At 63.5% G+C, this 111,346-nt stretch carries 110 protein-coding genes, 3 tRNA genes, 1 pseudogene and 1 riboswitch (1 of these 115 cut by a window edge); of the genes and pseudogenes, 71 read left to right on the top strand and 43 right to left on the bottom strand.

Annotated elements, in window-relative coordinates; genetic code table 11:
* The 6 genes from AC1D3B_RS02075 to AC1D3B_RS02100 all read left to right on the top strand — a co-directional run.
* Positions 1-385 (top strand): isocitrate/isopropylmalate family dehydrogenase (locus AC1D3B_RS02075; RefSeq protein ID WP_478189013.1); only part of this gene is annotated, 385 nt, incomplete at its 5' end.
* A gap of 225 nt (positions 386-610) precedes the next feature.
* Positions 611-883: an HU family DNA-binding protein gene (locus AC1D3B_RS02080; RefSeq protein ID WP_007830705.1), complete on the top strand. Its 273-nt coding sequence runs from the start codon at positions 611-613 to the stop codon at positions 881-883.
* 17 nt (positions 884-900) lie between these two features.
* Positions 901-976 (top strand) — tRNA-Val (locus AC1D3B_RS02085).
* A 74-nt stretch (positions 977-1,050) separates the two neighbouring features.
* On the top strand, positions 1,051-2,964 hold the full coding sequence (locus AC1D3B_RS02090) for a SurA N-terminal domain-containing protein (RefSeq protein WP_478189014.1): 1,914 nt from the start codon (positions 1,051-1,053) through the stop codon (positions 2,962-2,964).
* 28 nt (positions 2,965-2,992) lie between these two features.
* A tRNA-His gene (locus AC1D3B_RS02095) sits at positions 2,993-3,068 on the top strand.
* A gap of 118 nt (positions 3,069-3,186) precedes the next feature.
* Positions 3,187-3,522: an H-NS histone family protein gene (locus AC1D3B_RS02100; protein WP_478189015.1), complete on the top strand. Its 336-nt coding sequence runs from the start codon at positions 3,187-3,189 to the stop codon at positions 3,520-3,522.
* 63 nt (positions 3,523-3,585) lie between these two features.
* Here the strand turns inward: AC1D3B_RS02100 and AC1D3B_RS02105 are convergent, their stop codons facing one another.
* Positions 3,586-4,572, bottom strand: a complete 987-nt coding sequence (locus AC1D3B_RS02105; RefSeq protein ID WP_478189016.1) for an NADPH:quinone oxidoreductase family protein — start codon at positions 4,570-4,572, stop codon at positions 3,586-3,588.
* Positions 4,573-4,695: 123 nt separating this feature from the next.
* Here AC1D3B_RS02105 and surE point away from each other — a divergent pair, with 123 nt between their 5' ends.
* The 5 genes from surE (at position 4,696) to rlmD (ending at position 9,730) form a co-directional block, all read left to right on the top strand.
* Positions 4,696-5,460 carry a 5'/3'-nucleotidase SurE gene (surE, locus tag AC1D3B_RS02110; RefSeq protein WP_478189017.1) on the top strand — a complete coding sequence of 255 codons (765 nt, stop codon included), beginning with the start codon at positions 4,696-4,698 and terminating at the stop codon, positions 5,458-5,460.
* Position 5,461: 1 nt separating this feature from the next.
* Positions 5,462-6,235, top strand: a complete 774-nt coding sequence (locus AC1D3B_RS02115; RefSeq protein ID WP_478189018.1) for a protein-L-isoaspartate(D-aspartate) O-methyltransferase — start codon at positions 5,462-5,464, stop codon at positions 6,233-6,235.
* Between the two features lie 11 nt (positions 6,236-6,246).
* Positions 6,247-7,206 carry a peptidoglycan DD-metalloendopeptidase family protein gene (locus tag AC1D3B_RS02120; protein ID WP_478189019.1) on the top strand — a complete coding sequence of 320 codons (960 nt, stop codon included), beginning with the start codon at positions 6,247-6,249 and terminating at the stop codon, positions 7,204-7,206.
* A gap of 169 nt (positions 7,207-7,375) precedes the next feature.
* Positions 7,376-8,254 (top strand): sigma-70 family RNA polymerase sigma factor, encoded by an 879-nt coding sequence (locus AC1D3B_RS02125; protein ID WP_478189618.1) that lies wholly within the window; start codon positions 7,376-7,378, stop codon positions 8,252-8,254.
* 39 nt (positions 8,255-8,293) lie between these two features.
* The gene (gene rlmD / locus AC1D3B_RS02130) at positions 8,294-9,730 is read left to right on the top strand and encodes a 23S rRNA (uracil(1939)-C(5))-methyltransferase RlmD (protein WP_478189020.1); all 1,437 of its coding nucleotides are present in this window, start codon (positions 8,294-8,296) and stop codon (positions 9,728-9,730) included.
* Positions 9,731-9,775: 45 nt separating this feature from the next.
* Here rlmD and AC1D3B_RS02135 read toward each other — a convergent pair whose 3' ends face one another.
* A complete protein-coding gene (locus tag AC1D3B_RS02135; protein ID WP_478189021.1) occupies positions 9,776-10,477 on the bottom strand; it encodes a Bax inhibitor-1/YccA family protein in 702 nt (233 codons plus the stop codon).
* 168 nt (positions 10,478-10,645) lie between these two features.
* Between AC1D3B_RS02135 and AC1D3B_RS02140 the strand changes: the two genes are divergently transcribed.
* Positions 10,646-11,053 carry a GlcG/HbpS family heme-binding protein gene (locus tag AC1D3B_RS02140; RefSeq protein ID WP_478189022.1) on the top strand — a complete coding sequence of 136 codons (408 nt, stop codon included), beginning with the start codon at positions 10,646-10,648 and terminating at the stop codon, positions 11,051-11,053.
* Positions 11,054-11,230: 177 nt separating this feature from the next.
* On the opposite strand, the gene hemP is transcribed toward AC1D3B_RS02140, so the two are convergent.
* The 6 genes from hemP to AC1D3B_RS02170 form a co-directional block, all read right to left on the bottom strand.
* Positions 11,231-11,443: a hemin uptake protein HemP gene (gene hemP, locus AC1D3B_RS02145; RefSeq protein ID WP_478189023.1), complete on the bottom strand. Its 213-nt coding sequence runs from the start codon at positions 11,441-11,443 to the stop codon at positions 11,231-11,233.
* A 94-nt stretch (positions 11,444-11,537) separates the two neighbouring features.
* Complete coding sequence (locus AC1D3B_RS02150) at positions 11,538-11,951, bottom strand: ExbD/TolR family protein (RefSeq protein ID WP_478189024.1); 414 nt, start codon at positions 11,949-11,951, stop codon at positions 11,538-11,540.
* A gap of 5 nt (positions 11,952-11,956) precedes the next feature.
* Positions 11,957-12,673, bottom strand: coding sequence for a MotA/TolQ/ExbB proton channel family protein (locus tag AC1D3B_RS02155; RefSeq protein WP_478189025.1), 717 nt, complete (start codon positions 12,671-12,673; stop codon positions 11,957-11,959).
* Positions 12,674-12,693: 20 nt separating this feature from the next.
* Positions 12,694-13,389, bottom strand: a complete 696-nt coding sequence (locus AC1D3B_RS02160; RefSeq protein ID WP_478189619.1) for an energy transducer TonB — start codon at positions 13,387-13,389, stop codon at positions 12,694-12,696.
* Between the two features lie 102 nt (positions 13,390-13,491).
* The gene (locus AC1D3B_RS02165; RefSeq protein ID WP_478189026.1) at positions 13,492-13,764 is read right to left on the bottom strand and encodes a (2Fe-2S)-binding protein; all 273 of its coding nucleotides are present in this window, start codon (positions 13,762-13,764) and stop codon (positions 13,492-13,494) included.
* 117 nt (positions 13,765-13,881) lie between these two features.
* On the bottom strand, positions 13,882-14,562 hold the full coding sequence (locus AC1D3B_RS02170) for a Fe2+-dependent dioxygenase (protein ID WP_478189027.1): 681 nt from the start codon (positions 14,560-14,562) through the stop codon (positions 13,882-13,884).
* A gap of 305 nt (positions 14,563-14,867) precedes the next feature.
* On the opposite strand from AC1D3B_RS02170, the gene AC1D3B_RS02175 reads away from it, so the two are divergent.
* Positions 14,868-15,899, top strand: a complete 1,032-nt coding sequence (locus AC1D3B_RS02175; RefSeq protein WP_478189028.1) for an IS110 family RNA-guided transposase — start codon at positions 14,868-14,870, stop codon at positions 15,897-15,899.
* 6 nt (positions 15,900-15,905) lie between these two features.
* Here the strand turns inward: AC1D3B_RS02175 and AC1D3B_RS02180 are convergent, their stop codons facing one another.
* The 6 genes from AC1D3B_RS02180 to bfr form a co-directional block, all read right to left on the bottom strand.
* Positions 15,906-17,273: a sulfite reductase subunit alpha gene (locus AC1D3B_RS02180; RefSeq protein WP_478189029.1), complete on the bottom strand. Its 1,368-nt coding sequence runs from the start codon at positions 17,271-17,273 to the stop codon at positions 15,906-15,908.
* Positions 17,270-18,235, bottom strand: a complete 966-nt coding sequence (locus AC1D3B_RS02185; RefSeq protein WP_478189620.1) for an FAD:protein FMN transferase — start codon at positions 18,233-18,235, stop codon at positions 17,270-17,272. The genes AC1D3B_RS02180 and AC1D3B_RS02185 overlap by 4 nt, the downstream gene beginning before the upstream one ends.
* Positions 18,236-18,303: 68 nt before the next feature.
* Positions 18,304-19,107: a DUF4198 domain-containing protein gene (locus AC1D3B_RS02190; protein ID WP_478189030.1), complete on the bottom strand. Its 804-nt coding sequence runs from the start codon at positions 19,105-19,107 to the stop codon at positions 18,304-18,306.
* Positions 19,108-19,142: 35 nt separating this feature from the next.
* Positions 19,143-19,667: a DUF2271 domain-containing protein gene (locus AC1D3B_RS02195; RefSeq protein WP_478189031.1), complete on the bottom strand. Its 525-nt coding sequence runs from the start codon at positions 19,665-19,667 to the stop codon at positions 19,143-19,145.
* Positions 19,668-19,685: 18 nt separating this feature from the next.
* Positions 19,686-20,330, bottom strand: a complete 645-nt coding sequence (locus tag AC1D3B_RS02200) for a PepSY-associated TM helix domain-containing protein (RefSeq protein ID WP_478189032.1) — start codon at positions 20,328-20,330, stop codon at positions 19,686-19,688.
* Between the two features lie 197 nt (positions 20,331-20,527).
* Positions 20,528-21,004, bottom strand: a complete 477-nt coding sequence (gene bfr, locus AC1D3B_RS02205; protein WP_478189033.1) for a bacterioferritin — start codon at positions 21,002-21,004, stop codon at positions 20,528-20,530.
* 218 nt (positions 21,005-21,222) lie between these two features.
* On the opposite strand from bfr, the gene ahpC reads away from it, so the two are divergent.
* The 7 genes from ahpC (at position 21,223) to AC1D3B_RS02240 (ending at position 29,701) form a co-directional block, all read left to right on the top strand.
* The gene (gene ahpC / locus AC1D3B_RS02210; protein WP_286568589.1) at positions 21,223-21,795 is read left to right on the top strand and encodes an alkyl hydroperoxide reductase subunit C; all 573 of its coding nucleotides are present in this window, start codon (positions 21,223-21,225) and stop codon (positions 21,793-21,795) included.
* Positions 21,796-21,877: 82 nt separating this feature from the next.
* Complete coding sequence (gene ahpF, locus AC1D3B_RS02215; protein ID WP_478189034.1) at positions 21,878-23,455, top strand: alkyl hydroperoxide reductase subunit F; 1,578 nt, start codon at positions 21,878-21,880, stop codon at positions 23,453-23,455.
* Between the two features lie 163 nt (positions 23,456-23,618).
* Positions 23,619-25,928, top strand: coding sequence for a TonB-dependent hemoglobin/transferrin/lactoferrin family receptor (locus AC1D3B_RS02220; RefSeq protein WP_478189035.1), 2,310 nt, complete (start codon positions 23,619-23,621; stop codon positions 25,926-25,928).
* 23 nt (positions 25,929-25,951) lie between these two features.
* Positions 25,952-27,025, top strand: coding sequence for a hemin-degrading factor (locus AC1D3B_RS02225; RefSeq protein WP_478189036.1), 1,074 nt, complete (start codon positions 25,952-25,954; stop codon positions 27,023-27,025).
* On the top strand, positions 27,022-27,894 hold the full coding sequence (locus tag AC1D3B_RS02230) for a heme/hemin ABC transporter substrate-binding protein (protein WP_478189037.1): 873 nt from the start codon (positions 27,022-27,024) through the stop codon (positions 27,892-27,894). Before AC1D3B_RS02225 ends, AC1D3B_RS02230 begins: the two co-directional genes overlap by 4 nt.
* Entirely contained in the window at positions 27,891-28,928 is a 1,038-nt protein-coding gene (locus tag AC1D3B_RS02235; RefSeq protein ID WP_478189038.1) for a FecCD family ABC transporter permease, read from the top strand. The genes AC1D3B_RS02230 and AC1D3B_RS02235 overlap by 4 nt, the downstream gene beginning before the upstream one ends.
* On the top strand, positions 28,925-29,701 hold the full coding sequence (locus AC1D3B_RS02240; protein ID WP_478189039.1) for a heme ABC transporter ATP-binding protein: 777 nt from the start codon (positions 28,925-28,927) through the stop codon (positions 29,699-29,701). Before AC1D3B_RS02235 ends, AC1D3B_RS02240 begins: the two co-directional genes overlap by 4 nt.
* Positions 29,702-29,827: 126 nt before the next feature.
* Here AC1D3B_RS02240 and ppsR read toward each other — a convergent pair whose 3' ends face one another.
* The gene (ppsR, locus tag AC1D3B_RS02245) at positions 29,828-30,649 is read right to left on the bottom strand and encodes a posphoenolpyruvate synthetase regulatory kinase/phosphorylase PpsR (RefSeq protein WP_478189040.1); all 822 of its coding nucleotides are present in this window, start codon (positions 30,647-30,649) and stop codon (positions 29,828-29,830) included.
* A 188-nt stretch (positions 30,650-30,837) separates the two neighbouring features.
* Here ppsR and ppsA point away from each other — a divergent pair, with 188 nt between their 5' ends.
* The 7 genes from ppsA (at position 30,838) to dnaB (ending at position 37,095) form a co-directional block, all read left to right on the top strand.
* Positions 30,838-33,231: a phosphoenolpyruvate synthase gene (ppsA, locus tag AC1D3B_RS02250; protein ID WP_478189041.1), complete on the top strand. Its 2,394-nt coding sequence runs from the start codon at positions 30,838-30,840 to the stop codon at positions 33,229-33,231.
* A 206-nt stretch (positions 33,232-33,437) separates the two neighbouring features.
* Positions 33,438-33,950, top strand: coding sequence for a hypothetical protein (locus AC1D3B_RS02255; RefSeq protein ID WP_478189042.1), 513 nt, complete (start codon positions 33,438-33,440; stop codon positions 33,948-33,950).
* A 118-nt stretch (positions 33,951-34,068) separates the two neighbouring features.
* Positions 34,069-34,443: a 30S ribosomal protein S6 gene (gene rpsF / locus AC1D3B_RS02260; protein WP_093109828.1), complete on the top strand. Its 375-nt coding sequence runs from the start codon at positions 34,069-34,071 to the stop codon at positions 34,441-34,443.
* Positions 34,444-34,447: 4 nt separating this feature from the next.
* Complete coding sequence (gene priB, locus AC1D3B_RS02265; protein WP_478189043.1) at positions 34,448-34,750, top strand: primosomal replication protein N; 303 nt, start codon at positions 34,448-34,450, stop codon at positions 34,748-34,750.
* 21 nt (positions 34,751-34,771) lie between these two features.
* Positions 34,772-35,053: a 30S ribosomal protein S18 gene (gene rpsR / locus AC1D3B_RS02270; RefSeq protein WP_007830781.1), complete on the top strand. Its 282-nt coding sequence runs from the start codon at positions 34,772-34,774 to the stop codon at positions 35,051-35,053.
* A gap of 13 nt (positions 35,054-35,066) precedes the next feature.
* Positions 35,067-35,519, top strand: a complete 453-nt coding sequence (rplI, locus tag AC1D3B_RS02275) for a 50S ribosomal protein L9 (protein ID WP_214693230.1) — start codon at positions 35,067-35,069, stop codon at positions 35,517-35,519.
* Between the two features lie 172 nt (positions 35,520-35,691).
* On the top strand, positions 35,692-37,095 hold the full coding sequence (gene dnaB, locus AC1D3B_RS02280; RefSeq protein WP_478189044.1) for a replicative DNA helicase: 1,404 nt from the start codon (positions 35,692-35,694) through the stop codon (positions 37,093-37,095).
* Positions 37,096-37,128: 33 nt separating this feature from the next.
* Here the strand turns inward: dnaB and AC1D3B_RS02285 are convergent, their stop codons facing one another.
* The 7 genes from AC1D3B_RS02285 to AC1D3B_RS02315 form a co-directional block, all read right to left on the bottom strand.
* Complete coding sequence (locus AC1D3B_RS02285; RefSeq protein WP_478189045.1) at positions 37,129-37,836, bottom strand: helix-turn-helix transcriptional regulator; 708 nt, start codon at positions 37,834-37,836, stop codon at positions 37,129-37,131.
* Positions 37,837-37,845: 9 nt separating this feature from the next.
* Positions 37,846-38,331, bottom strand: coding sequence for an MGMT family protein (locus tag AC1D3B_RS02290; RefSeq protein ID WP_478189046.1), 486 nt, complete (start codon positions 38,329-38,331; stop codon positions 37,846-37,848).
* Position 38,332: 1 nt separating this feature from the next.
* On the bottom strand, positions 38,333-38,788 hold the full coding sequence (locus AC1D3B_RS02295; protein ID WP_478189047.1) for a GyrI-like domain-containing protein: 456 nt from the start codon (positions 38,786-38,788) through the stop codon (positions 38,333-38,335).
* An 18-nt stretch (positions 38,789-38,806) separates the two neighbouring features.
* On the bottom strand, positions 38,807-39,256 hold the full coding sequence (locus AC1D3B_RS02300; protein WP_478189048.1) for an EVE domain-containing protein: 450 nt from the start codon (positions 39,254-39,256) through the stop codon (positions 38,807-38,809).
* A gap of 190 nt (positions 39,257-39,446) precedes the next feature.
* Complete coding sequence (locus tag AC1D3B_RS02305; protein ID WP_478189049.1) at positions 39,447-41,192, bottom strand: PhoH family protein; 1,746 nt, start codon at positions 41,190-41,192, stop codon at positions 39,447-39,449.
* Positions 41,193-41,383: 191 nt separating this feature from the next.
* The gene (locus tag AC1D3B_RS02310) at positions 41,384-41,860 is read right to left on the bottom strand and encodes a peroxiredoxin (RefSeq protein WP_021006537.1); all 477 of its coding nucleotides are present in this window, start codon (positions 41,858-41,860) and stop codon (positions 41,384-41,386) included.
* Positions 41,861-41,980: 120 nt separating this feature from the next.
* Complete coding sequence (locus AC1D3B_RS02315; protein WP_478189050.1) at positions 41,981-42,367, bottom strand: Mth938-like domain-containing protein; 387 nt, start codon at positions 42,365-42,367, stop codon at positions 41,981-41,983.
* Positions 42,368-42,433: 66 nt separating this feature from the next.
* On the opposite strand from AC1D3B_RS02315, the gene AC1D3B_RS02320 reads away from it, so the two are divergent.
* From AC1D3B_RS02320 to AC1D3B_RS02345, 6 genes are read left to right on the top strand one after another with little or no spacing between them, the layout of a single operon-like run.
* Positions 42,434-43,657, top strand: coding sequence for a pyridoxal phosphate-dependent aminotransferase (locus tag AC1D3B_RS02320; protein ID WP_478189051.1), 1,224 nt, complete (start codon positions 42,434-42,436; stop codon positions 43,655-43,657).
* 50 nt (positions 43,658-43,707) lie between these two features.
* The gene (locus AC1D3B_RS02325; protein ID WP_478189052.1) at positions 43,708-45,030 is read left to right on the top strand and encodes a homoserine dehydrogenase; all 1,323 of its coding nucleotides are present in this window, start codon (positions 43,708-43,710) and stop codon (positions 45,028-45,030) included.
* Positions 45,030-46,445 carry a threonine synthase gene (gene thrC, locus AC1D3B_RS02330; RefSeq protein WP_478189053.1) on the top strand — a complete coding sequence of 472 codons (1,416 nt, stop codon included), beginning with the start codon at positions 45,030-45,032 and terminating at the stop codon, positions 46,443-46,445. Before AC1D3B_RS02325 ends, thrC begins: the two co-directional genes overlap by 1 nt.
* Before the next feature lie 15 nt (positions 46,446-46,460).
* Positions 46,461-47,006 (top strand): molybdopterin-guanine dinucleotide biosynthesis protein B, encoded by a 546-nt coding sequence (gene mobB / locus AC1D3B_RS02335; protein ID WP_478189054.1) that lies wholly within the window; start codon positions 46,461-46,463, stop codon positions 47,004-47,006.
* Positions 46,999-48,246 carry a molybdopterin molybdotransferase MoeA gene (locus AC1D3B_RS02340; RefSeq protein ID WP_478189055.1) on the top strand — a complete coding sequence of 416 codons (1,248 nt, stop codon included), beginning with the start codon at positions 46,999-47,001 and terminating at the stop codon, positions 48,244-48,246. The genes mobB and AC1D3B_RS02340 overlap by 8 nt, the downstream gene beginning before the upstream one ends.
* 2 nt (positions 48,247-48,248) lie before the next feature.
* Positions 48,249-48,500, top strand: a complete 252-nt coding sequence (locus AC1D3B_RS02345) for a MoaD/ThiS family protein (protein ID WP_478189056.1) — start codon at positions 48,249-48,251, stop codon at positions 48,498-48,500.
* Here the strand turns inward: AC1D3B_RS02345 and AC1D3B_RS02350 are convergent.
* Positions 48,487-49,377: a 4-hydroxy-tetrahydrodipicolinate synthase family protein gene (locus AC1D3B_RS02350; RefSeq protein ID WP_478189057.1), complete on the bottom strand. Its 891-nt coding sequence runs from the start codon at positions 49,375-49,377 to the stop codon at positions 48,487-48,489. The two genes, AC1D3B_RS02345 and AC1D3B_RS02350, sit on opposite strands and share 14 nt — an antisense overlap.
* Positions 49,378-49,626: 249 nt before the next feature.
* Here AC1D3B_RS02350 and AC1D3B_RS02355 point away from each other — a divergent pair, with 249 nt between their 5' ends.
* A complete protein-coding gene (locus AC1D3B_RS02355) occupies positions 49,627-50,103 on the top strand; it encodes a molybdenum cofactor biosynthesis protein MoaE (protein WP_478189058.1) in 477 nt (158 codons plus the stop codon).
* Positions 50,104-50,215: 112 nt separating this feature from the next.
* On the opposite strand, the gene AC1D3B_RS02360 is transcribed toward AC1D3B_RS02355, so the two are convergent.
* Positions 50,216-51,208, bottom strand: coding sequence for a Bug family tripartite tricarboxylate transporter substrate binding protein (locus AC1D3B_RS02360; RefSeq protein ID WP_478189059.1), 993 nt, complete (start codon positions 51,206-51,208; stop codon positions 50,216-50,218).
* Between the two features lie 93 nt (positions 51,209-51,301).
* Here AC1D3B_RS02360 and clpB point away from each other — a divergent pair, with 93 nt between their 5' ends.
* From clpB to arfB, 3 genes are read left to right on the top strand one after another with little or no spacing between them, the layout of a single operon-like run.
* Positions 51,302-53,923, top strand: a complete 2,622-nt coding sequence (gene clpB / locus AC1D3B_RS02365; RefSeq protein ID WP_478189060.1) for an ATP-dependent chaperone ClpB — start codon at positions 51,302-51,304, stop codon at positions 53,921-53,923.
* Between the two features lie 5 nt (positions 53,924-53,928).
* On the top strand, positions 53,929-54,261 hold the full coding sequence (locus AC1D3B_RS02370) for a hypothetical protein (RefSeq protein WP_478189061.1): 333 nt from the start codon (positions 53,929-53,931) through the stop codon (positions 54,259-54,261).
* Positions 54,262-54,308: 47 nt separating this feature from the next.
* Positions 54,309-54,722 (top strand): alternative ribosome rescue aminoacyl-tRNA hydrolase ArfB, encoded by a 414-nt coding sequence (arfB, locus tag AC1D3B_RS02375; protein ID WP_478189062.1) that lies wholly within the window; start codon positions 54,309-54,311, stop codon positions 54,720-54,722.
* On the opposite strand, the gene AC1D3B_RS02380 is transcribed toward arfB, so the two are convergent.
* A complete protein-coding gene (locus tag AC1D3B_RS02380; protein ID WP_478189063.1) occupies positions 54,691-56,412 on the bottom strand; it encodes a SulP family inorganic anion transporter in 1,722 nt (573 codons plus the stop codon). The genes arfB and AC1D3B_RS02380 overlap by 32 nt on opposite strands.
* Positions 56,413-56,491: 79 nt before the next feature.
* Positions 56,492-57,370 (bottom strand): AraC family transcriptional regulator, encoded by an 879-nt coding sequence (locus AC1D3B_RS02385; RefSeq protein ID WP_478189064.1) that lies wholly within the window; start codon positions 57,368-57,370, stop codon positions 56,492-56,494.
* 89 nt (positions 57,371-57,459) lie between these two features.
* Here AC1D3B_RS02385 and AC1D3B_RS02390 point away from each other — a divergent pair, with 89 nt between their 5' ends.
* Both AC1D3B_RS02390 and AC1D3B_RS02395 read left to right on the top strand, forming a co-directional pair.
* Entirely contained in the window at positions 57,460-58,707 is a 1,248-nt protein-coding gene (locus AC1D3B_RS02390) for an MFS transporter (RefSeq protein WP_478189065.1), read from the top strand.
* Positions 58,708-58,714: 7 nt separating this feature from the next.
* Complete coding sequence (locus AC1D3B_RS02395; RefSeq protein WP_478189066.1) at positions 58,715-59,461, top strand: sulfite exporter TauE/SafE family protein; 747 nt, start codon at positions 58,715-58,717, stop codon at positions 59,459-59,461.
* A gap of 2 nt (positions 59,462-59,463) precedes the next feature.
* On the opposite strand, the pseudogene AC1D3B_RS02400 reads toward AC1D3B_RS02395, so the two are convergent.
* The 11 genes and pseudogenes from AC1D3B_RS02400 to AC1D3B_RS02450 all read right to left on the bottom strand — a co-directional run.
* Positions 59,464-59,574, bottom strand: a pseudogene (locus tag AC1D3B_RS02400) (ArsC/Spx/MgsR family protein); the annotation flags it as partial.
* A 14-nt stretch (positions 59,575-59,588) separates the two neighbouring features.
* A complete protein-coding gene (locus AC1D3B_RS02405) occupies positions 59,589-60,101 on the bottom strand; it encodes a 6,7-dimethyl-8-ribityllumazine synthase (RefSeq protein ID WP_478189067.1) in 513 nt (170 codons plus the stop codon).
* Between the two features lie 84 nt (positions 60,102-60,185).
* Positions 60,186-60,343, bottom strand: a riboswitch (FMN riboswitch).
* Between the two features lie 56 nt (positions 60,344-60,399).
* A complete protein-coding gene (locus AC1D3B_RS02410) occupies positions 60,400-61,530 on the bottom strand; it encodes a DNA glycosylase AlkZ-like family protein (RefSeq protein ID WP_478189068.1) in 1,131 nt (376 codons plus the stop codon).
* A 27-nt stretch (positions 61,531-61,557) separates the two neighbouring features.
* Positions 61,558-62,436 carry a sugar phosphate isomerase/epimerase family protein gene (locus tag AC1D3B_RS02415; protein ID WP_478189069.1) on the bottom strand — a complete coding sequence of 293 codons (879 nt, stop codon included), beginning with the start codon at positions 62,434-62,436 and terminating at the stop codon, positions 61,558-61,560.
* Between the two features lie 7 nt (positions 62,437-62,443).
* A complete protein-coding gene (locus AC1D3B_RS02420) occupies positions 62,444-63,631 on the bottom strand; it encodes a dihydrodipicolinate synthase family protein (RefSeq protein ID WP_478189070.1) in 1,188 nt (395 codons plus the stop codon).
* A 9-nt stretch (positions 63,632-63,640) separates the two neighbouring features.
* Positions 63,641-64,804, bottom strand: coding sequence for a Gfo/Idh/MocA family protein (locus AC1D3B_RS02425; protein WP_478189071.1), 1,164 nt, complete (start codon positions 64,802-64,804; stop codon positions 63,641-63,643).
* A 48-nt stretch (positions 64,805-64,852) separates the two neighbouring features.
* Positions 64,853-66,292, bottom strand: coding sequence for an enolase C-terminal domain-like protein (locus AC1D3B_RS02430; protein ID WP_478189072.1), 1,440 nt, complete (start codon positions 66,290-66,292; stop codon positions 64,853-64,855).
* A 10-nt stretch (positions 66,293-66,302) separates the two neighbouring features.
* A complete protein-coding gene (locus tag AC1D3B_RS02435; RefSeq protein ID WP_478189073.1) occupies positions 66,303-67,085 on the bottom strand; it encodes an ABC transporter ATP-binding protein in 783 nt (260 codons plus the stop codon).
* A gap of 36 nt (positions 67,086-67,121) precedes the next feature.
* A complete protein-coding gene (locus AC1D3B_RS02440; protein ID WP_478189074.1) occupies positions 67,122-68,129 on the bottom strand; it encodes an ABC transporter substrate-binding protein in 1,008 nt (335 codons plus the stop codon).
* A 34-nt stretch (positions 68,130-68,163) separates the two neighbouring features.
* Positions 68,164-68,937, bottom strand: coding sequence for an ABC transporter permease (locus AC1D3B_RS02445; RefSeq protein ID WP_478189075.1), 774 nt, complete (start codon positions 68,935-68,937; stop codon positions 68,164-68,166).
* A 134-nt stretch (positions 68,938-69,071) separates the two neighbouring features.
* On the bottom strand, positions 69,072-69,719 hold the full coding sequence (locus tag AC1D3B_RS02450; protein ID WP_478189076.1) for a TetR/AcrR family transcriptional regulator: 648 nt from the start codon (positions 69,717-69,719) through the stop codon (positions 69,072-69,074).
* Between the two features lie 99 nt (positions 69,720-69,818).
* On the opposite strand from AC1D3B_RS02450, the gene AC1D3B_RS02455 reads away from it, so the two are divergent.
* The gene (locus tag AC1D3B_RS02455) at positions 69,819-71,537 is read left to right on the top strand and encodes a thiamine pyrophosphate-binding protein (protein ID WP_478189077.1); all 1,719 of its coding nucleotides are present in this window, start codon (positions 69,819-69,821) and stop codon (positions 71,535-71,537) included.
* Between the two features lie 77 nt (positions 71,538-71,614).
* Here the strand turns inward: AC1D3B_RS02455 and AC1D3B_RS02460 are convergent, their stop codons facing one another.
* Both AC1D3B_RS02460 and AC1D3B_RS02465 read right to left on the bottom strand, forming a co-directional pair.
* Positions 71,615-72,037: an SWIB/MDM2 domain-containing protein gene (locus tag AC1D3B_RS02460; RefSeq protein ID WP_262077107.1), complete on the bottom strand. Its 423-nt coding sequence runs from the start codon at positions 72,035-72,037 to the stop codon at positions 71,615-71,617.
* Positions 72,038-72,232: 195 nt separating this feature from the next.
* Positions 72,233-73,156, bottom strand: a complete 924-nt coding sequence (locus tag AC1D3B_RS02465; protein ID WP_478189078.1) for a DMT family transporter — start codon at positions 73,154-73,156, stop codon at positions 72,233-72,235.
* A 30-nt stretch (positions 73,157-73,186) separates the two neighbouring features.
* Between AC1D3B_RS02465 and AC1D3B_RS02470 the strand changes: the two genes are divergently transcribed.
* Complete coding sequence (locus AC1D3B_RS02470; RefSeq protein ID WP_478189079.1) at positions 73,187-73,588, top strand: gamma-glutamylcyclotransferase family protein; 402 nt, start codon at positions 73,187-73,189, stop codon at positions 73,586-73,588.
* A gap of 250 nt (positions 73,589-73,838) precedes the next feature.
* Positions 73,839-75,158 carry an isocitrate lyase gene (aceA, locus tag AC1D3B_RS02475; protein ID WP_435514734.1) on the top strand — a complete coding sequence of 440 codons (1,320 nt, stop codon included), beginning with the start codon at positions 73,839-73,841 and terminating at the stop codon, positions 75,156-75,158.
* Positions 75,159-75,232: 74 nt separating this feature from the next.
* On the opposite strand, the gene AC1D3B_RS02480 is transcribed toward aceA, so the two are convergent.
* The gene (locus AC1D3B_RS02480) at positions 75,233-76,195 is read right to left on the bottom strand and encodes a GlxA family transcriptional regulator (protein WP_478189080.1); all 963 of its coding nucleotides are present in this window, start codon (positions 76,193-76,195) and stop codon (positions 75,233-75,235) included.
* Positions 76,196-76,307: 112 nt separating this feature from the next.
* On the opposite strand from AC1D3B_RS02480, the gene AC1D3B_RS02485 reads away from it, so the two are divergent.
* From AC1D3B_RS02485 to AC1D3B_RS02535, 11 genes are all read left to right on the top strand, one after another.
* The gene (locus AC1D3B_RS02485) at positions 76,308-76,619 is read left to right on the top strand and encodes a putative quinol monooxygenase (protein WP_478189081.1); all 312 of its coding nucleotides are present in this window, start codon (positions 76,308-76,310) and stop codon (positions 76,617-76,619) included.
* A gap of 217 nt (positions 76,620-76,836) precedes the next feature.
* Positions 76,837-78,744: a threonine--tRNA ligase gene (gene thrS / locus AC1D3B_RS02490; RefSeq protein ID WP_478189082.1), complete on the top strand. Its 1,908-nt coding sequence runs from the start codon at positions 76,837-76,839 to the stop codon at positions 78,742-78,744.
* 95 nt (positions 78,745-78,839) lie between these two features.
* On the top strand, positions 78,840-79,451 hold the full coding sequence (gene infC / locus AC1D3B_RS02495; RefSeq protein ID WP_478189621.1) for a translation initiation factor IF-3: 612 nt from the start codon (positions 78,840-78,842) through the stop codon (positions 79,449-79,451).
* A gap of 141 nt (positions 79,452-79,592) precedes the next feature.
* Positions 79,593-79,796 (top strand): 50S ribosomal protein L35, encoded by a 204-nt coding sequence (gene rpmI, locus AC1D3B_RS02500; RefSeq protein ID WP_028253491.1) that lies wholly within the window; start codon positions 79,593-79,595, stop codon positions 79,794-79,796.
* A 24-nt stretch (positions 79,797-79,820) separates the two neighbouring features.
* Positions 79,821-80,180 carry a 50S ribosomal protein L20 gene (gene rplT, locus AC1D3B_RS02505; protein ID WP_028253492.1) on the top strand — a complete coding sequence of 120 codons (360 nt, stop codon included), beginning with the start codon at positions 79,821-79,823 and terminating at the stop codon, positions 80,178-80,180.
* A gap of 134 nt (positions 80,181-80,314) precedes the next feature.
* Positions 80,315-81,391 (top strand): phenylalanine--tRNA ligase subunit alpha, encoded by a 1,077-nt coding sequence (gene pheS / locus AC1D3B_RS02510; RefSeq protein WP_478189083.1) that lies wholly within the window; start codon positions 80,315-80,317, stop codon positions 81,389-81,391.
* Positions 81,392-81,409: 18 nt separating this feature from the next.
* Entirely contained in the window at positions 81,410-83,842 is a 2,433-nt protein-coding gene (gene pheT, locus AC1D3B_RS02515) for a phenylalanine--tRNA ligase subunit beta (protein ID WP_478189084.1), read from the top strand.
* Entirely contained in the window at positions 83,839-84,210 is a 372-nt protein-coding gene (locus AC1D3B_RS02520; protein WP_478189085.1) for an integration host factor subunit alpha, read from the top strand. Before pheT ends, AC1D3B_RS02520 begins: the two co-directional genes overlap by 4 nt.
* A 65-nt stretch (positions 84,211-84,275) precedes the next feature.
* Positions 84,276-84,740 (top strand): MerR family transcriptional regulator, encoded by a 465-nt coding sequence (locus tag AC1D3B_RS02525; protein WP_478189086.1) that lies wholly within the window; start codon positions 84,276-84,278, stop codon positions 84,738-84,740.
* A 26-nt stretch (positions 84,741-84,766) separates the two neighbouring features.
* Positions 84,767-84,843, top strand: a tRNA-Pro gene (locus tag AC1D3B_RS02530).
* Between the two features lie 192 nt (positions 84,844-85,035).
* The gene (locus AC1D3B_RS02535) at positions 85,036-86,286 is read left to right on the top strand and encodes a tyrosine-type recombinase/integrase (protein ID WP_478189087.1); all 1,251 of its coding nucleotides are present in this window, start codon (positions 85,036-85,038) and stop codon (positions 86,284-86,286) included.
* Between the two features lie 115 nt (positions 86,287-86,401).
* Here the strand turns inward: AC1D3B_RS02535 and AC1D3B_RS02540 are convergent, their stop codons facing one another.
* Both AC1D3B_RS02540 and AC1D3B_RS02545 read right to left on the bottom strand, forming a co-directional pair.
* Entirely contained in the window at positions 86,402-87,316 is a 915-nt protein-coding gene (locus tag AC1D3B_RS02540; protein WP_478189088.1) for an enoyl-CoA hydratase, read from the bottom strand.
* 16 nt (positions 87,317-87,332) lie between these two features.
* A complete protein-coding gene (locus AC1D3B_RS02545) occupies positions 87,333-88,349 on the bottom strand; it encodes a polysaccharide deacetylase family protein (RefSeq protein ID WP_478189089.1) in 1,017 nt (338 codons plus the stop codon).
* A 143-nt stretch (positions 88,350-88,492) separates the two neighbouring features.
* On the opposite strand from AC1D3B_RS02545, the gene AC1D3B_RS02550 reads away from it, so the two are divergent.
* From AC1D3B_RS02550 to AC1D3B_RS02620, 15 genes are all read left to right on the top strand, one after another.
* Positions 88,493-89,452: a LysR substrate-binding domain-containing protein gene (locus AC1D3B_RS02550; protein ID WP_478189090.1), complete on the top strand. Its 960-nt coding sequence runs from the start codon at positions 88,493-88,495 to the stop codon at positions 89,450-89,452.
* A gap of 130 nt (positions 89,453-89,582) precedes the next feature.
* A complete protein-coding gene (locus AC1D3B_RS02555; RefSeq protein ID WP_478189091.1) occupies positions 89,583-90,557 on the top strand; it encodes a Bug family tripartite tricarboxylate transporter substrate binding protein in 975 nt (324 codons plus the stop codon).
* Between the two features lie 24 nt (positions 90,558-90,581).
* Positions 90,582-92,129 carry an AMP-binding protein gene (locus AC1D3B_RS02560; protein WP_478189092.1) on the top strand — a complete coding sequence of 516 codons (1,548 nt, stop codon included), beginning with the start codon at positions 90,582-90,584 and terminating at the stop codon, positions 92,127-92,129.
* A gap of 273 nt (positions 92,130-92,402) precedes the next feature.
* Entirely contained in the window at positions 92,403-93,584 is a 1,182-nt protein-coding gene (locus AC1D3B_RS02565; RefSeq protein ID WP_478189093.1) for a CaiB/BaiF CoA transferase family protein, read from the top strand.
* Position 93,585: 1 nt separating this feature from the next.
* Entirely contained in the window at positions 93,586-94,425 is an 840-nt protein-coding gene (locus AC1D3B_RS02570; RefSeq protein ID WP_478189094.1) for an HpcH/HpaI aldolase/citrate lyase family protein, read from the top strand.
* Positions 94,426-94,484: 59 nt separating this feature from the next.
* Positions 94,485-95,555, top strand: a complete 1,071-nt coding sequence (locus tag AC1D3B_RS02575; RefSeq protein WP_478189095.1) for an alpha/beta fold hydrolase — start codon at positions 94,485-94,487, stop codon at positions 95,553-95,555.
* Positions 95,556-95,564: 9 nt separating this feature from the next.
* Positions 95,565-96,602: a 2,5-dihydroxypyridine 5,6-dioxygenase NicX family protein gene (locus tag AC1D3B_RS02580; RefSeq protein ID WP_478189096.1), complete on the top strand. Its 1,038-nt coding sequence runs from the start codon at positions 95,565-95,567 to the stop codon at positions 96,600-96,602.
* Positions 96,603-97,562: 960 nt separating this feature from the next.
* Positions 97,563-98,726: a thiolase domain-containing protein gene (locus AC1D3B_RS02585; RefSeq protein WP_478189097.1), complete on the top strand. Its 1,164-nt coding sequence runs from the start codon at positions 97,563-97,565 to the stop codon at positions 98,724-98,726.
* Positions 98,727-98,730: 4 nt separating this feature from the next.
* On the top strand, positions 98,731-99,141 hold the full coding sequence (locus AC1D3B_RS02590; protein WP_478189098.1) for a Zn-ribbon domain-containing OB-fold protein: 411 nt from the start codon (positions 98,731-98,733) through the stop codon (positions 99,139-99,141).
* Positions 99,138-100,010, top strand: coding sequence for a MaoC/PaaZ C-terminal domain-containing protein (locus tag AC1D3B_RS02595; protein WP_478189099.1), 873 nt, complete (start codon positions 99,138-99,140; stop codon positions 100,008-100,010). Before AC1D3B_RS02590 ends, AC1D3B_RS02595 begins: the two co-directional genes overlap by 4 nt.
* A 14-nt stretch (positions 100,011-100,024) precedes the next feature.
* Entirely contained in the window at positions 100,025-100,942 is a 918-nt protein-coding gene (locus AC1D3B_RS02600) for an SDR family NAD(P)-dependent oxidoreductase (RefSeq protein WP_478189100.1), read from the top strand.
* 114 nt (positions 100,943-101,056) lie between these two features.
* On the top strand, positions 101,057-102,253 hold the full coding sequence (locus AC1D3B_RS02605) for an acyl-CoA dehydrogenase family protein (RefSeq protein WP_478189101.1): 1,197 nt from the start codon (positions 101,057-101,059) through the stop codon (positions 102,251-102,253).
* A gap of 11 nt (positions 102,254-102,264) precedes the next feature.
* Complete coding sequence (locus AC1D3B_RS02610) at positions 102,265-103,416, top strand: acyl-CoA dehydrogenase family protein (RefSeq protein ID WP_478189102.1); 1,152 nt, start codon at positions 102,265-102,267, stop codon at positions 103,414-103,416.
* A gap of 78 nt (positions 103,417-103,494) precedes the next feature.
* A complete protein-coding gene (locus AC1D3B_RS02615) occupies positions 103,495-104,481 on the top strand; it encodes a Bug family tripartite tricarboxylate transporter substrate binding protein (protein WP_478189103.1) in 987 nt (328 codons plus the stop codon).
* A gap of 28 nt (positions 104,482-104,509) precedes the next feature.
* Complete coding sequence (locus tag AC1D3B_RS02620; RefSeq protein ID WP_478189104.1) at positions 104,510-106,168, top strand: long-chain-fatty-acid--CoA ligase; 1,659 nt, start codon at positions 104,510-104,512, stop codon at positions 106,166-106,168.
* A gap of 369 nt (positions 106,169-106,537) precedes the next feature.
* Here the strand turns inward: AC1D3B_RS02620 and AC1D3B_RS02625 are convergent, their stop codons facing one another.
* Positions 106,538-107,320: an IclR family transcriptional regulator gene (locus AC1D3B_RS02625; RefSeq protein ID WP_478189105.1), complete on the bottom strand. Its 783-nt coding sequence runs from the start codon at positions 107,318-107,320 to the stop codon at positions 106,538-106,540.
* Positions 107,321-107,735: 415 nt separating this feature from the next.
* Here AC1D3B_RS02625 and AC1D3B_RS02630 point away from each other — a divergent pair, with 415 nt between their 5' ends.
* The 3 genes in view from AC1D3B_RS02630 to AC1D3B_RS02640 are tightly spaced (at most 17 nt apart) and all read left to right on the top strand, a layout consistent with a single transcriptional unit that may run on beyond the window.
* Complete coding sequence (locus tag AC1D3B_RS02630; protein ID WP_478189106.1) at positions 107,736-108,710, top strand: Bug family tripartite tricarboxylate transporter substrate binding protein; 975 nt, start codon at positions 107,736-107,738, stop codon at positions 108,708-108,710.
* A 17-nt stretch (positions 108,711-108,727) separates the two neighbouring features.
* Positions 108,728-111,028: a xanthine dehydrogenase family protein molybdopterin-binding subunit gene (locus AC1D3B_RS02635; protein ID WP_478189107.1), complete on the top strand. Its 2,301-nt coding sequence runs from the start codon at positions 108,728-108,730 to the stop codon at positions 111,026-111,028.
* A gap of 10 nt (positions 111,029-111,038) precedes the next feature.
* Positions 111,039-111,346, top strand: the beginning of a protein-coding gene (locus tag AC1D3B_RS02640) for a CoxG family protein (protein WP_478189108.1). Its footprint extends 520 nt past the window's final position; only the first 308 of its 828 coding nucleotides appear in the window; it begins with the start codon at positions 111,039-111,041; the stop codon falls past the right edge of the window.

Here is a 111,346-nt window from a genome sequence, read left to right on the forward strand (position 1 = left end):
CAGCCAGCGCCCGGACTTCTTCGACGTGGTGGTGGCGAGCAACCTGTTCGGCGACATCCTGTCGGACCTGGGCCCTGCATGCACCGGCACCATCGGCATCGCGCCCAGCGCCAACCTGAACCCGGAGCGCACCACGCCGTCGCTGTTCGAACCGGTGCACGGCTCCGCGCCGGACATCGCCGGCAAAGGCATCGCCAATCCGATCGGGCAGATCTGGTGCGGCGCCATGATGCTGGAGTTCCTCGGCCACAAGGCCGCGCACGACGCTATCCTGGCGACGATCGAAAAGGTGCTGGCGCCCGGGAGCGGTGCACCGCGCACGCCCGACATCGGCGGGACCGGGAGCACGGTCGACCTGGGCAAGGCCATCGCCGAGGCGCTTTGAATAAAGACTTGTCGAAACGCCACTAAAATCGCGCTCCTCCCTGGTTTCTAGGGGGGAGTGTCGTATTGACACCCCGTAGACCAGTGGTTGTAATCCTTGTCGGCAGTGCGCTGCCGGCGCGTCAGAACTGCCACCCTTTTTCCGCACTTCGCCCCCGTGGCATCGTCACGGGGCTGGCACCGCTTCTGACGACCCTGATCAACAATTTTCCTGCAAGGGGCCCTTGTGAACAAAACCGAACTGATTGAGCACATCGCAAAAAACGCCGACATCTCCAAAGCCGCTGCCACGCGCGCACTCGAATCCACCATCGGCGCCATTCGTACAACGCTCAAGAAGGGCGGCTCCGTTTCGCTCGTCGGCTTCGGAACATTTGCGGTCGGCAAGCGTGCCGCCCGGACGGGCCGGAATCCGCGCACCGGCGACGCGATTAAAATCAAGGCCGCCAAGATCCCGAAGTTCCGTCCCGGCAAGGCGCTAAAAGACGCGCTGAACTGAGATACTGTTTTCCGGTGGGGTGCTTAGCTCAGCTGGTAGAGCGGCGCCCTTACAAGGCGTAGGTCGGGGGTTCGAACCCCTCAGCACCCACCACCCGAAGCAAAGGCGAACAGAGTGTTCGCCTTTTTTGTTGCCGTCCCGCAATCCGTCACAGAGAGTGCCCAAGCATGTTTGACTCCTTCCGCAAGTACAACAAGATCATCATGGTGTTCTTGTTCTTGCTGATCATTCCTTCGTTCGTGCTTTTCGGCGTCGATCGCTATCAGGGAAATGGGCAAGGCGAAAAGGTTGCGCGCGTCGCGGGCACCGACATCACCCGCCCTGAATGGGACGCCCAACACCGCAATGAAGTCGACCGGATTCGTCGGCAGGCGCCGAACATCGAGCCGGCGTTGCTCGACTCGGATGCCGCCCGCTACGCCACGCTGGAGCGCATGGTGCGTGAACGTGTGCTCGCCGCAGCGGCATCGAAATCGAACATGACGGTGTCGGAAGAGCGCCTCGCCCGGCTGTTTGCCGCAGATCCGAGCCTGGCGTCGTTCCGCACTGCCGACGGCAAATTCGATCGCGAGACCTTCATGCGGGCGACGGGTCGCACGCCCGAGCAGTACGAAGCATCCGTTCGTGCGGACCTGGCCACGCAACAGGTGTCTCTGGGCGTTTCGGGCACGACCTTCGCCACGGCGTCGCAGGCTGCTGCGGCACTCAACGCGTTCTATGATCGCCGCGAGATCCAGGTGGCGCTGTTCAAGCCCGCCGACTTCGCCTCGAAGGTCAGCGTCAGTGATGCCGACCTCCAGGCTTTCTACAAGGACCACGCCGCGCAGTTCCAAGTGCCCGAGCAAGCCAGCGTCGAATACCTTGTGCTGGACCTCGAAGCCGCCAAGAAAAACATTTCGGTCAGCGAGGCCGATCTGAGGAGCTACTACGACCAGAACAGCGCGCGTTTCGGCTCCAAGGAAGAACGACGCGCGAGCCACATCCTCATTGCTGCACCGGCGACCGCACCGGCCGCCGAGCGCGAGAAGGCGCGTGCCAAGGCCGAGCAGTTGCTGGCCGAAGTCCGGAAAGCGCCCAACACCTTTGCCGATGTCGCGCGCAAGAACTCGCAGGATCCCGGCTCTGCTGAAAAGGGCGGCGATCTCGACTTCGTCACGCGTGGCGCGATGGTCAAGCCATTCGAGGATGCCATGTTCGCGCTGAAGAAGGGCGAGATCAGCAATGTGGTCGAGACCGAGTTCGGCTACCACATCATCCAGCTCAACGACGTGAAGCCGGCCGTGGTGCCGCCATTCGACAAGGTGCGAGCCACGATCGAGAATGAAGTGCGCGGCCAGCAGGCTACCCAGGAGTTCGCCAAGGCCGCGGAGACCTTCACGGACATCGTCTATCAGCAGCCCGACAGCCTGAAGCCGGCAGCCGAGAAGCTGAAGCTCACGATTCAGACGGCAAGCAACGTCGGACGCACGCCGGCCCCCGGAGTAACCGGCGCCTTGGCCAGCCGTAATTTCCTGAATGCGCTGTTCGCCCCCGACACGCTCGAGCGCAAGCACAACACCGAGGCGATCGAGATCGGCCCGAACCAGCTCGCATCGGGACGCGTGACGCAGTACAACCCTGCGCGTGCGCTGCCCTTCGAAGAGGTCAAGGACAAGGTTCGCACGCTGCTCGTTGCCGAACGTGCTGCAGCGCTTGCGAAGTCCGAGGGGGAAGCCAAGCTGGCGGCCTGGCAAGCGAACCCGACGGGAGCGGCTTTCGGGGCGCCCGTCACGGTGTCCCGCCTGGAGACGCAATCGCAGCCGCCCGCCATCATCGAAGGTGCACTGCGTGCCGATACCAGCAAGCTTCCGACGCTCATCGGAACGGATCTTGGCGCGCAGGGTTTTGCCGTCGTGCGCGTCATCAAGTCGGTACCCCGGACGCCGCCCGCAGCCGAAGTGGCCAAGCAGGAAAACGAACAGTTCGCCCAGGCCGTGGGCGCCGCCGAGAACGCTGCGTACTACGACCTGCTGAAGAATCGCTTCAAGGCTGAAATTTTGGTGCCAAAGCCCGCAGACCCGATGCCGGGCGTCGAACGCTAGTTTTTTCACGCTACAATTGCAGGCTGCGGTGGCTGTAGCTCAGCTGGTAGAGTCCCAGATTGTGATTCTGGTCGTCGTGGGTTCGAGTCCCATCAGCCACCCCAACTTCTTTGACAAAAAGCGCCGACCCAATGGTCGGCGCTTTTTTTTGTGACTCGTCACCCTTGCGGCAATTGTGTTCTGAATTAGAATTTTCGCTTTCTAATTCGAGGATTAGCACCGATGGCCTCCCTTGCCGACATCAATTCCCAGATCAAGAAGCACGACGAGCAGATTGCGCAATTGCGCAAGCAGGCCGAAGAGCTCAGGAATCAGGAGCGCGCTGGAGTGATCGAGGAACTGCGCAAGAAGATTGCCGAATACGGTTTGACCGCGGCTGATCTCAAGCTCACTGCAAGGGTGGGCAAGCGCGCTGCAGGGGTTGTGGCAATCAAGGGCGCCGCAAAGTATCGCAGCCCCACCGGTGAAACCTGGTCGGGTGGCCGCGGTCGCAAGCCGCGCTGGATCACTGAGGCGCTCGCCGCCGGTAAATCACTGTCGGACTTCGAGATCAAGTAGGCCACCCGTCCTCGAAAGCAAAAAGCCCGCGCATGCGGGCTTTTTCGTGGGCGACGGAACAGTTCAGTTGACCATCACCAACTTGCCCTTGACGCCGCGCGAACCCATGTGGGCGTAGGCAGCCTTGAGTTCCGCCATCGGCATGGTGCGGTCGATGACAGGCTTGATCTTGCCCTGGCCGTACCACTGCGCCAATTCGGCCATCATCTGTGCGTTGGCCTTGGGTTCCCGCTTCGCAAAATCGCCCCAGAAGACTCCGACCAGCGAGGCGCCTTTGAGCAGCGTCAAATTCAATGGCAGCGAAGGAATCGGCCCCGCGGCGAAACCGACCACCAGATAACGGCCGCGCCAGCCGATCGAACGGAAGGCCGGTTCGGCAAATTCACCGCCTACGGGGTCGTAAATGACGTCCGGCCCTTTGCCATCGGTCGCCGCTTTGATCGCGTCGCGAAAGCCATTGGGCAACGCGTGCGTGGTGTAGTTGATCGTGACGTCCGCGCCGATCGATTTGCAAAGCTCGCATTTTTCGTCGGTCGATGCGGCCGCAATGACTTTGGCACCCGCGGCTTTTGCAATCTGAATCGCTGCGGTGCCGACGCCCCCTGCGGCGCCGAGCACCAACACCGTTTCACCGGCCTTCAATTGAGCGCGATCCATCAATGCGTGCCATGAAGTCGCATAAATCATGATGAAGGCGGCTGCGTCGACATGGCCGAAGCCCTCTGGCAATGGCATGCAAAGCGCCGCAGGTGCCAGCGTATGGGTTCCGAAGCCTCCGGTGCCGGACAGGCACGCAACGTTCTGCCCTACCTTGAGATGCGTGACGCCTTCCCCGATAGCGCTGATCACGCCTGCGTATTCCGAACCCGGAACGAAAGGCAGCGGCGGCTTGATCTGGTACTTGTTCTGCACGATCAGCAGGTCGGGAAAATTCAGGCTCGCCGCCTTGATTTCGATCAGCACCTGTCCGGGGCCGGGTGCCGGCGTTGGAAGTTCCTTCCACGTGAGTGCGTCGACGCCTGTGGGGTTCTCGCAGAGCCATGCGTGCATGCTCGTGTCTCCTATAAATGAGTCTGGGGCCATGAATGCGGGCCATGATAGGCGTGGCGCGATGCCCGCGTTGTCCCAGCCGTGACGCACCGCCGCCTACAATCGCGCGCACTGACAGATGCCATGAAGATACTTATTTCGAACGACGACGGTTTCCAGGCTCCGGGCATCGTCGCATTGCACGACGCACTGAAGGAAATAGCGGAAGTCGAAGTGGTCGCGCCCGAGCACAACAACAGCGCGAAGTCGAACGCGCTCACGCTCGCCGCGCCGCTGTACGTCCATACGGCGCACAACGGTTTCCGCTACGTCACCGGAACGCCCGCCGATTGCGTGCACATCGCGTTGAAGGGCTTGCTGGACTATCGGCCCGACTTGGTCGTGTCCGGCATCAACAACGGCGCCAACATGGGCGACGACACCATCTATTCAGGCACCGTCGGCGCGGCGATGGAGGCCTACCTGTTCGGCATACCGGCCATCGCCTTCTCGCAGATCGAGAAGGGCTGGGCTCATGTCGATGCGGCAGCACGTGCAGCGCGGCGCCTGGTTGAGCAGATCGAGCGCGAGCAGATGCTGGGCGGCAACGCGTTCCTGTTGAACGTCAACGTGCCGAATCGTCCCTTCGAAGAACTGAAGTCGGTCCAGGTTTGCAGGCTGGGCCGTCGCCATGCCGCGGAGAAGGTCATCACGCAGGACAGCCCGCGCGGCGAGACCATGTACTGGATCGCCGGAGCAGGCGGTGCGAAGGACAGTGGCGAAGGGACCGACTTCCATGCGACCGCAGCCGGCCACATCGCACTGACCCCGCTGCAGATCGACCTGACGGATCATGCCAATCTGGGCCAGTGGCGCGACACGGTGGCTCGCCTCGGCGAGCGCTCCTGAGATGGCAAGTCAACGGCCAGGTTTTCCCGTGCGGCTGACGCCCACGGCTTCCGCGGCGACGCGTGGACGTCTCCCTGCGGTGCCCGCGAAACCGACCGTACACAGCACGCCTTCGATGGCTTCGGATGCGGTGCGTGCCCGAATGGTCCAACGATTGGCCGCTCAAGGCATTGTCGATGCACGCGTGCTGCGCGCAATGGGCACGGTGGGGCGGCATCTGTTCGTCGACAGTGCCCTTGTCAATCAGGCGTACGAGGACACCAGCCTGCCGATCGGATTGGGGCAGACCATTTCCAAGCCCAACGTGGTGGCTCGCATGATCGAGTTGCTGCTCGGCGCGCCCGCACTGACGGGGAAGCCGGGCGATCGTCTGGGCCGCGTGCTGGAGATCGGTACCGGGTGCGGCTATCAGGCCGCGGTACTCAGCCACATCGCAGCCGAGGTGTACAGCATCGAGCGTTTGCGCGGGCTGCATGAACGCGCGCGCGCAAACCTCCGTCCGTTCAGATTGGCGACGGTTCACTTGCTGCTCGGCGACGGGATGGTCGGCTATCCGAAAGGGGCGCCTTACGCCGGAATCATCGCTGCGGCGGGTGGCGAGGCGGTGCCCGAGGCATGGGTCGCACAACTGGCAATGGGCGGACGAATCGTCGCGCCAACGCAATCTGCAACGGGCGGACAAGCCCTCGTCGTCATTGACAAAACCGCACGCGGCGTCGAGCGCCGCATTCTTGAGGCGGTCCACTTTGTCCCCCTAAAATCGGGAATTGCTTGAAGGAAGAACACATGCAGGGAATTGGCAATCGGGGCTGGCTTGCCGGCATGACGCTGGTGGTTTCGCTCGTGGTTGCGGGTTGTGGTGCACCATCCGGTCAGGTGCCTGTCGAGGATCGCGGCACCACGCCTCGTCCACCAGCTGTGGGCACGAACGGCGCCGCTGTTCCAGGCGTCCCGCCGATCACCACCGATGCCAATGGCAAGCCCCTGCCGGGCATCGAGAACTATGGCAAGCCCGGCTACTACGCGGTGCGTCCGGGCGACACCATTCGTCGCATCGGCACCGAAACGGGCCAGAGCTGGCAGAACATCGCACGCTGGAACAATCTCGACAATCCTGACCTCATCGAAGTTGGGCAGGTCCTTCGCGTGATTCCACCCGTGGGTGGCACGGCCGCAACTTCGACACCCTCGAGCGCGGAATCATCCGGTGTCGTCACCCGACCTGTGACGCAACCGATCGTCGCGCCTGCGACCGCAGCTTCGGCGGCGGCGGCAGCGGCAGCAACCTCGCCTGCGGCCGCTGCAAATTCGGCAACCAAGCCGCCAGCACCGGTCACGGCATCGCCCACGCCGCCCGCTGCCGCGGCTTCGGGGGACGAAGACGTGGGCTGGATCTGGCCTGCGCAGGGGTCGCTGATCGCGGGCTTTGACGAAGCCAAGAACAAGGGGCTCGACATCAGTGGCAAGGCGGGCGATTCGGTGCTCGCTGCAGCGGACGGTCGCGTCGTCTATGCAGGCGCGGGTCTGCGTGGCTACGGCAATCTCATCATCCTGAAGCACAACAACACCTACCTGACTGCCTACGCCCACAACCGTACGCTGCTCGTCAAGGAGGACCAGTCCGTGCAGAAGGGGCAGAAGATTGCCGAGATGGGCAACAGCGACGCGGACCGAGTCAAGCTGCACTTCGAGATCCGCCGTCAGGGCAAGCCGGTCGATCCGGCGCGATACCTGCCAGCGCGCTAGCGTCATGACCGCCTCTCGCCTTCATCGCACTCCGGTCGTGCGACGAGTGGCGGGCAACGGCGGCGCATCCACCTTCAACGCAGCGCGGACTTCGGAGTCCTCGATCCCGGTGCGGGTTGCGGTGGACCGGGTCGCCGGCGAAGAGACCGTCGAGAATTCTCGCGATGCGATGCCGGCCGATCTGGCCGGTAGCGACGGCGGCGATTCGTTGACGATCTACCTGCGCGAGATCCGACGCACCCGACTGTTCACGCCCGAAGAAGAGTATCGAACGGCCTGTGCTGCGCGCAATGGCGATTTCGCGGCGAGGCAATCCATGATCGAGCACAACCTGCGGCTCGTCGTCAACATTGCCAAGTCGTACCTCGGGCGCGGCGTGCCGATGGCGGATCTGATCGAGGAGGGCAACCTCGGCCTCATGCACGCGATCAACAAGTTCGAACCCGAGCGAGGGTTCCGCTTTTCGACCTATGCGACCTGGTGGATCCGGCAATCGATCGAACGTGCCGCCATGATGCAGGCGCGTGCCATTCGCTTGCCTGTGCATGTCGTGCGTGAACTGCAGCAGGTGATGCGCGCACGTCGGGCGCTGGAGGGAGATCCTGAATTCGTTGCCCGCCGGCCCGACGGCGTGCGTGTCGAAGACGTCGCCGCGCTGCTCGGCAGGGAGGTGCAGGAAGTGGCGGACCTGATGGCGCTCGCCGAAGCGCCGCGCTCGCTCGACGCGAGCGGCGATCGTGGCGACGAAAGCTTCACGTTGGCGGATACCGTGGCATCGGATGATGAAGGCGGGGACCCTACCGGCGTTACGCAGACCCACGAAGTCGAGAAACTGCTCGATCAATGGATCCTGGTGCTGACCGAGCGCGAGCGCGAAGTGCTCGAAGGGCGCTACGGCTTGCACGACCGCGATCCGGAGACGCTGGAGGTGTTGAGTGTGCGACTGGGACTGACGCGAGAGCGCGTGCGGCAGATCCAGAACGAGGCACTTGCCAAGATGCGGCGGCAACTTGCGCGCGCCGGCGTGCAGCGCGACGCGCTCCTCTAGTTCGGAGGGTGCGTGCTTGCGGCCTGAGACAATCCAAGCATGACGGAACCGAAAGAGAAGAAGGAAGCGCAGCGCCCCCACGATGAATGGCTGCAGGTCGAGTCGCTCGACCTCGACGCACAAGGCGTCGCACACAGGGCCGACGGCATGGTGGTGTTCATCGAAGGCGCATTGCCCTTCGAGGAGGTGCAATTCAACGTGCACCGCAAGAAGAACAATTGGGAGCAGGGAACGGTGACCACGATCGCCCGCGAGTCCTCGCAGCGCGTGCGGCCGGGCTGCCCTCACTTCGGCTTGCACGCTGGTGCATGCGGGGGATGCAAGATGCAGCACCTCGATGCGGCTGCGCAGGTCGCGGTGAAGCAGCGATCGCTCGAGGACAACCTCTGGCATCTCGGCAAGGTGAAACCTGAGAACCTGCTGCGGCCGCTGGAAGGGCCTGCGTGGCACTACCGCTATCGTGCGCGCCTGTCGGTGCGCCACGTGGTGAAGAAGGGTACGGTCCTCATCGGATTCCACGAGCGGAAGAGCCGCTATCTGGCGGACATGAAAGTCTGTCCGGTCTTGCCGGCTCAGGTCAGCGAGATGCTGCTGCCCTTGCGCGAGCTCATCGGTTCGATGGATGCGCGTGAGACTTGCCCGCAGATCGAACTGGCTTGCGGGGATTCGCCGGACGGCACCGGGCGGCTGGGCGTGATTGCGCTGGTGTTGCGACATCTGGAGCCGCTGTCTGGTGCCGACGTGACTCGGCTCAAGGCGTTTGCATCCCGAAACGAGGGCGTCCAGTGGTGGCTGCAATCAAAGGGCCCCGAGACGGTCAAGCTGCTGGAAGAGGGAGGAGAGCCGCTGGCGTACGGACTGCCCGAGTTCGGCGTCGCGATGCCCTTCAAGCCGACCGATTTCACGCAGGTCAACCCGCATATCAATCGTGTACTGGTCGGTCGCGCCTTGCGGCTGCTCGATGTGCAATCGCACGAACGTGTGATCGACTGGTTCTGCGGACTGGGCAATTTCACGTTGCCGCTGGCGAGTCGGGCCCGCGAAGTCCTGGGGATCGAGGGGAGCGACACGCTGGTTGCGCGCGCCACGGACAACTTCGAACGCAATCGTCCCGCAGTTCCCGGGCGGCGCGCCCTCGCCGCGACGAGTTTCGTCGCGCGAAATCTGTTCGAAATGACCCCGGCGATGCTCGTGGCAGACGGCGCCGCCGAAAAGTGGCTCGTCGATCCGCCACGCGAAGGCGCATTTGCGCTCGCCAAGGCGCTCGCGGACCTGCACCAGCAGGTCGAGTTGCACCGGGGTGGCTGGGCGCCGCCGAAGCGGATCGTCTATGTGAGTTGCAACCCCTCGACGCTTGCGCGCGACGCGGGCCTGCTCGTGCATCAGGCAGGCTATCGATGCACTTTCGCGGGCGTGGTCAACATGTTCCCCCACACTGCGCACGTCGAATCGATTGCGGTATTTGAACTGGCATGAAAAAGGGCCCCGCGGGGCCCTTTGCGACGAGATCGGAAAGCCTTTTCAGTCGCGCTCGCCCCCAAAGATGCCGAGCAGGGCCAGCAGGCTCTGGAAGACGTTGAAGAGATCGAGGTACAGCGCCAACGTCGCGCTGATGTAGTTGGTCTCGCCGCCGTCCATGATCTGCTTCAGGTCATACAGCATGAAGGCCGAGAAGATGCCGATCGCGGCGACGGAAATCGCCATCATCCCCGCGCTGGAGCCCACGAAGACGTTGATGATCGCGCCGATCATGAGGACCATGGCACCCACGAAGAGCCACTTGCCCATGCCGGACAGGTCGCGCTTGATCACCGTTGCCAGGGAGGCCATGACGAAGAACACACCGGCAGTGCCGCCGAACGCGGTCATGATGAGTTCCGAGCCGTTCTTGAAGCCCAGCACCATCGCGATCAGACGCGACAGCATCAGGCCCATGAAGAAGGTGAAGCCCAGCAGAACTGGTACGCCGGCTGCCGAGTTCTTCGTCTTCTCGATCGCGAACATGAAGCCGAATGCACCGCCCATGAACACGATGAGGCCGAAGCCGCCGGTGAGGGAGCGGGTGATACCGGTCGCGACGCCCAGCCAGGCGCCCAGGACGGTCGGCAGCAGGCTCAGGGCGAGCAGCCAGTAGGTGTTGCGCAGGACGCGCTGACGCTCGGCCTGCGGTAGCGTCTGGCCGTAGCCGACGGATGTGTCGAGGGTGTTGACGCGGTCGTTCATTGCTGAAGCTCCAGGTGTTTGCTGCAACACTGCAGTTGGGACGCATTCTAGGTCGCTGCAAGTGGCGGCGATCGGAAAGACCTGTGTTCGGATATTCCTACCGTCAATATGGGTTCTGGCGCACCAAACGCTATGCTTATGGGTTTACGAAACTTTCCTCTGTAGCCCATGAAGACCAAGTCATTCCTCGAACTCGCCGACGTCAAGGCCATCGCCGCCGCGGCCGAAGCCGAGGCCCTCAAGAACAACTGGGCGGTCACCATCGCCATTGCTGACGACGCCGGCAACCTGCTGTGGCTGCAACGCCTGGATGGCGCGGCAGCGCTTTCGTCCCACATTGCACCTGCCAAGGCTCATACAGCCGCGATGGGACGACGCGAAAGCAAAACCTATGAAGACATGATCAACAGCGGTCGTACCTCCTTCCTGACGGCGCCCGGCGTGGAGGGCTTGCTCGAGGGCGGCGTGCCGATCGTCAAGGACGGCCACGTGATCGGCGCCGTCGGCGTGAGCGGCGTCAAGTCGAACGAGGATGCGCAGATCGCAAAGGCCGGCATCTCGGCGATCGGACTCTGAGCACGATCCGCACAAAGCAAAAACGCCGACTTCAAGTCGGCGTTTTTTGTTGGGGGGTCAAGGTGGAAAAAGAGCTTGGCTAGTCGGCGAACCGTTGGCTAGCAAAAAACGACCCTTCAGAGATGAATCTCCTCGAGTCGCCCCACGATGAAACTTGCGCGAGGGGCGGGCTGAACCTTATTTGGTCAGGATCAGCTTGCCGAGTTTGGTGGCTTGCAGTCGATAGAGCGAACCGTTGTGCAGGATGCCGACAGTCTTGCTGCCCTTGAGAAGCTCGGTGCTTTCGAGCAAGGGCGCTGGACGGGTCGCGTCGCTGGCGACGCGGCCACCGCCCGAATGATCGAGCGAAGGATGGCTCAAGACAGTGAAGGCGTTGGGCGTGGCTTGCATCTGAAATCCCCTTATCGAAGCGACGATCAAATGATAATGATTCTCAATAAAAAGTCAATCGCCGCGATCGAAATCTTTGACTTGCGAACGCGGCCTACTTGGCGTCCGGCTCGGTGATGAAGCCGATCTTGCGAACACCGGCCTCACGTGCTGCCGACATGGCCTGAGCGACGCGTTCGTAGCGCACCGCCTTGTCGCCACGAATATGAAGCTCCGGCTGCGGATCCTTGGCGGCTTCTGCGGCAAGCCTCGATCTCAGGTCGGCATCTTCGATCTTCTGCTCGTTCCAGTAATAGCTGCCGTCGGCGGTCACCGTGAACAGGATGTTCCGCGGCTTGGTCTGCTCCGGCTCGCTGCTGGCGCGAGGAAGATCAATGTTCACCGCGTGCTTCATCACGGGCACCGTGATGATGAAGATGATGAGAAGCACCAGCATGACGTCGACAAGCGGCGTCATGTTGATTTCGTTCATCACCTCATCGGGTTCGTCCTGGGTACCGAAGGCCATGATGCTCAGCCCTTCTTTAGCGGAACGACGGTGGCTTCGACGCTACCGCTTTGAACGCGTGCGCCCGTCACGAAGTAGGCGTGCAGATCATGGGCAAAGCTGTTGAGCTTGGTCAGCACGAACTTGTTGCCGCGCACGAGTGCGTTGTAGCCCAGCACTGCCGGAATAGCGACCGCGAGGCCCAGTGCGGTCATGATGAGTGCTTCGCCGATGGGACCGGCAACCTTGTCGATCGTCGCCTGGCCTGCGGTTCCGATGCTCATCAGCGCGTGATAGATACCCCAAACCGTACCGAAGAGCCCAATGAACGGGGCAGTCGAACCCACCGACGCCAAAACAGCGAGACCGGTCTGCAGGCGGGCTGTGAACTCGTCGATCCCGTTGCGCAAGGCGCGCGTAATCCAGTCGCTGACGTCGAGTGCGTCGTGCAGATGGGCCTTGGTATTGCGATGGTGGGCCGCCGCTTCGCGACCTTCGAGGGCCAGTGCTCGAAACGGATTGCTGTCGTCCTTGCCCAGTTTGTTAAGCGCAGTTGCAAAGTCCTCGCTGTGCCAGAAGTCCTGCGAGTGCTTTGCCAGGCGCTTGTACCTGACGACATCAAGTGCCTTGATCAGGATGACTATCCAAGATGCGAGCGACATGCCTATCAAGAGCAGTGCAACGGCCTTGGTGACGAAGTCGCCCTGATGCCATACGTTCATCAGGCCAAATTGGGAATCCATACGAAGCTACTCCAGAGAAACTAGTTGAGAACCCAGTTGATTGGTACGTTGAACTCCATCTGTTCAACGACCCCATTGCGCTTTCCAGGCACAAAGCGCCAGTTCAAGACGGCCATCCGTGCAGCCTCGTCCAGCCTTTCATAGCCGCTGGACGTGAGAATGTTCGCGCGCTTGGGAAGGCCATCCACACCGATCAGGACACGCAGGACCGTCTTACCTTGCTCGCCGAGGCGCTTGCTCATGGCGGGGTAGACCGGTTTGGGGTTCTGAAGATAGTCAGCATTGCTGGACGGCAGCTGTATTGACGGTGGCGCCGGCGGCGCGGGTGGTGGCGCTGGCGGTTCAGGCGGCGCCGGCGGCGCTATCGGCGCCGGTGGAGGAGGCGGCTCGATGCTGCCCGTCGGCGCATTGGGCGCAGGCGTCGGCTTGGGCTCGCGAATCGCCTGTGGACGCGGCGGAGGCGGCGTCTTGGTGATCTGGCGCTTGGGTTCCGGTGGAGGCGGAGGAGGGGGGGGCGGCTCGATGGGCTTGGGCGGCTCGATGAACTCACTCAGGATCTCGACCGGGATGACCACCTCGGCCGCGCGCCGCAAAAGCCCGCTTTGAAGCGCCCAGAGCGCCGCGACGTGAAAGAGGACCACGCTGCCGGCTATGACGGCGTTGCGCGAGAGGCCGAGGACCGTGGGAGGGGGCGGGGAAAAGCGGCTAGACACGATCAACCATTCGAGTGCGGGCTCCGTCGAAGGTGCCCGGATGCAGCAGAACCGCTATCAACAACTACTTGCGAAAAATCCACCAGACTGAACTGGCGACGAAGATCAGGCTACCGCCGAGGGTCGCGAAGAGTTCCATGCGTTGCTTTCCTTGATGGAATTGGCAAGCTGGATCGCCACTGGCCCCGTTTCGCGATGGAGCGCTGCGACCGGATGCGACATGCTGCACTGCGCCACGACATCGCGCGCGCAACCTTCGCATTGGCCGCACTGGGTGGCCACGCCGAGTTCAAACTGCACTTCGTCGAAAGTCATGCCGGCGCGCACGTGGCGGGCGATTTCTCGGTCAGAGACTCGGCGACATACGCAAACGATCATGGCGGTGGGAGCGGCTCTTGGCTGGCTGATTTGTGAAGGCTCGATTATAAATACGAATTCTTCGCATTTGCAATATCTATCGGCTATTGAAATCGTCCCCGATTGGCGGCCCGCTTGTCAGATCTCGGACCACATCCGCAGGAGGTTGTGATATTGACCGGTGAGTGCGATCGATTCCTCGCACTCACCGAGGCGACCACGCAACTTCTGGATCACCTGATCCAGTTCGAACAGCATGGAACGCTGCTGGTCGCTGCGCACCATGCTCTGCAGCCAGAAGAATGAGCAGACGCGCGCTCCCCCCGTTACCGGATGGACTCGATGCAAGCTGCTGGACGGATAGAGGATCAGGTCGCCCGCCGGCAACTTGACCTCGTGCGCGCCGTACGTGTCGACCACTTCGAGTTCGCCGCCTTCGTAATCTTCCGGATCGCAAAGGAAGAGCGTGCACGACAGGTCGGTGCGCAACTGCTCGCCGCCTCCTGGTACCGAGCGTACCGAGCCGTCGACGTGCAGGCCGTAGTGCTCGCCGCCTTCGTAGCGATTGAACAGCGGCGGTACGAAGCGCAACGGCAGCGCGGCCGAGAAGAACAGGGAACTGCGAGCCAACGCTCCGAGGATCGCCTTGCCCAGTTCGCGGCCGACCGCAGAGTGCTCCGGCAACTGCCGGTTGCGCTTCACCTTGGCGCCCTGGTCGCCAACGGTTTCGCGCCCGTCCACCCAGTCGGCGGCGTCCAGACCGGCGCGTATCTCGCGCACTTGTTCTGCGTTCAGGACTTCGGGAACATGAAGCATCATCTTGCGGTTTCCTCAGGGAAAGGGCCTCAGCGCGGTTCAGCACTCGAGTGTCGCACCCCAGGGATGCGACGGGTTTCAGGGCGTTCGTCATTCTTGTTGCCCTGACGGTCCTGCTTGTAGGATGGATTTGGGCGCTGCTGACGAGGTCGGCTTCTTCTTGGTGCGACAAGCCCGTTCAATAGTTGGACCCGCAGTCCTGCGAGCACCCCGGAATGTGGCAGAGGGCGGCGACGCCCCGAAGCACGCTTAGTAGAGTTCGATGACGAGGACTGCCTTCGGCGCCCATCAACCGTCAGGAGGTTCTCATGCAAGTGCTTTACCCGCGCTGTGCGGGCCTGGACGTGCACAAGGACACCATCGTGGCCTGCGTGCGATGCGTCTCGCCGCCCATGCATCAGGAGGTGCGCAGCTTCGGCACCACGACTGCCCAGTTGCTCGAACTGGCCGATTGGCTGGCCGAGCACGACTGCACCCACGTGGCGATGGAGGCCACCGGCGTGTACTGGAAGCCGGTGTGGCACGTGCTGGAGGCCGAGTTCGAGTTGGTGCTGGCCAATGCGGCGCACATTCGCAACGTCCCCGGGCGCAAGACCGACGTCAACGACGCGATGTGGATTGCCGATCTGCTCGCGCACGGCTTGATCCGCTCCAGCTTCGTGCCGCCGCAGGCCATCCAGCAGTTGCGCGACCTCACCCGCACCCGCAAGCAACTCGTGCGGGAGGTTTCCCAGCACTCGCTGCGCATCCAGAAGGTGCTGGAGGACGCCAACCTCAAGCTCGGCAGCGTCCTGTCGGATGTACTGGGCAAGAGCGGGCGCGCGATGCTCGATGCCATCGTGGGTGGCGAGAGCGACCCGGCACGACTGGCTGCGCTGGCCCAGGGCACGGCGCGCAACAAGAGCGCCGAGTTGCGCGAGGCGCTGCGCGGGCGTATCACCGAGCACCATCGCACGATGCTGCGGCTGCACCTGCAGGTGATCGATGCCCTGCAGCGCACGCTGGGCGAACTGGATGCGGCCGTGGGAAAAGCGCTGGCGCCGATCCGGCAGCGCGCCCGCTTGCTGACGACGATGCCGGGGATCTCTGATCTGACGGCCAGCGTCGTGGTGGCGGAGATCGGCGTGGACATGTCGCGCTTCCCCAGTGCCGGCCATCTGATCTCGTGGGCCGGACTGTGTCCGCGCAGCGATGAGAGCGCTGGCAAGCGCCGCTCCACCCGCGTGCGCAAGAGCGGCAAACACTTCGACCGCCAGGATCGAACCAAAACCATCCGCCGCTTGATCAAGCGCCTTCAAGATCTCGGCTGCGAGCTGCCTGTGGTGGCTCATACGGGTTAGCGCTTCTTAGTAGACGTCGCGGCGGTACCTTCCGCTGGAGACGAGGTCGCTCATGGAGGTGTCGCCCACGATCTGGCGCAGCGCGGCATCGACACCGCTCGCCATGCCCTGGAGGCTCCCGCAGACGTAGACCGCCGCGCCGCGCATGATCCAGCGGCGCACCTCCTCATGCAACTGCAGCAGACGGTGCTGCACATACAGTCGCTCCGCCTGATCGCGCGAAAACACCATGTCGACCCGCTGCAGCACGCCGTTGCGCCGCCAATCGTCGATTTCGTTGCGGCAGATGAAGTCATGTCGTTCGTTGCGCTCGCCGAACACGAGCCAATTGTCGTGCTGGCCCAAGGCCGCACGAGTGCGCAGGTGGCTGCGAAGACCGGCCAAGCCGGTCCCGTTGCCGATGAGGAGCAAGGGTCGGCGAGCGTTGTCGCCAAGTCGGAAATTGCGATGCGGTCGCAGGCGCAACGAAATCGTGGCGCCCAAGCTCAGCGTGGAAGTCAGCAGGCCCGAGGCTGCACCGAGGCTGCCGTCCGGACGCCGCTCCTGGCGCACGAGCAGATGCAATTCGCCGTCCGCTGGAATGGATGCGATCGAGTAGTCGCGTGGTCGTCCCGGATCGCTCTGCAGCGTCACTTGGGCGATATCGCCGGACTCCCACGCCGGTGCCGGCCCGGTCGTCGATGGCGAGAAGGCCAGAAGATAGACAGCCGCGCCGGCGCTGCCATCGTTGAGCAGGCGCCGCGAGGCGAGTCGCCATGAGGTGACCATACCGCCCGTCGCCTCCGCCTCCGTGGCGTCCGGGTTGCCGCCACATTGCGCCTGCCAGGCGGCCAGCTTGGACGGGTCCGTGTTGTCGACCTCGATGCGTTCGAAGGCGCGCGTCGCCCCGGCTGCTTGGAGCCATTCGTCGAGCTGGCGTCCGAATCGGCAGAAGTTGGCGTACTGCCGATCGCCCAGCGCCAGCACCGCGTAGCGCAAGGAGGACAACTCGACCCTGGCACTCATCACGCGCTCCGCGAACACGCTCGCGCCATCAGGCGCATCGCCTTCTCCATAGGTGCTGGCGATGAACAAGGCCTGCGGTGCACTGCGAAGCACATCCGTGTCGACGTCATTGAGTGACAACACCCGAGCTGCCGTGCCGGCATCGTGCAGCCAGCGACCGGTCTGCCACGCGAGAGCCTCGGCCTGTCCAGTCTGGCTGGCGAACAGCACCAGCGTGGCGTCTGCCGGCCGGCTGCCAGCCAGGGCCGCCGCTTGGCGAGCGGTGGCTTCGCGCAGTCGGCGTTGCTGCCAGTAGATGGCGGTGCACATCGCGATGTAGGCGAGCACGGTCAGGCTCGCGGCCAGCGCTCGCAAGGCCGGGTCGGTCATGTTGCGAGGACGGCATGGGGCCAGGCAGGGCTGCTGAGCAGGGTTGGACCGCCGGCGTTGCGAGAGACGAACAGGGCTGCGATGCCGTGATGTCGGGCAAACGCCTCGCCCTCCTGAGGACCGAGCACCGTCAGCACCGTGGCGAGCGCGTCGGCCTGCATGCAAGACCGGTGCAGCACCGTCACCGAGGCCAGTTCATGATTGCTTGGCGTTCCGGTGCGTGGATCGAGAGTGTGCGACCAACGCCTGCCCTGGTGCTCGCGCACATGCCAGCGATCGCCGGAGGTGGCGACGGCCATGTCGGCAAGCGGCACTGGCAGGGTCAGCCCGTGAAATGCTTCGACGGCCACTTGCCAAGGACCGCCGCCCGGTCGACGCCCGACAGCCAGCAGTTCACCGCCGACCTCCACCAGGAAATCAGACAGGCCAACACTTCGCAGTGCGTCGGCGGCATGGTCTACCGCGAAGCCCTTGGCGATGCCCGACAGGTCGAGCGCGACGCCGCCGGGTTGCACCACGCTGCGCGTGCTTGCGTCGAGCGCCAGGCGCTGCCAGCCAACCAAGTCAAGCGCTCGCGCCAGGGCAGCCGGGCTCGGCGGCGCTGGCGATGCATCTGCATGGGCACCGAAACCCCAGAGCGCGACCAGCGTGCCGATGCTCGGGTCGATGGCGCCGCCGCTGGCTGCGGCCCAACCGAGGGCGCAAGCCAGAACTTCGTTGAACTCGGGTTCGAGCGTGTGCCGACTACCGGCTTCAGAGCGGTTGAAGCGGCTGATGGCCGAATCGCGCTCCCAGGTGCTCATCTGCGAAACGACGCGATCGAGCGCGTCTTGCACGCTGGCGCGCACCTCTTCGAGTGCGACCATGCGTGGGTTGTCAAAGCGCAGCGACCACCTCGTTCCCATGATGCGGCCAGCCAGGGACTGCAGCGTCGGCGGGTCGGCACGACGCGGCCGCGGCATGTTGGCATAACCGCCCGCCCGCCATGTCGCGAACGATGGCCGCTGCACGGCCGGATCTTGGTTGGGACTCAGGGCATCACTTCCAACGTTGCGGCATAGCTCAGACGCCGTTCCTTGGCCTTCGAGACCGAAGTCTTCTGGTCGGTCGTATTGACGTCGAGCCAGTACATGCCGGCTTCCGGCCACGTCACGCCGAACTGGCCCTTGGCGTCGGTCTTGATCTTGACCTCGTCGAGCTTGTCGCGATAACGCGTGTTGCCCAGCGTGACCGTGACCTCGAGATCCTTGGCCGGCTGGCCGTCGAGATGCAGCGTGAAGCTCGACTTTTCGCCCTTGACGAGATCGGTCGGATTGGCCGAGATCAGTTCGAGGCCCTTGCCGACGGGACGCAATGCGGTGGGCTTGCCGACGGTGATGAAGGTCTCGTTGCGGCCCGCGGATTGCGTGATCTCGACCTCCTGCGCATCGGACGGGATCTGGCCCGCGATGGTCTCGGGCGTACCGCGTGCCCGCTTGGTCTGTCCGGTGGCCTTGTCCTTCCAGCGTGCGAAGACGCCATCGTTGATGAGCGCCACACGGTATGTGCCGGGCTGCATGAGATTCAGGTCGAACACACTGCGCAGCTTGCCCTTGAACATGTTCTCGGGCTTGACCGTGCCTCCGTCGGGCGCCGTGACGGTCAGGCTGTCAAGATTCAACGGGTTGTGATTGAAGAAGAACAGGTCGTTCGACACTGCGGCATCGACCGTGACCCAGTCGGCCTTCGACAGCACGGTGCTCGACGGCATGAGCCATGCGTTGTGCGCCTGGACGGCGGCAGTCGCGGCGGAGAGAGCGAGACCGAGGGCAATGGCGCGAAGTGAGAGCTTCATGATGGTATGTCCGATGAAGGAAATGAAAGACGGACTCAGGGCTTGAGTTCGAGCGTGATTTCGCCGAGTTCGCTGTTGCCGGCGACACGTGACTGGTCGGCTTTCGCCGGCGGCCACTGGAACGGGATGCTTACGATCTCGCGGCCGCCAACTTCCCGTGCGGCCTCGACGTACAGCTTGTAGGCGCCGGGCGCCAGCTTGGTCAGCGCGACTGAATCTTCGGAGAGGGCGATCTGGTGTTTGCCGGCCGGTCGCGTGGCGCTGCTCACGCCGTCGATGGGCATCTCCAGTTCGCGGCCGGTCCGCCGCCACCACTGGCGAATGTCCTTCAGCCACTTGGTGCCTTCGCCCTCGGCATTTCCGCCCTTGTTCTTGACGTCGTACCAGACCGCCAGTGTGCTGGCCACCGACTGGTCGGGCCGCTCGATCCATGCCGCCACGTACGGTCGGTGGTACTCGGCCACGTTGAGCCGAGGCACTTCGACGTTGACGGTGAGCCCCGCCGCAAAGGCTGGTGCGCCGAACAGCGCGGCGAGCGCGAGGGAATAGCGAACTTGCACGAATACCTCTTTCCTGGATCAGTGGATGAACAGCAGCGCGAGCAGCATCGGAATGACCAGACCCATCCCGACCATCGGCCAGGTGAAGGGCCGGTTTCCGGCATGCATCTTGAGAATGAAGAGCCCCGTGACGGAGAACACCAGCGTCGCGGCGGCGAAGATATCGATGAACCAGCTCCAGGCCGCGCCGCTGTTGCGGCCTTTGTGCAGGTCGTTGAAGTAGGAGAGCCATCCGCGATCGGTGCGTTCGTACTCGGCCTCGCCGTCGGTGAGGTTGAGGCGGAGCCAAGCGTCGCCGCCGGGGCGGGGGAGGGACAGGTAGATCTCGTCGTCCGACCACTCGGCCTCGCGACCCGCGGTGTTGATGGACCAGTGCTGCTCGATCCAGCCCTGCAGTTCGGCTGGCAGTTCAGCCTTGCCCTTTTGTGCTTTGGCTGAAGGCACCTGTTTCAGCAGCGCCGCGCGCAGGGCTTCATCGACTGTTGCGGTCCGGCTGGTGACCTTGGGCTTGGCTTCGATGCTGGCCGCGTGGTTGAGCGTGAAGCCGGTGATGCCGAACAACAGCAGGCCGATCAGGCAGAGTGCCGAACTCACCCAGTGCCATTCGTGGAGGGTCTTGAGCCAGTAGGCGCGGCGGCGATTATCGGCAGGGGCGGCGTTCATTGCAGCCGACTATTCTAGCCCTACGAATGAGAATGAATGTCATTTGCGTGCCGATCTAGTTCAGACAGCGACGGAATGAGGTGTGCCCACATGCCGTGTCACAGCTGGGCTCGGCGCTCTTGAATCGATAGCAGTGAAGTTTCGTAAAGGCGAAAAAAAGCGGGGTCGAACCCCGCTAGCCAGTGCGTGCCAGGCGCCTATTCGATCTCGCCCATTTGCGACTGCAGGTAGTTCTGCAAGCCGACCTTGCCGACGAGGTCGATCTGCGTCTCAAGGAAGTCGATGTGCTCTTCCGTATCGTCGAGGATTTCCTGCAGCAGGTCACGAGAGACGTAGTCGCGGACCGATTCGCAATGCGCGATGCCCGCCTTGATGGTGGCTTGAGCGCCAGTTTCCGACTTGAGATCGCATTCCAGAATCTCTGGCACGTCCTCGCCGACGTTGAGCTTGGCCAGATCCTGAAGGTTGGGCAGGCCATCCAGCATGAAGATCCGGTCCATGAGCTTGTCGGCATGCTTCATCTCGCCGATGGATTCCTCGTATTCCTTTTTGGCCAGCTTGTCCAATCCCCAGTGTTTGAGCATCCTGTAGTGGAGGAAGTACTGGTTGATGGCGGTGAGCTCGTTCTTGAGTTGCGCCTGCAGATGGTCGATGACTTGTGGGTCGCCCTTCATGATTTTTCCTTGTTCTTAAAGGGTTGATTGTGAGAGCCCCGAGTGGGCTGTTGCAAGTAAACCCATGCTTCAGCGCTCTGCATGCGTGTGAGGCTGATAGGTGTTCGTATTCATAGGGGTGTGCAATGCTTTTCATAGCGTTCAACTATGACTGATGGCGGATTGGTAGTTATACTGATGACTCGCTTTTTTTCATCAGCCCTCCAAGGAACCCAAACATGTCCCTGATCAATACCGAAATCATCCCGTTCAAGGCCACCGCGTATCACAACGGCAAGTTTGTGCCGGTGAGCAACGAGAGCTTCAAGGGCAAGTGGTCCGTCGTGGTGTTCTACCCGGCCGACTTCACCTTCGTGTGCCCGACCGAACTGGGCGATTTGGCGGATCACTACGCCGAGTTCCAAAAGCTGGGCGTCGAGGTTTATGGCGTGTCGACCGACACCCACTTCACCCATAAGGCCTGGCACGACACCTCCGACACCATCGGCAAGGTGAAGTACCCGCTGATCGGCGACCCGAGCCAGCAGTTGGCCCGTGCTTTCCAGGTTCTGATCGAAGAAGGTGAAGACGCCGGTCTCGCCTACCGAGGCACCTTCGTGATCGATCCCGAAGGCAAGATCAAGACCATCGAAGTGCACGACAACGGCATTGGCCGTGACGCCGCCGAACTGCTGCGCCGCGTGAAGGCTGCCCAGTACGTGGCTGCCCACCCGGGCGAAGTCTGCCCCGCCAAGTGGACCGAAGGCGCTGAAACGCTGAAGCCTTCATTCGACCTGGTCGGCAAGATCTAAACCGCCTCGTTCGCGCCACAGCCCGGGCGCCTTCGCACCCGGGCTTTTTTGTTTCCATCGCATTGAAGAAGAGAGTTTCACCATGCTCGACGCCGGCACCAAATCGCAACTCAAAAGCTACCTCGACCGCATCACGCAACCGGTCGAGATCGTTGCTTCGCTCGACGACAGCAAGGCATCGAGCGATCTGCAATCGCTGCTTAAGGATGTGGCCGAATCGTCGCCGCTGGTCAAGGTCGCCGAAAGCCGTGACGACAACAACCGCAAGCCCTCGTTCTCGATCAACCGTCCGAGCGAGAACCATGGTCCGCGCTTCGCGGGCCTGCCGATGGGCCATGAGTTCACCTCGCTCGTGCTGGCGCTGCTGCAGGTCGGTGGCTATCCGCCGAAGGTCGACGACGTCGTGCTCCAGCAGATTCGCGCACTCGACGGGGACTTCGAGTTCGAGATCTACATCTCGCTGACCTGCCACAACTGCCCCGACGTCGTTCAGGCCCTGAACCTGATGGCGGTCCAGAACCCGCGCATCAAGACCACCATGATCGATGGCTCGCTGTTCCAGGACGAGGTCAAGGAGCGCCAGATCATGGCGGTGCCGACCGTGTTCCTCAATGGCACCGAATTCGGGCAAGGGCGCATGAGCCTCGAAGAAATCCTCGCCAAGATCGACACCAGCGGCGTCGAGCGCGAGGCAAAGAAGATTGCCGCCAAGGATCCGTTCGACGTGCTGATAGTCGGTGGCGGGCCCGCTGGTGCTGCGGCTGCCGTGTATGCGGCGCGCAAGGGCATTCGCACGGGCGTCGCGTCGGAGCGCTTCGGCGGCCAGGTGCTTGACACCATGGGCATCGAGAACTTCATCTCGATCCGCGAAACCGAAGGCCCCAAGTTCGCGCTCGCGCTCGAGGAACACGTGCGCGACTACGACGTCGACATCATGAACCTGCAGCGCGCAGCGGCCCTGGTGCCGGGCGACGACTACATCGAGATCAAGCTGGAGAGCGGCGCTTCGTTGAAGAGTCGCTCGGTCGTGATCTCGACCGGTGCGCGTTGGCGCAACATCAACGTGCCCGGTGAGCACGAGTACAAGAACAAGGGCGTGGCCTATTGCCCGCACTGCGACGGGCCGCTGTTCAAGGGCAAGCGCGTGGCGGTGATCGGGGGCGGCAATTCCGGGGTGGAAGCGGCCATCGATCTGGCCGGCATCGTGGGCCATGTCACGCTCATCGAGTTCGACACGCAACTGCGCGCCGATGCGGTGCTTCAGCGCAAGCTGCACAGCATGTCGAACGTGAAGGTTGTCACCAACGCGCAGACCACCGAGATCACGGGCGACAGCCAAAAGGTCAATGGGCTGGTCTACAAGGACCGCGCGAGCGGCGAGAGCCGCACTGTGCCGCTTGAAGGCGTCTTCATCCAGATTGGCTTGGTGCCCAACACCGACTGGCTAAAGGGCGCGGTCGAGTTGTCGAAGCATGGCGAGATCGTGGTCGATGCCAAGGGCCAGACCTCGGTGCCCGGCGTTTTCGCTGCGGGCGATGCGACGACCGTACCGTTCAAGCAGATCATCATCGCGGCCGGCGACGGCGCGAAGGCGGCGTTGAGCGCTTTCGACCATCTGATTCGCACTTCGGCCCCGGCAGAAGAGGCGGTCGCTGCCTGATCAGGTTGTTCGCCGCGGCCGCCTTTTGGCGGGCGACCTCGGCAGCACTTCTTCGGAGTTATTCCGGATTTTTCCAGGGCAGATCCATCCGAATCGACCCTGGAAAAAGAATGACATTCGGTTACCAATAAGAACTACTCTCGTATAGTACGGGCCGGGCACTTTGCCCTTCCCCGCCAGCAAGATCGAGGTGCGCCAGCGCGGCGCACGGTCCAGCAAGCAGCTTCTCAAATCGCTGTTCCTGGACCTCTACGTGTCACGCTCAACCGTTTTCTCGCATCGAATTCCACTTCTTCCCTGGCTGATTGCCTCCGGCTTCAGCACCCTCGCATCGGCCCAGGAGGCCGGCCCCGTCCGGATCGGATCCCTTGGGGAAATCGTCGTGAGCGGCACGCGCTCCGAACAGAGCAGGGACGATATCCCCGCCACCGTCGAGGTGATTAACCGGGAGCAGATCGAGTTCGAGCAGATCAACAACATTCGCGACATCGCTCGCGACATTCCGAACGTGTCGGTGCGGCGCGCGCCCGCACGATTCGGCCTCGCGACCGGCAGCACCGGTCGGGATGGCGACGCCGGCTTCAACATCCGCGGGCTGGACGGCAACCGCGTTCTGTTGATGACCGACGGCATCCGCATTCCCCGCAGCTACGTCTTCAGCGCCAATGCCTTTGGGCGCAATTACTTCGATCTCGGCCTGATCGAGCGCATCGAGATCATCAAGGGACCGGCGTCCGCGCTCTACGGTTCCGACGGATTGGGCGGCCTGGTCAACTTCATCACCCGGCAGCCTGACACCTTCCTCGCAGACGGCAAGACCTTTGGCGGCAGTGCGAACGTCGGCTACAGCGGTGACGACAACGGCTGGCAGGGCGGCGTCACGCTCGCGGGCAAGGCCAGCGACACGGTGAGCTGGCTGATCTCGGCCAACGGCAGCCGCACGCACGAGGTGGAGAACATGGGCACCAACTACGCCCTCAATTCCGACCGCACAGCACCCAACCCCGAGCTCAGCAACACCCAGTCGCTGCTCGCCAAGCTGATCGTGAGGCCGAATGCCGACCTGACCCACAACCTCACCTTCGAGCACGTCGGGAAGTCGACCGGCTACGACCTGCTGTCTGGCGTCTCGAAGCCGCCGTTCACCTCGACCTCGGTAATCGCCCTTGGCGCCCTGACCGATCAGCAGCGCGACCGTCTCACCTGGGATGGCCGTCTGCGCGTGAACTCTGCATTGGCCGACAGCCTGCTCGGCTACATCAGCTATCAAAAGGCGGATTCGCGCGAGCAGGCGTGGGAAAACCGCTACACCACTGCCGACCGTACGCGCGACGTCAACTACAGCGAGAACACTTGGCAAGCCGGCCTGCAGGCCGACAAGACGCTGCGCATCTCCGGCGACTGGTCGCAGCGCATCACCTACGGCATCGACTACGCGAAAATGCAGGTCGAGAACCTCCAGACCGGACTGGTGCCGCCTGCCGGAGAGGTCTATCCTCTCAAGCGCTTTCCGGACACGACCGAGAAGACCGCAGCCTTCTACGTCCAGGACGAATTCATCCACGACCAATGGAGCATCACGCCCGGTGTGCGCTTCGACCATTTCGACATCGATGCGGATCAGGCTGGTTTCACGCCCCGCGCAGTATCGCTGTCCGACTCTGCGGTGTCGCCCAAGCTGGGGGTTCTGTTTCGCGCGACCCCGCAGTGGACCCTCTACGGCAACTACGCCGCAGGCTTCAAGGCGCCCAACGCGTTCCAGGTCAACAACTTCTTCGAGAACGTGTTGTCGGGCTACCGGACCATCCCGAACCCCGACCTCAAGCCGGAGACCAGCCAGAACTTCGAGCTTGGAACGCGCGGCCGTGTCGGCATCCTGAACTTCGAGGCGGCCGTGTTCACCGGCACCTACGACGACCTGATCGAGAACGATCGCCAAGTCAGCGGGGTCTTCGGCTCGCGCACCAATCCGGCAACCTTCCAGTCGGTCAATATCGGTCGCGCGCGCATCGACGGCTTCGAGTTCCAGGGCGAACTCGACTGGACCAACCAGGGCACAGGCTTCTCAGTGCCTTTCGCGTACGGCCGAACCAACGGAGAGGACCGCACGGCCAACCGACCGCTGAACTCCATCGATCCGGAGAAGTTCATGGTCGCGCTCAAGTACCAGGCACCGACGTGGAGCGTGCGTCTCGACGCCGTTCACCATGCAGCCAAGAAACGCAACGACGTCGATCCGGCCGAAGTTACCACCGGCGTTCAGTTCCTCACGCCGTCGGCCACGACCCTGGACCTGAACGCGCAGTGGCGCATCCGCCGCGACCTGCGCCTGAACGTCGCGTTGATCAACCTGACCGACAAGAAGTACTGGATGTGGAGCGACGTGCGCGGCCTCGCCGCCAACTCGCCCATCGTCGATGCCTACACACAGCCCGGCCGTCACTTCAATGTGTCTCTCGTGGCCGATTTCTGACCCGCTCACGACAACTGGAACTCATGATGACCCATGACCTGATCCGCGAACGATTCGCCGCCCTGCGTGCCGAAGGCAAGCGCCACAAGGATGCTGCCGAGGCCATCGGCATCAGCGAAGGCGAGGCCATCGCAGCCCATTCGGGTGCCCATGAACGTGCGTTGCGAGCGACGCCGCTGCGAGGGCCCTGGCTAGAATTGCTCCAGGCCCTCGAACTGTGTGGGCCCGTGCTGGCCCTGACCCGCAACACCTCGACCGTGCACGAGAAGACCGGTATCTACCGAAATCTCTCTGGCGGCGAACAGATGGGGCTCGCGTTGGGGGAGGAGATCGACCTGCGCCTCTTCTTCAGCCGTTGGCATGCCGGCTTCTTCGTCAGCGAGGCGGCAGCCAATGCGGGCCAGCCGGCTTCGCTGAGCCTCCAGTTCTTCGATGCCAGCGGTGTGGCGGTCCACAAGATCTTTGCACGAGACGCGACCGACCGCGATGCCTTCGAGTCGGTTGCGCAGGCCCATGCGAATGCAGATCAGGCTGCCGTGTTCGCACCCGCCGAACCCAAGGTCCCGCCGCGGCCCGATGGCGACATCGACCGTGCCGCCCTCACCGAAGCCTGGGGCGGCATGACCGACACGCATCAGTTCTTCGGTCTCCTGAACAGGTTCGAGGTCGAGCGGCAGCAGAGCTTTCGCCTGGCCGAAGGCGGCTTCACCAAGCGCGCGAGCCGGCTCGCAGTGCGCGAACTGCTCAACGAAGCCTCGTTCTCGGGCACGCCGATCATGGTCTTCGTCGGAAGCCCGGGCTGCATCCAGATCCATACAGGTCCGGTGGTGCGTGTCGAGCCGATGGAGATGCGCGGCATGCAGTGGCTCAACGTGCTGGACCCGGGATTCAACCTGCATCTGCGCGAGGACCTGATCGACAGCGTCTGGATCGTCGAGAAGCCCACCAGCGACGGCGTCGTGACCTCGGTAGAGGCCTTCGACCGCGAAGGCGGGCTGATGGCGATGTTCTTCGGTGCGCGCAAGCCGGGGCAGCCGGAGCGCGAAGACTGGCGCGCGTTGGTTCGCACCCTGTCGAGCCTCGAGGCGACAGCATGATGCTCATGGGGCGAGATCGACGCGAGGCGTTGCGCCTTCTGAGCGGCGGCGTGCTGGCTGCCGGTGTCTGGCCTGCCTGGGCACAGGTCACGCGCGCACCGCGCCTGGTGACCGTCAGCGGCGCCATCACCGAGATCGTCTACGCGCTGGGTGCCGAATCTCAACTGGTCGGCACTGACACCACCAGCCTCTACCCGGAAGCGGCCCGCCAGACCCCCAAGGTCGGCTACATGCGCCAGCTCTCCGCCGAGGGGCTGCTGTCGCTGAAGCCGGATGCTGTGATCGCGACGACCGAGGCAGGGCCGCCGGTCGTGCTCGACCAATTGCGCACCGCGGGCATCAAGCTGGAACTGGTCGAGGCCGATCACACTTGGGGCGAAGTACAGCACAAGGTAGCGGCCGTGGGCCGTGCCGCGGCCCGCAACTCGCAGGCGCGCGACCTGATGGTGCGGCTGGATACCGAATGGGCCGAAGTGCAAGAGCGCGTGGCGGCGGACACGGCGCGCAAGCCGCGCGTGCTGTTCGTGCTGTCGCACAGCGCGAGTCCGCAGGTGTCCGGCGAGAAGACCGCGGCGCATGCGGTGATCGGCTTTGCAGGTGGCGTCAACTGCCTCTCGGGATTCCAGGGCTACCGGCCCATGACCGCCGAGGCCATGGCTAGTGCGGCGCCGGACGTGATCCTGACCACGACCCAGAGCATCGAGGCGCACGGCGGCGCGGAGAGGTTCTGGCAACGGCCGGAACTCGCCTTGACGCCCGCATTCAAGCGACGGGCATTGGTGACCCGGGACGCCTTGCTGTTGCTGGGCTTCGGCCCACGCCTGCCCGCCGCCGTCGGCGAACTGCACAAGAGCCTGCGTGCCTCATGAACGGGCGGCTGACGATGCGCAGCACCCTGACAGGGGGGCTTGTGCTGCTGCTGTTGAGTCTCGTCGTCGGCGCCGGCTCCGGTGCCTATTCGATCAGCGCGTCGCAGTTGATGGGCGTTTTCGGGGCCATCTGGCAGGGTGGGGCGGACCCGTCGCCTGAATACCTCGTGTTCGTCAACATCCGTCTGCCGCGACTCGTACTCGGTGTGGCCGCGGGTGCCGGTCTCGGCATGGCTGGCGCACTGATGCAGGGGCTGTTCCGAAATCCGCTCGCCGACCCCGGGCTGATTGGCATCAGCAGTGGTGCCGCATTGGCAGCGGGCGCGACGATCGTGCTGGGTGCCTGGCTCATGCCGGCACTCCCGCGCACCTTGGGAAGCTGGACGCTGGTCAGCATGGCTTTCGGCGGCGGCTCCCTCGTGACGCTGCTGATCTATGGCCTGTCGCGCAGCGAGGGCAGCACACGCATGGCGCTGATGCTGCTCGCCGGCATCGCGATCAATGCACTGGCGGGGGCCGGGCTCGGCTTCCTCAGCGTGATGGCCACCGACGAGCAGTTGCGCAGCCTGCAGTTCTGGCTCCTGGGCAGCCTGGGCGGCGCGCGTTGGAGCGCGGTGCTGCTGGTCGGCGGGATCGTTTGCTTCGCGCTGTGCGTGGGGCTGACCTTGGCAGCCGCGCTCAATGCGATTGCGCTCGGCGAAGCGCAGGCCACCCTATTGGGGGTCGATGTCGAACGCGTCAAGCGGCGCGCCATCCTCGTGACCGCTTTCGCGGTGGGCGCCGTCACGGCGACCACCGGAATCATCGGCTTCGTGGGACTCATCGCGCCGCACTGGGTGCGGCTGGTGGCGGGCCCTGACCACCGCGTGGTGCTGCCTGGCTCTGCACTGCTGGGTGCGGTGCTGGTGCTGGCGGCCGATACGGTGGCGCGCACCGTCATGGCCCCGACCGAACTGCCGCTGGGCGTGCTGACCGCCTTCATCGGCGTGCCGATGTTCCTGTTGATGCTGCGGCATTTCCGGGGGCGCCTATGACGCTCGGATGCATCGATGCCGAGGTGCGCCTCGGCGGCAGGACCTTGTTCTCGGGCGCACACATCACATTGCGCCCGGGCCGACTGACCGCCATCCTGGGCCCCAACGGCGCTGGCAAGTCCACATTGCTGTCGGTTCTGAGTGGCCAGCGCCGGCCAGATCGCGGCCGTGTGCTGCTCGACGAACTGCCGTTGTCAGCGCACAGGACCGAGGCGCTGGCCCTGCGCCGCGCACTGATGCCGCAGGAAAGTGCAGTCGCGTTCGATTTCAGTGCAGAGGAGATCGTCGCGCTCGGCAGATTCCCTCATAGGCGCACGCCAAGCCGCAACGAAGACGCGATCATCGAAGGCGCCATGGCGCTGACAGACGTGTCGGCCCTTGCGAAGCGCGCGCTGAACACCCTCTCAGGCGGCGAAAAGTCGCGCGTGCAGATGGCGCGCGCCCTGGCCCAGCTCTGGGAGCCGCGCCCCGACGGCAGCGCTCGCTGGCTGCTGCTTGACGAGCCCACCGCCGCGCTCGACCTGGCGCACCAGCACGCCGCGATGCGCTTGCTGCGCGACTCGGCCGGGCAGGGCGTCGGCGTGGTCGCAGTACTGCACGACCTGAACTTGGCCAGCAGATATGCCGACGATGTGGTGGTGCTGGGCGGCGGCGCTGTCCACCATGGCGCAGTGGAGGAAGTGCTCCAGCCCCCGCTGATCGAGCGCATCTGGTCCATGCCCTGCCAACGAGTCAAAGCGGCCGACGGCACAGTCCAGTACCTCTTCGCATAGACGGAAGGCCGGCGTAGCCAGGCCCATTGGTGAAACATCGCGGATCCGGCTCCGCCGGTCCGCCGGTGTTGCCCCAGGCAGGGGGGCGGCGAAACGACACGAAGTGCGTGAAGCTTGGGCGTGAACTCAATACGTCAGACGTTCGGGCCGTAGTTCCTGCAGGATGGTCGTGGCGATCTCCTCGATCGACTTGGTCGTCGTCGACAGCCAGCGAATGCCCGCTCGACGCATCATCGCCTCCGCCTCGCTCACCTCGTGCCGACAGTTCTCGATGCTCGCGTAGCGAGAGTTCGGCCGGCGCTCGTTGCGGATTTCGCTCAGGCGTTCCGGCTGGATAGTGAGGCCGAAGATCTTCTTGCGATGCGGCATCAGCGCAGGTGGAAGCTGGCGACGGTCGAAATCTTCCGGAATCAGCGGGTAGTTGGCCGCCTTCAGGCCATGCTGCATGGCCAGGTAGAGCGAGGTCGGCGTCTTTCCGCTGCGGCTCACGCCGACAAGGATCACATCCGCACCGTCGAGATCGCGATTGCTCTGGCCGTCGTCGTGCGCCAGGCTGAAGTCGATCGCCTGGATCCGCGCGTTGTATTCCTTGCTCTTGCTCACGTCGCTGAAGCGGCCGATGCGATGGTTGGACTTCATCGCCAGTTCGATTTCCAGGGGACGGACGAAAGTGCCGAACATGTCCAGCAACATGCCTTTGCAGCCCGTCTCGATCACCTCCAGGACTTCCATGTTGGCCAAGGTCGTGAAGACGATGGGCCGAAGTCCCTCGATTTCCGCCGTGTGGTTGATCCGCCGCACCGCCTGGTGGGCCTTGTCGACGGTGTCGGTGAAAGGCAGCCGGACGTGGCGCGGCTTCATCTCGAACTGGGCGAGAACGGCGTTGCCGAAGGTTTCGGCCGTGATGCCGGTTCCGTCGGAGACAAAGAAAACAGTGCGCGTATGCATGATCTGGCGGCCTTGTCCTGCGGCGCGTCCAATCGGGGCGCGCCTACAATCCGGCCCATTATCGGGAATGCCACCCGCCATTTCCCGCCGAATTTTTCCATGCACCTCCCGCCAGCGCCCAGACCAAGAAGAATGATCGCGTTGCGTCGCCTGCATGAAGCGTCAGTTTCAACTTCTGGAGCTTTCCCATGTCTGCACTCTTCGAAGCGACCGCCCTGGTCGTACCGTTTGAAAACCTGAGAATGACCGACGTCGAGTCGGTCGGCGGCAAGAACGCCAGCCTCGGCGAAATGATTTCCCAGCTTCCCCAGGGCGTGCGGGTGCCCACCGGCTTCGCAACCACGGCCCACGCCTTCCGGCAGTTCCTCGCCCATGACGGATTGGCCGACAAGATCAGCGCCAAGCTGGCGAAGCTCGACACGGAGGACGTTCGGGCCCTGGCTGCCGCAGGCGCCGAGATTCGGAGGATGGTCGAAGCGCAGCCCTTTCCGGATGACCTGCAAAAGGCCATTCAGGGCGCCTTTGCAACGTTGTCGGCCGGCAATCCGCAGGCGAGTTTCGCAGTTCGCTCCTCTGCCACGGCCGAAGATCTGCCCGATGCGTCGTTCGCGGGTCAGCAGGAAACTTTCCTGAATGTGGTCGGTGTCGACGACGTGCTTCACAAGATGAAGGAGGTCTTCGCCTCGCTCTACAACGATCGCGCCATCAGCTACCGGGTCCACAAGGGCTTTGCGCACGACGTCGTGGCACTTTCGGCGGGCGTCCAGCGCATGGTGCGCAGCGACCTGGGGGCGGCTGGCGTGATGTTCACCATCGACACCGAATCCGGCTTCGAGGACGTTGTCTTCATCACGTCGAGCTATGGGCTGGGCGAGACGGTGGTGCAGGGCGCCGTGAACCCGGACGAGTTCTACGTGCACAAGCCCACGCTCCGGGCCGGCAAGCGTGCGGTCATTCGCCGCAACCTCGGCTCCAAGCTGATCCAGATGGAGTTTGCGACAGCCCAGGAGAAGGCCGCCACCGGCAAGCTCGTCAAGACGACCGACGTTCCGACCGAGCACCGCAACCGTTACTCGCTGAGCGATGCCGATGTCGAGCAACTTGCGAAATACGCACTCGTGATCGAGGAGCACTACGGCCGTCCCATGGATATCGAATGGGGCAAGGACGGCACCGACGGCCAGCTCTACATCCTGCAGGCGCGTCCCGAAACGGTGAAAAGCCAGCAGCAGGGCAAGGCCGAACAACGCTACAAGCTGCTCGGCAGGGGCGCCGTGTTGGCCGAGGGCCGGGCGATCGGACAGAAGATCGGAACCGGCCCTGTACGCCTCGTCCACAGCATCAGCGAGATGGACAAGGTGCAGGCCGGCGACGTGCTCGTGACCGACATGACGGACCCCAACTGGGAGCCGGTGATGAAGCGCGCCGCGGCCATTGTGACCAATCGCGGCGGACGCACCTGCCACGCCGCGATCATTGCGCGCGAACTCGGCATTCCGGCCGTCGTGGGCTGCGGAGACGCCACCGACCTGCTGAAGGACGGCACGCTGGTCACCGTGAGCTGTGCGGAAGGAGACACGGGCTTCATCTACGATGGTCTGCTCGAGACGGAGGTGACCGAAGTCAAACGCGGTGAGATGCCCGAGATTGACCTCAAGATCATGATGAATGTGGGCAACCCGCAGCTCGCTTTCGACTTCGCGCAGCTGCCTAACCATGGCGTGGGCCTCGCACGGCTCGAATTCATCATCAACAACAACATCGGCGTGCATCCCAAGGCGATCCTCGACTATCCCAATGTGGACGCGGATCTGAAGAAGGCAGTGGAATCGGTTGCCCGCGGACACGCATCGCCGCGGGCTTTCTACGTCGACAAGGTGGCCGAAGGCATTGCGACGATTGGAGCTGCCTTTTGGCCCAAGCCGGTGATCGTGCGCCTGTCCGACTTCAAGTCGAACGAGTACCGCAAGCTGATCGGTGGCAGCCGCTACGAGCCGGAAGAGGAAAACCCGATGCTCGGTTTCCGCGGCGCTGCGCGTTACGTGAGCGAGGAATTCGGCGAGGCCTTCGCCATGGAGTGCGAAGCGCTCAAGCGCGTGCGCAACGAGATGGGCCTGACCAACGTGCAGATCATGGTGCCCTTCGTCCGCACCCTGGGTCAGGCGGAGCGCGTGACGAGCTTGCTCGGCGAGCATGGTCTGAAGCGTGGCGAGAACGAACTCAAGCTCATCATGATGTGCGAGGTTCCGAGCAATGCCATTCTTCCGGAGGAGTTCCTGAAGTTCTTCGACGGATTCTCGATCGGGTCCAACGACCTGACGCAACTCACGCTCGGCCTGGACCGGGACTCGGGCCTGGAGCTGCTTGCGGCTGACTTCGATGAGCGCGATCCGGCGGTCAAGGCGTTGCTTTCTCGCGTGATCAAGGCGTGTAAGGCGCAAGGCAAGTACGTCGGGATCTGCGGGCAGGGGCCCAGCGATCATCCGGACTTTGCACTTTGGCTGGCTGAGCAGGGCATCGAGTCGATCTCGCTCAACCCGGACAGCGTGATCGATACTTGGCAGCAGCTCGCGAAGCGCTAAGGGAACGCGCGGCGGAGGATGTCACCGCCGCGCAACGACTTTAGTCACGGAGTGCGCCGTAATCCCCATGTCAGGTTGGTGTATTTGCAACCAAATGAATCTTTGGTGTCAAACTTCCCGGTCACAGGGAGGCGCAACTCCGAGAGCGCGCAGATGGGTCGCACGGCGGCCTCGAAGGCCCTCCGGACTTCCGCGCCGAGGAACGCATGATTCTTGTCAAGACAGAAGCCGGGCACCAGGTGCTCAAGGACCGATCTCTGAGGTTGACGCCGCGGCAGCGCTCCGCGTTCATCCTCTTCGATGGCAAACGTTCGGTGAATGACGTGCTCGAGGCTGGCATGGGGATCGCCCGCGAGGATATCGACCACATGGTCGAACTCGGATTGCTCGGGCACGTCGACGGATCGATAGGTGGGGCCGATGGAGCGGCGGTGACGATGCCGCCCGTGCCAGAGTCGCCGCGTGCTCCGACGCAGGCGACAGGTGTGCAGGCCATAGGGCAGTCAACGATTTCCGAGCGTTCGAGCCAGCAGCGGTACAAGGACGCGTATCCGATTGCGACGCAACTCACCGGCAACCTTGGCCTTCGCGGCTTCAGGCTCAATCTGTCGGTCGAAGGAACCTCGAATTACGAGGAACTGTTTGAACTCCTTCCCAAGATTCGAGCCGCAGTCGGTCCCGAGAAGGTCGCCACGCTGGAGCGCGCATTGCTCGGATAGCCTGCCGCTGGGCGGAAGGCGCGCTCCGCCTGCTATAATTTACGGCTTTGCCTTGCCACACTGCAACTGACGCTGCGGGTGGCTTTACCCCTTCTACGGAAGATCCACAAGGAGTGCCATGCGTCACTATGAAATCATTTTGCTGATCCACCCGGATCAGAGCGAGCAAGTTCCGGCGATGCTGGAGCGTTACAAGGGCCTGATCACGGCCGGCGGCGGCAAGGTCCACCGCGTTGAAGACTGGGGCCGTCGTCAACTGGCGTACCAGATCAACAAGCTCAACAAGGCGCACTATTTGTGCGTGAACATCGAAGCCGAACAAGCTGTGATGGCTGAGCTCGAGCACGCGTTCAAGTTCAACGACGCCGTTCTTCGCCACCTCACCGTGGTCAAGAAGAAGGCCGAAACCGGTCCTTCGTCGATGATGAAGACGGTCGAGCGCGAAGAGGCTCGCAAGGCCCAGCAGGCCGAATACGCCGCCAACAACAACTGATGGTGTGAGTGCTGCTGCAGTCAATCAGCTTGTGCTGACTGCCTGCGTCGCCGAACTCGGATCCTTGCGATACACACCGGCCGGATTGCCTGCCATCGACCTGAGACTCGAACACGAGTCGACAGTCTCTGATGCAGGGCAGGTCAGGCGGATCAAGGCGGCCCTCAAGGCCGTGGCGTTCGGTTCAGTAGCCGAGCGACTCGCAAGGCAGGGGTTGGGGAGTCTCTGGCGATTTCAGGGATTCCTGGCCACACCGGGCAGCGGCAAGCATCCGGTTCTGCACATCCAGGATTTTCAGCAAGATTAATTTTCGACAAGGGGTCCCACCATGGCCACGTTCAAGAAATTCAACAAAGACAAGCGCCCGAAGCGCAATACCCAGTCGCTGCTGTTCAAGCGCAAGCGCTTCTGCCGTTTCACCGTCGCTGGCGTCGAGGAGATCGACTACAAGGACATCGACACCCTGCGCGATTTCATCAGCGAAAACGGCAAGATCATCCCCGCACGCCTCACCGGCACGCGCGCGATCTACCAGCGCCAGCTCAACACCGCGATCAAGCGTGCACGCTTCCTCGCGATGGTGCCGTACAGCGACCAACACCGCGTCTAAGGAGCAGGACACCATGCAAGTCATTCTTCTGGATAAGGTCGTCAACCTCGGCGTGCTCGGCGAGATCGTCAAGGTCAAGGACGGCTACGCGCGCAATTTCCTGATTCCGTCGGGTCGCGCTCGTCGCGCCACCGAGGCCAACAAGGCCGAATTCGAAGCCAAGCGCGTCGAACTCGAAAAGGCAGCGGCCGCAAAGCTGGCTGAATCGCAAGCCCAAGGTGAGAAGCTCGGCGGCACGACCGTCAAGCTGACGCAGAAGGCCGGCGTCGATGGCCGCCTGTTCGGCTCTGTGACCAATCACGACATCGCCGACGAGCTCAACAAGCAAGGCTACAAGGTTGCGAAGTCACAGGTGCGCATGCCCAACGGTCCGATCAAGACCGTCGGCGACAGCACCGTGAGCGTTGCGCTGCACACCGATGTGGTGGTTGACATCACCGTGACGGTGTACGGCGAAAGCGCCTGATCGTCGAGCGCGCTTCGTGCCCGTCCCCAAAAGCCGCCTTCGGGCGGCTTTTGTTTTATCAGTCGACCGTGTTGTCCCGCGTGTTGCACCGGAAGATCACCGATTATTCACAGCCTTGTCCACGTGACGCGTTGCGTCGCGCCGCTTAGCATGCAAGGTTGCAAGGAGTTCCATGTCCGCCGTTTTTTCCTATGCCGATAACGACCCGTCGGCCGACCGCCAGATCGCGCAATTGCGCATCCCACCGCATTCGATCGAAGCTGAATCGAGCGTGCTCGGCGGCCTCCTGCTCGATAACGGCGCCTGGGACCGCATGGGGGACGTCGTGGTGGACAGCGACTTCTATCGCCATGAGCACAAGCTGATCTACGCGGCCATCGGCACGCTGATCAATGCCAGCAAACCTGCCGACGTCATCACCGTCTACGAGCAGTTGCAGAATCTCGGCAAGTCCGATGAGATTGGGGGACTCGCCTACCTGAACTCGCTCGCTCAATACGTGCCGAGCGCCAGCAACATCCGCCGCTACGCCGAAATCGTGCGTGAGCGCTCGATCCTTCGCAAGCTGGTCAGCGCAAGCGACGAGATCGCGACCAATGCCTTCAACACGCAGGGCAAGCCCGTCGACAAGATCCTGGACGAGGCCGAGCAGAAGATCTTCAACATCGGCGAAGAGGGCACGCGCATGAAGCAGGGCTTCCAGGGGATGGACTCCCTGGTGGTCGAGTTGTTGGACCGTGTGACGGAGATGGCGGAGAACCCCAACGACATCACAGGGGTCCGCACCGGCTTCTACGAATTCGACAAGATGACCTCGGGTCTGCAGCCGGGCGACATGATCGTTCTGGCCGCGCGACCATCCATGGGAAAGACTTCCCTGGCAATCAATATTGCGGAGCACGTTGCGCTCAACGAGGGCTTGCCGGTTGCCGTGTTCTCCATGGAAATGGGCGCCTCGCAGCTCGCGGTGCGTATCGTTGGCTCGATTGGCCGGATCGACCAGGGGCATTTGCGGACAGGCAAACTCACCGACGAGGAATGGCCTCGCCTCACCGAAGCCATCGAGAAGCTGCGCAATGTGTCGTTGCACATCGACGAGACACCGGGTCTCACGACCAGCGAGCTGCGCGCAAACGCCCGTCGCCTTGCGCGCCAGTACGGAAAGCTGGGCCTGATCGTGGTCGACTACCTTCAACTGATGAGTGTGTCGAGCAGCATGAACGACGAGAACCGCGCCACGGCGGTGGGCGAAATCTCGCGCGGTTTGAAGATGCTTGCCAAGGAGCTCAAGTGCCCCGTGATTGCGCTGTCGCAGCTCAGTCGTGGCGTCGAAAGCCGTACCGACAAGCGCCCCATGATGAGCGACCTGCGCGAATCCGGCGCGATCGAGCAGGACGCCGACATCATCATGTTCATCTACCGCGACGACTATTACGACAAGAACAGCAAGGAGCCTGGCGTTGCGGAAGTGATCATCAGCAAGCACCGCAATGGCCCGACAGGCACGGTCAAGCTTGCGTTTCTCAAGCCGCTTACCAAGTTCGAGAATCTTGCCGGGGGCGGCGCCGATTTCTGATCCGGATCACCCTGGACGCCGACATACCCATCGCTACGACTTTTGCGAGTCGTATCTTCGCGAATCCGACTGCAGGCGCCGCAGCAAATCAGCCAGCGTCTTGCCGGGCTCGTCGAGAAAGCGGTCCGGCAGCACTTCGACCTGATCGATGCGGTCGATCCTGAAACCGCGGAAGTCCTGGCGCAATTCGCACCAGGCAGAAAAAGTCCAGACTTTGCCCCAATAGAAGCAGCCAAGCGGCCGGACGACGCGCTGGCTCGCCGCACCTACGACATCGCGATAGTCCATGCGCAGTTTCTGGCGTGATTGCACTGCTTCGCGCAAGATTTGAAGGCGGGTTCGCGTTCCATCGTCGAGCACGTAGGCCGGCGCGTAGAGGGCAAGGCTCTCAGCGGATACTCGCGCTGCCGGTGACAACACCGAAAGGATCTTGCAAAGCGCGGATTCGATGTCGCGGGCCATCGCCGGGTCGACCCAGCTTTGCGCAAGCCGCGCGGACGCGACCAATGCAGCCGCTTCATCCCGGGTGAACATCAGCGGTGGTACGTCGAAGCCCGCGCCGATGCGGTAGCCGACGCCAGCTTCGCCCTCGATCGGCACGCCCTGGCGCTGGAGGTCTGCCACGTCCCGATACACCGTTCGTTCCGACACCTCCAGCCGCTGGGCGAGGAAGGTCGCGGTCGTGAGCCGCCGCCCTCGAATGAACTGGACGATCTGGAACAAGCGATCTGCGCGGCGCATGGGGCGAGATTAGCGCCCAATGAGCTTTTTCTCGAAGTCCTCGACGAAAAAGCGCCTTCCGCGTTGCAGCACCGTGTGGCCTTCGGATTCAAGACGCTGCATGAGTTCATCGAGGCCGCCCGGGTACTTGATATTCAGTTCGCCGTTGGCCTTCAGGGTGCGCCAATAAGGCGTGATGTCCTGAAGTCCGGCCCGTCGATCTTCGTCCGCCGCCTGCGCGGCCATGCTCGCGAAGATGGCGGTCGTCACCGTGCAGCCGATGGTGGCGCCGTGCTCGCGGGCAAGTTGCTGTCCGATACCGAACACCGTGACAAGACATCCCTCGGGCACACGCCTCATCGCATCGTCGACCTCGCGAGGAGAGGGCGTCACGATCGTCCCCGGTCCTTGGCGCTGCTGCATGCGCTCTGGAATCGGCTTCACCTGCGGCAGGTTCGGATAGCCGGCGAGCCTTTCTCGCCAGCTCTTGCCGTTCCTCTCCGTGGTCGAAGGCATTTCAGTCCAATTCAACGCCGATGTGGATGGCGACCTGTTCCGGGCCGCTGTAGGCTTCGAAGTCGCTCCGGTAACGACGCTTGATTCCAGGGTGATCGTCGAAATATTGCCAGATCGTGTTCCACACTGACAGCACCATCTGCGGCATTTCCCCTTGCCCGGTGAAGACCAGGTAGTCGCCGCCTTCGATCCGGACCGCCGACGGTCCATCCGAAACCGCGACGCCGGTCGTGATGTCGAATGCGCCGTGCGCGTCGGCTTCGTAGGCTGAATAGACGCCGAAGAGTCGCATGTCGTTGAGGCGATGCGGCGTCTTCTCGTAGATGCGCTCGTCGAAGAAACGATTCCACAGAGTGCCGATCCGGGCAGCCTGAGGGTCGCTCTCGTGGCGATTGGTGGTTCGTGCGGTGACTCCCGCCACGTTGAAGGAATCAAGGCGTTGAAGTTGAGGTTCCATTTTTCGCTCCATGTGAAATCAGAGGGCGAGCGCCCGGGAATCGGCCTTCATCGCCTTGGCAATCAGGCGGATGTCATGCTCATTGACTTCGAACAAGCCGAAGCGGAACTTGTAGCCCCAGCGCTTCGGGTCTTCGACGAAGTCGAACTGCTCGATCAGAGGAAGGATCGGGGCCTCGATTGCGAGCGCATAGTGCACGTCGCGCCGCCATGGGACGAAGCCGTTGCCCATGTCTGCTTCATAGGGTTCGTCGCCGTGTACGACACCGATCGAAACGAAGCTTTGAAGCTTGTCGGTGCCGCCCAGCGAGACGGCAGGCGCGTAGTAAGCGATCCGGTCGCCCGCGGCAATACGCTTGAGCGGCGCGAGCTTGCCATGGCCGACCTGCATGAAGCCGCCGCGGGGGTTGTCACGCCCACGGCGGGCATGTTCGGCGCTGGCGACTGCGATCCAATTTCTGCGGTTCATGTCCGCCATGCTGCGCGAGGGCTACTGACAACGTCCTGTCAGCAGCCTGCGCCGGAACCTGGAATCGAACCGTAGCGCCCCTCAGCGCCCGTCCCCGGGCCGCCGCGGAACCGGCTTTGCCGGGCCAGTTGGCGGCGCCCCCTGAAAGGGGGTGCGCGGCTACACGAAGTGAGCGAGCCTGGGGGTGAGCCTACAGCACATCGCTGGCGAAATCCGCCAGCCGCGAGCGCTCGCCGCGCGCCAGCGTGATGTGCCCGCTGTGCGGCCAGCCCTTGAACTTGTCGACCGCGAATGTCAGGCCGGATGAGCCCTCGGTGAGGTACGGCGTATCAATCTGCGCAAGGTTGCCCATGCAGATGATCTTGGTACCCGGACCCGCTCGAGTGACCAGCGTTTTCATCTGCTTGGGCGTCAGGTTCTGCGCCTCGTCGATGATCACGTACTTGTTCAGGAAGGTGCGTCCGCGCATGAAATTCATGCTCTTGATCTTGATCTTGCTGCGGATCAGCTCATTGGTTGCCGCACGTCCCCATTCGCCCGCGCCGCCGCTGTCGCCCTTGGCCAGGAATTCGAGGTTGTCGTCGAGCGCGCCCATCCATGGGCCCATCTTCTCCTCCTCGGTGCCGGGCAGGAAGCCGATATCCTCGCCGACGCTCACCGTTGCACGGGTCATGATGATCTCGGTGTAGCGACGGTCGTCGAGCACCTGTGTCAGGCCGGAAGCCAGCGCCATCAAGGTCTTGCCTGTGCCGGCTGTGCCGGTCAGCGTGACGAAGTCGACGTCCGGGTCCATGAGCAGATTCATGGCGAAATTCTGTTCGCGATTGCGAGTATTAACGCCCCAGACGGCGTTCTTGATCGAACCGTAGTCCTTCAAAGTCTTGAGAACGGCTGTCTTGTCGCGAATTTCGGTCACGCGCGCGTACATGCTCGGCTCGCCGGGTGCCTCGAAATAGACGAACTGGTTGATGTACAGGTTGGGAACGATCGGCCCGCTGATCCGGTAGAAGGTGCTGCTGCCGCTTTGCCAGCTCTCGATCGTCTTGCTCTGGCGCGTCCAGAAATCCGCGGGCAGGGCGAGCGAGCCGGAATAGAGGAGGTCACCGTCCTCGAGCGTCTTGTCGTTCTGGTAGTCGTCGGCGGCAAGACCTAGCGCGCGCGCCTTGACGCGCATGTTGATGTCTTTCGACACCAGCACCACTTCCTGCTTCGGGCGGCCGGGCGCATCCTTGGCGTACAGGTCGCGCAGGGCCTGCACCACGCCCAGGATCTGGTTGTCGGCCTTGCCCTGCGGCAGACTGGTGGGTAGCGAGTAGTCGAGCGGCGCGGTCTGGAAGAACAGCTTGCCGCCCGCTTCGCGGTGCCCCGTGGTGTCGAGCTTCAAGCCCTTGCCGATGTCGGCGCCCTGTGCCGCCGCAAGCGCGTCGAGCGTCCGGCTGGTCTGGCGGCCGTTGCGGGCGACTTCCGTCGTTCCTTTCTTGTGGCCATCGAGCTCTTCCAGCACGATCATCGGCAGGAAGATGTCGTGCTCCTCGAAGCGGAACAGACACACGGGGTCGTGCAGCAACACATTCGTGTCCAGCACGAACAGCTTGGCCGGGCCGTTGGATTTGCTGCGTTTGGCGCGGGGCTGGCTCTGCGGGGCCGCGACCGGCGTGGTCACGCGGGACTCGCGATGGCTGGGCGGCGGTGCGTCCGGAACGGCGGGCGCCGGCGACTTCGCCCTTGGGGCCGCCGGGGTTTCAACGGCACCGCCGGCGTTTGCAGCATGGCGGTCGAACAATTCAAGCGGCCGAGCCCCGTTTGACCCGGAGTCTTCGGTTTTGCGATCAGACGAGCGTCGGCTGCTTCTTCCGTGCGAAGAACGGGCGGGCGCATCGTGCGCGTCCGGCGAAAGCAAAGCGGCGCGTTTCGTGGGGGCGGGGGGCAGGGGCATAGGGCGGTTCGCTCGCAAAAAAGAAGGGGCCAGAAAGCGAAAAAGCCGCCTGAAGACCAGGGCGGCTTTGTTCGGTGGATGCGGTCGTGGAGCTCAACGGCATTGGGCCATTATGCACATCGCGTGTGACGCATCCGGCGTTCGTTGCGTCGCGCCAACGCGATTGCGCAAAACCTCACACACTTCACAGTTCAAGCGGCTTTTTTGAGCGCTTTCACCGCCTTGAGTACGTCGTCGACATGGCCGGGGACCTTGAGGCCACGCCATTCGGCCTTCAGCACGCCGTCGGCCCCGATCAGGAAGGTGCTGCGCTCAATGCCCTTGACCTTCTTGCCGTACATGATCTTGTTCTTGACGACGCCGAACATGTGGCACATCTTTTCTTCGGTGTCGGCGATCAGTTCAAAGGGAAGCTCGAGCTTCGCCTTGAATTCGTCGTGCGACTTCATGTTGTCGCGCGACACGCCGAACACCGTGGCGCCAGCCTTCTCGAAGTCCTTGTAGCGGTCGCGGAACTGCATCGCTTCGGTGGTGCAGCCTGGCGTGTTGTCCTTGGGGTAGAAGTACATGACCAGCACGTGGCCGAGATGCGAGGTGTTCGAGACCTTCAGGCCGCCGGTGGCATTGGCGTCGAATTCGGGAATGGGTTTGTTGACAACGATCGCCATGAAACTTGTTTTCTCCGTTTGATTTCATGCCCGATCCGGTCGGGGTCATGAAGGATTGGTCGTTGCTAACTGAGGGCGGGCCGCCGGTTTGCAACCCGCGATTTTACCCCGAAATGACCCTCACTGCCCGTCCTCTTGTCTCTCGACGAGCAGCGCCGTGACCACGTGACGACCTTCGCTTGCCAGGATGTTGTAAGTGCGGCAGGCCGCGGGCGTGTCCATCGTCTCCACGCCGGTGCGCTGCGCCATGAGGGGCTGGAGCCAGGCCGGTTGAGGGAAGCGAATGCGCGCCCCGCTGCCGAAAATGATCAGTTCGGCGCCCAGGGACGCGAGTTGCGCGAAGTGCTCTGCGCCGATTTCGTCGAAGCGGCTGCAGTTCCAGTCGAATCGCTCGCCGCGCGAGCCGACGACCACGCTGGACTCGACCCGTTCATTGTTGATGGCGACCCAGCCAGGGCCGTGTGCCGTGACTGTCTGGACGTCGGATTTGTCGGGCTGGAGCTTCATCTGGAGGGGCTGGGAACTGTGGTCAAATTATAGGTTTTCCCCTGCGCAGACCCCCTTGGAGGGACTTTGAAACCGCTCAAGAAATCGGCCAAGCTGGCCAACGTGCTCTACGACATCCGCGGCCCGATCATGGACGCCGCCAAGCAGATGGAGGAAGAGGGCCAGAAGATCATCAAGCTCAACATCGGCAACCTCGCCCTGTTCGGCTTCGATGCACCGGAGGAGGTCCAGCAGGACATGATCCGCAACCTGCCGGCGTCGGCGGGCTACTCGGACAGCAAGGGCATTTTCGCGGCGCGCAAGGCCGTGATGCACGAGACGCAGAAGCAGGGCATCGCAGGCGTCACGCTCGAGGACATCTACCTCGGCAACGGCGCCAGCGAGCTGATCGCCATGGCGACCAACGCGCTGCTCAACGACGGCGACGAGTTGCTGCTGCCGGCGCCCGACTACCCCCTCTGGACGGCAGTGGCGAGTCTCTCCGGTGGCAAGCCGGTGCACTATGTCTGCGACGAGGAAAACGGCTGGATGCCGAACCTCGACGACATCCGCGCCAAGATCACGCCGCGCTCGAAGGGCATCGTCGTCATCAACCCCAACAACCCCACGGGGGCCCTGTACTCGGACGATCTGCTCAAGGGCATCGTGGCCATTGCGCGCGAGCACGGGTTGGTGATCCTCGCCGACGAGGTCTACGACAAGGTGCTGTACGACGGTGTGAAGCACACCGCCATCGCCAGCCTCTCTAACGATGTGCTCACGCTGACCTTCAACTCCCTGTCGAAGAGCTACCGCTCATGCGGCTACCGCGCGGGCTGGCTGGTGGTCTCCGGGGACAAGAAGATGGCGCGCGACTACATCGAGGGCCTGAACATGCTCTCGAACATGCGCCTCTGCGCCAATGTGCCGGGACAGTGGGCCATCCAGACGGCCCTGGGCGGCTACCAGAGCATCAACGACCTCGTTGGCCCCGGCGGCCGTCTGCGCAGGCAGCGTGACATGGCGTACGAACTCATCACCGCCATCCCGGGTGTGAGCTGCGTCAAGCCAAGCGCGGCGCTCTACATGTTCCCCAAGCTCGATCCCAAGGTCTATCCGATCGATGACGACCGGCAGTTCTTCCTCGAACTGCTGAAGGAAACCAAGGTGATGCTGGTGCAGGGCACCGGCTTCAACTGGTCGACGCCGGACCATTTCCGCATCGTGTTCCTCCCCCACGAGGAAGACCTGCGCGAGGCGGTGGCCCGCATCGCCAGCTTCCTCGAACGCTACCGAAACCGCGTCGGCTGAGGCCGCGCTGCATTCCGCTCCCATTGCCATAGAGACGAATCGAGAATCGAATGAAACCCATCCAAGTTGGCCTGCTCGGCATCGGCACGGTCGGTAGCGGCACCTTCAAGGTGCTCCAGCGCAATCAGGAAGAAATCAAGCGGCGCGCGGGTCGCGGCATCGAGATCACGATGGTCGCGGACCTCGACACGGCGCGCGCCAGGGAAGTGGTCGGCGAGAACGTCCAGGTGGTCAATGACGCGCGCGCCGTCATCGCCAATCCCGACATCGACATCGTGGTCGAACTCATCGGCGGCTACGGCATCGCGAAGCAACTGGTGCTCGAGGCGATCGCAGCCGGCAAGCACGTGGTCACCGCCAACAAGGCACTGCTTGCCGTGCATGGCACCGAGATCTTCGCGGCCGCGCACGCCAAGGGCGTGATGGTGGCCTTCGAAGCCGCGGTCGCAGGCGGCATCCCGATCATCAAGGCGCTGCGCGAAGGTCTCACGGCCAACAGCATCCAGTGGATCGCCGGGATCATCAACGGCACCACCAACTTCATCCTGTCGGAGATGCGGGACAAGGGCCTCGACTTCGGCACGGTCCTGAAGGAAGCGCAACGCCTCGGCTACGCCGAAGCCGATCCGACCTTCGACATCGAAGGCGTCGACGCCGCGCACAAGGTCACGCTGATGAGCGCCATCGCCTTCGGCATCCCGGTACAGTTCGACAAGGCGCACATCGAAGGCATCACCAAGCTCGCGGCGCAGGACATCAAGTACGCCGAGCAACTCGGCTACCGCATCAAGCTGCTGGGTGTGACCAAGCGCAAGGCGCAAGGCATCGAGCTACGCGTGCATCCCGCGCTGGTGCCTTCCAAGCGGCTGCTCGCGAACGTCGAGGGCGCGATGAATGCGGTCGTGGTCAACGGCGATGCCGTCGGCACCACGCTCTACTACGGCAAGGGCGCCGGCAGCGAGCCGACCGCCAGCGCGGTCATCGCCGATCTGGTCGACATCGCACGCCTGCACACCGCCGATGCGGCGCACCGCGTTCCGCACCTGGCCTTCCATCCCGACGCAATGAGCGACCTGAAGGTCCTGCCGATGGCCGAGGTGGTGACCAGCTACTACTTGCGCCTGCGCGTGGCGGACGAAGCCGGCGTGCTCGCGAAGGTGACGGGTCTCCTCGCCAGCGCCGGCATCAGCATCGACGCGGTGCTGCAGCGCGAAGCCGACGAAGTGGGCGGCGAAGGGTCGACGCAGACCGACCTGATCATCCTCACGCACGACACGCGCGAAGGGACGCTGGACGACGCGCTCGCGCAACTACAGGCACTGCCCACGGTGCTGGCGCCGATCGTGCGCATTCGCAAGGAAGAGCTGTCCTGATGCGCTACTTGTCCACGCGCGGCCATCCGGACCGCCGCCGCTTCTGCGAGATCCTGCTCGAAGGCCTGGCGCCGGACGGCGGCCTCTACCTGCCCGAGCAGTATCCGAAGGTTGACACGGCCACGCTGTCGAAATGGCGCGGTTTGCCATACGCCGACCTGGCCTTCGAAATCCTGTCGCTCTACATCGACGACATTCCATCGGCCGACCTGAGGGCGATCTGCGGGAAGACCTACACCGCCGAGGTGTTCGGTACGCCGGAGATCGTTCCGCTGCGCGAACTGGAAGACGGCGTCTATCTCGAAGCCCTGTCCAACGGCCCCACGCTGGCGTTCAAGGACATGGCGATGCAGTTGCTCGGCAACCTGTTCGAATACGAACTGGCCCGCCGCGGCGAAGAACTCAACATCCTGGGCGCCACCAGCGGCGACACCGGCAGCGCGGCAGAGTACGCCATGCGCGGCAAGAAGGGCGTACGCGTCTTCATGACCTCGCCCGACGGTCGCATGAGCCCGTTCCAGCAGGCCCAGATGTTCAGCCTGCAGGACGCGAACATCCACAACATCGCCATCGCGGGTGTGTTCGACGATTGCCAGGACATCGTCAAGGCCGTGTCCAACGACCTGGTCTTCAAGCGCAAGTACAAGATCGGCACGGTCAACTCGATCAACTGGGCGCGACTGCTGGCGCAGGTCGTCTATTACTTCGCGGGCTACTTTCAGGCCACGCCCACCAACGACAGGCAAGTCAGTTTCACCGTGCCGTCCGGCAATTTCGGCAACATCTGCGCCGGCCATGTGGCGCGCATGATGGGCCTGCCGATTCGTACGCTGGTGGTCGCCACCAACGAGAACGATGTGCTCGACGAGTTCTTCCGCACCGGCGTGTACCGCGTGCGCTCTGCCGCGGATACGCACGAGACCTCGAGCCCGTCGATGGACATCTCGAAAGCCAGCAATTTCGAGCGCTTCGTTTTCGACCTCGCTGGCCGCGATGCAACCAAAGTGCGTGGCCTGTTCGAGACTGAACTCGGCCGCGCCGGCCGCTTCGACCTGAGCGCGGACCCCGTCTTTGCCCAGGCCGCGAGCCGCTTCGGTTTCGCGAGCAGCCGCAGCACGCATGCCGACCGTCTCGTCACCATCCGCGATACCGACAAGCGTTTCGCAACGTTGATCGACACGCATACGGCCGACGGGCTCAAGGCAGCGCGCGAACATCTGGCACCCGGCGTGCCCATGATCGTCCTGGAGACCGCGCTGCCCATCAAGTTCGCGGAGACGATCGTCGAGGCACTGGGCCACGAGCCGGAGCGCCCGGCCCGCTTCGAGGGCATCGAGGCCCTCCCGAAGCGCGTAGTCAAGCTGCCCGCGGATGCCGAAGCGATCAAGGCCTACATTGCACAGCACTGCGACTGACCCCATGGGCGACGAATGAAAGTCATCGGCTTTGCCGGTTTCTCGGGTGCGGGCAAGACGACGCTCGTCGAACGCCTGATTCCCGCGCTCAAGCTGCGAGGGCTGCGCGTCTCGGTCGTCAAGCATGCTCACCACAAGTTCGACATCGACCATCCCGGCAAGGACACCTACCGGCACCGCGAGGCGGGCGCCTTCGAGGTGGTGGTTGCATCCGACAAGCGGCTCGCGCTGATGCGCGAGTTCGAGCAGCCGGTGCAACTCGACGTGCATCAACTCGTTGCCGAACTCGATGCGCGCGTCGATTGGGTCCTGGTCGAAGGTTTCAAGCACAGCGACCTGCACAAGATCGAGGTCTGGCGTGCATCGGCCGAAGGCGAAGCGCCCCGACCCGCGCGATACGCCGAAGATGAGTTTATCGTCGCGGTCGCGACCGACCATCCGCTCGACCTCCCTTTGCCCACCAATCTGCCCGTCTTTGACCTCGACGACGCCGATGGCATCGTCGACTGGCTGCTGCTGAATGCCGACCGTTTCGACTACAAGGTGAAGCTCCATGGCTAGCACTTCCCCGCGCCCTCCCTTGATGGCCCTCGACGAAGCCCTGGCGCGCCTGCTGGCCGCCGCCACGCCTTGCGTCGGGACCGAAAGCGTGTCGACCTTCGAGGCCGACGGCCGCGTTCTGGCCGAGGATGTCGTGTCCGCCCTCACCGTGCCGCCGCGCGACAACAGCTCGATGGACGGCTACGCGGTACGGATCGCCGACTGCGCCGTACCGGGCGCAGTGCTGCAGGTGGGGCAGCGTATTCCGGCGGGAACCGTCGGCACGCCCCTGGTCGCCGGCACGGCCGCGCGCATCTTCACGGGCGCGCAGATTCCCGAGGGCGCCGACGCGGTCGTGATGCAGGAAGATACCGCTGCGCTGCCGGAGGAAGGCAGCCTCGGCAAGGTCCGCATAGAGACTCCGCCCACGGCAGGCCAGTGGATTCGCCGTGCCGGTGAAGACGTTGCCGCCGGCGACGTCGTGCTGTCGAAGGGCGAACGCCTCACACCCGCGGGGCTCGGGCTGGCTGCAAGCGTCGGCCTGGCCCAACTTCAGGTCTCGAAGCGACCCCGCGTTGCCCTCCTGTCGACGGGCGACGAACTCGTGATGCCCGGCGAAGTGGCGCCCGACGACATGAAGCCGGGTTCCATCTACAACTCGAACCGCTTCTTCATGCGCGCGCTGCTCGAGCGCTTCGGCTGCGAAGTCAACGATCTCGGTATCGTGCCCGACCGGCGCGACGCAACGATCGAGGCCCTGCGTGCCGCCTCATTGAGCAACGACCTGATCATCACCACGGGCGGCGTTTCGGTCGGCGAGGAAGACCACATCAAGGCCGCCGTGCAGCATCTTGGGCAACTTGACCTGTGGTCGCTGTCGATGAAGCCGGGAAAGCCCTTTGCGTACGGCCGCATCGGCGATGCCCACCTCACCGGCCTGCCGGGGAATCCTGTGTCGAGCTTCATGACCTTCCTGCTGCTCGTGCGTCCGTTCCTGCTCGCGCTGCAAGGCGCCAAGCGCGTGGCAGCCCAGGCGATCCCAATGCGCGCTGATTTCGACTGGCCTCGCCCGGATCGCCGTCGGGAGTTCTTGCGCGCGCGGCGCAATGCTGCCGGCGGGCTCGATGTGTTCCCCAATCAGAGCTCCGGCGTGCTGACGTCGATGGTCTGGGGTGATGGCGTGATCGACACGCCCGCCGGGCATCCGATCAAGGCTGGCGATACGGTGCAATTCATCCCGATGGCTTCGCTTCTGGCCTGAACATGAAGATCAACGTCCGCTATTTCGCCTCGGTGCGCGAGGCGCTAGGCAAGGGTGGCGAAGCGGTCGAGACCGCCGCGGCCGACCTCGGCGCGCTGCGCGACGAACTCATCGCGCGCGGCGAACCGCACGCCAGCGCCCTGGCGCGCGGCCGGGCCGTGCGCATGGCGCTCGACCAGGTGATGAGCGGCGAGGCCGCCTTGCTGCGCGAAGGCAGCGAGGTCGCCTTCTTCCCGCCTGTCACGGGCGGGTGAGCGCTGCCTGGATTCGCAGCAGGCGCCCGCGAAGCTCGTCTGGAGCGCGCGTCATCGGCGCTCGCAACTCGTCTTGCATCCAGCCTTCGCTGGCCAGAACGGCCTTCAGCGGCCCCGGATTGGCGTCGCCGAAAAGTGCTTCGATCAGCGGCAACAGGGGCTGCCACTGCTGACGGGCGTCCGCCAGCCTGCCTTCACGGAGCAGGCGCAGCACGCTGACGAAGCGTTGCGTCTGGAGATGCGCACTCGCAGCAATGGCACCAGAACCGCCTTCGGCCACCGTGCCGAACATCTGCGCATCTTCGCCGGCCAGCACCTGCAGCCGACCGTCCGCGATCAGCGCGCGGGTCTTGGCCATGTCGCCGCCGCAGTCCTTGATGGCGCGAATGCGCGGGTGGCCGGCGAGTGCGAGCAGCGTCTCGCGGGCGATGGCGCTGCCGGTGCGATAGGGAATGTCGTAGATCACCAGCGGCACCGCGCTGGCGTCCGCGATGGCGCTGAACCAATCGATGAGCCCCGCCTGCGAGGGCCGGATGTAGTTCGGCGCAGGCACGAGGAGTCCAGTCAATTCGCGATCTCCCAGTAGCCGCGTCCACTCCAGCGTCTTGCCAAGGTGATAGCCGGAGATGCCCATGATGCGCGGCAATGATGGCGCGGCCCTGGAGACGGTGGCGAGTGCGGCCAATTGCTCGTCGCTGTCGAGAGCGGCAGCCTCGCCTGTCGAACCGCAGACCACGAAGCCTGCGACGCCAGTGGGCGCGAGTCGCTCGACCAGACCCGCAAGCGCGGAATGGTCCACCGCGCCATCGCGAAACGGCGTCACGAGCGGAATCCAGAGGCCCGAGAAGTCGAGGGACGGAGAAAGATTGTCTTGCACGCGAAGTTCCTTTCAGGAATCGACCGATGGAAGAACCACCGTCGGATGCGCGCGCACAACCAGCTTCGACCTGAGCCTTGCAGTTCCGTCGCTCATCCGACGACGGAACCGAAGCTCCGGTCAGACGAGCTCAGGTTTTTTGGCTTTGCCTTGCAGGCGCGCGCAGGCTGGTTCTTCGCCAGAAGAAGCAGGTCGGTGCAGTGCGCTGGAAGGCATCGCCGCAGTCTATCGCAGTGCCACAATCCCGGAATGACCCGTGCACGCGTTTCGATTCAAACGGAAGACTTCGACCTGCAGAAGGAGGTCGCCGCGTTGCGCGCCGGCGACGCACGCGTCGGCGCGGTCTGCAGCTTCATCGGCACCGTCCGTGACCGAAACGACGGAAGCGCGATCACCTCGATGGAGTTGGAGCACTATCCGGGCATGACCGAGAAGGCGATCGAGGCCATGATCGACGAAGCGCACCGTCGCTTCGACATCCTCGGCGCACGCGTGGTCCATCGCGTGGGGCTGCTGCAGCCGGTGGACCAGATCATGATGGTGGCCGTCATCGCGGCCCATCGTGGTCAGAGCTTCCAGGCCTGCGAATTCCTGATGGACTATCTCAAGACCCAGGCGCCGTTCTGGAAGAAGGAACAGACCCCCGAGGGCGCCCGTTGGGTCGACGCCAGGGTCGATGACGACGCAGCCCTTGCCCGCTGGGGCATCGCCGCCAACAACGCCTGAGCCACCCACCCCATGGATGGGTTGCCGTGGAACCGGCTACGCCGGGCCACCGGCAGCGCCCCCGGCAGGGGGTGTCCGAGCACACGCAGTGAGCGAGGCTGGGGGCGAGCAACTATTGCGGTTGGAAGCCGCTGGCCTTGATGATCTGCTCCCAGGTCTGCGTGTAGCTGCGCACGCGACCTGCGAATTGCCCCTGAGGCATGAAGCCGACCGTCAGGCCCATGGCCACCAGGCGCTCGCGGACATCAGGCATCGCAAGCACCTTCGCCAGCGCTTCGCTGAAGCGATCGATCACCGGCTGCGGCGTGCCCACAGGTGCGAAGATGCCGTAGTAGGGCAGGTCCTCCAGGCCTGACAAGCCGAGTTCGGCGAAGGTCGGCACCTGCGGCAGCACGGCCTGGCGCTTGTCCCCGATCACGGCGATCACGCGAATCTTGCCGGCCTTCTGGTTCTCGATGAAGTCGGGAACCGAACCGATGCCCGCGCTGATCTGGTTGCCCAGCATGTCGGCCATCATCGGCGCGCTGCCGCGGTAGGGCGCGGCCTGCAGGTCGAGCTTGTACTTGGTGCCGATCAGCTTGACCAGGAACTCGGGGATCGAGGCTGGCGCCGGCACGCCGATGGTGTCCTTGCCGCCGCGCTGGTTCCGGACCCACGCCACGTACTCGTTGACCGACTTGGCCGGCGTTCCGCCGGACACAGCTAGCGCATTGGCGAAGGTTGCGAAGCCCGCCACGGGCACGAAGTCGCGCGCCGGATCGAAGCCCGGGTTCTTCACGACCTGCGGCAGGATGGAGATTGAATGGTCGTGCGAGAGGAAGAGCGTGTGGCCGTCGGCTGGCGCGGCCTTCAGCGCCTGCGCGGCGATCTGGCCGCCCGCGCCCGCTCGGTTGTCGACGACGACAGGGGTGCCCAGCTGGTCCTTGAGCTTCTCGGCCAGCGTGCGGGCGATGACGTCGGTGCCGCCACCGGCCGGGAACCCGACCAACAGCCGGATCGGCGTACCGGCGGGCTGCGCGAGCGCCAATCCCCCGACGGCCAGCAGGCCGGCAGCGAAAACACCGCGCATCAGGCGCGAGGCGCCACCCCATGTTGACTTGAGCATCTATCGACTCCAAATGATTGCTTGATGGAAAAAAGTCCGAACGGTCTTGATATCGCCGCGGAACAGCCCTATTTTGAATGCAGGAATCAAGCCATGCGCCAAGACAAACTCACCACCAAATTTCAGGAAGCCCTCGCCGACGCCCAGTCGCTCGCCTTGGGCAACGACAACCAGTACATCGAGCCCGCCCACCTTCTGGTCGCCATGCTGCGCCAGGACGATGGGCCGCGCGCGCTGCTGGAGCGCGCCGGTGCCAATGTGCCCGGCCTGCTGACGGCGGCCGAGGCGGCCGTGAAGAAGCTGCCGCAAGTACAGGGCCATGACCAGGTGCAGGTCGGCCCCGAACTCGGCAAGCTGCTGCAGGCGACCGAGAAGGAGTCGATCAAGCGCAACGACCAGTTCATTGCGAGCGAACTCTTCCTGCTCGCATTGGCCGACAGCAAGGCCGAGATCGGCAATCTCGCGCGCAGCAATGGCGTCACGCGCAAGTCGCTCGAAGCCGCGATCGAAGCCGTGCGCGGCGGCCAGGGTGTGAACAGCGCCGATGCCGAAGGCCAGCGCGAAGCGCTGAAGAAATACTGCCTCGACCTCACCGAACGTGCGCGTCTGGGCAAGCTCGACCCCGTCATCGGCCGCGACGAGGAAATCCGTCGCGCCATCCAGGTGCTGCAACGCCGCACCAAGAACAACCCCGTGCTCATCGGCGAACCCGGCGTGGGCAAGACGGCCATCGTCGAAGGCCTGGCGCAGCGCATCGTCGCGGGTGAAGTGCCCGAATCGCTCAAGGGCAAGCGCGTGCTGTCGCTCGACATGGCCGCGTTGCTCGCCGGTGCCAAGTACCGCGGCGAGTTCGAGGAACGCCTGAAGACCGTGCTAAACGAACTCGCGAAGGACGAAGGCCAGACCATCGTCTTCATCGACGAGCTGCACACCATGGTCGGCGCCGGCAAGGCAGAGGGCGCGATGGACGCGGGCAACATGCTCAAGCCGGCGCTCGCGCGCGGCGAGTTGCACTGCGTCGGTGCCACCACGCTCGACGAATACCGCAAGTACATCGAGAAGGACGCCGCGCTCGAGCGCCGCTTCCAGAAGATCATCGTGGGCGAACCCAGCGTGGAGGCGACCATCGCCATCCTTCGCGGCCTGCAGGAGAAGTACGAAGTCCATCACGGCGTCGACATCACCGACCCGGCGATCGTCGCCGCGGCCGAGTTGTCCGACCGCTACATCACCGACCGCTTCCTGCCCGACAAGGCCATCGACCTGATCGACGAAGCCGCGGCCAAGATCAAGATCGAGATGGACTCCAAGCCTGAGGTCATGGACCGTCTGGACCGTCGCCTGATCCAGTTGCAGATCGAGCGTGAAGCCGTGCGTCGCGAGAAGGACGAGGCTTCGCAGAAGCGCCTGGGGCTGATCGAGGACGAGATCGCGAAGCTGCAGAAAGAGATCGCCGATCTCGACGAAATCTGGCAGGCCGAAAAGGCGCAGGCTCAGGGCAGTGCGCAGATCCGCGAGGAGATCGACAAGATCAAGTTCCAGATCGCCGAGTTCACCAGCAAAGGTGACTTCAACAAGGTGGCCGAACTCCAGTACGGCAAGCTGCCGGGGCTGGAGAAGCGCCTGAAGGAAGCGCAGGACACCGAAGCCAACAAGGGCAAGTCCAGCGCGCCCACCTTGCTGCGCACGCAGGTCGGCGCCGAGGAAATCGCCGAAGTCGTCGCGCGCGCCACCGGCATTCCGGTCTCGAAGCTGATGCAGGGCGAGCGCGACAAGCTGCTCATGATGGAAGACAAGCTGCACGAGCGCGTGGTCGGCCAGGACGAGGCCATCGGTGCGGTCGCCAATGCGATCCGCCGCTCGCGCTCGGGCCTGTCGGACCCGAATCGACCGACCGGTTCCTTCCTGTTCCTCGGCCCCACGGGCGTGGGCAAGACCGAGCTGTGCAAGGCGCTCGCCGGCTTCCTGTTCGACAGCGAGGATCACCTGATCCGCGTCGACATGAGCGAGTTCATGGAGAAGCATTCGGTCGCGCGCCTGATCGGCGCGCCGCCCGGCTACGTCGGCTACGAGGAAGGCGGCTACCTGACCGAGGCCGTTCGCCGCAAGCCCTACAGCGTGCTGCTGCTCGACGAGGTCGAGAAGGCGCACCCCGATGTCTTCAACGTGCTGCTGCAAGTGCTCGACGATGGCCGCCTCACCGACGGCCAGGGCCGCACCGTGAACTTCAAGAACACGGTGATCGTGATGACCAGCAACATCGGCTCGCCCATCATCCAGTCGATGGTGGGCCGGCCGACCGAGGAGATCAAGGAAGCGGTATGGGACGAGCTGAAGAACTACTTCAGGCCTGAATTCCTGAACCGCATCGACGAGACCGTCGTGTTCCACGCGCTCGACGCGAAGAACATCGAGGCGATCGCCGCCATCCAGCTCAAGGTGCTGCAGGAGCGTCTTGCGAAGATGGACCTGGGGCTCGACGTGTCGCCGGCAGCGCTGGCGGAGATCGCGAAGGTCGGCTTCGACCCGGTGTTCGGTGCGCGGCCGCTCAAGAGGGCGATCCAGCAGCGCATCGAGAACCCGTTGTCGAAGCTGTTGCTGGACGGAAGCTTCGGGCCGAAGGACACGATCGTCGTGACCACCGACCCAATCCAGGCCCCCGGGCAGTTCACGTTCCGCAAGGCCGGGGAACAAAGCGCGGAGGCGGTGGCCTAAGTTCGATGCTTAACTTCTTCCTGCGCATCGTCCTGTTCTTCCTCGGCCTCATCTTCGCGGCCAGCCTGACGGTTGCCGTGCTCTTGCTGGCGATGGTCTGGGGACTGCGCTACGGATGGGCTCGCCTGACGGGGCAACCGGTCAAGCCGTGGGTGATGCGCTTCGATCCGCGGGGCGGTTTCGACCGCTTCCGCGCGGCGGGGCGTCCCGCGGAGCCGACGGCGGCCGACGTGGTCGCCGCTCGTGCGCGTGGGCAGGAGGCGGACAGCCCGGTGCGCCTGCGCGACCCCGGCCAGGTGACCGACGTGCAGGCGCGGCCGGTGTCGCGCGAGGACTGAGATCAAGCCGGCCCGCGGAGAGGCCTCGGCGCAGGCCAGAATAGCGGATGACTTCTCCGCGCCCGCCCGTCCTGATCGATCCGCTGGAGGTCGAGTTCAGCGCCATCCGCGCGCAGGGCGCGGGCGGACAGAACGTCAACAAGGTTTCGAGTGCGGTGCACCTGCGCTACGACATCCCCGCCAGCTCATTGCCCGACGACTTCAAGGAACGGCTGCTCGCCCTGCGCGACAGCCGCATCACGCAGGAAGGCGTGCTCGTGTTGAAGGCACAGAAGCACCGCAGCCAGGACATGAATCGCGCCGACGCGTTGGCGCGCCTGCAGGAACTGGTCGACAGCATTGCCACGCCGCCGCGTGTGCGTCGTCCCACGAAGCCGAGCTATGGCGCCCGGCAGCGCCGGCTCGAGGGCAAGAGCCAGCGATCTGAGATCAAGAGTCTGCGCGGACGGGTGAAGGACTGAGGTCGTCGCCTGCGTCCGCCGTCATGCAGGCGTTCGCAAGCGCCGCCAACGCTTCGCCATCGGTCCGGTAGCTGAACAGCATGGGCCCGGGCGCCAGCAGCCCGGCGCGTTCCAGCACCTGCTGCGCAGGCAGCTTGAGTCCCGACATGTGAAACCGGACGCCTTGCGATTCGAGCAGGCGGCGAATGCTGCCGAAGACTTCGGCGCCCGTGAGGTCGATGCGGTTGATCGGCTGCGCGAAGAGGCACACGTCGGTCAGTCCGGGGCGCTTCGCCAAGGCAACGGTGATGGCGCGTTCCAGCGTGCTGGCGGAAGCGAAGTCGAGCTCGGCGTCCATGCGCAGCGCATAGAGGTTCGGCGCGAGCGGCGGCAGATGCCAGAGATGGCGGTCGCGCAGGCTCCCGTCGGGATGCAGCCCGACCTCGATGATGCGCGGGTGCAGATGGCGGTACATGTAGTGCGCCAGCGCCGCGAGCAGGCCCCCCAGCACACCCCAGTAGATCGACGGTGCCGTCGCGATGGTCAGTGCAAACGTGCCGATCGCGATGGACGTCTCGATCCTCGAGATGCGCCACAGCCCGACAAAGGTCGATGGCCGAAGCAGTCCGATGGTGGCCGTTGCCACGATCGATGCCAGCACGGCCTGCGGCACGTGATAGAGCAATGGCATGGCCCACAGCAGCGCGGCTGCCACCACCGCAACGCTGAAAAGCGTGGCCCACTGGGTCTTGGCGCCCGCATAGAGCGTGATGGCCGAGCGCGAGAACGACGAACTGGTCGGGAACGAGCCCGTGAGCCCCGATGCGATCTTGCCGAGCCCCTGGCCGATCAGGTCCTGGTTTTCGTTCCACAGCTTGCCGGCGCGTGCGTTGTCCACCTTGGCGCTCGATGCTGTCTCGAGAAAGCTCACGAGCGTGATCAGGAAGGCCGGCAGAAGCAGGGCACCCAACTGGTCCATCGACAGCCCACCCGGCCAATAGAACGCGGGCAGGCCTGACGGTAGCGTGCCGATCACGGCGCCGCCCTTCAGCGCGTAGCCGATCGCAGCACTGATCGCCGCCGCGGCCACGACCAGCGCCATGGTGATCGGGAACCGTGGCATCCACCGCTTGCCGAGCCACAGCATCGCCATTCCGCCAAGCCCGAAAGCGATGGCGATGTAGTCCGGATGCGGACCGTGGAGCACCTGCATGAAAGTACGTCCCGTGAAGCCCAGCAGCGCCGGCAATTGCGAGAGCGTGATCAGCACCGCAGCGCCCTGCGTGAAGCCCATGAGCACAGGCGAATTGACCATGCGCAACAGCCAGCCGAATCGCGCCGCGCCCAGCACCACCTGCATCACCCCGGACAACAGCGTGAGCCACACGGCGAAGGCGACCCACTCGGTGCTGCCCGGAATGGCGAGCGGCGCGAGGGAAGCGCCGACCAGCAGGCTCGTCAGTGCCGTGGGCCCCACCGACAGCCGTGCCGATGAGCTGAACAGCAGCGCGACCAGGGCCGGCAGAAGTGCGGCGTACACGCCGGTGACCAGCGGCATTCCAGCCAGCGCCGCATACGCCACGCCCTGCGGAATGACCATGAGCGCGACCGTGACACCGGCCGCTGCTTCATTGACCAGCAGGGCCCGGTCGGGGCGCGGCCAGGAAAGGAAGGGGAACCAGCGCTCGAGCTGGTGACGATTCAAGGCCATGGCCTCGGCGCGCGAAAGGGTGGGAGATGCACCCGGCGATGATACGGAAGCGGTGCGACCCGCCGCCATGCTGCGCCCCTCAGGGTCTTCGCTTGTGCTGGAACGCCGTCGGCGATTGGCCTGTTGCCGCCTTGAACATCGCGCAGAAGGCGCTGTCGGTCGCGTAGCCGCTGGCCGACGCGACCTGGCTCACGGCCATGCCGCGCGCCAGCAGGGGCAGCGCATGCGCGAGCACGGCCTGCCGACGCCACTGCTGCCAGCTCATGCCGAGCTGGTCGCGAAACAGGCGTGCCACGGTCCGCTCGCTGGCACCGATCGCGTCGGCGCGTTCCGCGAGCGTCGCGCGGTTGGCCGGATTGCGCAGCAGCGCCTCGCACAACTGGCGCAGGCGCTTGTCCGAAGGCAGCGGCACGTCGATGCGGATCTGCGTCGCGCGTTCGAGTTCGTCGACCAGTAGCGGCGCGATCCAGCGCTCACGCTGCGCCGCGTGCGGATCGGCGGGCGGCAGGCCGTCCGGCATGGTGTCGAGCGCGAGCATCAAGGCCCGCAGCAAGGGGCTGATCTCCAGCACCTCGCACTTCTCCCAGGTCGGCCCGAGCCAACTGTGGAGATACACCGTCCGCAGCTCGGCATCCTCGATCAGCGTGATGCTGTGCGACATGTCGGCCGGCACCCACAGGGCGCGCGAGGGCGGGACGATATAGCTGCCGTCCTCAGTGCTCAGGCGGATCACGCCGCGCGTCGAGAAGGTCAGCTGCGGCCAAGGATGCCGGTGCAGCTCGACGAAGGTGTCGGCCTTGAGGAAGTGCTCCTTGGCCCGCAAAGGGCGCAGTGCGGTCGGCTCGTAGAGATGCGGCGTGAGTGGCCCGACGGTGGTGGTCGGGGCGAGGTAGGGCGGGGTCTGGCGCCTGGCGGCCGTGTCGGGGGGCGTCAGGGGCGGGACGGCTGTAGACGGCATGGTTTCGACAAATGTTGTCTCTGTATCGCCATTCTGCCGCGACGTGTCGCCTTAGGATCGACGCCCGACCCAGTTTCTTGTTGCAATCCATGTCTTCCACTCACGCGACCACCGCCACGGCCACGACCACCTTCGGCTCCGATGCCAAGCTGATCGGGCTCGTCGGCCTGGCCCACGCCGTCAGCCATTTCAGCCAGCTCGTGCTGGCGCCCTTGTTCCCTTGGCTCAAGGACGCGTTCAACGTGAGCTACACCGAACTCGGCGCGGTGCTCACTGTCTTCTTCGTCGTGTCCTGCATAGTGCAGGCGGCTTCCGGCTTCATTGTCGACAAGCTGGGCCCACGGCCCGTGCTGTTCGTGGGGCTCGGCATGCTGGGTCTCGCGGCCTTCGGGTATGCGATGGCGCAAAACTACTGGATGCTGCTCGGCTGCGCCGTGGTGGCGGGCATGGGCAACGGGGTGTTCCATCCGGTCGACTACACGCTGTTCAATCGCAAGGTGGCGCCGACACGGCTCGGACATGCCTACAGCGTTCACGGCATCACCGGTAGCCTGGGCTGGGCGCTGGCGCCGGCCTTTGTGGTGCCGCTGGCCATGGCCTTCTCGTGGCGGGTGGCGCTGGCGTCGGCGGGCGCCGTGGCCGTGGTCGTGCTGCTCATCCTGTGGGTCAATCGCAGCGTGCTGGCGCTGGACGTGAAGGCGGTGCACAAGGCGACTGGCGCCGATGCCGCCGCCGGCGGCGAGTTCGCCTTCCTGAAGATCCCCGCGGTTTGGATGTGCTTCGGCTTTTTCTTCTTCTATGCGATGGCGTTGAGCGTGGTGCAGACCTTCGCACCCGCCGCGGCAGGGCGCCTTCACGCGGTGCCTGTGACGCTGATCGCCATCTGCCTGACGATCTACATGGTGGCGAGCGCTGCAGGCATGGTGGTGGGCGGGTTCCTGGCGTCCGACCCTTCGCGCTGCGAGCGCATCGTCGGTGCGGGTTTTGGCGTGGCCGCGATCATCGCGCTGGTGCTCGCCCTGGCGGACTTCGCCCCTTTCCTGGTGCCGGTGATGTTCGGCGCGATGGGTTTCGCGTCCGGCATTGCCGGGCCGTCCCGCGACCTCCTGGTCAAGCGCTCGACCCCGGCGAACGCGACGGGCCGCGTTTATGGCGTGGTGTATGCGGGCCTGGACATCGGACAGGCCGTGGCGCCGTTGATCTTCGGCCGTCTGATGGACCACGGGCAGTACGCAAGCGTGATCGTCGGCCTGGCCGTGGTGCAGGGCGTCCTGATCGCCAGCGCATTCAACGTGCGGCGCGTCCGGCGCGAAGCGCTCGTTCCGGCTTCGGCCTGACGCGCGGTTGGCCCTCTACCTGGTCGTCGCGCTTGGCGCGGTCGTGGCCGGCTTCGTGCAGGGCCTGTCGGGCTTCGCGTTCTCCATGGTCTCGATGTCCATCTGGGCCTGGACGGTGGATCCAAAGCTCGCGGCGGTGCTGGCGACTTTCGGCGGGCTCACCGGGCAGGTCATTGCTGCGGTGACGACACGGCGCGCCTTCGACAAGGCGTTGCTGCTGCCGTTCGTCGTCGGCGGATTGGCCGGTCTGCCGGTCGGCGTGTGGTTGCTGCCGCGGCTGGACGTTCCGTTGTTCAAGGCCTGCCTTGGCGGCCTGCTCGTGATTTGGTGCCCGGCGATGCTGCTGGCGCGCAACCTGCCGCGAGTGACGATGGGCGGACGCGTGGCCGATGCCGTCGCCGGCCTGCTCGGGGGCGTGTGCGGCGGCCTGGGCGGATTCACCGGCGTGATCCCCACCCTCTGGTGCACGCTGCGCGGACTGGACAAGGATGTGCAACGCGCCGTGATCCAGAACTTCAATCTCTCGATGCTGGCGGTCGCGTTCGCGCTCTACCTGGGCGCAGGCCTGGTCAGCGTCTCGATGCTGCCGTTGCTAGGGATCGTGGCGCTGGCCGTGCTCGTGCCGGTGCTGCTGGGCGCGCGGCTCTATGCCGGGATCAGCGAGACGTCTTTCCGACAGGTCGTGCTGGGGTTGCTGACGCTGTCTGGCGTCGCTCTTCTGGCGTCCTCGCTGCCCGTGCTGCTGGCGCGCTGAGGGCGCTGCTTCTTCGGCAGGATGTCGAGCACCTGCTCCGCAGGCCGGCACAAGCGCGTGCCGATCGGCGTCGCGACGATGGGACGGTTCAGGAGAATCGGATGCTCGACGATGCCCTGTGCGGCACTCAGGCGGCGATCAGCGCGTCCACGCGGCGCAGGCCCTCGAGGGTCTTGACGCAGGCTTCGGCCGCTTCAGTGCCCTTGACCGCGAAATGCGCATGGAAGTACTTGCGGTGTTCCACATGCTCGTGGAAGTGGTGCGGCGTCAGCACGGCCGACAGGATCGGCACGTTGGTTTCGAGTTGCACCGTCATCAGCGAATTCACAACCGTGCTCGCGACGAACTCGTGGCGGTAGATGCCGCCGTCGACCACCAGCGCACAGCCGACGATGGCGGCGTAGCGGCCCGAGGTCGCGAGTCGCTTGGCATGCAGTGGGATCTCGAAGGCGCCCGGCACGTCGAACACGTCGATGGTGTCGAGCGGCACACCCCGGCGCTTCATTTCGGCGAGGAAGGCGTCGCGCGCCTGGTGGACGATGTCCGAGTGCCATTGCGCCTGGACGAACGCAATGCGCTGGCCGCGGGGCAAATCCGATGCCGGGATGGCGGAGAGGGGAAGGTCGTTGATCTGACTCATGGTGTGCCTTTTGAAGGATTTCCTGAATCAGGGCGCACGAACCCGGAACCCGGCACGCGCGAACGCACTTGCCCGGCGACGAGATCGCGCTCTCTTTCATCCGGACTGTGACCGTCGGCCCCGGGATCTCACCAGGTCTGCTGACCCTGCGGCACATGGCGTGCCGCAGGCGCTCGCGGGCTCGTGCGGCTTTCGCCGCCATCACCGCCGGTGGGGAATTGCACCCCGCCCTGAGAACGCTTGCTCCGGCCTGGGCCGGAACGACGCAGATTCTAGGCAAGGCGGCAAAACCGCGCTGTCACGGAAGTGGCAAGACCCCCGAAGGCGAGCGGGGATCGGGTCGTCCGGCGAGGAACATCGTCATTCGCTGCAACTCGTCATCGAGCGCCGCGCGGAATGCGGATCCGGTTGGCTTCTTGGCGGCAAAGCCGAAGGTCGGCTGCAACTGCCCTTGGTGGGTCGACACGTTGGCCCAGCCGATGACGCGGTCGTGCAGCAGCAGCGGCAAGGCGTAGTAGCCGAATTGCCGCTTCGGCGCTGGCATATAGGCCTCGAACTTGTACGTCCAGTTCCACAACAGCTCGAAGCGTCGCCGGTCCCACACGACCGGGTCGAAGGGCGCGAGCAGACGGAGCGACTCGTCGGGCGCATGGCGGCGCGAAGCAGGGTTCTCGTCGGCCGGCCAGTACCACGTGGTGCCGTCGATGCGGCAACTCGCGAACGCATTGCGTGCCAGTTGCAGGGCCGCCTGCGTCTGCGCAGAGAGATGCGGCGCGCCGTAGCCCAGCAGGCGCACCAGGTAGGTCAGGCTCGAGGATGGCAGGGGCGCGTATTTGCGGACCACCAGATCGATCAGGGCCGCGGCGCGTTGCGCTCGGGCGGCGGGGCTCTCGTCGGCGGGAGGATGCGTTACCGCCTCGTAGATCCGCGTGCCGCCTTCGCGCCGCTTTACGCGCAGCATGCCGCGGTAGTGCATGCCTTCGAGCAGATGCGTGCTTGCATTGCTCGATCCACCCCAGTAGTTCTTCACCCGTCCGTGTGCGAAATGCTGGTCCACCAGCCGCGGGTGCACCGGCCCGTGCTCGCGCACGAAAGCCAGCACGTCGGCGGCCTTGCGGCGGGTCTCGGCGTCCCATGCCCGGGCGGCCTCGCGCGGGTGCATCAGCGCGAGATGCTCCCGCGGCAGGAAGCCATAGTTGACGAGGCAGTCCTCTTCGATCGGCAGTCGCGCGTAGCGGCGTTCCAGGTCGCCCGCGTGGTAGTCCTTGACGCGGTGGCGCAAGGTCAGGTCCTGTGCGCGGGCGGGTGCGCGGATCGGATCGGCTTGCACGAAGCCAAGACGCCGGATGGCTTGCGGCAGGGTGGTGGCGTTGAAGAGCGTGCGCGCGACCGCATAGCGACGCAGGTCATTGAGGGTCGGTGCGGCCATGCTGCGATTGCAGCACAACCGCGTGCTTCAGACAGCCTCCCGATGCCGCTGGATGCAGGTGCCCAGCGTTTCCTCACCGCTGCGCTTCCACCAGTCGAGCACGGAGAAGATCTCGACCTCGCTGAAGCCCTGGTAGCCGGCGGCCTCGACCCAACCGCGGATCTTCTTCAGCTCGACCACCCCGTCGCCCATCATCCCGCGGTCGGAGAGCAGGTCGCGCGTCGGCGTGAGCCAGTCGCATACGTGGTACGCCAGCAGGCGTTCCTTGCCGGCGCGGGTGATCTGCTGCTGCAGCTTCGGGTCCCACCAGACGTGATAGATGTCGACCGCCACGCCGAGCATGCCGGAGCGTGAGGGATCGAGCTCGTCGCAGAGGTCGAGCGCGTGCTCCAACGTGTTGATGCAGGCGCGGTCGGCCGCCTGCATCGGGTGGAGGGGCTCGATGGCGAGCGGCATGCCGACTTCACGGGCGTATTCGAGCGACGCCGCAATGCCATCGCGCACCTCGGCGCGTGCGCGGCCGATGTCCTTGTAGAGCGCCTTGCCCTCCAGCGCGCCGGGCAACGCGCCGACCACCAGCACGAGACAGGGTGCGTCGAGCGTCTTCGCTTCGTCGATGGCCCGGCGGTTGTCGTCGAGTGCGGCTTTCAGACCGGCCGCATCGGGCGCGGGAAAGAAGCCGCCGCGGCAGTAGCCGGACAGCCCGATGCCGTGCGCCTTGAGCTGCTTCGCGATCTTGTCCAGCCCGACGCCCGCCACCTGGTCGCGCCAGGGGCTGATGGCCCGGATGCCGCGTGCGGCACATTGGTCGATGATGCGGTCAAGCGGCACTTCCGCGCCGAGTTGCTTGCGGACCGTGGCGGTGTTGATCGACAACCAGTCGTGGTTCTGCGAGAAGTCGCGCATGACCTGATCAACCCTCGACGCCATGGAGCGAGAGCAGCGTCCTCATGCGCTTGGCCGCGAGGTCGGGTTGCTCCAGCAGGTTGGCCGCATCGGCCAGCCGGAACAGTTCGGCGAGGTGCTGCAGCGAACGCGTGCTCTGCTGGCCGCCGACCATCGTGAAGTGGCTCTGGTGGCCGTTGAGCCACGCCATGAAGACCACGCCCGTCTTGTAGAAGCGCGTCGGCGCCGCGAAGATGTGGCGCGACAGCGGCACGGTCGGGCCGAGGATGGCGTGGAATTTTTCGATGTTGCCCTGTGCCAATTCGCCCAGGGCCGCGCTCGCGGCCGGCGCGATGGCGTCGAAGATGCCCAGCAGCGCGTCGCTCTTGCCGTGCGTCGGTTCGCTCCCGTGGCCGTCACCGGCGATCAGCTCCGCATAGTTGAAGTCGTCACCCGTGTACATGCGGACGCCGGGCGGCAGACGGCGACGCATCGCGATCTCCTTGTCCTTGTCGAGCAGCGAGATCTTGATGCCGTCGACCTTGTCGGGATGCGCCGCGATGATGCCGAGGGCGGTATCCATCGCACGGTCGACATCGGCCGAGCCCCAATAGCCGCCCAGGGCCGGGTCGAACATGTCGCCGAGCCAGTGCAGCACCACGGGCTGCCTCGCTTGCGACAGGATGCGGTCGTACACGCGCTCGTAGTCGGCCGGGCTCTTCGCGACGCGGGCCAGGGCGCGGCTGGCCATCACGATCAGCTTGCCGCCGAGGGCTTCGATCGCGGCCATCTGCTCCTCGTAGCCTCGGATCACGTCATCCACGCTCGTGACGTCGTCGAAGTTCAGGTGATCGGTGCCGCAGCCGGAGGCGACCAGCGCACCGGGTACGTCCTTCGCCGCATCGAGCGAGCGGCGGATGAGCTCGAGCGAAGTCGGCCAGTCCAGGCCCATGCCGCGCTGGGCGGTATCCATGGCTTCCGCGACGCCGAGGCCGAGCGACCAGAGGTGGCGGCGATAGCCAATGGTGGCGTCCCAGTCGACTGCGCATTGCAGCCACGGGTCGACGGCTGCCAGCGAATCGGCGACGACATGCGCGGCCGAATAGGCGATGCGGTTGAACCCGACGCCCGCCGGCGGCTTCACCGGTGTGGTGCCGCGCAGCGTGTAGGGTGCAAGCGCGCCGCTCGCGGTGGGGAGGGTGAGTGCGATGGCCATGGCGGAATCTCAGATCTTCAGCTCGGGCACGTCGACCCAGCGCCGCTCCTTCCAGCTTTCGAGCGCGTTCTCGACCAGTTGCACGCCCTTGGCGCCTTCGGGCAGCGTCCATTTGTAGGGGGCGTTCTCGACCACGTGGCGGATGAAGTGCTCCCACTGGATCTTGAAGCCGTTGTCGTACACCTGCGAGTCCGGAATCTCCTGCCACTGCTCGAAGAAGTTCATTGTCTGCTTCTCGTCCGGATTCCACACAGGGCGCGGCGTGGCGACGCGAGATTGCGCGCGGCATGACGACAGGCCCGCCACGGCGGATCCGTCGGTGCCGTCGACGTGGAAGGTCACGAGGTCGTCGCGACGGACGCGGGTGACCCAGCTCATGTTGATCTGCGCGATCACCGGCTCGCCATTGTGGCCTCTCAATTGGCACGTGGCGTACGCCGCGTCATCGGCGGTGGCTTCGTAGGGCTTGCCTTCCTCGTCCCAGCGCTTGGGGATGTGCGTGGTGCCGAGGCAGGACACCGACTGCACTTCGCCGAAGAGGTTGTCCAGCACATAGCGCCAGTGGCACATCATGTCCAGGATCATGCCGCCGCCGTCTTCCTTGCGGTAGTTCCACGAAGGGCGCTGGATGGGCTGCAGGTCGCCTTCGAACACCCAGTAGCCGAACTCCAGGCGCACCGAGAGCATGCGTCCGAAGAAGCCGGCGCGGCGCAGCATGTCGAGCTTGCGCAGGCCGGGCAGGAAGAGCTTGTCCTGCACCGCACCGTGCTTGAGGCCCGAGCCTTCTGCAAGTCGGGCGATTTCGACGGCTTCGTTGAGGTTGGTCGCGATCGGCTTCTCGCAATAGACGTGCTTGCCGGCACGGATGGCCTTGGCCAGCAGGGTGGGGCGCATTTGCGTGGTGCCCGCGTCGAAGAAGATGGTGTCGTCCTTGTTCTCCAGCGCGCGGTCGAGATCGGTGCCCCAGCGAGCGATGCCGTGGGCCTGGGCCAGCGCCGCTATCTTCTCGGCATTGCGGCCGATGAGGATCGGGTCGGGCATGACCTTGTCGCCGTTGGAGAGCGTCACGCCGCCTTGCGCGCGAATCGCGACGATGGAGCGGATCAGGTGCTGGTTCATGCCCATGCGTCCCGTGACGCCGTGCATGATGATTCCGAGTCGTTGTTGTGCCATGGGGTTCTCCGCTGTGTGTGTGTCGGTGTTGGGAGGAAAAACGGGCGTCTACACCAGGGCAGGCGCTTGCGAGAGGGGTTGCAGGCTTTCGAAGTCGGGGTCGGCGAGGTGCGCGAAGCCGGGGTGGGCAAGTGATGCGATCGCCAGCCTGCCGTCGCGAATGGAAAGGCGCGGGCGACCCGCGCTGGTCTCGTAAAGGTCGCCGTGCGCGGAGGCAAAGCCGGCCTGCTCGTCAGCCGGCGCATCGCCGAAGCCGTCGACGTAGTGATGGCCATTGCGCTCGCAATGCGCAAGGCCGAGCAGTGACGCGAGCGCGAGGTCCTGCTGTACCGCGAGGCCAGCCTGGCAGGTCAGGTCTTCGGCGGACATGAAGTAGCGGCCGCCGTCGGCGGAAAGGTTCCATCGGTCGCAGCGCGCGCGGTTGATGACCGCCTTGTAGAGGCCCTTGCAGGCTTTGCTCGATACGCCCTGCCAGCCGTGGTGGCGCCCGGTGGCGAAGGCGTCGAGTGTGCCGTCGGCCTCGTCGAGCAGCAGCGGTGCCGGCGCGTTGAGTGCGGCGACTGACGCATCCATGCTCGCGTCACGCGGCAGCGGTTGTTCGAGGTACAGGAGCGCCTCGGGCCGCGCTGCGAGCCTCGGCAGCGAGCGCAGGCCATCGCACAGCGCCTTCAGCGCGTGCAGGTCGGCGTACTGCTCGTTGCCGTCAAGGGTGAATTGGTGGCCGGGCGCCACGGCGTCGAGCGTCGCGAGGACCGCATCGAGTCGTGCCAGGTCGGTATCGGGCTGGCCGCCGAGCTTGATCTTGAAGAAGCGATGGCCGTAGCGGCGCACGACAGCCGGCAGGGTGATTGGCAGTCCCGTGGCGTCCGTGCCGTCGCCTTCAATCGTGTCGAGCATTCCGATCGTGTGGCGTGCGTGCAGGTGCGATGCGGGTCGGAGCCCGGCGAGCCAGCCGTTCCAGTCCCATCCCTGTAGGTCGTTGACCAGTGATGTGTCGGCCATGCCCACCAGGTTGCGCTGGAACGCCGTGTAGACCGGGATATGCATGGCACGGCACAGGGCGTCCAGCACCGCGCGGTCGAGCACGGCCTGGCCGAATGCGGTGGAGAGCGCGGTCATGCCAATCGATGCGCCGTGCGCCATGAGCGCTTCGTAGTGTCGGGCGAACAAGGCGAAAGCCGGGAGCGGTGCGCCGCTCTTGTAGACATCGGCCGCAGTCTCCAGTGCCTGTTGCAAGTGCCTCACGTTGTCCGCCTGGCTGAGGCCGTCGCACTTGTCGAACCAGCGCGGCACCATCAGCTCGGCCGCCCAACCTTCGGCAGCGCCGTGCGTGCCGCAATCCACCGTGGCGCGCACGAACACCTGCGGACAGCGCGTGAGCGTGACGGCGCCGAACTTGAAGGGCAGGCGCAGCATCATTGGTCGCACGCCGAACTCGACGGCCAGTACCCGTACGGGCGGTGCGAAGGACGAGGACGCGGCAGTCACGGCAGGGACCTCAGTGCGCGTCGAGGTGGCCCTGCGCGAAAAAGTGCGCGCGCAGGGTGCGGGCATAGGCGGCGAACTGCTCGGTGCCCATCACGTCCAGAGGGCGCGGGCGCGGCAACTCGATGTCGTAGATGGCGGCGATCGATCCCGGCCGCTCGCTCATGACGATCACGCGGTCAGAAAGGAAGATCGCCTCCGGGATGCTGTGCGTGATGAGCAGTACGGTCTTCCTCGAAGCAGACCAGATGCGCTGCAGTTCCAGATTCATCTTCTCGCGGGTCATCGCGTCGAGGGCGCCGAAGGGCTCGTCCATCAGCAGCACCGAGGGGTCGTGCAGCAGGGCCCGGCAGATCGAGGCGCGTTGCTGCATGCCGCCGGAGAGCTGCCACGGGTACTTGTTCTCGAAGCCGGTGAGCCCCGCCATCTTCATCAACTCGCGAGCGCGTTCGCGCGCCGCGGCTTTCGGCAGATGACGTATCTCGGCCTGCAGCAGGATGTTGTCCTCGACGCTGCGCCAGGCCAACAGCACCGCGCTCTGGAACACGATGCCAACGTCCTTCTGCGGGCCCTTGATCGGCTGGCCGGCGAGGCTCAGCATGCCGCCGCTGATAGGCAGCAGCCCCGCCACCATCTTCAGCAGCGTGCTCTTGCCGCAGCCCGACGGGCCGACCACGGAGACGAACTCGCCTTCACGGATCGAGAAGTCCAGCGGCTTCAGCGATTCGACCGGACCGTCCTTGCTTTGATAGATCTTCGAGACGCCGCGCGCTTCGATCAGTTTTTCATGGGCCATGGAAAGCGTGAGAGTGGAAGCGCGCGGAGGGCAGGATCAGTTGGTCGGAAGGAAGTCGAGCGTCACGTAGTCCTCGGGCTTGCCGCGGGTGGCCGCATCCATGCCCCCGTACTGCACGAGCAGATCGAGCGAGTCGTTGACGTCCTTCATAGCGACGCGGTACGGGCGCTGGTTGGCCGTGTCCTTGGTGTGATAGAGCGCGACGCTCTGCTTCATGCCCACGATGAGCGTGTCGCGCACGCCGGCCTTGGGGTTGGCCTTGAGCATCGCGTCGACGGCGGCTGCGGGGTCCTTCTCGGCGGCTTCGGCCGCGCGCGTGGAGGCGCGCATGAATCGCTTCACGAGGTCGGGGTTCTCGGTGAGCAGGTTCTTGTTGGTGATGATCCCGGAGCTGATCTGGTTGACGCCCGAGTCGGCGAAGCGGATCGGCGTGACGGGCTTGCCCGTGGCGTCCTGCAGCTTGATCGCCTGGTCCATCACGTAGCCGAGCAACAGGTCGGCCTGGCCGTTGGTGACGGCATTGAGCTTGGTCTGGGCGTCGCCCGAGACGATCTTCACCTGGTCGGCCTGGATGTTGTTGGCCTTCAGGAACAGGGGCCACATCTGCGACATCGAGTCGCCCGGTGTGACGGCCACCGTCTTGCCGATGATGTCCTTCGGGGTCTTGATGTTCTTCTCGGTGAATCCCATGACCGACATCGGGCTGACCTGGAACAGCACGCCGGTCGACTTCAGCGGTGCGCCCTTGGCGGCGGCCTTGATCATCGTGGTGACGTCGATATAGCCGAAGGTTGCCGACTTGGCCGCGACCGCCTGGGCGGTGACGGCGGAGCCGCGGCCTTCCTGGATGTCCAGGTCGATGCCTTCCTCGGCGTAGAAGCCGCGCTCCTTGCCCAGGAAGAAGGGTGCGTGTTCGCTGTAGAGATACCAGTTGAGCATCAGCGTGACCTTGTCCTGCGGCTTGTTCTGCGCGTAGGCCGGGGTCATGGCGAGTGCCAGTGCCGTGGCGGCGCCTGCCAGCAGCGAAGGAAGCAGTTTCTTCATGGTTGTCTCCTGGTTGGATGGTGTTGCACGGAACTCACTGGGCGTGGCGCTGCGAGGCATGCCACGGAATCATCAGCCGCTCGACCAGGTCGACGGCCACGAAAAGAATCACGCCGATGCTCGAGAGCACGACCAGCGCGGCGAACATGAGGGGCAGGTCGAAGTTGCCGTTGGCTACCTGCAGCACGTAGCCGATGCCGGAGTTGGAGCCGACGAACTCGCCGACCACGGCGCCGACGACGGCCAGGGTGACCGACACCTTCAGGCCGCTGAAGATCGCCGGCAAGGCCTGCGGCAAGCTGATCTTGAAGAAGGTCTGCAGGCGGCTGGCGCCCATCGAGCGTGCGAGATCGAGCATGTCGGGCTCGACCGACTTGAAGCCCATCACGGTGGAGACCACCACGGGAAAGAAGCCCAGCAGGAAGGCCGAGATGACCTTGGGGAAGATGCCGAAGCCAAACCAGACCACGAAGAGCGGCGCGATCGCGACCTTCGGAATGCTCTGCGAGAACACCAGCAGCGGATACACGAAGGACTCCACGACGCGCGAGTAGGCGATCACCATGGCGATCGGAATGCCGATGACGATCGTGAGCCCGAAGCCACCGAGCGTGGCGAGGGTGGTCTTCCAGGCTTCGGCAAGAAGGCGAGGCCACTCGGCGACCAGCTGTTGCACGACCTGGAGCGGCGGCGGAATGAGGTAGGCCGGAATCCTGAAGAGCCGGATCGCAAGGTCCCATAGCACCAGCAGCATCAGGATGAGCAGGAAGGGCCGCAATGCAGGCGAAAGCAGGACGTTGCGAAGCATCGGCAGGATGTGGGTTGAGCGAGGCTGGTGGTCTGGGCGGCCCCGCCGCGCTTCCAATTCACCGATAAGTGAATTAATGATTCTAGGAAGTCCCCGAGACCCGTCAACCGGCGGAAGCCTAGGAGATACCCGTATCAGCGCAGCACGTAGCCAAGAACGAGTTCGGTCATGTGCGACAGGCGCTGCGCCATGGCCTTGGGCGCGCGAAGGTTGCGGCCGAAGACGGCCGACAGCGTGTCGTTGTTCGACAGGTAGAAGTAGCAGAGCGAAGCGATCGAGATGTAGAGCTGCACGGGGTCGACGCCCGCGCGAAAGAGGTTGTCGCGCTTGCCGCGTTCGAGCACGTCGTCGAGGAGTTGGACCAGGGGCGAGTTCATTTCCTGGATGCGGTTGGAGCGCTTGAGATGCGCGGCGCGATGCAGGTTCTCGCTATTGAGCAGTGTGATGAATTCGGGGTGCTCGAGGTAGTAGTGCCAGGTGAAGGAGATCAGCCGGCGAATGGCTTCGACGGGTTCGACTTCATCGAGGTGCAGGCGTTGCTCGGCTTGACGGATGTCGGCGTAGGTGCCCTCGAGCACTGCGAGGAAGAGATCGTCCTTGCTGCCGAAGTAGTAGTAGATCAAACGCTTGTTGAGCCCGGCCCGCTCGGCAATGCTGTCCATGCGCGCCCCGGCCAGGCCGCGCTGCGCGAATTCATCGCGCGCCGAGGCGAGGATCGCGAGTTGCGAGCGATCGGCGTCGCGCGAACGCGGTTCGGCGGATGCTTCGGGTTGGGCTTTCATGAGAGGCGAATTTAACCAATTGGGGAATTAAGGCAAGCCGATGAGGCGCGCGCGGATAATGCGCTCAACCCTTCAATGCAGCAGAGAGGCGCACCGCACATGAGCTCATCACAACCCGCAGGCCACCTGATCGTCGAGTGCCTGATCGAACAAGGTGTCGAACTGGCCTTCGGGGTGCCGGGGGAAAGTTTTCTGGCTGTGCTCGACGGCTTTCATGCCTACGGCGAGCGCATCCGCTTCGTCGTGAATCGCCAGGAGGGTGGTGCGGCGTTCATGGCGGAGGCGCACGGCAAGCTCACGGGTCGCCCCGGCATCTGCTTCGTCACGCGCGGGCCGGGCGCCACCAACGCGTCGATCGGCGTGCACAACGCATTCCAGGATTCGACACCGATGGTGCTGTTCGTCGGCGACGTCGGAAGTGATTTCCGCGATCGCGAGGCCTTCCAGGAAGTCGACTACGGCAGCTTCTTCGGGCCGAGCACCAAGGGATTCGCCAAGCGCGTGGAGCGTATCGATGACCCGAACCGGATTCCGGAATACATCGCACGAGCCTTTGCAACGGCAATGAACGGTCGTCCGGGTCCGGTGGTCGTGGTGCTGCCCGAAGACATGCTGCGTGCCATGACCACGGCGCGCCCGCTGCGCCGCGTGGAGGCGGTCGAACCGTGGAGCGATCCTGGTGCGCTGCGCACCCTGCGCGAACTGTTGCTGAAGTCCGAGCGCCCGCTGGTGATCGCGGGCGGCGGTGGATGGACGCCTCAAGCGGCGCAGGCGCTGCAGCGTTTCGCAGAGAACTGGAAACTGCCGGTCGCAAACGCCTTCCGATTTCAGGACACCTTCGACAATCACCATCCGCTCTATGCAGGCGACGTGGGCATCGCGATCAATCCGAAGCTGGCCGAGCGTGTGAGGCAGAGCGACCTGATCCTCGCCATTGGGCCGCGCCTCGGCGAGATGACCACCAGCGGATACACGCTGCTCGAGGCGCCCAGGTCGAAGCAGACCCTCGTGCACATCCATGCGAGTGCCGAAGAGCTGAATCGGGTCTATCAGGCGGACCTGGCCATCAATGCCGGGATGAGTTCGGCTGCGCGCAGCCTCGAAGTGTTGAGTGCGCCGACCGAACTGCCTTGGGAAGCATGGACTGCAGCGGCGAACACGGACTATCTCGCGAACCTGGAGCCCCAGGCGCTGGCCGGTCTTCCGCCCGAGACACCGCGCGGCGCGGTCGACATGGTGGAGGTGGTCGGTCTGCTGCAGAAGCATCTGCCGCACGACGCCGCCATCACCAACGGCGCGGGCAACTTCGCGAGTTGGGTGCATCGCTATTTCCGCTATCACGGCCTCGCGAAGGGCCACAAGACGCAACTCGCACCCACCAGCGGCGCCATGGGATACGGCGTGCCAGCGGGGATCGCGGCCAACATCGCGACGGGGCGCATCGCCTTCACCATTGCCGGCGACGGCGATTTCCTGATGAACGGACAGGAACTGGCGACCGCTTCGCAGCACGCGGGCAAGAGCATCATCGTGCTGCTCAACAATGGCATGTTCGGCACGATCCGCATGCATCAGGAGCGGGAGTATCCGACCAAGGTGAGCGCCACGGCCCTGCGCAATCCGGACTTCTGCGCACTGGCCCGGGCCTACGGCTACGCGGCGGAGCGTGTGACGGAGACCGCGCAGTTCGAGGAAGCGCTGCTGCGCGCGCTGTCGGCCGACACCGGCACGCTGATCGAGATTCCGCTGGATCCGGAAGTGATCACCACGCGCGGCACGCTCAGCGGGATCACCAAGGCTGCGCAAGCGCGGGGGTAGGGTCACCCCGCGGCGGGCGAAAAAAAAGCCGGCAGAAGCCGGCTTTCTTGATGCGAGCGCGCGAGGCGCCCAGGTGCTCACTTGACGTGCTTGCCGATCAGCGCGGCCAGTTCGAACATCGAGACTTGCGCCTTGCCGAAGATTTCCTTCAGCTTGGCATCGGCGTTGATGTTGCGCTTGTTGGCCTTGTCCTGCAGGTTGTTCTTCTTGATGTAGTCCCACAGCTTGCTCACGACAGCGGTGCGCGGCAGGGGCGTCGAGCCGACCACAGCGGCGAGTGCCGGGCTGGGGGTCAGTGCCTTCATGAACGCAGCGTTGGGAGTGCGCTTCTTCGCGGGAGCAGCCTTCTTCGCAGGAGCCTTCTTGGCCGGAGCAGCCTTCTTGGCGGGTGCTGCCTTCTTTGCAGGAGCAGCCTTCTTCGCCGGTGCTGCCGCCTTCTTGGCCGGAGCGGCCTTCTTCGCAGGAGCTTTCTTGGCCGGAGCCTTCTTTGCAGTTGCCATGGTTGATTTCCTTTTTTGGTTGGACACTTTCACCAATGAAAAACAGTGTCTCCATCGGCATTGCGGATGCTAAAGGAGAAAAAACGCGTTTCCAAGGGAAAAAGCGGTTTTTTCATTGGGAGCTGTTGTTTTTTCAGAGGGGAGAAGAGGGGTGTTTCCCCCTAGGGAGTGCGCAGGAAGCGCAACGCGATGGCATCAGGGTCTGCGAGCGGGCCACGTTGCGAGCACCACGCCGAGCAGCGCGAGCGCGAATGCAAGCACCTGTGGAGTCGACAAGCTCTCGCCCAGGACCAACACGCCGACGACCGCTGCGCTCACCGGCAGCATCACCGTGAAGACACCTGCCTGCGAGGCCGGGACGCCCTTCAGGCCCGTCATCCAGAGCCATACGGTCCAGATGCTCGCTGCGAGTGCGTAGACGACGAGCAGGCTCCAGACACCGAAGGACACGGCGCCGAAGTCGAAGTGCAGTGCGAACCAGATGCCGAAGGGCGTCGACAGCACGAAGCCCCACAGGTTGATGAGCGAAGAGATGCGCTTGGGCCCGAGCCTTCCGGTGAGCGATTTGCCGATGACCGCATAGGAGGCCTCGCACACCACCGCGCAGAAGACGAGCAAATTGCCGAGCCATGGCATCGACGCGGATGCGTTGCTCGAATGCGCTGTCGCCTGGCCCGGGGCCAGCGCGAGCAGACCGATGCCCAATGCCGCACACGCGATCGCCAATCCCACGCGCGCGGTGATGCGCTCGCGCAGGAACATCCAACTGCCGATGGCCACGACGGCGGGGATCGACGCCATGATCACGCCGGCCGACACCGCGCTCGTCAGGCTCACGCCGAAGAGCATGCAGATCGAGAACATGAAGTTGCCGAGGAAGGACTCGAGGAAGACCAGTCCGCGCGTGTGAGCCGTCATGACGGGCTCCCCGGGTGGTCGACGAAGCCAATGGGGCATGGCCAATGCGGCGATGCCGAAGCGCAGCCAGGCGAGCAGCAGCACGGGAAACGCGGCGACCAGCGGTTTGGAAAGAGCGACATAGCTGCCGACCAGCGACATGCTCAAGGCGAGGCAACCGTAGGCCACCAGGCGGCCCGGTGCGTGATGTGCGGTGTTCAATAGACTGGGAGCGATGAGAGGACTGATTCGATGATGCCCCATTCCGTCGACGCGCCCCGCTATGTGTTCGTCTACGGCACGCTGCGCCGCGGCGGCCGTAACGACATCGCTCGCTTCCATCCGGAGCCGGAGCGCGTGGCGGACGCCCGAGTAGCCGGGACGCTGTACGACCTGGGTGCCTATCCCGGCGCAGTGCTGGGCGGATCGAGCGAGGTGGTCGGAGAGATCTATCGCATCGAGCCCGAACTCGAAGCTCAACTGGATGCGCTGGAGGAGGTCGAGCCGGATGACTCGGGGGAGTACATCAAGCGCGAGGTGCTTGTCGAACTCGGAGGAGGCGAATGCTTGCCCTGCCTGGTGTACGAGATCCATCCTGCGCGAATTCGCGAGCGGACAGTGATCTCCAGCGGCGACTGGTTCGAGACGCACTGACGCGATTTCAACGCCAGGTTTCACTGACGAAAAGTTCGTTCCGTATTGCGAAATGCGCCGCTGCTGCGCTGCAATATTTTTTCTCAATACAAGAAAATTTATTCCGCATTGAGAAAAATCGCCGTAAGTGGTTGATTTTGCTTGTTGAAAAATATGTCTTCTATAAGACATAAGAGTCGTCCACTGACGTACAGTTGGCCCCACGGCCCGCGACAGCAGCGCCACCTCTCAATCAACCCTCGGAGTGACCATGCCCCAAACCATCACAGAACAACTGAGCCGCGAACAGCAGATTGCCGCCCTCGAAAAAGAATGGGCAACCAATCCCCGCTGGAAGGGCATCAAGCGCGGCTACAGCGCTGCCGACGTCGTGCGCCTGCGCGGCTCGTTCCCCATCGAGTACACGCTCGCACGCCGCGGCGCCGAAAAGCTCTGGGACCTCGTGAACAACGAACCCTACGTCAACTGCCTCGGCGCGCTGACCGGCGGCCAGGCCATGCAGCAGGTGAAGGCCGGCGTCAAGGCCATCTACCTGTCGGGCTGGCAAGTCGCTGCCGACAACAACAGCTACGCGTCCATGTACCCCGACCAATCGCTGTACCCGGTGGATTCCGTTCCGACCGTGGTCGAGCGCATCAACAACACCTTCCGCCGTGCGGACGAAATCCAGTGGTCCAAGGGCACAAACCCCGGCGACAAGGGCTATGTCGACTACTTCGCGCCGATCGTGGCGGACGCTGAAGCCGGCTTCGGCGGCGTGCTCAACGGCTTCGAACTGATGAAGGCGATGATCCGTGCCGGCGCAGGCGGCGTGCACTTCGAAGACCAGCTCGCTTCGGTCAAGAAGTGCGGCCACATGGGCGGCAAGGTGCTCGTTCCGACCACCGAAGCCGTGCAGAAGCTCATCGCCGCGCGCATGGCTGCCGACGTCTGCGGCACGCCGACGCTCGTGATCGCGCGCACCGATGCCGAAGCCGCCGACCTGCTGACCAGCGACTACGACGAGAACGACAAGCCCTTCCTGACTGGCGAACGCACGGCCGAAGGCTTCTACAAAACGAAGAAGGGCATCGATCAGGCCATCTCCCGCGCCATCGCCTACGCGCACTACGCCGACTTGGTGTGGTGCGAAACCGGCACGCCCGACCTGGAGTTCGCCCGCAAGTTCGCCGAGGCAGTGCACAAAGTGCACCCCGGCAAGATGCTGGCGTACAACTGCTCGCCGTCGTTCAACTGGAAGAAGAACCTCGACGACGCAACCATCGCCAAGTTCCAGCGCGAGTTGGGCGCGATGGGCTACAAGTACCAGTTCATCACGCTGGCCGGCATCCACTCGATGTGGTTCAACATGTTCGATCTCGCCCAGGACTACGTGGCTCGCGGCATGTCGGCCTATGTCGAGAAGGTGCAGGAGCCCGAATTCGCAGCGCGCGACCGCGGCTACACCTTCGTGTCGCACCAGCAGGAAGTCGGCACCGGCTACTTCGACGAAGTCACCACGGTGATCCAGGGCGGCAAGTCGAGCGTGACCGCACTCACAGGCTCCACCGAAGAAGAGCAGTTCCACTGATGTTCCGTGCCGGCTTGCCGGCATGAGGGATTGAAAGGCGCCCGCAAGGGCGCTTTTTCTTTGCAGCGTGGGCTTCAGTTGCTGGACCGCAATTCGCGAACGCTTCGGCCGACGCGCCGCCGCAGCAGCGAGCGCAGCGTGACGCCGTCGGCATAGCCGACCAGTTCGGCGATCTGCTCGAGGCTCTTGTCGCTCGTCTTGAGCATGTGGACGGCGCGCTCGACCCGGAGGTCCTGAAAGTACGACAGCGGGGTCTTGCCCAGCACCTGGTGCATGCGTCGGGCCAGGGTACGCTTGCTCGTTCCCGCTGCAGCCGCGGCATCGTCGAGCGAGAACCCGTCTGCAAGCCGTCCGCGCGCCCAGCGTTCGAAGCGCTCGACTGTCGGGTCCAAATGGCTCAGATGGTCTGTGATCACGTAGGCGGATTGGGACGGCCTCGAGTCGACGATCAGGTATTTGGCGACGAGGGCCGCGAGTTCCGGGCTTGCCTGACGCACCAGGAGGAGCGCCATGTCGATGTGGCTCAGCGCGGCGCCCGCCGTGACAAATGGGCCGGACGTCACCAGCATGCGCGATTCGTCCAGTCGCACGGCCGGATAGCGCTGCCGAAACAGGGAAGCGAGCCACCAGGTGGTCGTCGCCTTCTGCTCGTCCAGCAGCCCCGATTCGGCGAGCACGAAGGTGCCGATGCACGCGGCCGCGATGTTGCATCCGCGACCGGCGTGGCCTCGCAGGAGCTCGCCTGCATCCGCGACGTCTCGTCTCCGGAGAGCGGATTGCAACTTGTCAGGCATCTTGTCGCCGATGGCGGGGACAACGATCCAATCCGGGATTCCGCCTGCGCCTGCCGAGGCTACCCGGACGCGAAGGCCCTGAGCGGTGTGCACCGACTTCCGCATGCCGATCACCGACACATCGAATCGAGCGACATCGAGATCGAGTGCATCGGCCAACTCGTTGGCCGTGCCGAACACGTCCTGTACCGTGGCAAGGCCGGTGTCGAAAGCGCCATCGAGGGCAAGAATGCTGACCTTCATGGCAATAACGATAGCAAAGATGTCAAAAATGCCAATAGGGCGATTCGATGGTCGAGCCTAGAGTCGGCTTCGGTCAGCGCAATTTCGCGCACCGCGTTCACCGGAGACTCTCATGATCAAGTTCGCACTGTTCGCCCGCCTCGAAGCCAAGGCGGGCAAGGAAGCCGAAGTTCAGCAGTTCCTCGAAGCTGGCCTCGCAATGGCACGTGACGAAAAGACGACGCCGATCTGGTTTGCCCTGCGTCTGTCGCCCAGTACGTTCGGGATCTTCGATGCGTTCGAAGACGAGGCGGGTCGCCAGGCACACCTCACGGGCCCGATAGCCCAGGCCCTCATGGCGAAGGCGCCGGAACTGTTCGCCAAGCCGCCGACCATCGAGCAGATCGACGTGCTGGGACTCAAGAACGCGGCGTCTGCATCCTGAGGCGTAACGGATAGAATCGCCACCTTCGACTCAGCAGCAACAAGGGCGAGAAAGGCACTTTGGTTATGACACCGCGAACTACGCCGCCGGAATTCAGCGGTCTTTTCCTTGAAGGAAAAGGCCGGTAGGCTGCGCATGCTGGAAATTTCCAGCGCATGAACCAAAGCAAAGCGCGGCCTGAGACCGCGCTTTTTTGTTTTCCCGTCGAGGTTTTTTCATGATCCAGATCACTCTTCCCGACAACTCGCGGCGCGAGTTTCCCGGCCCGATTTCGGTGGCCGATGTTGCCAAGTCCATCGGCCCGGGCCTGGCGAAGATGACGGTTGCCGGCAAGGTCGATGGCCGACTGGTCGATGCGAGCGACGTCATCGACCATGACGCGAAGCTGCAGATCATCACGCCGAAGGACGACGAGGGGCTGGAGATCATCCGGCACTCTACGGCGCATCTTGTGGGTCATGCGGTCAAGCAGCTCTATCCGACGGCAAAGATGGTGATCGGGCCGGTGATTGACGAGGGCTTCTACTACGACATCTCGTACGAGCGCCCGTTCACGCCCGAAGACATGGAGGCCATCGAGGCACGCATGCGCGAGCTGATCGCGCAGGACTACGACGTGATCAAGAAGATGACGCCGCGCGACGAGGTCATCGACGTGTTCAGGTCGCGAGGCGAAGACTACAAGCTGCGCCTCGTGGAGGACATGCCCGACGAGAAGGCGATGGGCTTGTACTATCACCAGGAGTACGTGGACATGTGTCGCGGCCCGCACGTGCCGAACACGCGCTTCCTCAAGGTCTTCAAGCTCACGAAACTTGCCGGCGCGTATTGGCGCGGTGACGCGAAGAATGAGCAACTGCAGCGGATCTACGGCACGGCATGGGCCGACAAGAAGCAGCTCGACGATTACATCCGCCGCATCGAGGAGGCCGAAAAGCGCGATCACCGGCGGCTCGGCAAGGAACTCGATCTGTTTCATATCGATGAAGCCGCGCCGGGCGTGGTGTTCTGGCACCCCAAGGGCTGGGCGATCTGGCAGCAGGTCGAGCAATACATGCGCCGTGTCTACCGCGACACAGGCTACCAGGAGGTCAAGGGCCCGCAGATCCTCGACAAGAGCCTTTGGGAGAAGACGGGCCACTGGCAGAACTACCGCGAGAACATGTTCACAACGGAGTCGGAGAAGCGTGAATACGCCCTGAAGCCGATGAACTGTCCTGGGCACGTGCTCATCTTCAAGTCGGATCTGCGCAGCTACCGGGACCTTCCCTTGCGCTACGGCGAGTTCGGCCAATGCCATCGCAACGAACCGAGCGGCGCGCTGCACGGGATCATGCGCGTCCGTGGCTTCACCCAGGATGATGGCCACGTTTTCTGTACGGAGGACCAGATCCTCGAGGAATGCGTCGCGTACACGGCACAGTTGCAGAAGGTCTATGCGGACTTCGGCTTCACGGACATCCTCTACAAGGTGGCGACGCGCCCTGACAACCGGGTGGGCTCGGACGAACTGTGGGACAAGGCCGAGTTTGCGGTGATGGAGGCGCTGCGTCGCTCCGGCGTGGACTTCGTCATTTCGCCAGGCGAGGGCGCCTTCTACGGGCCGAAGATCGAGTACACGCTGAAGGATGCCATCGGCCGCCAGTGGCAGTGCGGCACGATGCAGGTCGATTTCAACACGGCCGAACGACTGGGCGGCGAGTACGTGACGGAGACGAGCGGACGGTCCTACCCCGTCATGCTTCATCGCGCGATCGTTGGTAGCCTCGAGCGCTTTATCGGCATGCTGATCGAGCATCATGCGGGCGCGTTGCCGGCGTGGCTCGCCCCGGTGCAAGTGGCCGTGCTCAATATCAGCGAGGGGCAGGCAGAGTACGCGGCCCACGTTGCCAAAACGCTGATGGATCAAGGGCTTAGAGTTTCGCTCGACCTGCACAACGAGAAGATTACGTATAAAATACGGAAGCATTCGTTGCAAAAGCTTCCGTACATCCTCGTCGTAGGTGACAAGGAGAGGGAGGCTGGAGCCGTCGCAGTGCGCGCCCGGGGCAATCTTGACCTCGGTGCCATGTCGGTGGACGCCTTCTCTCAAAAGATTGCTCACGACATCCAACACAAGCTTTGAATTAACAAGTTCAAAGGCTGATTTTTCCGATCAGGCTGCTTGTGGGCGTGGACTCAACGGTGTTAGCTACAGTTCTGTAGCAATTTGTTTGAAGGATTCTGACCATCGCTACTGCATTTCGCGACCGCCGCCACCGCGAGGAACGCCAACACCGCCTGAACCGGGAAATCATGGCCCCGGAAGTCCGCCTGATCGGGCCCGACAATGAGCCGTTGGGTGTTGTGAGTCTTGCCGAGGCGTTGCGCTTGGCTGGCGAACAAGACGTGGATCTGGTGGAAGTTGTCGCGGCGGCCAATCCGCCGGTCTGCCGTCTGATCGAGTACGGTAAGTTCAAGTATCACGAGCAGAAGAAGGCGGCCGAAGCGAAATCGAAGCAGAAGGTCATTGAAGTCAAGGAAATCAAGTTCCGCCCGGGCACCGACGACGGTGACTACAACATCAAGATGCGCAACATCCGGCGCTTCTTGGATGAGGGTGACAAGTGCAAGATCACGCTCCGCTTTCGCGGTCGCGAAATCACGCACCAGGAGCTTGGTCTCGCTTTGCTGCAGCGAATTCGCGACGAGCTTGGCGACCTGATTGTCGTCGAGCAGTTTCCGAAGCTTGAAGGCCGCCAGATGATCATGATGATCGCCCCAGGTCGCAAGAAGGCGGGTGGGGCCGCAAAGCAGGCCGCAGAAGCCACGGCGGCGCCGGCGGCAGCTTAAGTAGCAGAAGATTTGAAGGGATTTCGCCCCTGCCAGCACTTCAAGGTGCAGGGTTAGGGCGAGATGAAGAAGTGTCTCGGGGCCAACAAGTCCGCGGAGCATCTGCGGCGCCTCACGAGCACAAACTAAAGGAGCATTCACATGCCCAAAATGAAGACCAAGAGCAGCGCGAAAAAGCGTTTCCGCGTTCGTCCCGGTGGCACCGTCAAGCGCGGTCAAGCCTTCAAGCGTCACATCCTGACCAAGAAGACCACCAAGAACAAGCGTCACCTGCGTGGTGCAACGGCAGTTCACGAGACCAACATGGTTTCGATGGCCGCCATGTTGCCCGGCAGCGGCATTTAATCCAGACGAACAAGGAGTACACACATGCCTCGCGTCAAACGTGGTGTAACGGCTCGCGCCCGCCACAAGAAGGTTCTCGCACTCGCCAAGGGTTTCCGCGGTCGTCGCGGCAATGTTTTCCGCATCGCCAAGCAGGCGGTGATGAAGGCCGGCCAATACGCTTACCGTGACCGCCGCACCAAGAAGCGCGTGTTCCGCCAACTGTGGATAGCACGTATCAATGCTGCCTCGCGTGAACTGGGTCTGACCTACAGCCAGTTCGCCAACGGCATTCGCAAGGCTGGTATCGAGATCGACCGCAAGGTTCTTGCCGATATCGCCGTGCATGACAAAGCCGCTTTTGCCGGCATCGTGGAGCAGGTCAAGGCCAAGCTGGCTGCTTGATTCCGCATGGCAGGTTGTCGTCTTCAGATGGCTTCCTGCGCCCACGGCACAAGGGCTGGCGCTTGAAAGGGCTCCAGCCCTTTTTTTCATCTCTGCGACAGTCCGTATTCATCTTTCACTCCGAAGATTTCCCCATGATCGAGTTGGACTCCCTGGTCGAAACCGCACGCTCAGCCTTTGCCGCAGCATCGGCGCCGGCTGATCTTGAGAACGCCAAGGCGCAGTTTCTCGGCAAGGCTGGCCGTATCACCGAATTGATGAAAGGCATGGCGGCCTTGAGCGTGGAGGAGAAGAAGTCCCGCGGCGCTGCCATCAACGTTGCCAAGCAGGCGATCGAAGCTGCGCTCGCCGAACGCCGCCAGCAACTGGCCGACGAAGAACTCGCGGTTCAACTTCGCGCCGAAGCGCTCGACGTTACCTTGCCCGGTCGCCGGCGCGTACCGGGCGGGCTGCACCCGGTGAGCCGGACGATGGAGCGCATCGAGGCGATCTTCTCCAGCATGGGCTTCGACGTGGCGGACGGTCCTGAGATCGAGACCGATTGGCACAGCTTCACTTCGCTCAACAACCCGCCCAACCACCCCGCTCGATCGATGCAGGATACCTTCTACGTCGACATCAACGGCGAAGGCGGCATTCCGTACAACCTGCGCCCGCACACCAGTCCGATGCAGGTGCGCTATGCGCATCAGCAAATCAAGAAATTCGCGGCGCAGTTCGAAGCCGCAGCGTCGGATCTTTCCGGCACGCTCAAAGCGCCCGAGATCCGCGTGATCGCGCCGGGCCGTACCTACCGTGTCGACAGCGATGCGACCCACTCGCCGATGTTCCATCAGTGCGAAGGCCTGTGGCTCGGCGAGAACGTGAGCTTCAAGGACCTGAAGGTTGTCTTCACCGATTTCTGCCGAACCTTCTTCGAGAGCGATGACTTGGTCCTGCGCTTTCGCCCGAGTTTTTTCCCGTTCACCGAGCCCAGCGCGGAGATCGACATCCAGTTCCAGAGTGGCCCGTTGGCCGGCCGTTGGCTCGAAGTCGCGGGTTCGGGGCAGGTGCACCCGAACGTCGTACGCAACATGGGCCTCGATCCCGAGCGCTACATCGGCTTTGCGTTCGGCATGGGCCCTGACCGACTCACGATGCTGCGATACGGTGTGAACGATCTGCGGCTGTTCTTCGACGGCGACCTGCGCTTCCTGAGCCAATTCCAGTAATAGAACGAGAACGACGAGATGCAATTTCCCGAGTCCTGGTTGCGCGAGTTCTGCGATCCGCAACTCAGCAGTGCCGAACTGGCCGAAACGCTCACGATGGGCGGTTTCGAGGTCGAAGAGCGCCGTCCGGTGGCACCGCCTTTCACGAAGGTTGTAGTTGGCGAGATCAAGGAGGCCGTCCAGCACCCGAATGCCGATCGGCTCCGCGTGTGCCAGGTCGATGCAGGGCAGGGCGCCTTGTTGAACATCGTCTGCGGTGCGCCCAACGCGCGTGTCGGTATCAAGGTTCCCGTCGCACTCGTCGGGGCCGAGTTGCCGCCGGGTGAAGACGGGAAGCCATTTCTCATCAAGCTCGGCAAATTGCGCGGTGTCGAAAGTCAGGGCATGTTGTGCTCGGCGCGCGAACTCAAGCTCAACGAGGATCATGCGGGCCTGCTCGAACTCGCGGCCGACGCATCGATCGGAGCCGATGTGCGCGAGGTGCTCAAACTCGACGACGCCCTTCTGACGCTCAAGCTGACGCCGAATCTTGCGCATGGACTGAGCGTCCACGGCATCGCGCGCGAGCTGGCCGCGTTGACCGGCGCACCGTTGAAGACACCCGCCATCGAACCCGTAGCGGCAGCGTTGGCAGGCAAGCTGCCTGTCAAGGTCGAAGCTCCAGAATTGTGCGGTCGCTTTTCTGGCCGGATAGTGCGCGGTGTCGACACCAAGGTCGCGACGCCCGCGTGGATGGTCGACCGCCTCGCCCGGTGCGGTCAGCGCAGCGTGTCGCCGCTCGTCGATATCTCGAACTACGTGATGTTCGAGTACGGGCAGCCGACCCACATCTTCGATCTCGACAAGATCCATGGCAGCCTGACAGTGCGCTGGGGCAAGCCGGGCGAGCAACTGAAGCTGCTCAACGGCAACACGGTCACGGTCGACGAGAAGGTCGGCGTCATCGCCGACGAGCGCGAAGTCGAGTCGCTCGCCGGCATCATGGGCGGTGACGCCACCGCGGTCTCCGACGACACGCGCAACATCTACGTCGAAGCTGCCTTCTGGTGGCCCGAGAGCATCCAGGGGCGTTCGCGCCGCTTCAATTTCTCGACCGACGCCGGGCATCGTTTCGAGCGTGGCGTGGACCCCAGCCGAACCGTGGCCATGATCGAGCGCATCACGCAGTTGATCATGGACATCTGCGGTGGAGAGGCTGGCGCGATCGACGATCAGACATTGCGCCTGCCGGAGGCCAAGCCTGTCACGCTGCGGGTCGCGCGCGCGGCACGGGTGATCGGCATGCCGCTCACGCAGGCCCAGTGCGCCGATGCACTGCGACGCCTTGCCCTGCCGGTCGCGGAGGGCGAAGGCACCTTGGTCGTCACGCCGCCGCCGCACCGGTTCGACTTGCTGATCGAGGAAGACCTGATCGAAGAGGTGGCGCGGCTCATCGGCTACAACAACCTGCCGACCACGCCGCCGCTGGCGCCCATCACTGCGCGCGTGCGTCCTGAGGCCCAGCGCAGCGGCTCAGCCGTGCGAAGCCGCCTGGCCGCATTGGGTTATCAGGAGACCATCAATTTCAGCTTTGTAGAGGCCCACTGGGAAGAGGATCTTGCCGGCAACGCCAATCCGATCAAGCTGTTGAACCCGATCGCGAGCCAGATGAGCGTGATGCGATCGTCGCTGATCGGCTCCCTGCTGCAGGTGCTCAAGTTCAACCTGGATCGCAAGGCGCCGCGCGCTCGCGTGTTCGAGTTGGGCCGCGTCTTCGTTCGCGATGACACGGTCGTCACGACCGACAGCACGGTCAAGGGCATCCGCCAGCCCATGCGCGTGGCTGGGCTGGCTTGGGGCGACGCGGACGAGGCGCGCTGGGACGGCAAGGCGCAACGCACCGACTTCTTCGACATCAAGGGCGACGTCGAGGCTTTGCTTGCGCCGCGCGTTCCGACTTTCGAGCCTGTGGAGCATCCGGCCCTGCATCCAGGGCGCGCAGCGCGCGTGCTGCTCGAGGGGAGCGCCATCGGCGTCGTGGGAGAACTGCACCCACGCTGGCGCCAGAAATGGGACTTCGCCCATGCGCCCATGCTTTTCGAACTCGAACTCGATGCCGTCACCTCCCGACCGGTGCCAGTGGCCCAGCCGGTACCCAAGCTCCAGGCGGTCGAACGCGACATTGCCGTGGTGGTTGCCGAGGCAGTCACGCACGACGCGCTCATGCAGGCGATCCACGCCGCGTCGGACCCGACTCTGCTGCGTGACGTTGCACTGTTCGATATCTTCCGACCGACGGTCTCGCGCGATGGCTCGGTCGCCTCTGGCCTCGCCCAGGGCGAGAAGAGCATGGCTGTGCGGCTCAGCTTCAACGGGGACTCCGTCACGCTGACCGACGAGCAGGTCGAAGCAGCCGTCCGTGCCATCGTCGATCAACTGGATGCGCGGCTCGGTGCGCGCCTGCGGGCATGAACGCCATGGAATTCACGCTCGAAGCCCTCGAAACGCCGGCGCTGACCAAGGCGCACTTGGCTGACCTGCTTTTCGAGCAGATCGGCTTGAACAAGCGCGAGTCCAAGGACATGGTCGAAGCCTTTTTCGACCTGATCGCGAACAGCCTGATCGAGGGCACGGACGTGAAGATCTCCGGCTTCGGCAACTTCCAGATCCGCGTCAAGGCGCCCCGGCCGGGGCGCAATCCACGCACCGGCGAGGCCATTCCCATTGGCGAGCGCCGGGTGGCGACGTTCCATGCGAGCGCCAAGCTCAAGGAACAAATCCACGGAAGCATCGGTGAAGAGGCTCCCAAAGAGGTCGAATGGAGCGTCGGCTCCGAATAAGTGCTTGGTAGTGCAAGGGAGGGTGGAGTAACCTCTGAGGTTTCGCTTGCACTGTATTGATTTCAATGGAGAAAACCCTCCCGCCGATTCCCGTCAAACGCTACTTCACCATCGGTGAAGTGGGGGAGTTGTGCGGCGTCAAGCCGCACGTGCTGCGCTACTGGGAGCAGGAGTTCACGCAACTGCGCCCGATGAAGCGGCGCGGCAACCGGCGCTACTACCAGCACCACGAGGTGCTCATGATCCGCCGCATCCGTGACCTGCTCTACGACCAGGGGTTCACGATCAGCGGGGCACGCAACAAGCTGCAGGAACTGGTGCAGTCCGAGCGCGATCGACGCAAGGCCGGCGAAGTACCGCTCGAAGGCATGGAGGCCATCGAGATCGACCAGGAAGAGTTCGATGCCGCTCTGCAGGATGACATGGACCCGCCGCCGCCACAGGCAGTGCGGACGGTCGATCTGTCGCAGTTGCTCCACCTTCGTCGCGAGCTGAACGAAATTCGTGAGTTGCTCACGCCGAGCCACTGAAATCACGGGGCTATAATCGAGAGCTTCGGTGTGTGGCGCAGCCTGGTAGCGCACTTGCATGGGGTGCAAGGGGTCGAAGGTTCGAATCCTTTCACACCGACCAATAAAACGTCCAAGGGCGTCCGGTTTCATCCACCGGACGCCCTTTTTCATTGGGGAAACTGGCGGATCGTGTCCGGAGGCATACACTGAAATCCGGTGACTGCCAGCGCCAAGTGGGGGTACAAGAGGGGGTACAAACCGCCTGAACCCCCTGGGACAGCAGTTTTGTACCCCCACCCCCTGGATGTCCCCCATGCCGTTGACCGATGCTGCATGCCGTAATGCCTCCTGTCCGCCTGACCGAAAGCAGGCACGCTACGCTGACGCAGGTGGCCTTTATCTGGAGGTCTCCGTCTCGGGATCTCGCCGATGGTTCTGGAAGTTCAGGATCGAGGGGGTTGAGAAGAAATTCGCCCTGGGCTCCTATCCCGACGTGAGCCTTGCTGCGGCGCGAAAGGCGCGTGACGCCGCCAAAGCCCAGAAGGCCTCCGGAATCAATCCCATACAGGCGCGCCAGGTCATCAAGCTCAAGGCGGCCGTGAACACCGGCGATACCTTTCGAGAGACGGCGCTCGAGTGGTTCGACAAGCACCATGAGCGCTGGAGCGGCCACTACGCCACGCGCGAGAAGCGCAACCTGGAAAAGGACCTGTTTCCGTACTTCGCTGCTCGTCGCATCAGCGAAATCGAGGCCATCGAGTTGTTGGCAGCGCTGCGCCGTGTCGAGGAGCGTGGCGCTCTCGACGTGGCCGGCCGCGTGCTGATGACGGCACGCGCGGTGTGGCGCTACGCGGTGGCGACTGCGCGGGCGCCGCGCGATATCACGGCGGATCTCAAGGGGGCACTCACACCCCACAAGAAGCGTCACTTTGCGGCGATCACCGATACGGCCCAACTGGGGGCGCTGATACGCGTCATTCGGGGCTACCAGGGCGGCCCCATCGTGCGTACGGCGCTTCAACTGGCGCCCATGCTTTTTCAGCGCCCGAACGAACTGCGGGCGGCGGCCTGGGCCGAGATCGATCTCGACGGGGCACTCTGGACCGTGCCCGCAGCGCGGATGAAGCGGCGCATCGATGGCAAGCAACATGGGGATCCGCACTTGGTGCCCCTGCCCAGGCAGGCTGTGGAGTTGCTGCGCAAGCTGCACCCCACTACGGGCCATAGCACGCTGGTCTTCCCGGGCGAGCGCAGTCATGAGCGGCCGATCTCGGACAACACTCTACGTGCAGCGCTTCTGACCTTGGGTTACGGGCCGACCGTGCAGACGGTTCATGGCTTCCGGGCGACTGCCCGGACCCTGTTGGCGGAAGTGCTGGATATCGATCCATTGGTGATCGAAGCTCAGTTAGCGCACGCCGTCAAAGATGCCAATGGGCGCGCCTATAACCGTACCCAATACCTCAAGCAGCGCGCTGTGATGCTCCAGCGGTGGGCGGACTATCTGGACGTACTAGCTATCAAAGCAGGTTCTCTAGCGGTTGCGTTGAAAGTGGCCGCATGAGAACGGCCTCCGTCAGCTGTAAGTACGGCCCTCCCGATCTGCTCTAGCGCATTTTCGAGCCCAGGCGTCGCGCGTTGGCGCGACGCTGCATAGAGTGCGCTCCGATATCAGCCGGTCAAGAGGTTGTCCGGTCCCCCGTCCCGAGCAGTGCCGGCAAATTGAACCGGACGCGGATCTTTTCGCGAAGTGCTGGATGGATGCCCTTCGGATCAACCAGCAATCCCCACTGCTGTTTGTTGTGGTGGTGCGAAAGCTGGTGCAGGCCGAAGGCGTGCATCATGGCGTTGCGACGCGCGCCGACATCCTGCGCGTGGTTCACGGACTCCTTGACGGCCTTGAGCACGAAGCTCCCCTTGTTGGCGATTCGCTTGGCGAGGTCCAGCGCGCTTTCCATCAGGCCCTCTGTCGGGAACACCTGGTTGACCATGCCGCACTGCTTCGCATCCTGAGCGCCCAGCCAATCGCCGGTCATCAGCCATTCCTTGGCCTTGCGGGCGCCCAGTTCCCAGGGATGCATGAAGAACTCTACGCCCGCCACGCCGAACTCGAGCGTGGGATCGCGAAACCGGGCGTTCTCAGCCGCGACGATCAGGTCGCAGCACCAGGCAAGCATCAGTCCGCCTGCCACGCAGGAGCCTTGCACCGCCGCGATCGTCGGCTTGGCCAGGTTTCTCCAGCGTTCACACATCTCCAGGTAGATCTCCTTTTCGCGTCCGTAGAGACCTTCGACGCCGGGCCCGTCGAAAGCAGCCCAGGTACCCACCGTGCGGAAGTCACGCCAGGTCCTGTGGTGGTCGCCACCCATGTCGTGCCCAGCCGAAAAATGATCGCCGTCGCCGGAGAGGATGACGACCTTGACTGCGTCGTCCTGCGCAGCGCGGTCGAACGCTGCGTTCAACGCATAGGTCATCTCCATGTTCTGCGCGTTGCGCACGGCCGGTCGCGACATCGCGATGTTCACGATGTCCGGCGTGAGATGCTCGTAGCGCAAGCCGTCGTAGGCGGTGGGGTCGAAAGATGTGGTCTGCATGGAAGTCTTTGCTGGGTCAGCTCTGATATTCGGGATAAAGAGGAATGGGCCGGATCCCGGCGCCCGTAGCGGCCGCAATGTGCTCACGCATGCGCGAAGTGATCTCCGCCTGCATTTCGCCGGGCGCGGGATACAGCTTCTCGATGTCGTCCAGGATCGAGGGCATGCGGTCCGTGACCGGGACACCCAGCGCCAACGCCCACTTCTCAACCTGAAAGATGAATTCGGGGCTCACGCGCGGAGGAATTTCGGCGTTCATGCGGTCACCCATGGCCTCATCGAGCGACACGAACTCGACCTCCGCAGCCCGAAAGCCATTCAGAATCTGCTCCAGGCAATCAGCGGCGATGGACGTGCCATGGATCAGCCAGATGTGGATCGGATCCCGACCGAAGACCGCTCTCGCGTTCGCTGCATGGGTGCGCAGCTCGTGCAGCGCGCTCTCGACATAGGCGCGACGGATCTGGGCCGCGTCCTCGGCTGATCCGCGCTTCAGAACGCGGCAATACGCCGCGTTCCAGCGGATGTCGTGAAAGCCGATGCTCACCGGGATCGGCGTGTAGCCCATGCCTTCGAGCTTGTCCAGGATCGCATCGCATTTACACGCCGTGTCGCCCCATAGATCCATGCAGAACCGGAAGCAGCGTCGCGGCGCCTGGTTGATGTAGCGGCCCAGGTATTTCTCGGCCTGTTCGATGTCGCGCGCGTAGGTGTCGGCGTCCAACCAGTTGAGAGGTGGATGGTTGTGCGTGTGGTTGGCGACATGGTGGCCACTCTCGACCCACAGGTCGAAAACCTTGAGCAGGCTCTCGTCATCTTCCAGGGGTGCGGTATTGGAGAACTGGTACACCCCGGCCACGCGATGCGCCTTCAGGGCAGCGATCATGGCTCGAATGTTTGATGGCACACTGTGCCCGGGAGCCATCGGGACGCCTCGCAGCAGCAGCATGTCGTCGATCGTGATGGCGATCTTCAGTCTGCCCAGGGGTGAAACTGGCACGTGAGGCTCGCGGATGCCGGGGGTGCTTTGCATGATTCGCGGCGAGTTGGTTGACGATCGCCGAGCATCGTTGTTGCGGCTTCGCCGGTCTATTCGACAATCCGAAAGATGACTTTCAGCATGGAAAAGTGGCGGCAGTCGGACGGTGAAGACGCAGCCCGGAATTCGTCGTTTCGATGGTAGACAGCACTCCACCCCGGCAGCAGGGCGACCCCAGGCGCTCGGTCCACTTCGATCTTGCCGACCTGCGCCTGATGGTGCGCATCGCTGACACGAACAGCCTCACGCGTGCGGCCGAACAGGTCCACACCTCCCTGCCGGCTGCGAGCAATCGGATCAAGCAGCTGGAACTATCGGTCGGCACGCGCCTGATCAACCGCACCAGCAAGGGTCTGACGCTGACCAGCGCGGGCCAGACGATGATCAAGCACTCGCGGCTGATCCTGGAGCAGATCGAACAGCTGCGCGGCGAGATGCTCGATATCTCCGAGGGCGTCGACGGACGCTTGCGCATCATGGCCAGCACGACGGCCATCAGCGAGTTTCTGCCCTCGGTCATCGAACGCTTTCTTGCAAGCCGGCCTCGAACCAGCATCGACCTGCGTGAGCGCCTGTCGAGCGACATCGTTCGCGCCGTTGCGGAAGGCGTGGTCGATGTCGGCGTGATCCTCGAAAACGTCGGCACGTCAGGGCTGGAAATCTATCCCTACCGCACCGACCACATGGTGCTCGCCGTTCCCTCGGGTCACCCGCTGGCCGACAGGCGGGCTGTGTCGTTTGAGGAGACGCTGGACTTCGATCACGTCGGACTCTCCCAGACGAGCACCCTGCACGCGTTCTTGCAGCAGCAGGCCGAAATGCTCAGGCGACACATCAGTCTTCGCGCGCAGGTGGGGAATTTCGAAGCCTTGTGCCGGATGGTTCAGGCACGAATCGGCGTCGGTGTGCTCACCCATCTGCCGGCCGTGCGCCATGCGAAGTCCATGAACATCCGCATCGTCGAGCTGAAGGACGAGTGGTCCGTCCGGCCGCAGTACATCTGCATCCGGAATTCGGAAGAACTGCCCCCCTTCGTCCGTGACTTCGTCGAGATGCTGCGCGCAGACGCGCGTGATAGCCAAAGCGCTTCCAGCTGACAGGTGGCGGATTAAGCAGGGCGAAACTGCTCTTTTCCAATCGTGAATTGCCAGGAGGCCGGCCCCTCGCGATTATTCGGGCCTGAAGGCGACGTGCGCCTGCTGACAACTTCAAGAACTGGAGACGACAATGAATTTCAGATTGGGCGCGAAGGTCGCCATGGCTGCGGCCCTCGCTGTGACGATGCAAACCGGGTTCGCGCAGGCGTGGCCCTCGCGGCCGGTGCAGCTGGTCGTTCCGTATCCACCTGGCGGCGTGCTGGACAACTTCGCCCGCCCCATGGCCGAGGCTCTGAGCAAGGAGCTCGGGCAGCCCGTCGTGATCGACAACAGGGCTGGAGCGAATGGGATCATCGGGACGACCCGCTGTGCCAAGGCTCCGGCCGACGGCTACACGCTGTGCATCAGCAATGGCGACATCATGTCGCTCAATCCACAGCTGTATTCGAAGCTTTCATACAACCCGAAGGCCGATCTGGTTCCCGTGGTCCGCATGGCGAACATGGTGGCGGCGATCGTCGTCTCCTCCAGCGTCGGTGCGAAGAACCTCACCGAGCTGGCTGCCTTGGACAAGGTGAATCCCGGAAAGGTCAACTGGGGGACTTTCGGCACCGGCAGCACCTCACACGTGTTCCTGACCGAATACAACCGTGTGTTCGGAACCCACCTGACCCACGTGCCGTACAACGGGTCGGCGCCCCTGATGCAGGCCCTGCTGGCGGGTGATGTGCAGTCCGCGATGCTGGCGCACGTCGCCGTGGCGCAATACCTCGATTCCGGCAAGCTGCGGGCCATCGCCGTGATGGGCGAAAAGCGCTCCGACTTCTTCCCTGGCGTCCCGACCATCAGCGAACAGAAGTTCGACTTCTCCGGCGAGAACTGGATCGGTATGACGGCCCCTGCAGGCACGCCCTCCGCGGTCCTGGACCGCGTCAATGTCGCGGTCAACAAGATCCTGGCCGATGCCGCATTCCGCAAGCGCAGTCTGGAGGCATTGGGGCTCGAACCCGTGGGCGGCTCGCGGGATTCATTCGCGCAATATCTGGGACGCGAGCAGGCACTTTGGTCAGACCTGATATCGCACAGCAGGATCAAGCTGGACTGAGAACTGATCGAGATCTTCAGCCGTATGAAGCTGCATCAACCTCCCACATTCTTCTCCTTGGTACTGCGTGCCCTGCGCAGGTATCCGGACCGCATCGCCTTTCGCCAGGTTGAAGTGGCGGTCCGCTACCAAGACGTCATCGACTTCATGGGGAAAGTTCAGGCCATCCTGAGTACCCAAGGTGTCTGCAGGGGCGCGCGCGTCGCGTTGCTGACGGAGAACCGGTACGAAACCTGGTGTGCGTCCGTCGCGGCCCAGGGGCTCGGTGCGGCCACCAGCTGGCTGCATCCGCTCAGTTCACTGGACTCCCAGGTCTCCCAGATCACCGACGTGGGCGCGTCGGTCTTGATCATCGACAGCGACGCATTTGAAGCCCGGGCCCATGAACTCGCCGTGGCGCTGCCTGACGTCTCCGTCTTCCACGTCGGAAAGTCAGGCCCCGGTGCCGATCTTCTGTCGCTGGTTGCCGCACACGACCACGCCGAACCGATCGAGCGAGCCGGCGCCGCCGACATCGGCACGCTGAACTTCACCGGGGGCACGACTGGCCGCCAGAAAGCCATCATGCGAGAGGCAGGTCAGGTCGCACTCATGGCCGTCGCCATGAACAGCGAACTGGAGTTGCCGGACGGCGTGCAGTACCTGGCCATCGCGTTGATCAGCCATGTCACAGGGCAGTTGATCGCACCGACGCTGATGCGTGGAGGCACCGTCCATCTGATGAAGAAGTTCGACCCCGGGCAGGTCCTGGAGACCATCCAGCGCGAACGCATCAGTGCGACCTTGATGGTGCCCACGATGATCTACAGACTTCTGGAGGCTCCACTCGAGGCGTTTGACCTTGGCAGCCTCGAGCTCATCGTCTACGCGGGATCCGTCATTGCGCCGGACCGTCTGCGGCAAGCCATTCAACGCATTGGTCCGGTCTTTTCTCAAGTCTACGCGCAGACGGAATGCACCCCCATCGCAGTTCTGCGGCGCGGCGATCATGATCTCGACGACCCCTCCTCGCTGTCAGCATGCGGCTACCCCATGGCGACGGCCGAGATCGCGATTCTTGACGACAGCAACGAGCCGGTCGCCGCTGGCGACGTCGGTGAGATCTGCGTACGAAGCCCGTCAGTGATGCAGGGCTATCTCGGGCAGGCCGAAGCAACCCAGCAGGCCCTTGCGGGTGAATGGTTGCACACGGGGGACATCGGTTTTCTCGATCCGCGTGGCCGCCTGTCGATCGTGGACCGGAAGAAGGACATGATCGTATCCGGAGGCTCGAACGTCTATCCGCGAGAGGTCGAGGACGTTCTGGCCGCCCATGCCGCAGTCGCATCGGCCGCCGTGATCGGCGTGCCCCATGCGACGTGGGGTGAAGCCGTCGCTGCGTTTGTCGTGCTGCGGGCCGGGGCTGAAGCCGAGGCCGCTGACTTGATCGCCTATGTCCGCGAGCGCAAGGGATCGTTGATCGCGCCTAAGCAAATCATCTTTGCGGACGCACTGCCTACGACGCCATTCGGGAAGATCGACAAGAAGAAGCTGCGTGCGCCCTATTGGGAGCGGGAGACAAGGCTGATCTGACACGTCGTGGCCAGGCATTCCGTGACCCTGGGTGCAGCGGAACCGGCCAGGCGGCCGCTCCGCCGCCCCTTCAAAGACTTGCCGCAAGCGTGACCTGCTTGAGGGTGCTTCGCGGCGCAGCGCGAGAAGTCCGATGGGGAACGACGCCACGCACCGCTAACTACGCGACCCGACACTGCAGCGAGCAGCGCAGGTTCGCCTCTCCCAACCGTACGCATGTTGCCCAGCCCGCGCTGGCGCAGCGCGCATCTTCCGACGCCCCAGAAAATGACCATGCAACGTCCTCTCGATGGAATCACCGTCATCGCGCTCGAGCACGCAATTGCCGCGCCGTTCTGCACTCGCCAGCTGGCCGACCTGGGCGCGCGCGTGGTCAAGATCGAGCGACCGGGGACCGGAGACTTTGCGCGCGGCTACGACGAGCGCGTCAAGGGGCTTGCATCGCATTTCGTGTGGACCAACCGTTCCAAGGAAAGCCTGACGCTCGATCTCAAGCACCCGGCCGCGCAGGAGGTGCTCGCGAGGCTGCTCGAGCGCGCCGATGTGCTGGTGCAGAACGTTGCCCCTGGCGCCGCAGCGCGGCTCGGCCTCTCGTACGAAACCCTGCACCCGATGCACCCTGGCCTTGTCGTGTGCGACATCTCGGGGTACGGCGACGACGGCCCCTACCGCGACCGCAAGGCCTATGACCTCCTGATCCAGAGCGAAGCCGGCTTTCTCAGCGTGACCGGTACCCCGGACGAGCCCGCAAAGGCAGGTTGCTCGGTGGCGGACATCGCGGCGGGCATGTATGCCTACAGCTCGATCCTCGCGGCCCTGCTCCAGCGCTCGCGCACCGGGCAGGGCATTCGCATTGACGTGTCGATGCTCGAGAGCATGGCCGAGTGGATGAGTTACCCGCTCTACTACGCTTTCGATGGCGCCCCGCCGCCGCCGCGCGCGGGTGCCTCGCACGCCACGATCTACCCCTACGGACCGTTCGAGGCTGGAGACGGACGCACGGTCATGCTGGGCCTGCAGAACGAGCGCGAGTGGGTGCAATTCTGCGAGAAGGTCCTGCGCCAGCCCGAGCTTGCCCAGGACGAGCGTTTCGCCTCCAATTCACGCCGACACGCCGAGCGCGACCTGCTCAAGCCGGTGATTCTTCGGGCCTTTTCGGTGCTCACCGCCGACGAAGTCTCCCGCCGCCTCGACGACGCGCAGATCGCCAACGCACGCATGAACACGCTCGCCGACCTGTGGGCCCATCCGCAGCTCAGGGCGCGCAACCGCTGGCGCGAAGTGGGTACGCCAATTGGCCCGATCCCCGCGTTGCTGCCGCCGGGCCGCACCGACGCCTTCGAGCCACGCATGGACGATGTGCCCGCGCTGGGCCAGCACACCGACTCGATCTTGCGCGAGATGGGGTGGGACGACAAACGCATTGCGGCGATGCATACCGAGAAGGTCGTCTGAAATGAACGCCAGACACCCGGCTGCTCTTGCGCGCAGTCTTCTCTTCGTGCCCGGGCATCAGAGGAACCTCTTCCACAAGGCCCTCACGAGCGGCACCGACCTCGTCGTCGTCGATCTGGAAGACGCCGTGCCACCGGGGGACAAGCCGTCTGCCCGCGCCGCTGCCGGCGAATGGCTCGCGCAGGCGCCGGTGCTCGACATGGTGGCCGTGCGGCTGAATTCGCCTGCAGTGGACGCCGGTCGCGAAGACCTCGCCTGGCTCGCGAGCCTCTCTCATCTGCCTGCCACCCTGATCGTGCCGAAAGCAGAATCTGCGCACGACCTCGCGCAAGTGGTCGCGGTTGCGCCCGATGTCGGGCTCGTGCCCCTGGTGGAAAGTGCGGTCGGCCATGCGGCGCTGGATGAGTTGGCGCGCGCGCCAGGCGTCCTGCGTCTTGCCTTTGGTCACCTGGATTTCATGGTCGACACGGGCATCGCAGCCGGCGAGGACGAACATGAGCTCGCGCCCATGCGCTTTGCCATCGCGATGGCGACCGCGCGCGCGGGCCTCGCGACGGCCATCGACGGCGTGACGACAGACCTCGACAACGAAGAGCGGCTCGCGCGCGACGTCAGGCGCGCGGTTGCCTTCGGCTTCGGCGGCAAGCTGTGCATCCACCCCCGTCAAGTGGCCGGTGTGCATGCGGCGCTTGTGCCGAGCGCCGAACTCGCGAAGTGGGCAAGTCGCGTCCTGGACGGCGATCGCGCGGCCGGCGGCAAGCCGTTTCGCCTCTTCGGACGGAAGGTAGATGCGCCCGTGGTGCTGCAGGCACGAAAGGTGTTGGCTCGTTGTGACAGGTAGACGCAGGCCGAGTCCTCTCAGGTCGCCTCTGCCAAAGAAAACTGCATTCCCTGCGGACCTTGAAAAGCGCCTTGGTCGGCAAGTTTGTCGATCACGCGGCCATCTGGATATTCGGCGAAATAGCCGCGGGAGCAGCTGACCTCATTGCTATCGAGGGCATCTCTTCCTGCAGCCGCAGGGCCGTGCGGGGCACGCAAGGACTGACCTGCTATGCGCTGGCACGGCGGCCCCTTCATGTGGCGCTTGACGGAATGATATTCCGCATAGCAGAATGGCTCGCGTCGTGCTTTTCCGGAGCACTGCGCTTGGAGAAAAACTTGAACTTTGGAACAGGAAAAGTGGTTCGTGCCAATGGCATTCGGCAGCACTACCTGCATTTCCCAGGCGCTGGCCCTCGCGTGCTCATCGTGCCTGGCATCGTGAGCCCTGCAATTCTTTGGAGCCACGTGGCCAGGTGGCTCATGTCCGACCATGATTGCTTCGTGCTTGATGTTCGCGGCCGTGGGCTGTCCGAATCCGGGCCGCGTCTGGACTACGGGCTGGATGCGTGCGCAGAAGATGTCGCAGCCTTCATTCGCGAAACCCACATCGGGTCGCCGACCTTGATCGGGCATTCGATGGGTGCGCGGATTGCGCTGCGAATGTCAACGAAGGCGCCAGAACTCGTTCGCGCGCTCGTGCTTGTCGATCCGCCCACCAGCGGGCCAGGCAGAAGGACCTACCCAATCCCCATTGCGCGGACGCTAAGTCTGTTGCAGGCGGCTCACCGGGGAGAAGCGGCAGAGGCCTTGCATTCGAGCATTGCGGCCCCCTGGCCGGAGGACCTGCAACGCTTGCGCGCGGAATGGTTGTCGACTTGCGACGAGCGCGCTGTCTATGCGGCCTATGAGGACTTCCACTCTCAGAACATGTTTGCGGACCTCGCAAGGACGGCATGCCCTGTCTTCCTGATATGCGCGGGCGAGGGCGGCGTGGTTTCCGATACAGACATTGAAGAGATGCGCCACCTGCGTCCAGATATGGAGGCGTTCCGTCTAGCAGGCGCCGGACATCAGCTGCAAGCAGAAAACTTCGCTGGATTCAGCGAACTGCTGAGAGCCGCTTTGCGCCACCAATATCCATCGAACTAGGAGAAGAAATTGAAACTTGATGTCGAGATGTTCGATCTGTTCACTCGTGAGTTGGAGCTCTGCCGAGTAAAACCGGGAGAGAACATTGTGGTGCTGACGGCCGATGATGAATGGCAGGACCACGCGCAGGCATTCATGGCCGCCGCTGCGCACCTCGGGGCCACGACCTTCAACATGAATCTGCGCAGAGGCCAGCAAAACGCTGTCGGTGTGCAAGGACGGCACCCGCTGGTGGGCAATGCGCTTGCGATGACCACCTTGAAATCCGCGAGCATGGTCATCGATATGGTCGGTCTTCTTTTCTCGCGTGAGCAGGCGGAGATCCAGGCCGCTGGCGTGCGCATCTTGCGGGTGATGGAGCCATTCCATGTGCTGAAGCAGATGTTCCCAACTGCGGACCTGCGACGCCGAGTGGAGTACGCGAAGAGTCTGTTGGAGTCTGCAAAGCAGCTGCGCTTCACCTCGGATGCCGGGACAGACATCGTCTACACGCTCGGACAATATCCGGTTATTTCAGAGTACGGATTCACTGCCGAGGCTGGCCGCTGGGACCATTTTCCGTCTGGCTTTTCTTTCACTCAAGGCGACGATGGCGGGGTGGACGGTGTTGTCGTGATGCAGCCCGGTGACATCCTTTGTGCATTCAAAAAGTACGTCGAGTCGCCGGTGGCGCTGCGTGTTGAGAAGGGCTACGTGGTTGAAATAACCGGCGAAGGGTTGGATGCCCAACTCATTCGTAGCTATATCGACAGCTTCAACGACCCTCGGGCCTATGCTATCTCTCACATTGGATGGGGCCTCAATGAGAAGGCCCGCTGGTATCAGTTTTCAGTGACCCGCCGGCTGACGAGCGAGCACGTCATGAATGCGCTTTCCTTCTATGGCAACGTGCTCTTCTCGCTCGGACCTAACCTGGAGCTTGGCGGTACGAACGACACTCCGTGCCACTTGGATCTGCCCATGCGGAACTGCAACCTTTGGCTGGACGACGTACAGATTCTGAAGAACGGAGACGTCATTCACCCAGAAATGCGAGTCGAACTTTGAACTTGTTCGCTCCACGGATCACTTGTCTGAGCATCGGCCTCCTCGGAGTCCGAGAAACGGAGTGCGAATTCGCGCGAACGTGACTGTCTAATCCGCACTATCGCGCGCGGGCGTCATGCGTGCTCGGCTACGCGTTCAGATCGTGGAAGTGACAGTCGCGATGGTTCCTTGTTCTTCTCCTTTTTTGGACGTTTTCGTGGCTTGGCGCCATGACCCGCGCCTGAAGGAGAGTCGGTGGCTTGCGCCTTGCGCTGATGCACGCCGTCGGCATCTGGTCCACGAGGTTGTGGAGCAGGCTGTAGCGATGGCACTTGATCTGCACAGGATGGTCGATGTGCACTCGTGCGCTCTTGAAGACCTGCCGCCTCCAAGGGCTGCAGCGGTGGCGCTCCAGGCGTAGTGCCTACCGGCAAAACCGCTCACTGAACTGGCAGTAGTGATTGGGAGACCCAGTAGTCGAGCCCACGCTGCGGTGAATGACGCGACATCGCCAAGCATGTCTGCAGTCGGCGATTCGGGCGACCTTCGGCCCGCTGATGCCTGTTGCGCCGCGAAGGAACGCGGAGTTCCGTCTTGGACTCTTGCGCTTTCTCTGATTCGCACTCAAAATTCATTCCCAACAACACAATGATATTCTGTCTGAGGGAATGAATTGAATTGAAATGAAAGATGCAATGTGCCGAGCAGGCGTTCTGGGATCCCGTCGACGTGGACCTTCAGTCAAAGCCTGCTATTCGCAGCTTCGCGTCAGCCTTCCGATCTCGGCAAACCGCTGTTCTGGCCGCGCAGTCTGGTCTTCGTCGGTTCTTCTGCAGCGATGCGCAAAGGGCCGTGCGACACGGATCGGCTCTTCCGACCGATGCCACCGACGGTTCGCCTTTCGGGTTGGTTCCATGCCCTTCGGCGGCCCCGGGGCCGTCGAGCTCTGACTCCATTCGTCTTCCATCCGAAAGCCCTCTCATGACCATCAAGGGAAAAGCCTGCATCGCGGGTGTGTTCGAACATCCACTGCGCAAAGCGGAACATCACTCGGTTGCCCAGTTGCATGCGGAGTGCGCCCGGGGGGCACTCGCCGATGCAGGGCTCTCAATCCGAGACGTCGATGCCTACTTTTGCGCTGGTGACGTTCCCGGGTTGGGTCCTTTGTCCATGCTCGACTACATGGGCCTGGAAGTGAAACACCTGGACACGACAGAGACCGGAGGCTCCTCGTATCTCATTCACGTTGCGCACGCGGCCCAGGCTATCGCAGCGGGCAAGTGCAACGTGGCGCTGATCACGTTGGCCGGCAAACCACGCACCGATCCGTCCACTGCCAAGCCGCGTGAATACGGTGCCACGTCGCCCGATGTCGCCTTCGAGCAGCCATTCGGTATGAACACGCTCGCTGGTTACGCCCTTGCCGCGCGCCGCCACATGCATGTTTACGGTACGACCCCCGAGCAACTTGCCTGGATCAAAGTCGCCGCCTCAACGCACGCGCAGCACAATCCGCACGCGATGCTGCGCCAGCCAGTAACGGTCGAGGACGTCGTCAGCTCGCCGCTGGTCGCAGATCCGCTTCATCGTCTGGATTGCTGTGTAGTCAGTGATGGCGGCGGCGCGCTCGTGGTTACCCGGCCGGAAATCGCGAAAAGTCTCAAGCGCCCGGTGATCAGCGTGCTGGGCGCAGGGGAGTCGGTGCGTGGCGTCTATGGCGGCTGGGAAGACCTGCTTGTTACGGGGGCGGCGCATTCGGGCGCGCAAGCATTTGCTGAAGCGGGGGTCAAGCCGGCCGATATCCAGTACGCCTCCATCTACGACAGCTTCACCATCACGGTGTTGCTCCAGCTGGAAGACCTGGGGTTCTGCCGCAGGGGTGAGGGTGGCCGCTTCGTACAGGACGGCGGGCTCATCTCCGGCGTCGGCAAGCTGCCTTTCAACACGGATGGCGGCGGCCTGTGCAACAACCATCCCGCCAACCGCGGCGGTATCACCAAGGTGATCGAAGCCGTGCGCCAGCTGCGTGGCGAAGCGCACCCGAAGGTGCAGGTTCCCAGCTGCGAGATCGTTCTGGCCCAAGGCACTGGCGGCAATTTGGGGGCGCGTCATGGCAGCGCCACGCTCATTCTCGGACGGAGCTAATCAGATGTTTCTTTCAGACGACCGCGAGTGGCCGGCCCCCGCCACCAATCCGGAAAATGAGGCGTTCTTCGCCGCCGCTGCGCAAGGCCGTTTGCTGATCGGCCAATGCCGCGACTGCGGAAAACGCCACTATTACCCTCGGCGCAGTTGCCCCCATTGCTTCTCGGCCGAACTCGACTGGGTCGGCGCGAGCGGCCGCGGGCGCATCTACTCGTACACAGTGAGTGGAGCGGCCTCCGACCGACAGATTCTCGCTTTCATCCAGCTGGAGGAGGGCGTTCGCATGTTGTCCAACATCGTGGACGCGGCACCTGCAGAACTGGCCGTCGGCGGCGCCGTGCGTGTCGCGTTCGCTCGCGCGGGGAGCGTCAAGGTGCCGGTCTTCGTGCTGGACGATGCAGGAGCGAAGGCGTGAACGTCGATGCCGTCAGGGCTTGGAGCCGAACGGTCGTTCACGACTACACCGCGCGCGAATCGGCGCTCTATGCGCTAGCGATTGGTGCCGTATCTGACCCCCTCGATCCGTGCCAGCTGCGACTGGTGGACGAGGTCGACCAAGTGGTTGTACCGTCCATGGCCGCCGTCGTCGCATCGCCCGGCTTCTGGGCTCGCGACGAAAAGTCCATGGAGATTGACGCTGCGCGCCTGGTACATGGCGAGCAGCGAATCAAATTAGCGCGTCCGTTGCCTCCGCAGGGCCGGGTCGTAGGCATTTCTCGCGTTTCCCGGATCGTCGACAAGGGTGAAGGAAAAGGCGCGCTGATCACCGTATGCAAGACCTTGCGGTCCGAGCAGGGTGAGCACTATGGAAAGGCGTGGCAGCTCTTCTTCTGCCGTGGCGACGGAGGCTTCTCGGAAAGCGGGGCGATCGACCTGATTCTGGATGACGAGCCCTTGCTGCCACTCCAGGCAGCGCCCACACGCGAGCCCGATCAGCGCGTGCGGTACGCGGTACGAAGCGACGCAGCATTGCTGTATCGCCTGTGCGGGGATACCAACCGGCTTCATATTGATTTGGAAGCCGCGCGGCGTGCCGGCTTTTCCCGGCCGATTCTTCATGGTCTGGCCAGCTATGGCTTGGCGGCCATTGCAGCCATTCGCGCCTTCGCTTCGGGTGACGCCCCAAAGTTGCATGGCTTGGACGCACGGTTCTCCGCGCCGCTCTATCCCGGCGAGGAAGTCGAGTTCCGGATATGGGACGAAGGCGCGCATGTCGCGCTTGAGGGCCACGTCGCCGCGCGCGGCGCTGTCGTGATCAGTCACGCCCGAGCACATTTTCAATAAACGAAGGTATAGCAATGAGCAAATTGATGGACGGCAAGGTTGCCGTGGTCACGGGCGCAGGCGGCGGCATCGGCCGAGACATCGCACTGCAGTTGGCACTCGCTGGCGCGCGGGTCGTGGTCAACGACATCGGTGCATCACTCAGCGGCGAGGGTGGTGGTGCGGGCCCAGCGGACGCGGTGGTCGCAGGAATCCGAGCAGCCGGGGGAGAGGCCAACGCCAACACAGACTCCATCGCGACGCAGGACGGCGCCCGCCGGCTGATCCAGCAAGCGGTCGACACGTTCGGCCGAATCGATTGCGTGGTCAACAACGCTGGGATCCTGCGCGATCGCTTCTTCCACAAAATGAGCGAGGAAGAGTGGGACGCCGTGGTGAAGGTGCATCTCTACGGTTCGTTCTACACAAGCAGCGCTGCGGCCGGCTTCTTCAAGGAGCAGGGCAGCGGCTCCTTTGTCCACATGACGTCGACTTCTGGACTCGTCGGAAACCGGGCGCAGGCCAACTACGCGGCCGCCAAGATGGGCATCGTGGGCCTCTCGCGTTCCATTGCCCTCGACATGCAGCGATCGGGTGTCAGATCCAATTGCATCGCTCCTTTTGCTTGGGGGCGGATGGTGGCTTCCGTTCCGATCACGACGCAAGCCCAGCGGCTCGCGGCCGAGCGAAAGCAGCAGTTGATGACGCCAGCCAAGGTTGCGCCCTTGGCCGTCTTCCTTGCGAGCGAACTGGGCGCCGATGTCAACGGCCAGGTGTTCGCAGTGCGCGCCAACGAAATCATGCTCATGAGCCAGCCGCGCCCGGCCAAATCTGTCCATCAATCGGACGGATGGACGCCGCAGAGCATTGCCGAACACGCACTGCCCGCCATGCGGCACGCGTTGACCCCGCTTGAGGAAACAGCGGACGTTTTCAACTGGCCGCCCATTTAACGCCAAGCCCTTGCATCCAGTCAGAGCATCGCAGCGGCACGGCAGTGCACTGCGCTGCAGCCTCGCAAGCGATGCGACGGCTCTTCAAGTCGAATCAATGCACAAGGAGAAAATGTGGATCTGAACTACAGCGCGGTGGACCTGGAGTTTCGCGACACCGTGGTAGCTTGGCTGCGGCAGAACTTGCCTGAAGACCTGCGGGAAAAGGTGCTCAACCACAAGCGGTTGAAGCGCGAAGACTTCGTGCGCTGGCACAAGATTCTGGCCGCGCAGGGATGGGTCGGTACCAACTGGCCTGTCGAATATGGGGGGACCGGCTGGTCTGCAGTTCAGCGCCATATCTGGGAGGAGGCGTGCGCCGCCGCCGGTGCGCCGATCGTCATGCCCTTCGGTGTCAACATGGTAGCGCCCGTCATCATGGCTTTCGGCAATGAGGCGCAGAAGCGTCACTACCTGCCGCGCATCCTGAACTGCGACGACTGGTGGTGTCAGGGCTATTCAGAGCCAGGCGCCGGTTCTGATCTGGCTGCGCTGAAGATGCGCGCCGACCGCGTGGACGACCACTACGTCGTGAACGGCCAAAAGACGTGGACGACATGGGCGCAGTACGCCAACATGATCTTCTGCCTGGTGCGAACGGATGCAAAGGCACGCAAGCAGGAGGGCATCTCGTTCCTGCTGATCGACATGAACAGCCCCGGCATCACCGTCCGGCCCATCATCATGCTCGACGAGGAGCACGAGGTGAACGAGGTGTTCTTCGACAACGTCAAGGTTCCGGTCGCGAACCTGATTGGCGAGGAGAACCGGGGCTGGACCTATGCCAAGTATCTGCTGGGTCACGAACGCACGAACATCGCCGCGGTAGGGCGCTCCAAGAGAGAAATGCGCCTGCTCAAGCGGCTCGCGCAGAAGCAGCACAAGAATGACCTGCCGCTGCTGAGTGACCCCGTGTTCTCCGCGAAGGTGGCATCTCTGGAGATCGAGCTGATGGCGCTCGAGATGCTTGTGCAGAAAACCATCTCCCAGGAAAGCCACGGCAAATCGCCAGGCGCCGAAGCATCGATGCTGAAGATCAAAGGCAGCGAGATCCAGTTGGGAATCACCGAACTGATGCTCGAAGCCGTTGGCCCGTACGGCGCTCCCTTTGACCCCGCGTACCTCAACGGCGAGCGCACACACAGCGTGACGCACAACGACGACGCTGCGCCTTTGGCGTCGCTGTATCTCAATTACCGAAAGATTGCGATCTACGGCGGATCGAACGAAATCCAGAAGAACGTCATCGCCAAGCTCGTACTGGGCCTGTGAGGGATCAAAACATGAACTTCAACTACACGCAGGAACAGCAGCAGTTCGCCGACAGTCTGCGCCGCTGGATCGAGAAGGACTACAGCTTCGAACAACGAAAGGCCATCATCCACTCAGAGACGGGTGTTTCCCAGGAGGCATGGACAGCCCTGTCGGAACTGGGAGTGACGGCGCTGGCGTTGCCCGAGTCGCTTGGCGGACTCGATGGCAGCGTCGTGGACATGTTCATTGTGATGGAGCAGCTCGGGCGAGGTCTGCTGGTCGAGCCCTGCCTTTCATCGGCCATGGGCGCAGAGTTTCTCAAGCTATCCGGTCGTCACGCCGCAGTGCTGGAAGAGGTCGCTGCGGGTCGGATCAAGCTGGCTTGCGCGATTGGGGAGCGGCAATCCAGGCACGATCTGTTCGACATCGCGACGACGGCGAGTGTGATCGAGGGGGGGTATCTGCTTGCCGGCACCAAGACGGTCGTGACGCATGGTGCGCAGGCAGAGCATCTCATCGTGTCAGCCCGCAGTTCTGGCGCTCGCCGGGAGACGGAAGGCATATCCATGTTCTTGCTACCCGCCGATGCGCCAGGGGTCGTGCTGCGCGACTACCGCACCATTGATGGCCTGCGTGCGGCCGACGTCGAGTTGAAAGATGTTCGGCTGCCAACGTCGTCTCTGTTGTGTTCCGAAGGTCGCGGCTGGGACCTCCTGGAGGCTGCAACGGACTACGGCATCGTGTTGCTCTGCGGTGAAGCCGTCGGCGCGATGGACGCCCTGAACGCGGCGACGTTGGGGTATCTGAAGGAGCGCCGACAGTTTGGCGCGCCAATCGGTAGCTTCCAGATCTTGCAGCATCGCATGGTCGACATGGCGATCCACCTCGCTCAAGCGCGCGCCGTCTCCACGCTGGCGGCTGCCAAGCTCTCGGCGCGCGTAGGCCCGCAGGAGCGTCGGCGGATGACGTCGGCGGCCAAGGCTCGCACCGGGCAAGCCATGAGATTTATCGCACAGCAAGCGGTGCAATTGCATGGCGGCATGGGACTCACCGACGAGCTCCCTGTCTCCCACTATGTCAAGCGGCTCACGGTGATCGAGATGATGCTGGGGGACACGGATCACCACCTCGCCCGATTCGCTGCGCAACCGGCATTCGCCGACGAAAGCGCTGTGCCGTGAGCTGTTGCCGGGTCGAGCTTCGCTTTGACCACCCTGCCAACCGGTTTCCTTGTTAGATGCATCAACGGAGTCATCATCATGAAGTGTCGCGTTTTGTTCTTCTCGAGCTGCAGGAACCTTCTTGTCGTCGTCGCCATGGCGTTGGTGGGTACGCTGGCCGCCGCGCAGGCCGCTTTCCCCAATCGGCCCCTGAAATTGATCGTGCCCACCAATCCGGGCGGAAGCATCGACACGATCGCGCGGATACTCGGTGAGGAGCTGTCCAAAGAACTGAAGCAGCCGGTCATCGTCGAAAACAAGACCGGTGCAAGTGGAATGATCGCAGCAGCTGCGGTGACGCATGCGGCACCTGATGGCTATACGCTGCTCGTTACCCACACCGGCGTTCTACAGGCGGATTTGCTTCGCAAGAATTCGTCCTATCGGCTGAAAGATCTTTCTCCTGTGGCAGAGGTGTCGAACACGCCGGTGGCGTTCGGGGTGAACAGCAGTGTCCCGGTCACGGACCTGAAGTCGTTCATTGCGCTTGCAAAGTCGGAGCCCGGAAAGCTCAGCTATGGCTCCTACGGCAAGGGTACGTCGGCACATATCTGGGCGGAGCAATTCACCCAACATGCCGGCATTCAGCTGGTGCATGTCCCCTACGCTGGAGAGATCCCTGCTTTGCAGGACGTCCTTTCAGCGAACCTCACGTCCGGCTGGGGGGCCGTCGGCACGTACAAGCAGTATGCGGATGCCAACAAGATCCGTATTCTTGCCGTAGCGAACCCGGTGCGCTCGGTTTTGCTGCCGAACGTGCCGACCTTCATCGAAGCAGGTTTCCCTGAGATGAATGCCAGCGGGTGGTGCGGAGTCTTTGCTCCCGCTGGAACACCCAAGGCCATCGTCGCCCAGCTGTCTCAGCTCATCGTCAAGATCGTGCAACGGCCTGAGATTTCGGCGCGCATCTTGCCGACTGGACAGGAGCCGACTGGCGCTAGCGAAGAAGTTTTCAGCAAACGGGTGGCTCGCGATCGAGAGGTCTGGGCCAAGGCGATTTCTGCCTTCAACATCTCTCTCGATTGACTCCTCATCGATGGAGTGACGCAGCACGATGAAACCGCAGCAAATCAATACCTGGCCTCAGCATCTTCCGCATGAGCTGACGACACCGGCCACGAATCTCTACTTCAACCTGTTTGTGTCGGCCGCCCGCTTTCCTGAAAAGGCCGTTCTGATCGACGCGCATGGTTCTCTCGTGTACCGAGAGCTGCTGGATCAGGTGGACCGGATGGCAGGATTTCTGGAGCAGGACCTGCGAGTGCGAAGCGGCGATCGGGTGATTCTGTATATGCAGAACTGCCGGGAATTCGTCATCGCTTACTACGCGATCCTGCGCATTGGCGCCGTTGTCGTGCCCGTCAATCCGATGAACAAGCGCGCAGAGCTCGGGCATTACAGAGCGGACAGTCAGGCGATCGTCGCGTTTTGTGGCAAGGAAAACCTGGAAGAGCTGCTGGCCATGGAAGGTGCCAAAGAACTTGCTGCGGTAGTCGTTGCGCACGGGCAGTCCGTGGATGGTTCTCCTCTGGAACGGGCGCCATCATGCTCGTCTCCTCCGGTCCACGATTTTCAATCCTCCATCGCGGCGGCGCATGCGACCGCAAGCTTGGCTGCGCAGGATGTCGAGCAGCTGGCGGTGATTCTCTACAGCTCGGGAACCACTGGCAGCCCCAAGGGGTGCATGCATACGCACCGCTCGATGATGGCGAGCACCAACTCGGTAGCTCACTGGATGGGCATGCAATCGGAAACGGTCGTGCTGGCAGCGCTCCCTTTCTTCCACATCACCGGGATGCAGAACATGATGAACACTCCGATCTATGTGGGTGGAACGCTGGTCCTGCTCCAACGATGGAACCGGGATGCTGCAGCTGAACTGATCGCACGGTGCAAGGTGACGCACTGGAACATGATGCCCACCATGCTGATCGACTTCCTGGCCAGCCCTCATCTGAGCACCTATGACCTGCGCTCGCTCAGGCGGCTGGGCGGCGGCGGTGCCGGTATGCCGCAGGCGGTGGGTGAGCGCATCAAGGCGCTGATCGGACTCGACTTCTTGGAAGGCTATGGATTGTCCGAAGGCATGCCTTTCACAGGCAATCCCGCCGCGCATTTCAAGCGGCAGTGTCTGGGAGTTCCATTGTTCAACACCGATGTGAGAATCTTGGAGCCAGAGAGTCTGCGGGAATTGCCGCAAGGGGAGGTCGGGGAGATCGTTGTCTGCAGCGACAAGACGTTCAAAGGCTACTGGAACAACGAAGCCGCTACGCGCGATGCATTGGTCGACCTGCACGGGAGCAGGTTCTTCCGAACCGGGGATCTGGGCTACATGGACGGCGAAGGCTACTTCTTCATCGTGGATCGGCTCAAGCGCATGGTCAATGCGGCCGGATACAAGGTGTGGCCCACAGAAGTCGAGGCGCTTTTGCATGAGCACCCCGACGTGAGAGAAGCCTGCGTGATCGCCGCCAGCGACAGTTACCGCGGCGAGACAGTGAAGGCTGTGATCGTGCTGCACGAGGCTGCGAGAGGACGCGTTTCCGCTGCAGACGTCATTGAATGGTCCAAAGCAAAGATGGCTGCCTACAAATATCCTCGGATGGTGGAGTTTGTTGAAGAGCTTCCGAAACTGGCCACCGGGAAGATCGCATGGAGGCAGCTGCAGGAAGCTCAGCGAGCCAAAGACCGCGCGACCTCAGAAGCGCCGTAAGTAGCCACTGCCGCCACTCGGAAGTCGCATCCGCCAGCCATGTCGTGATGATCGAGGTCGGTGCTGATGAAAGGGGATCTTCCCAGGGCGCTTTCTTCTCCCAAGGCCCGATTCGTTTGGGACTCGCTATCGACAACGGGTTGCCGAAACATTTTCCCTTGAGGCACGATCTGGCAAGTCGTGAAAGCTTTGCTGGCATCGGCCTTGACTCAGGGAAACGTCGAGAGCGTTAGTCGTCGGGCCCGCATGCCGGAACTTCGGGCACGGTCCATCTCGACGGGGTGCCCATGCGTTCGGCGATGCTGCGTTGTCGCTGCTGCGGACGCGAGGGCACGCCGTGGAGGATGCCACGCGGACAAACGCGCGATGCTAGGTCGCGCTCGCGGATGGCGCCGATGGCGCCATGGAGGCAAAGTCAAAATTTGCAGACGCGGTTTCGAAAACAGCCGGGTCGCCACCGAGGCGCCGGGTCAAATCAGAGGCCGCCTTGAGCACAGCCAGCGTCATGCCAGGTATGAAATCTGATGAGAAACGCGCGGACGGGCCAGAAATGGCCAAGGCGCCTCGCAGACTGCCCATCGGCCCAAAAACCGGCGCAGCAATTGCGCCAATGTCGGGCTCGCGCTCTCCAATGGTCACGATGAACGGCTGCTGCGGAAAGTTCGCGGGGGAAGTGAGTGCACGGTCGAAGCTGTGCAGCACTCTGCCAGCGGCCCCTTTATCCAGGGGCAGCAGGTCACCCGTTCGGATGTGATCGCGCACAGATTTGGGCGAGTCCACTCGAAAAAGGCACACCCGCAGATTGTCCTCCCGAGTAAAGAAGGAGGCGCCTTCGCCTGTTTCCTGAACCAACCGTCTCAGGATAGCGGGGACGTGATCGTCGAGCCGCAGGGCCGATTGATAGAGCCCACCCCAATGCAGAAGCATCGAGCCTAGTTGATACGTACCGTCGTCCAAGCGAACGATGCAATGCTCGCGAATCAGCGAGGTCATGGTTCGAAGGATCGTGCTCTTGTACATCCCGGTGCGCTGTGCCAATTCGCTCAGGTTGAGCGAAGTGTCGCCCGCGCGGAAGGCGTGGAGGATCGCAAAAGCTCTTTCCACAGCGGCAACGCCTCCGACCTTTTGCTCTTCTTCTTTCTCAGCTGCCATCAGTTGCTCCGTACGTTGAGTTGTCTTCGACGCCACTTGCCGACATAGATCACCCGGTGCGCAAGCGGCAGCTCGCATCTGCCGGCGCCGCAAGCGCGTGGTGATGCGTCGCACCCTTGTGGCGACGGGACCCAATTCGCAAGATCACGTTCTGGGGTTCCAGTGCCAGATCTGCGCTGCTGACGCTCGCTGAATGGTCATGGGCTCGGGCCGAGGGCAGCGCGCAGCGAAACCTGGCGGGCTTCGCGGTATCTCCACATGACAGAAATCCCTGCGTATTTCGGATCACGCACAAATTCTGCTTGACATCATAGCGTGGCGCCGAACAGAATTGCGTTCCCTCACGCGATATCACGTTCTGCTGTGCGCAATGAACGAGATGGAGCAGATAGCTAGTCCCCTGCTGGAGTTACTCATGTTCACGATGAAAAAGCTGCTTGCGGCGTGCTGCGGTGTCGCACTGGCTGTACTTGCGATCTCGGTACAAGTACAGACCTATCCCAGCAAAGCCATCACGATCGTTGCGCCGTACCCGCCGGGCGGTGCAACCGATCTTTACGCACGGTCGGTGGCCAATGGACTTGCCGAGTTTGGGCAGCCCACGGTCGTCGACAACAGGGCTGGCGCCTCTGGATTGATTGGCGCCGAGTTCGTATCCCGGCAGCCGGCGGACGGTCACACGCTGCTCATCGGCGCGTCATCGATGTTTTCCATCCTGCCGCAGCTGTTGCCGCGCATGAAGGACGTTGCCAGCCATGTCGAGCCTGTTTCCATCCTGGGTTTCAATCCCTCATATGTCGTCGTGCCGGCCTCGCTGCCGGTGAACACCATCCAGGAGCTCATCGCCTACCTCAAGGCAAAGCCAGGTGAGTACGCCTACGGTTCCGCCGGCAAGGGGACGTCCCAGCATGTGTTCATGGAACTGTTCAAGCAGCGGGCTGGGGTCGACCTTCTACCGGTTCAGTACAAGGGCAGCAGCCCCATGGTGGTGGACCTGATCGCTGGGCGGGTTGTGATGGCGATCGAGCAGGGCCCAGCGGTGCTGTCGCAAATCAAGGCTGGCAGGCTCAAGGCCCTGGCAGTGACGACGGCCAAGCGGGCGCAGGCAATGCCAAATATTCCAACCCTCTCCGAGACGGTTCTTCCCGGCTTTGAAGCTGTCACGTGGTTCGCCCTCTATGCGCCCTCTGGAGTTCCAAAGAGCGTCATCGCGAAGATGGTTCCTCAGATTGCAAAAACCATGAACTCCGCGGAAGTGAGAGATCGGATGTACGCAGTCGGTGTCGAGCCGACGTCCAGTTCGCCCGAGGAAGTCACAAAGCGTCAAGCCGCGGAGACGAAGACCTGGGCAGGCGTGATCTCCCAGTCGCGTATCACGCTGGACGAGTAACTTCTCCTCTTCTCGGTATGCACTCACATCCGAAACTTCCGCTCCATCAGGAGCCTCGTGCCGACTATCTCCAAAAGGTCACGGGTGCGGCGATCTTCGCCAGCGACGTGGAGGTGCCCGGCATGCTGCAAGGGAAGATCTTGCGCAGCACGGTGCCGCACGCGCGCATCCGCAGCATCGACACGAGCGCTGCTTTGGCCATGCCGGGTGTAGTTGCGGTCCTTACCGGGGCCGACATGAAGAATCTGCCCGGGACTACCAACCGGTGGGGCTTGTATCTGCGCGACCGCGAAGTGATTGCCATCGACAAAGTTCGCTATGTCGGGGATCCGGTCGCAGCGGTCGCGGCGATCGATGAGGTCACCGCCGAGGAGGCCATGGATGCCATCGTCGTCGACTATGAGCCGTTGCCTTTCGTGACAACGGCCAGGGAGGCGATGGCAGAAGGCGCAGAACTTGTCCATGAAGAGATGGAAAAACTGAAGGACTTCTATTTCCGCGGTGAAGCGAACCCTGTGGAAGGCACGAATATCTTCCAGCACTGGAAGTACAGCAGCGGGGACGTCGATCAGGCCTTTGTGGCGGCAGCCCGCGTTTTCGAAGACACCTTTACCTTTCCGATGGTGTTCCATTTCGCGATGGAGCCGCATGTCAGCATCGCGGATTGGAAGCCGCACGCACTGGAGATTTGGAGCGGCGGCCAAACGCCTACCGCCATCGCGCGGGTTTGCTCGGAAACGCTCGGCATTCCACTGGCATGCGTGCGCGTGCACTCGCCCTACATCGGCGGTGGCTTTGGAGGAAAGGCGTCGGTCAAGATTGATCCGCTCGTGGCGGCACTGTCCTGGAAGGCCCGTGCACCTGTGCGTGTTTGCCTGTCCATTGCCGAATCGATGCTGACCTGCAGACGCCTGGATGCCGAAATCACGCTCAAGACCGCGGTCGATGAAACTGGTCGGATCACGGCCAAGGCCATCAAAGCCGTACTGAACGGCGGAGCCTTTGCCGACACCGGCCCAGCGATTGCCATCAAAGCAGCCATTCGCGCCATCGGCCCGTACCACATTCCCAACCTACAGCTGGAGTCATACGGGGTCTACACCAACACGGTTCCGGGCGCGGCCTTCCGATCAATCGGGGGACCTCAGGCCGTCTGGGCGACAGAGTCCCAGATGGACATCATGGCGGACGCATTCGGCGTAGACCCGATCGAGTTCCGCATGTTCAACATGGCGGACAAGGGGCAGACCATCAAACCGGATCTGCGTCCCCTGGACGTGGATATGCGCAATTCCCTGCGCAAGGCTGTGGGGGCGCTTGAGGCGCTTCCCGCAATGACGGGGCAACAGCGTCGCGGCCGAGGCGTTGCAGTCGGCGTGAGTGATCCGGGCATCATGCCCATCGGCGGGGCCACGGTTCGCCTGCGCGCGGACGGCTCGATCAACGTATCGGCAAACTCGGTCGAAATCGGGCAAGGCAATCGAGGTGTCCTGCGGATCGTTGCGCAGAAGATGCTGCGCCAGCCACTGCGCATGATTTCAGTCTCGGAGCCGGACACCCTGCTCGCGCCGTACGACTGGGGGACTGGCGCCAGCCGATCGACAGTGATCATCGGCCTGGCCGTGCAGATGGCCTGCGAAGACATCTTGCGCCAGATCGGCGAGACGGCCGCAACCGTGCTCGGGGGCTCGCCTCAGGACTACCAACTCGAAGAGGGGCGAATCGAAGGGCCGGCCGGATCGATCTCCATCCTCGAATTGCTCAGGCGCTTCAATGGGATGAGCGCTGGCGAGTTCCTTGGTGTCGGGCGGGTGAATTCAGAGACGAAGAATGGCGCGTTCAAGCTGGCCCCTCTGTTCTGGGAAACCGGCGCCGGCGCCTGCGAAATCGAGGTGGACGAGGGCACTGGCGCGATCCGACTGGTCCGCGTCGGCGGCGCCGCAGACCTGGGTTACGTCATGAATCCCAAGGCCGCCGAAGGCCAGGACGAAGGCGCCATGGTGATGGGCCTGGGTCACACACTCTTCGAAGAATACGTGTACGAGGACGGGCAGGTCGTGAACGGCACCTTGTTCGACTACCGGGTGCCGACCATGGAGGACGTGCCGTTTCATGTGGGAACCGTACTGATCGAAAGCCTTGACGGACCAGGTCCGTTTGGCTCCCGCGGCGGTGGCGAAGGCGCCATCCTCCCAGTCGCCCCGGCCGTTGCCAATGCACTCTTCCAAGGCTGGGGGGTGCGAATCAAAGACCTACCACTCACACCCGAGCGAGTCTGGCGAGCGCTCAAAGCGGCCAAGGCAGCCAACGAAACCTAACGAGGACAACATGGATTTCAGGATTGACGCCACTCTCCCGGCATCGGCCGCCCAGCTCTGGGCCATCTTCTTCGATGTCCAACGCGTTGCTGGCTTGATTCCGGGCTGCGAGAACGTGACGGAGGTCGAGCCGCTCAAGCAATTCTCGGCTCTGATGAAACAAAAGATCGGCCCGTTCAAACTGGAGCTTCCGACCACCATCGTGCTTGGCGACTACACGCTGGAGCGCCACGTGGAGCTCAGTGCCACGGGGCGCGACAAGTTCACTGGAACGACCATCGATGTACGCATGAAGGTCAACCTCGATGAGAAGTCAAG

The organism is Variovorax sp. P5_A3, from assembly GCF_056400665.1.

What these genes read in the sequence shown, in the direction of transcription:
- AC1D3B_RS02090 (WP_478189014.1), top strand. Translation starts at nt 1,051, where the DNA reads ATGTTTGACTCCTTCCGCAAGTACAACAAGATCATCATGGTGTTCTTG.
- AC1D3B_RS02100 (WP_478189015.1), top strand. Translation starts at nt 3,187, where the DNA reads ATGGCCTCCCTTGCCGACATCAATTCCCAGATCAAGAAGCACGACGAG.
- AC1D3B_RS02105 (WP_478189016.1), bottom strand. Translation starts at nt 4,572, where the DNA reads ATGCACGCATGGCTCTGCGAGAACCCCACAGGCGTCGACGCACTCACG.
- surE (WP_478189017.1), top strand. Translation starts at nt 4,696, where the DNA reads ATGAAGATACTTATTTCGAACGACGACGGTTTCCAGGCTCCGGGCATC.
- AC1D3B_RS02115 (WP_478189018.1), top strand. Translation starts at nt 5,462, where the DNA reads ATGGCAAGTCAACGGCCAGGTTTTCCCGTGCGGCTGACGCCCACGGCT.
- AC1D3B_RS02120 (WP_478189019.1), top strand. Translation starts at nt 6,247, where the DNA reads ATGCAGGGAATTGGCAATCGGGGCTGGCTTGCCGGCATGACGCTGGTG.
- AC1D3B_RS02125 (WP_478189618.1), top strand. Translation starts at nt 7,376, where the DNA reads ATGCCGGCCGATCTGGCCGGTAGCGACGGCGGCGATTCGTTGACGATC.
- rlmD (WP_478189020.1), top strand. Translation starts at nt 8,294, where the DNA reads ATGACGGAACCGAAAGAGAAGAAGGAAGCGCAGCGCCCCCACGATGAA.
- AC1D3B_RS02135 (WP_478189021.1), bottom strand. Translation starts at nt 10,477, where the DNA reads ATGAACGACCGCGTCAACACCCTCGACACATCCGTCGGCTACGGCCAG.
- AC1D3B_RS02140 (WP_478189022.1), top strand. Translation starts at nt 10,646, where the DNA reads ATGAAGACCAAGTCATTCCTCGAACTCGCCGACGTCAAGGCCATCGCC.
- hemP (WP_478189023.1), bottom strand. Translation starts at nt 11,443, where the DNA reads ATGCAAGCCACGCCCAACGCCTTCACTGTCTTGAGCCATCCTTCGCTC.
- AC1D3B_RS02150 (WP_478189024.1), bottom strand. Translation starts at nt 11,951, where the DNA reads ATGGCCTTCGGTACCCAGGACGAACCCGATGAGGTGATGAACGAAATC.
- AC1D3B_RS02155 (WP_478189025.1), bottom strand. Translation starts at nt 12,673, where the DNA reads ATGGATTCCCAATTTGGCCTGATGAACGTATGGCATCAGGGCGACTTC.
- AC1D3B_RS02165 (WP_478189026.1), bottom strand. Translation starts at nt 13,764, where the DNA reads ATGATCGTTTGCGTATGTCGCCGAGTCTCTGACCGAGAAATCGCCCGC.
- AC1D3B_RS02170 (WP_478189027.1), bottom strand. Translation starts at nt 14,562, where the DNA reads ATGATGCTTCATGTTCCCGAAGTCCTGAACGCAGAACAAGTGCGCGAG.
- AC1D3B_RS02175 (WP_478189028.1), top strand. Translation starts at nt 14,868, where the DNA reads ATGCAAGTGCTTTACCCGCGCTGTGCGGGCCTGGACGTGCACAAGGAC.
- AC1D3B_RS02180 (WP_478189029.1), bottom strand. Translation starts at nt 17,273, where the DNA reads ATGACCGACCCGGCCTTGCGAGCGCTGGCCGCGAGCCTGACCGTGCTC.
- AC1D3B_RS02185 (WP_478189620.1), bottom strand. Translation starts at nt 18,235, where the DNA reads ATGCCGCGGCCGCGTCGTGCCGACCCGCCGACGCTGCAGTCCCTGGCT.
- AC1D3B_RS02190 (WP_478189030.1), bottom strand. Translation starts at nt 19,107, where the DNA reads ATGAAGCTCTCACTTCGCGCCATTGCCCTCGGTCTCGCTCTCTCCGCC.
- AC1D3B_RS02200 (WP_478189032.1), bottom strand. Translation starts at nt 20,330, where the DNA reads ATGAACGCCGCCCCTGCCGATAATCGCCGCCGCGCCTACTGGCTCAAG.
- bfr (WP_478189033.1), bottom strand. Translation starts at nt 21,004, where the DNA reads ATGAAGGGCGACCCACAAGTCATCGACCATCTGCAGGCGCAACTCAAG.
- ahpC (WP_286568589.1), top strand. Translation starts at nt 21,223, where the DNA reads ATGTCCCTGATCAATACCGAAATCATCCCGTTCAAGGCCACCGCGTAT.
- ahpF (WP_478189034.1), top strand. Translation starts at nt 21,878, where the DNA reads ATGCTCGACGCCGGCACCAAATCGCAACTCAAAAGCTACCTCGACCGC.
- AC1D3B_RS02225 (WP_478189036.1), top strand. Translation starts at nt 25,952, where the DNA reads ATGATGACCCATGACCTGATCCGCGAACGATTCGCCGCCCTGCGTGCC.
- AC1D3B_RS02230 (WP_478189037.1), top strand. Translation starts at nt 27,022, where the DNA reads ATGATGCTCATGGGGCGAGATCGACGCGAGGCGTTGCGCCTTCTGAGC.
- AC1D3B_RS02235 (WP_478189038.1), top strand. Translation starts at nt 27,891, where the DNA reads ATGAACGGGCGGCTGACGATGCGCAGCACCCTGACAGGGGGGCTTGTG.
- AC1D3B_RS02240 (WP_478189039.1), top strand. Translation starts at nt 28,925, where the DNA reads ATGACGCTCGGATGCATCGATGCCGAGGTGCGCCTCGGCGGCAGGACC.
- ppsR (WP_478189040.1), bottom strand. Translation starts at nt 30,649, where the DNA reads ATGCATACGCGCACTGTTTTCTTTGTCTCCGACGGAACCGGCATCACG.
- ppsA (WP_478189041.1), top strand. Translation starts at nt 30,838, where the DNA reads ATGTCTGCACTCTTCGAAGCGACCGCCCTGGTCGTACCGTTTGAAAAC.
- AC1D3B_RS02255 (WP_478189042.1), top strand. Translation starts at nt 33,438, where the DNA reads ATGATTCTTGTCAAGACAGAAGCCGGGCACCAGGTGCTCAAGGACCGA.
- rpsF (WP_093109828.1), top strand. Translation starts at nt 34,069, where the DNA reads ATGCGTCACTATGAAATCATTTTGCTGATCCACCCGGATCAGAGCGAG.
- rpsR (WP_007830781.1), top strand. Translation starts at nt 34,772, where the DNA reads ATGGCCACGTTCAAGAAATTCAACAAAGACAAGCGCCCGAAGCGCAAT.
- rplI (WP_214693230.1), top strand. Translation starts at nt 35,067, where the DNA reads ATGCAAGTCATTCTTCTGGATAAGGTCGTCAACCTCGGCGTGCTCGGC.
- dnaB (WP_478189044.1), top strand. Translation starts at nt 35,692, where the DNA reads ATGTCCGCCGTTTTTTCCTATGCCGATAACGACCCGTCGGCCGACCGC.
- AC1D3B_RS02285 (WP_478189045.1), bottom strand. Translation starts at nt 37,836, where the DNA reads ATGCGCCGCGCAGATCGCTTGTTCCAGATCGTCCAGTTCATTCGAGGG.
- AC1D3B_RS02290 (WP_478189046.1), bottom strand. Translation starts at nt 38,331, where the DNA reads ATGCCTTCGACCACGGAGAGGAACGGCAAGAGCTGGCGAGAAAGGCTC.
- AC1D3B_RS02295 (WP_478189047.1), bottom strand. Translation starts at nt 38,788, where the DNA reads ATGGAACCTCAACTTCAACGCCTTGATTCCTTCAACGTGGCGGGAGTC.
- AC1D3B_RS02300 (WP_478189048.1), bottom strand. Translation starts at nt 39,256, where the DNA reads ATGAACCGCAGAAATTGGATCGCAGTCGCCAGCGCCGAACATGCCCGC.
- AC1D3B_RS02305 (WP_478189049.1), bottom strand. Translation starts at nt 41,192, where the DNA reads ATGCCCCTGCCCCCCGCCCCCACGAAACGCGCCGCTTTGCTTTCGCCG.
- AC1D3B_RS02310 (WP_021006537.1), bottom strand. Translation starts at nt 41,860, where the DNA reads ATGGCGATCGTTGTCAACAAACCCATTCCCGAATTCGACGCCAATGCC.
- AC1D3B_RS02315 (WP_478189050.1), bottom strand. Translation starts at nt 42,367, where the DNA reads ATGAAGCTCCAGCCCGACAAATCCGACGTCCAGACAGTCACGGCACAC.
- AC1D3B_RS02325 (WP_478189052.1), top strand. Translation starts at nt 43,708, where the DNA reads ATGAAACCCATCCAAGTTGGCCTGCTCGGCATCGGCACGGTCGGTAGC.
- thrC (WP_478189053.1), top strand. Translation starts at nt 45,030, where the DNA reads ATGCGCTACTTGTCCACGCGCGGCCATCCGGACCGCCGCCGCTTCTGC.
- mobB (WP_478189054.1), top strand. Translation starts at nt 46,461, where the DNA reads ATGAAAGTCATCGGCTTTGCCGGTTTCTCGGGTGCGGGCAAGACGACG.
- AC1D3B_RS02340 (WP_478189055.1), top strand. Translation starts at nt 46,999, where the DNA reads ATGGCTAGCACTTCCCCGCGCCCTCCCTTGATGGCCCTCGACGAAGCC.
- AC1D3B_RS02345 (WP_478189056.1), top strand. Translation starts at nt 48,249, where the DNA reads ATGAAGATCAACGTCCGCTATTTCGCCTCGGTGCGCGAGGCGCTAGGC.
- AC1D3B_RS02355 (WP_478189058.1), top strand. Translation starts at nt 49,627, where the DNA reads ATGACCCGTGCACGCGTTTCGATTCAAACGGAAGACTTCGACCTGCAG.
- AC1D3B_RS02360 (WP_478189059.1), bottom strand. Translation starts at nt 51,208, where the DNA reads ATGCTCAAGTCAACATGGGGTGGCGCCTCGCGCCTGATGCGCGGTGTT.
- clpB (WP_478189060.1), top strand. Translation starts at nt 51,302, where the DNA reads ATGCGCCAAGACAAACTCACCACCAAATTTCAGGAAGCCCTCGCCGAC.
- AC1D3B_RS02370 (WP_478189061.1), top strand. Translation starts at nt 53,929, where the DNA reads ATGCTTAACTTCTTCCTGCGCATCGTCCTGTTCTTCCTCGGCCTCATC.
- arfB (WP_478189062.1), top strand. Translation starts at nt 54,309, where the DNA reads ATGACTTCTCCGCGCCCGCCCGTCCTGATCGATCCGCTGGAGGTCGAG.
- AC1D3B_RS02380 (WP_478189063.1), bottom strand. Translation starts at nt 56,412, where the DNA reads ATGGCCTTGAATCGTCACCAGCTCGAGCGCTGGTTCCCCTTCCTTTCC.
- AC1D3B_RS02385 (WP_478189064.1), bottom strand. Translation starts at nt 57,370, where the DNA reads ATGCCGTCTACAGCCGTCCCGCCCCTGACGCCCCCCGACACGGCCGCC.
- AC1D3B_RS02390 (WP_478189065.1), top strand. Translation starts at nt 57,460, where the DNA reads ATGTCTTCCACTCACGCGACCACCGCCACGGCCACGACCACCTTCGGC.
- AC1D3B_RS02405 (WP_478189067.1), bottom strand. Translation starts at nt 60,101, where the DNA reads ATGAGTCAGATCAACGACCTTCCCCTCTCCGCCATCCCGGCATCGGAT.
- AC1D3B_RS02410 (WP_478189068.1), bottom strand. Translation starts at nt 61,530, where the DNA reads ATGGCCGCACCGACCCTCAATGACCTGCGTCGCTATGCGGTCGCGCGC.
- AC1D3B_RS02415 (WP_478189069.1), bottom strand. Translation starts at nt 62,436, where the DNA reads ATGCGCGACTTCTCGCAGAACCACGACTGGTTGTCGATCAACACCGCC.
- AC1D3B_RS02420 (WP_478189070.1), bottom strand. Translation starts at nt 63,631, where the DNA reads ATGGCCATCGCACTCACCCTCCCCACCGCGAGCGGCGCGCTTGCACCC.
- AC1D3B_RS02425 (WP_478189071.1), bottom strand. Translation starts at nt 64,804, where the DNA reads ATGGCACAACAACGACTCGGAATCATCATGCACGGCGTCACGGGACGC.
- AC1D3B_RS02435 (WP_478189073.1), bottom strand. Translation starts at nt 67,085, where the DNA reads ATGGCCCATGAAAAACTGATCGAAGCGCGCGGCGTCTCGAAGATCTAT.
- AC1D3B_RS02440 (WP_478189074.1), bottom strand. Translation starts at nt 68,129, where the DNA reads ATGAAGAAACTGCTTCCTTCGCTGCTGGCAGGCGCCGCCACGGCACTG.
- AC1D3B_RS02445 (WP_478189075.1), bottom strand. Translation starts at nt 68,937, where the DNA reads ATGCTTCGCAACGTCCTGCTTTCGCCTGCATTGCGGCCCTTCCTGCTC.
- AC1D3B_RS02450 (WP_478189076.1), bottom strand. Translation starts at nt 69,719, where the DNA reads ATGAAAGCCCAACCCGAAGCATCCGCCGAACCGCGTTCGCGCGACGCC.
- AC1D3B_RS02455 (WP_478189077.1), top strand. Translation starts at nt 69,819, where the DNA reads ATGAGCTCATCACAACCCGCAGGCCACCTGATCGTCGAGTGCCTGATC.
- AC1D3B_RS02460 (WP_262077107.1), bottom strand. Translation starts at nt 72,037, where the DNA reads ATGGCAACTGCAAAGAAGGCTCCGGCCAAGAAAGCTCCTGCGAAGAAG.
- AC1D3B_RS02470 (WP_478189079.1), top strand. Translation starts at nt 73,187, where the DNA reads ATGATGCCCCATTCCGTCGACGCGCCCCGCTATGTGTTCGTCTACGGC.
- aceA (WP_435514734.1), top strand. Translation starts at nt 73,839, where the DNA reads ATGCCCCAAACCATCACAGAACAACTGAGCCGCGAACAGCAGATTGCC.
- AC1D3B_RS02480 (WP_478189080.1), bottom strand. Translation starts at nt 76,195, where the DNA reads ATGAAGGTCAGCATTCTTGCCCTCGATGGCGCTTTCGACACCGGCCTT.
- AC1D3B_RS02485 (WP_478189081.1), top strand. Translation starts at nt 76,308, where the DNA reads ATGATCAAGTTCGCACTGTTCGCCCGCCTCGAAGCCAAGGCGGGCAAG.
- thrS (WP_478189082.1), top strand. Translation starts at nt 76,837, where the DNA reads ATGATCCAGATCACTCTTCCCGACAACTCGCGGCGCGAGTTTCCCGGC.
- rpmI (WP_028253491.1), top strand. Translation starts at nt 79,593, where the DNA reads ATGCCCAAAATGAAGACCAAGAGCAGCGCGAAAAAGCGTTTCCGCGTT.
- rplT (WP_028253492.1), top strand. Translation starts at nt 79,821, where the DNA reads ATGCCTCGCGTCAAACGTGGTGTAACGGCTCGCGCCCGCCACAAGAAG.
- pheS (WP_478189083.1), top strand. Translation starts at nt 80,315, where the DNA reads ATGATCGAGTTGGACTCCCTGGTCGAAACCGCACGCTCAGCCTTTGCC.
- pheT (WP_478189084.1), top strand. Translation starts at nt 81,410, where the DNA reads ATGCAATTTCCCGAGTCCTGGTTGCGCGAGTTCTGCGATCCGCAACTC.
- AC1D3B_RS02520 (WP_478189085.1), top strand. Translation starts at nt 83,839, where the DNA reads ATGAACGCCATGGAATTCACGCTCGAAGCCCTCGAAACGCCGGCGCTG.
- AC1D3B_RS02525 (WP_478189086.1), top strand. Translation starts at nt 84,276, where the DNA reads ATGGAGAAAACCCTCCCGCCGATTCCCGTCAAACGCTACTTCACCATC.
- AC1D3B_RS02535 (WP_478189087.1), top strand. Translation starts at nt 85,036, where the DNA reads ATGCCGTTGACCGATGCTGCATGCCGTAATGCCTCCTGTCCGCCTGAC.
- AC1D3B_RS02540 (WP_478189088.1), bottom strand. Translation starts at nt 87,316, where the DNA reads ATGCAGACCACATCTTTCGACCCCACCGCCTACGACGGCTTGCGCTAC.
- AC1D3B_RS02545 (WP_478189089.1), bottom strand. Translation starts at nt 88,349, where the DNA reads ATGCAAAGCACCCCCGGCATCCGCGAGCCTCACGTGCCAGTTTCACCC.
- AC1D3B_RS02550 (WP_478189090.1), top strand. Translation starts at nt 88,493, where the DNA reads ATGGTAGACAGCACTCCACCCCGGCAGCAGGGCGACCCCAGGCGCTCG.
- AC1D3B_RS02555 (WP_478189091.1), top strand. Translation starts at nt 89,583, where the DNA reads ATGAATTTCAGATTGGGCGCGAAGGTCGCCATGGCTGCGGCCCTCGCT.
- AC1D3B_RS02560 (WP_478189092.1), top strand. Translation starts at nt 90,582, where the DNA reads ATGAAGCTGCATCAACCTCCCACATTCTTCTCCTTGGTACTGCGTGCC.
- AC1D3B_RS02565 (WP_478189093.1), top strand. Translation starts at nt 92,403, where the DNA reads ATGCAACGTCCTCTCGATGGAATCACCGTCATCGCGCTCGAGCACGCA.
- AC1D3B_RS02570 (WP_478189094.1), top strand. Translation starts at nt 93,586, where the DNA reads ATGAACGCCAGACACCCGGCTGCTCTTGCGCGCAGTCTTCTCTTCGTG.
- AC1D3B_RS02585 (WP_478189097.1), top strand. Translation starts at nt 97,563, where the DNA reads ATGACCATCAAGGGAAAAGCCTGCATCGCGGGTGTGTTCGAACATCCA.
- AC1D3B_RS02590 (WP_478189098.1), top strand. Translation starts at nt 98,731, where the DNA reads ATGTTTCTTTCAGACGACCGCGAGTGGCCGGCCCCCGCCACCAATCCG.
- AC1D3B_RS02600 (WP_478189100.1), top strand. Translation starts at nt 100,025, where the DNA reads ATGAGCAAATTGATGGACGGCAAGGTTGCCGTGGTCACGGGCGCAGGC.
- AC1D3B_RS02610 (WP_478189102.1), top strand. Translation starts at nt 102,265, where the DNA reads ATGAACTTCAACTACACGCAGGAACAGCAGCAGTTCGCCGACAGTCTG.
- AC1D3B_RS02615 (WP_478189103.1), top strand. Translation starts at nt 103,495, where the DNA reads ATGAAGTGTCGCGTTTTGTTCTTCTCGAGCTGCAGGAACCTTCTTGTC.
- AC1D3B_RS02620 (WP_478189104.1), top strand. Translation starts at nt 104,510, where the DNA reads ATGAAACCGCAGCAAATCAATACCTGGCCTCAGCATCTTCCGCATGAG.
- AC1D3B_RS02625 (WP_478189105.1), bottom strand. Translation starts at nt 107,320, where the DNA reads ATGGCAGCTGAGAAAGAAGAAGAGCAAAAGGTCGGAGGCGTTGCCGCT.
- AC1D3B_RS02630 (WP_478189106.1), top strand. Translation starts at nt 107,736, where the DNA reads ATGTTCACGATGAAAAAGCTGCTTGCGGCGTGCTGCGGTGTCGCACTG.
- AC1D3B_RS02635 (WP_478189107.1), top strand. Translation starts at nt 108,728, where the DNA reads ATGCACTCACATCCGAAACTTCCGCTCCATCAGGAGCCTCGTGCCGAC.